The sequence below is a fragment of the Enterococcus sp. AZ170 genome (assembly GCF_050545135.1).
Classification (GTDB): domain Bacteria; phylum Bacillota; class Bacilli; order Lactobacillales; family Enterococcaceae; genus Enterococcus_L; species Enterococcus_L ureilyticus.
The window spans coordinates 230686-346028 of the sequence record NZ_CP172947.1; the positions used below are offsets into that span (position 1 = coordinate 230686).

At 36.8% G+C, this 115343-nt stretch carries 99 protein-coding genes and 2 other annotated features (2 of these 101 only partly in view); of the genes, 81 read left to right on the forward strand and 18 right to left on the reverse strand.

Going from position 1 to position 115343, the window contains the following annotated elements; translation table 11 throughout:
• Positions 1 to 240, reverse strand: partial view of a YitT family protein gene (locus IGJ55_RS01100; RefSeq protein ID WP_430607137.1) — the 5' end (the start) only. Its footprint begins 639 nt before the window's first position; 240 of the gene's 879 nt are visible here — the first part of the coding sequence; its start codon is at positions 238 to 240; its stop codon lies off the left edge, out of view.
• A gap of 198 nt (positions 241 to 438) precedes the next feature.
• Positions 439 to 933, reverse strand: coding sequence for a cysteine hydrolase family protein (locus IGJ55_RS01105; RefSeq protein WP_207120202.1), 495 nt, complete (start codon positions 931 to 933; stop codon positions 439 to 441).
• Positions 934 to 1159: 226 nt separating this feature from the next.
• Between IGJ55_RS01105 and gshAB the strand changes: the two genes are divergently transcribed.
• The 5 genes from gshAB to IGJ55_RS01130 all read left to right on the forward strand — a co-directional run bounded on the left by gshAB (position 1160) and on the right by IGJ55_RS01130 (position 8147).
• A complete protein-coding gene (gene gshAB / locus IGJ55_RS01110) occupies positions 1160 to 3433 on the forward strand; it encodes a bifunctional glutamate--cysteine ligase/glutathione synthetase (protein WP_430607139.1) in 2274 nt (757 codons plus the stop codon).
• Between the two features lie 148 nt (positions 3434 to 3581).
• Positions 3582 to 4259 (forward strand): response regulator transcription factor, encoded by a 678-nt coding sequence (locus tag IGJ55_RS01115; protein ID WP_207120200.1) that lies wholly within the window; start codon positions 3582 to 3584, stop codon positions 4257 to 4259.
• A gap of 5 nt (positions 4260 to 4264) precedes the next feature.
• Positions 4265 to 5257: a sensor histidine kinase gene (locus IGJ55_RS01120; protein ID WP_207120199.1), complete on the forward strand. Its 993-nt coding sequence runs from the start codon at positions 4265 to 4267 to the stop codon at positions 5255 to 5257.
• A gap of 121 nt (positions 5258 to 5378) precedes the next feature.
• The gene (locus IGJ55_RS01125) at positions 5379 to 6137 is read left to right on the forward strand and encodes an ABC transporter ATP-binding protein (protein ID WP_207120198.1); all 759 of its coding nucleotides are present in this window, start codon (positions 5379 to 5381) and stop codon (positions 6135 to 6137) included.
• A gap of 3 nt (positions 6138 to 6140) precedes the next feature.
• Positions 6141 to 8147: an ABC transporter permease gene (locus IGJ55_RS01130; RefSeq protein WP_207120197.1), complete on the forward strand. Its 2007-nt coding sequence runs from the start codon at positions 6141 to 6143 to the stop codon at positions 8145 to 8147.
• A 165-nt stretch (positions 8148 to 8312) separates the two neighbouring features.
• Here the strand turns inward: IGJ55_RS01130 and IGJ55_RS01135 are convergent, their stop codons facing one another.
• Positions 8313 to 8762 carry a YueI family protein gene (locus tag IGJ55_RS01135; protein WP_069639181.1) on the reverse strand — a complete coding sequence of 150 codons (450 nt, stop codon included), beginning with the start codon at positions 8760 to 8762 and terminating at the stop codon, positions 8313 to 8315.
• 262 nt (positions 8763 to 9024) lie between these two features.
• Between IGJ55_RS01135 and IGJ55_RS01140 the strand changes: the two genes are divergently transcribed.
• From IGJ55_RS01140 to IGJ55_RS01210, 15 genes are all read left to right on the forward strand, one after another.
• Positions 9025 to 9972, forward strand: coding sequence for an ABC transporter permease (locus tag IGJ55_RS01140; RefSeq protein WP_207120196.1), 948 nt, complete (start codon positions 9025 to 9027; stop codon positions 9970 to 9972).
• The gene (locus IGJ55_RS01145) at positions 9969 to 10937 is read left to right on the forward strand and encodes an iron chelate uptake ABC transporter family permease subunit (RefSeq protein ID WP_207120195.1); all 969 of its coding nucleotides are present in this window, start codon (positions 9969 to 9971) and stop codon (positions 10935 to 10937) included. Before IGJ55_RS01140 ends, IGJ55_RS01145 begins: the two co-directional genes overlap by 4 nt.
• Positions 10934 to 11692, forward strand: coding sequence for an ABC transporter ATP-binding protein (locus tag IGJ55_RS01150; protein WP_069639184.1), 759 nt, complete (start codon positions 10934 to 10936; stop codon positions 11690 to 11692). Before IGJ55_RS01145 ends, IGJ55_RS01150 begins: the two co-directional genes overlap by 4 nt.
• Before the next feature lie 56 nt (positions 11693 to 11748).
• Entirely contained in the window at positions 11749 to 12708 is a 960-nt protein-coding gene (locus IGJ55_RS01155; protein WP_069639185.1) for a siderophore ABC transporter substrate-binding protein, read from the forward strand.
• A 155-nt stretch (positions 12709 to 12863) separates the two neighbouring features.
• Positions 12864 to 13098, forward strand: a binding site (T-box leader).
• 306 nt (positions 13099 to 13404) lie between these two features.
• Positions 13405 to 15051, forward strand: coding sequence for a peptide ABC transporter substrate-binding protein (locus IGJ55_RS01160; protein ID WP_069639231.1), 1647 nt, complete (start codon positions 13405 to 13407; stop codon positions 15049 to 15051).
• 4 nt (positions 15052 to 15055) lie between these two features.
• Positions 15056 to 16291, forward strand: coding sequence for a peptidase T (pepT, locus tag IGJ55_RS01165; protein ID WP_430607143.1), 1236 nt, complete (start codon positions 15056 to 15058; stop codon positions 16289 to 16291).
• Between the two features lie 70 nt (positions 16292 to 16361).
• Positions 16362 to 16589: a binding site (T-box leader), on the forward strand.
• A 944-nt stretch (positions 16590 to 17533) separates the two neighbouring features.
• A complete protein-coding gene (gene trpE, locus IGJ55_RS01170; protein WP_429951203.1) occupies positions 17534 to 18898 on the forward strand; it encodes an anthranilate synthase component I in 1365 nt (454 codons plus the stop codon).
• Positions 18895 to 19470 (forward strand): anthranilate synthase component II, encoded by a 576-nt coding sequence (locus IGJ55_RS01175; protein ID WP_429951201.1) that lies wholly within the window; start codon positions 18895 to 18897, stop codon positions 19468 to 19470. The genes trpE and IGJ55_RS01175 overlap by 4 nt, the downstream gene beginning before the upstream one ends.
• 1 nt (position 19471) lies before the next feature.
• Positions 19472 to 20485 (forward strand): anthranilate phosphoribosyltransferase, encoded by a 1014-nt coding sequence (gene trpD / locus IGJ55_RS01180; RefSeq protein ID WP_069639189.1) that lies wholly within the window; start codon positions 19472 to 19474, stop codon positions 20483 to 20485.
• 1 nt (position 20486) lies between these two features.
• Positions 20487 to 21245 (forward strand): indole-3-glycerol phosphate synthase TrpC, encoded by a 759-nt coding sequence (trpC, locus tag IGJ55_RS01185; protein ID WP_429951198.1) that lies wholly within the window; start codon positions 20487 to 20489, stop codon positions 21243 to 21245.
• The gene (locus IGJ55_RS01190; RefSeq protein WP_429951196.1) at positions 21242 to 21832 is read left to right on the forward strand and encodes a phosphoribosylanthranilate isomerase; all 591 of its coding nucleotides are present in this window, start codon (positions 21242 to 21244) and stop codon (positions 21830 to 21832) included. The genes trpC and IGJ55_RS01190 overlap by 4 nt, the downstream gene beginning before the upstream one ends.
• 247 nt (positions 21833 to 22079) lie before the next feature.
• A complete protein-coding gene (trpB, locus tag IGJ55_RS01195) occupies positions 22080 to 23273 on the forward strand; it encodes a tryptophan synthase subunit beta (protein WP_242550951.1) in 1194 nt (397 codons plus the stop codon).
• A complete protein-coding gene (gene trpA / locus IGJ55_RS01200; protein WP_207120187.1) occupies positions 23270 to 24043 on the forward strand; it encodes a tryptophan synthase subunit alpha in 774 nt (257 codons plus the stop codon). The genes trpB and trpA overlap by 4 nt, the downstream gene beginning before the upstream one ends.
• Before the next feature lie 69 nt (positions 24044 to 24112).
• On the forward strand, positions 24113 to 24682 hold the full coding sequence (locus tag IGJ55_RS01205; protein WP_069639194.1) for a GNAT family N-acetyltransferase: 570 nt from the start codon (positions 24113 to 24115) through the stop codon (positions 24680 to 24682).
• Between the two features lie 32 nt (positions 24683 to 24714).
• Positions 24715 to 25338, forward strand: coding sequence for a DUF1054 domain-containing protein (locus IGJ55_RS01210; protein WP_430607147.1), 624 nt, complete (start codon positions 24715 to 24717; stop codon positions 25336 to 25338).
• 174 nt (positions 25339 to 25512) lie between these two features.
• Here the strand turns inward: IGJ55_RS01210 and lepB (IGJ55_RS01215) are convergent, their stop codons facing one another.
• Entirely contained in the window at positions 25513 to 26058 is a 546-nt protein-coding gene (gene lepB / locus IGJ55_RS01215; protein ID WP_069639195.1) for a signal peptidase I, read from the reverse strand.
• 182 nt (positions 26059 to 26240) lie between these two features.
• Between lepB (IGJ55_RS01215) and IGJ55_RS01220 the strand changes: the two genes are divergently transcribed.
• A complete protein-coding gene (locus IGJ55_RS01220; RefSeq protein ID WP_069639196.1) occupies positions 26241 to 27326 on the forward strand; it encodes an ABC transporter permease in 1086 nt (361 codons plus the stop codon).
• Between the two features lie 16 nt (positions 27327 to 27342).
• The gene (locus IGJ55_RS01225) at positions 27343 to 28014 is read left to right on the forward strand and encodes an ABC transporter ATP-binding protein (RefSeq protein WP_430607150.1); all 672 of its coding nucleotides are present in this window, start codon (positions 27343 to 27345) and stop codon (positions 28012 to 28014) included.
• 116 nt (positions 28015 to 28130) lie between these two features.
• On the opposite strand, the gene rpsD is transcribed toward IGJ55_RS01225, so the two are convergent.
• Entirely contained in the window at positions 28131 to 28742 is a 612-nt protein-coding gene (gene rpsD, locus IGJ55_RS01230) for a 30S ribosomal protein S4 (RefSeq protein ID WP_010761823.1), read from the reverse strand.
• A 622-nt stretch (positions 28743 to 29364) separates the two neighbouring features.
• On the opposite strand from rpsD, the gene IGJ55_RS01235 reads away from it, so the two are divergent.
• The 3 genes from IGJ55_RS01235 (at position 29365) to IGJ55_RS01245 (ending at position 31709) form a co-directional block, all read left to right on the forward strand.
• Complete coding sequence (locus IGJ55_RS01235; RefSeq protein WP_429951186.1) at positions 29365 to 30162, forward strand: formate/nitrite transporter family protein; 798 nt, start codon at positions 29365 to 29367, stop codon at positions 30160 to 30162.
• Between the two features lie 100 nt (positions 30163 to 30262).
• Positions 30263 to 30910 (forward strand): DNA alkylation repair protein, encoded by a 648-nt coding sequence (locus IGJ55_RS01240; protein ID WP_430607153.1) that lies wholly within the window; start codon positions 30263 to 30265, stop codon positions 30908 to 30910.
• Between the two features lie 22 nt (positions 30911 to 30932).
• Positions 30933 to 31709, forward strand: a complete 777-nt coding sequence (locus tag IGJ55_RS01245) for an HAD family hydrolase (protein WP_429951182.1) — start codon at positions 30933 to 30935, stop codon at positions 31707 to 31709.
• Positions 31710 to 31762: 53 nt separating this feature from the next.
• On the opposite strand, the gene def is transcribed toward IGJ55_RS01245, so the two are convergent.
• Positions 31763 to 32326: a peptide deformylase gene (def, locus tag IGJ55_RS01250; RefSeq protein WP_429951180.1), complete on the reverse strand. Its 564-nt coding sequence runs from the start codon at positions 32324 to 32326 to the stop codon at positions 31763 to 31765.
• A 271-nt stretch (positions 32327 to 32597) separates the two neighbouring features.
• Between def and rpsO the strand changes: the two genes are divergently transcribed.
• From rpsO to IGJ55_RS01280, 6 genes are all read left to right on the forward strand, one after another.
• Positions 32598 to 32867 carry a 30S ribosomal protein S15 gene (rpsO, locus tag IGJ55_RS01255; protein ID WP_010761818.1) on the forward strand — a complete coding sequence of 90 codons (270 nt, stop codon included), beginning with the start codon at positions 32598 to 32600 and terminating at the stop codon, positions 32865 to 32867.
• A gap of 212 nt (positions 32868 to 33079) precedes the next feature.
• Positions 33080 to 35194, forward strand: coding sequence for a polyribonucleotide nucleotidyltransferase (gene pnp / locus IGJ55_RS01260; RefSeq protein ID WP_069639202.1), 2115 nt, complete (start codon positions 33080 to 33082; stop codon positions 35192 to 35194).
• 186 nt (positions 35195 to 35380) lie between these two features.
• A complete protein-coding gene (mreC, locus tag IGJ55_RS01265; protein ID WP_430607156.1) occupies positions 35381 to 36241 on the forward strand; it encodes a rod shape-determining protein MreC in 861 nt (286 codons plus the stop codon).
• A 7-nt stretch (positions 36242 to 36248) separates the two neighbouring features.
• Complete coding sequence (mreD, locus tag IGJ55_RS01270; protein WP_207120184.1) at positions 36249 to 36758, forward strand: rod shape-determining protein MreD; 510 nt, start codon at positions 36249 to 36251, stop codon at positions 36756 to 36758.
• Positions 36759 to 36999: 241 nt separating this feature from the next.
• The gene (locus IGJ55_RS01275; protein ID WP_207120183.1) at positions 37000 to 38328 is read left to right on the forward strand and encodes a PcsB-like coiled-coil domain-containing protein; all 1329 of its coding nucleotides are present in this window, start codon (positions 37000 to 37002) and stop codon (positions 38326 to 38328) included.
• A gap of 300 nt (positions 38329 to 38628) precedes the next feature.
• Positions 38629 to 39933 (forward strand): PcsB-like coiled-coil domain-containing protein, encoded by a 1305-nt coding sequence (locus IGJ55_RS01280; RefSeq protein ID WP_207120182.1) that lies wholly within the window; start codon positions 38629 to 38631, stop codon positions 39931 to 39933.
• A 104-nt stretch (positions 39934 to 40037) separates the two neighbouring features.
• On the opposite strand, the gene IGJ55_RS01285 is transcribed toward IGJ55_RS01280, so the two are convergent.
• Positions 40038 to 41843, reverse strand: a complete 1806-nt coding sequence (locus IGJ55_RS01285; protein WP_207120181.1) for a M3 family oligoendopeptidase — start codon at positions 41841 to 41843, stop codon at positions 40038 to 40040.
• Positions 41844 to 41997: 154 nt separating this feature from the next.
• Between IGJ55_RS01285 and IGJ55_RS01290 the strand changes: the two genes are divergently transcribed.
• The 6 genes from IGJ55_RS01290 to IGJ55_RS01315 all read left to right on the forward strand — a co-directional run bounded on the left by IGJ55_RS01290 (position 41998) and on the right by IGJ55_RS01315 (position 45307).
• Positions 41998 to 42462: a VanZ family protein gene (locus tag IGJ55_RS01290; RefSeq protein ID WP_069639233.1), complete on the forward strand. Its 465-nt coding sequence runs from the start codon at positions 41998 to 42000 to the stop codon at positions 42460 to 42462.
• A gap of 191 nt (positions 42463 to 42653) precedes the next feature.
• On the forward strand, positions 42654 to 43046 hold the full coding sequence (locus IGJ55_RS01295; protein ID WP_069639208.1) for a YxeA family protein: 393 nt from the start codon (positions 42654 to 42656) through the stop codon (positions 43044 to 43046).
• A gap of 79 nt (positions 43047 to 43125) precedes the next feature.
• Positions 43126 to 43335, forward strand: coding sequence for a hypothetical protein (locus IGJ55_RS01300; protein WP_069639209.1), 210 nt, complete (start codon positions 43126 to 43128; stop codon positions 43333 to 43335).
• Between the two features lie 204 nt (positions 43336 to 43539).
• A complete protein-coding gene (locus IGJ55_RS01305; RefSeq protein WP_069639210.1) occupies positions 43540 to 44277 on the forward strand; it encodes a YebC/PmpR family DNA-binding transcriptional regulator in 738 nt (245 codons plus the stop codon).
• A 70-nt stretch (positions 44278 to 44347) separates the two neighbouring features.
• The gene (locus tag IGJ55_RS01310; protein WP_069639211.1) at positions 44348 to 44884 is read left to right on the forward strand and encodes a GyrI-like domain-containing protein; all 537 of its coding nucleotides are present in this window, start codon (positions 44348 to 44350) and stop codon (positions 44882 to 44884) included.
• Positions 44885 to 44908: 24 nt separating this feature from the next.
• The gene (locus IGJ55_RS01315) at positions 44909 to 45307 is read left to right on the forward strand and encodes a DUF1801 domain-containing protein (protein ID WP_069639212.1); all 399 of its coding nucleotides are present in this window, start codon (positions 44909 to 44911) and stop codon (positions 45305 to 45307) included.
• Between the two features lie 37 nt (positions 45308 to 45344).
• Here the strand turns inward: IGJ55_RS01315 and IGJ55_RS01320 are convergent, their stop codons facing one another.
• The 3 genes from IGJ55_RS01320 to IGJ55_RS01330 form a co-directional block, all read right to left on the reverse strand.
• On the reverse strand, positions 45345 to 46292 hold the full coding sequence (locus IGJ55_RS01320) for a LacI family DNA-binding transcriptional regulator (protein ID WP_069639213.1): 948 nt from the start codon (positions 46290 to 46292) through the stop codon (positions 45345 to 45347).
• An 18-nt stretch (positions 46293 to 46310) separates the two neighbouring features.
• Positions 46311 to 46601, reverse strand: coding sequence for a hypothetical protein (locus IGJ55_RS01325; protein WP_069639214.1), 291 nt, complete (start codon positions 46599 to 46601; stop codon positions 46311 to 46313).
• An 81-nt stretch (positions 46602 to 46682) separates the two neighbouring features.
• On the reverse strand, positions 46683 to 47621 hold the full coding sequence (locus IGJ55_RS01330) for a 1-phosphofructokinase family hexose kinase (RefSeq protein WP_207120180.1): 939 nt from the start codon (positions 47619 to 47621) through the stop codon (positions 46683 to 46685).
• A 191-nt stretch (positions 47622 to 47812) separates the two neighbouring features.
• On the opposite strand from IGJ55_RS01330, the gene IGJ55_RS01335 reads away from it, so the two are divergent.
• From IGJ55_RS01335 to IGJ55_RS01455, 25 genes are all read left to right on the forward strand, one after another.
• Positions 47813 to 48580, forward strand: a complete 768-nt coding sequence (locus tag IGJ55_RS01335; RefSeq protein WP_069639234.1) for a DeoR/GlpR family DNA-binding transcription regulator — start codon at positions 47813 to 47815, stop codon at positions 48578 to 48580.
• A 16-nt stretch (positions 48581 to 48596) separates the two neighbouring features.
• Positions 48597 to 49040: a PTS sugar transporter subunit IIA gene (locus tag IGJ55_RS01340; protein ID WP_069639216.1), complete on the forward strand. Its 444-nt coding sequence runs from the start codon at positions 48597 to 48599 to the stop codon at positions 49038 to 49040.
• A gap of 18 nt (positions 49041 to 49058) precedes the next feature.
• Positions 49059 to 49337, forward strand: a complete 279-nt coding sequence (gene gatB, locus IGJ55_RS01345) for a PTS galactitol transporter subunit IIB (protein WP_069639217.1) — start codon at positions 49059 to 49061, stop codon at positions 49335 to 49337.
• Positions 49338 to 49352: 15 nt separating this feature from the next.
• Positions 49353 to 50708 (forward strand): PTS galactitol transporter subunit IIC, encoded by a 1356-nt coding sequence (locus tag IGJ55_RS01350; RefSeq protein ID WP_069639218.1) that lies wholly within the window; start codon positions 49353 to 49355, stop codon positions 50706 to 50708.
• Between the two features lies 1 nt (position 50709).
• Positions 50710 to 51750 carry a galactitol-1-phosphate 5-dehydrogenase gene (locus IGJ55_RS01355; protein ID WP_069639219.1) on the forward strand — a complete coding sequence of 347 codons (1041 nt, stop codon included), beginning with the start codon at positions 50710 to 50712 and terminating at the stop codon, positions 51748 to 51750.
• A gap of 10 nt (positions 51751 to 51760) precedes the next feature.
• A complete protein-coding gene (lacD, locus tag IGJ55_RS01360; RefSeq protein WP_069639220.1) occupies positions 51761 to 52756 on the forward strand; it encodes a tagatose-bisphosphate aldolase in 996 nt (331 codons plus the stop codon).
• Positions 52757 to 53266: 510 nt separating this feature from the next.
• Positions 53267 to 54379 (forward strand): alanine dehydrogenase, encoded by a 1113-nt coding sequence (gene ald, locus IGJ55_RS01365; RefSeq protein WP_069639221.1) that lies wholly within the window; start codon positions 53267 to 53269, stop codon positions 54377 to 54379.
• Between the two features lie 28 nt (positions 54380 to 54407).
• Positions 54408 to 55484, forward strand: a complete 1077-nt coding sequence (locus tag IGJ55_RS01370; protein ID WP_207120353.1) for a M42 family metallopeptidase — start codon at positions 54408 to 54410, stop codon at positions 55482 to 55484.
• A gap of 31 nt (positions 55485 to 55515) precedes the next feature.
• A complete protein-coding gene (locus IGJ55_RS01375; protein ID WP_422851584.1) occupies positions 55516 to 57147 on the forward strand; it encodes a peptide ABC transporter substrate-binding protein in 1632 nt (543 codons plus the stop codon).
• Positions 57148 to 57347: 200 nt separating this feature from the next.
• Positions 57348 to 57842, forward strand: coding sequence for a DUF1456 family protein (locus IGJ55_RS01380; RefSeq protein WP_069639223.1), 495 nt, complete (start codon positions 57348 to 57350; stop codon positions 57840 to 57842).
• Between the two features lie 115 nt (positions 57843 to 57957).
• On the forward strand, positions 57958 to 58875 hold the full coding sequence (locus IGJ55_RS01385; RefSeq protein WP_069639224.1) for a helix-turn-helix transcriptional regulator: 918 nt from the start codon (positions 57958 to 57960) through the stop codon (positions 58873 to 58875).
• Positions 58876 to 59403: 528 nt separating this feature from the next.
• On the forward strand, positions 59404 to 60504 hold the full coding sequence (locus tag IGJ55_RS01390; protein WP_430607160.1) for a tyrosine-type recombinase/integrase: 1101 nt from the start codon (positions 59404 to 59406) through the stop codon (positions 60502 to 60504).
• A 358-nt stretch (positions 60505 to 60862) separates the two neighbouring features.
• Positions 60863 to 61579, forward strand: a complete 717-nt coding sequence (locus tag IGJ55_RS01395; protein ID WP_430607161.1) for a winged helix-turn-helix transcriptional regulator — start codon at positions 60863 to 60865, stop codon at positions 61577 to 61579.
• A 154-nt stretch (positions 61580 to 61733) separates the two neighbouring features.
• Positions 61734 to 65276 (forward strand): pectate lyase-like adhesive domain-containing protein, encoded by a 3543-nt coding sequence (locus tag IGJ55_RS01400; protein ID WP_430607162.1) that lies wholly within the window; start codon positions 61734 to 61736, stop codon positions 65274 to 65276.
• Between the two features lie 15 nt (positions 65277 to 65291).
• A complete protein-coding gene (locus IGJ55_RS01405; RefSeq protein WP_430607164.1) occupies positions 65292 to 65642 on the forward strand; it encodes an LPXTG cell wall anchor domain-containing protein in 351 nt (116 codons plus the stop codon).
• The gene (locus tag IGJ55_RS01410; RefSeq protein ID WP_430607165.1) at positions 65639 to 66439 is read left to right on the forward strand and encodes a WxL domain-containing protein; all 801 of its coding nucleotides are present in this window, start codon (positions 65639 to 65641) and stop codon (positions 66437 to 66439) included. The genes IGJ55_RS01405 and IGJ55_RS01410 overlap by 4 nt, the downstream gene beginning before the upstream one ends.
• A 30-nt stretch (positions 66440 to 66469) precedes the next feature.
• Positions 66470 to 67234, forward strand: a complete 765-nt coding sequence (locus IGJ55_RS01415; RefSeq protein WP_430607166.1) for a WxL domain-containing protein — start codon at positions 66470 to 66472, stop codon at positions 67232 to 67234.
• Between the two features lie 88 nt (positions 67235 to 67322).
• Entirely contained in the window at positions 67323 to 68426 is a 1104-nt protein-coding gene (locus tag IGJ55_RS01420) for a DUF916 and DUF3324 domain-containing protein (protein ID WP_430607168.1), read from the forward strand.
• Between the two features lie 138 nt (positions 68427 to 68564).
• Positions 68565 to 69119 carry a hypothetical protein gene (locus tag IGJ55_RS01425; protein WP_083244416.1) on the forward strand — a complete coding sequence of 185 codons (555 nt, stop codon included), beginning with the start codon at positions 68565 to 68567 and terminating at the stop codon, positions 69117 to 69119.
• 24 nt (positions 69120 to 69143) lie between these two features.
• Positions 69144 to 69875, forward strand: coding sequence for a signal peptidase I (gene lepB, locus IGJ55_RS01430; RefSeq protein WP_429951145.1), 732 nt, complete (start codon positions 69144 to 69146; stop codon positions 69873 to 69875).
• A gap of 20 nt (positions 69876 to 69895) precedes the next feature.
• Positions 69896 to 70603, forward strand: coding sequence for a signal peptidase I (lepB, locus tag IGJ55_RS01435; RefSeq protein WP_207120360.1), 708 nt, complete (start codon positions 69896 to 69898; stop codon positions 70601 to 70603).
• Between the two features lie 27 nt (positions 70604 to 70630).
• Positions 70631 to 73222 (forward strand): YfhO family protein, encoded by a 2592-nt coding sequence (locus IGJ55_RS01440; protein ID WP_429951141.1) that lies wholly within the window; start codon positions 70631 to 70633, stop codon positions 73220 to 73222.
• Complete coding sequence (locus IGJ55_RS01445) at positions 73219 to 74163, forward strand: DUF5067 domain-containing protein (protein ID WP_207120362.1); 945 nt, start codon at positions 73219 to 73221, stop codon at positions 74161 to 74163. Before IGJ55_RS01440 ends, IGJ55_RS01445 begins: the two co-directional genes overlap by 4 nt.
• Before the next feature lie 10 nt (positions 74164 to 74173).
• Positions 74174 to 74914, forward strand: coding sequence for a hypothetical protein (locus IGJ55_RS01450; RefSeq protein ID WP_069641087.1), 741 nt, complete (start codon positions 74174 to 74176; stop codon positions 74912 to 74914).
• 261 nt (positions 74915 to 75175) lie between these two features.
• Positions 75176 to 76486 carry a carbohydrate-binding domain-containing protein gene (locus tag IGJ55_RS01455; protein ID WP_207120363.1) on the forward strand — a complete coding sequence of 437 codons (1311 nt, stop codon included), beginning with the start codon at positions 75176 to 75178 and terminating at the stop codon, positions 76484 to 76486.
• Between the two features lie 125 nt (positions 76487 to 76611).
• On the opposite strand, the gene IGJ55_RS01460 is transcribed toward IGJ55_RS01455, so the two are convergent.
• Positions 76612 to 80073 (reverse strand): M60 family metallopeptidase, encoded by a 3462-nt coding sequence (locus IGJ55_RS01460; RefSeq protein WP_430607169.1) that lies wholly within the window; start codon positions 80071 to 80073, stop codon positions 76612 to 76614.
• A 633-nt stretch (positions 80074 to 80706) separates the two neighbouring features.
• Between IGJ55_RS01460 and IGJ55_RS01465 the strand changes: the two genes are divergently transcribed.
• Positions 80707 to 82227, forward strand: a complete 1521-nt coding sequence (locus IGJ55_RS01465) for a helix-turn-helix domain-containing protein (RefSeq protein WP_069641090.1) — start codon at positions 80707 to 80709, stop codon at positions 82225 to 82227.
• A gap of 1 nt (position 82228) precedes the next feature.
• On the opposite strand, the gene IGJ55_RS01470 is transcribed toward IGJ55_RS01465, so the two are convergent.
• Complete coding sequence (locus IGJ55_RS01470) at positions 82229 to 83734, reverse strand: helix-turn-helix domain-containing protein (RefSeq protein ID WP_430607170.1); 1506 nt, start codon at positions 83732 to 83734, stop codon at positions 82229 to 82231.
• 237 nt (positions 83735 to 83971) lie between these two features.
• Between IGJ55_RS01470 and IGJ55_RS01475 the strand changes: the two genes are divergently transcribed.
• From IGJ55_RS01475 to IGJ55_RS01540, 14 genes are all read left to right on the forward strand, one after another.
• Positions 83972 to 84661 carry a DNA-binding response regulator gene (locus tag IGJ55_RS01475; RefSeq protein WP_069641091.1) on the forward strand — a complete coding sequence of 230 codons (690 nt, stop codon included), beginning with the start codon at positions 83972 to 83974 and terminating at the stop codon, positions 84659 to 84661.
• A gap of 618 nt (positions 84662 to 85279) precedes the next feature.
• The gene (locus IGJ55_RS01480; RefSeq protein WP_430607171.1) at positions 85280 to 88522 is read left to right on the forward strand and encodes a hypothetical protein; all 3243 of its coding nucleotides are present in this window, start codon (positions 85280 to 85282) and stop codon (positions 88520 to 88522) included.
• A 21-nt stretch (positions 88523 to 88543) separates the two neighbouring features.
• Positions 88544 to 88873 carry an LPXTG cell wall anchor domain-containing protein gene (locus tag IGJ55_RS01485; RefSeq protein ID WP_430607172.1) on the forward strand — a complete coding sequence of 110 codons (330 nt, stop codon included), beginning with the start codon at positions 88544 to 88546 and terminating at the stop codon, positions 88871 to 88873.
• Between the two features lie 4 nt (positions 88874 to 88877).
• Entirely contained in the window at positions 88878 to 89672 is a 795-nt protein-coding gene (locus IGJ55_RS01490; RefSeq protein WP_430607173.1) for a WxL domain-containing protein, read from the forward strand.
• A gap of 31 nt (positions 89673 to 89703) precedes the next feature.
• Positions 89704 to 90510, forward strand: a complete 807-nt coding sequence (locus tag IGJ55_RS01495; protein ID WP_430607174.1) for a WxL domain-containing protein — start codon at positions 89704 to 89706, stop codon at positions 90508 to 90510.
• A 108-nt stretch (positions 90511 to 90618) separates the two neighbouring features.
• Positions 90619 to 91689 carry a DUF916 and DUF3324 domain-containing protein gene (locus tag IGJ55_RS01500; RefSeq protein WP_430608105.1) on the forward strand — a complete coding sequence of 357 codons (1071 nt, stop codon included), beginning with the start codon at positions 90619 to 90621 and terminating at the stop codon, positions 91687 to 91689.
• Between the two features lie 27 nt (positions 91690 to 91716).
• The gene (locus IGJ55_RS01505; protein WP_430607175.1) at positions 91717 to 92382 is read left to right on the forward strand and encodes a YccF domain-containing protein; all 666 of its coding nucleotides are present in this window, start codon (positions 91717 to 91719) and stop codon (positions 92380 to 92382) included.
• 23 nt (positions 92383 to 92405) lie between these two features.
• Entirely contained in the window at positions 92406 to 93164 is a 759-nt protein-coding gene (gene lepB / locus IGJ55_RS01510; protein ID WP_430607176.1) for a signal peptidase I, read from the forward strand.
• Positions 93165 to 93212: 48 nt separating this feature from the next.
• Positions 93213 to 93830, forward strand: a complete 618-nt coding sequence (lepB, locus tag IGJ55_RS01515; protein ID WP_430607177.1) for a signal peptidase I — start codon at positions 93213 to 93215, stop codon at positions 93828 to 93830.
• 26 nt (positions 93831 to 93856) lie between these two features.
• The gene (locus IGJ55_RS01520) at positions 93857 to 96460 is read left to right on the forward strand and encodes a YfhO family protein (protein WP_430607178.1); all 2604 of its coding nucleotides are present in this window, start codon (positions 93857 to 93859) and stop codon (positions 96458 to 96460) included.
• Positions 96457 to 97431, forward strand: coding sequence for a DUF5067 domain-containing protein (locus IGJ55_RS01525; RefSeq protein ID WP_430607179.1), 975 nt, complete (start codon positions 96457 to 96459; stop codon positions 97429 to 97431). The genes IGJ55_RS01520 and IGJ55_RS01525 overlap by 4 nt, the downstream gene beginning before the upstream one ends.
• Complete coding sequence (locus IGJ55_RS01530) at positions 97428 to 98192, forward strand: hypothetical protein (RefSeq protein ID WP_430607180.1); 765 nt, start codon at positions 97428 to 97430, stop codon at positions 98190 to 98192. Before IGJ55_RS01525 ends, IGJ55_RS01530 begins: the two co-directional genes overlap by 4 nt.
• Before the next feature lie 534 nt (positions 98193 to 98726).
• Entirely contained in the window at positions 98727 to 99308 is a 582-nt protein-coding gene (locus IGJ55_RS01535; RefSeq protein WP_429951119.1) for a histidine phosphatase family protein, read from the forward strand.
• Between the two features lie 19 nt (positions 99309 to 99327).
• Entirely contained in the window at positions 99328 to 99741 is a 414-nt protein-coding gene (locus IGJ55_RS01540; protein WP_430607181.1) for a MerR family transcriptional regulator, read from the forward strand.
• Between the two features lie 223 nt (positions 99742 to 99964).
• On the opposite strand, the gene IGJ55_RS01545 is transcribed toward IGJ55_RS01540, so the two are convergent.
• Positions 99965 to 100963, reverse strand: a complete 999-nt coding sequence (locus tag IGJ55_RS01545; RefSeq protein ID WP_430607182.1) for a linear amide C-N hydrolase — start codon at positions 100961 to 100963, stop codon at positions 99965 to 99967.
• Between the two features lie 468 nt (positions 100964 to 101431).
• Here IGJ55_RS01545 and IGJ55_RS01550 point away from each other — a divergent pair, with 468 nt between their 5' ends.
• On the forward strand, positions 101432 to 103216 hold the full coding sequence (locus IGJ55_RS01550) for a collagen binding domain-containing protein (protein ID WP_430607183.1): 1785 nt from the start codon (positions 101432 to 101434) through the stop codon (positions 103214 to 103216).
• A gap of 308 nt (positions 103217 to 103524) precedes the next feature.
• Positions 103525 to 106701 carry a hypothetical protein gene (locus tag IGJ55_RS01555; protein WP_430607184.1) on the forward strand — a complete coding sequence of 1059 codons (3177 nt, stop codon included), beginning with the start codon at positions 103525 to 103527 and terminating at the stop codon, positions 106699 to 106701.
• 199 nt (positions 106702 to 106900) lie between these two features.
• On the opposite strand, the gene IGJ55_RS01560 is transcribed toward IGJ55_RS01555, so the two are convergent.
• The 5 genes from IGJ55_RS01560 to IGJ55_RS01580 all read right to left on the reverse strand — a co-directional run bounded on the left by IGJ55_RS01560 (position 106901) and on the right by IGJ55_RS01580 (position 112753).
• Positions 106901 to 108325 (reverse strand): glycoside hydrolase family 1 protein, encoded by a 1425-nt coding sequence (locus tag IGJ55_RS01560; RefSeq protein ID WP_207120381.1) that lies wholly within the window; start codon positions 108323 to 108325, stop codon positions 106901 to 106903.
• Between the two features lie 44 nt (positions 108326 to 108369).
• On the reverse strand, positions 108370 to 110268 hold the full coding sequence (locus tag IGJ55_RS01565; protein ID WP_069641109.1) for a beta-glucoside-specific PTS transporter subunit IIABC: 1899 nt from the start codon (positions 110266 to 110268) through the stop codon (positions 108370 to 108372).
• A gap of 141 nt (positions 110269 to 110409) precedes the next feature.
• Complete coding sequence (licT, locus tag IGJ55_RS01570; RefSeq protein WP_430607185.1) at positions 110410 to 111258, reverse strand: BglG family transcription antiterminator LicT; 849 nt, start codon at positions 111256 to 111258, stop codon at positions 110410 to 110412.
• Between the two features lie 469 nt (positions 111259 to 111727).
• Positions 111728 to 112336 carry a hypothetical protein gene (locus IGJ55_RS01575; RefSeq protein ID WP_069641111.1) on the reverse strand — a complete coding sequence of 203 codons (609 nt, stop codon included), beginning with the start codon at positions 112334 to 112336 and terminating at the stop codon, positions 111728 to 111730.
• Between the two features lie 90 nt (positions 112337 to 112426).
• Complete coding sequence (locus IGJ55_RS01580; RefSeq protein ID WP_430607186.1) at positions 112427 to 112753, reverse strand: winged helix-turn-helix transcriptional regulator; 327 nt, start codon at positions 112751 to 112753, stop codon at positions 112427 to 112429.
• A 391-nt stretch (positions 112754 to 113144) separates the two neighbouring features.
• Between IGJ55_RS01580 and IGJ55_RS01585 the strand changes: the two genes are divergently transcribed.
• Both IGJ55_RS01585 and IGJ55_RS01590 read left to right on the forward strand, forming a co-directional pair.
• The gene (locus IGJ55_RS01585; RefSeq protein WP_430607187.1) at positions 113145 to 114419 is read left to right on the forward strand and encodes a RidA family protein; all 1275 of its coding nucleotides are present in this window, start codon (positions 113145 to 113147) and stop codon (positions 114417 to 114419) included.
• Positions 114420 to 114846: 427 nt separating this feature from the next.
• On the forward strand, positions 114847 to 115343 hold the 5' end (the start) of the coding sequence (locus IGJ55_RS01590) for a DUF1846 domain-containing protein (protein WP_429951105.1). The gene runs 1012 nt beyond the window's last position; the window shows 497 of its 1509 coding nt (coding positions 1–497); its start codon is at positions 114847 to 114849; the stop codon falls past the right edge of the window.

Genomic DNA, 115343 nt, shown 5'->3' on the forward strand with positions numbered 1-115343 from the left:
TTTGATCCCAACTTCCTTTCCAAGGAGCAAAAAGCAAAGCAGTAATAAGGGCAAGTTAATTGCATACAAAACTAACGCTGGATTGATCCCAAACAGATAATTGATTACTACACTAATTCCATTGGCACCACCAGCCACGATTTTATTTGGTAGTAAAATTGAATTGATCGATACTGCTAAAATAAAAGAACCAATTGTTACGTATAATGTATCTTGGATTTGTCTTTTCGTAAATTTCATGTAAAACCTTCCTCCATTTCCATAGAATACGGGATATTTCCTCTTTGAATAGAAAATAAGAACGAAATTAATAAAACGCAACAAATATCCCCTAGTTATACTATCACGAATGACTAGAAGATATCATGAGATAATTTTAATTTTTTGTTTCCAGAATATGGTACTATTAGAGAGAGATAGAAAACAAGGGGTATTGAATCAAATAAACGTTAGAAAACGTTGGTCCCATAACTGTTCATGATGCCTAATAATTGTTTTAGCATCTAATAAATCATTATCCAGGGTAGTGCTTAGACCACGCTTCATGAAACATGTATAGCCTAAACCATGTGCCATACGGATTGTTGTGTCCACACAATATTCTGTTTGAGCACCGCAAAATTCAAGTTGGGTGATACTCAGTTGATCCAATAGTTCTTTTAATGGTGTGTGGAAAAAGGAATTTGCATGGGTTTTACCAATATAGAAGTCTTCGGCTCTAGCGTCTAGTTGGTCGAATAACTGCCAACTTTGACTATTGATCACCAAGTCTTCATCCTCGTGTTGGATAAAGATAATTGGTAACTGCTGTTTTCGGTACTCGCTGATTCGTTGGTTCACGCCAACTAAAACCTTATCACGCTGAAATAAGCCAGTGCCAAAACTTTCTAGTCCGATTTGAAGATCGATGATGATTAAGGCTTGATTCGTCATTAGATACCTCTCTGATTAAAATTATTTTTTCTTTTTAGTATACATGGAAGTCACGGATCTTAAAAGAATAGATAGTAGAGGATACAAAATAAATAAGGCTTATCTTTGTCCAAAGTAGTAAATTTATTTCCTTTTTGACAAAATTTAAGCTAAAATATTTTTTTTGCTTCTCTTTTTCTATATAATGATGAGTAATAGCATAATAACAGGGAAGAAAGGCGACAGTATGAAATTTAAAGAGTTGTTACAGCAAAAAAATGCACGCCCCTATATCATGGCAGCGCGCTTTGGATTAGAAAAAGAAAGTCAACGTACGACATTTGATGGTCAATTAGCAATGACAGACCACCCAACGGTTTTAGGGAATCGAACATATCATCCATATATTCAAACCGATTTTAGTGAAACGCAAATGGAATTGATCACACCTGTGGCAAATTCAATCCATGAAATGATGCGTTATCTCGCAGCAATTCATGATGTAGCGTTTCGTTCGATGAATAAACATGAGATGCTTTGGCCCCTAAGTATGCCGCCAAAATTACCACTAAAAGATGAAGAGATAAAAATCGCCAAACTCGAGCAGTATGATGGGATTTTGTATCGTCGTTATTTAGCAAGAGAATATGGGAAACGCAAGCAAATGGTCAGCGGAATTCATTTTAATTTTGAATACGATATCGAATTAGTTCAGCAGCTTTTTTCAGCGCAAACAGAGTATAAAACGATCGAAGAATTCAAAAATATTTTATATATGAAAGTCTCACGTAACTATTTACGTTACCGTTGGCTGATCACGTATCTATTTGGCGCTTCTCCTGTGAGTGAGCCGGGTTACTTTACTGAACGTGAAGAACGACCGAAAGAGCCGGTTAGAAGTTTACGTAACAGTGCATTTGGTTACAAAAATAATGAAAATGTCAAAGTATCTTATGAATCTTTACAACATTACATCAAAGATATTCATCGGATGGTTGAAAATGGCATATTATCAGAAGAAAAAGAATTTTATTCAGCGGTTCGATTACGCGGCGGCAAGCAAATGGCTGATCTACCTAAAACGGGTGTTCGTTACATTGAATTACGAAACTTAGATTTAAATCCGTTTGCCCCACTAGGTGTTGATGAAGAATCTCTAGAATTTATCCATCTGTTTATGTTGTATTTGTTGTGGACTGATGAAAAGGAAGCGCCCAATGATTGGGTAGCGACAGGAGATTTCTTGAATGAGCAAGTCGCTTTAGGTCATCCGTTTGCCCAAGTGAAATTATTGGCAGAAGGGGATCGGATTTTTGCTGAAATGGATGAAATGATCGAGTCTTTAGGATTATTTAGAGCTAAAAAATCATTAGAAGTTCATCGAGCACAGTTGCGAACACCTGATTTAACGATTGCCGGAAAGATGTGGACGATCATTGAAAGTAACTCCAATAATGAATTGGGGATTATTTTCGGGAAAGAATTTCAAGGGATGGCATTTGAACGCCCGTATCAATTGGCTGGCTTTAGAAACATGGAGCTATCTACGCAACTATTTTTATTTGATATCATTCAAAAGGGTGTCGAGGTTGAAATCCTTGATGAACCAGAACAATTTTTGAAACTCAAACATAATGAGCATATCGAATATGTCAAAAATGCTAATATGACCAGTAAAGATAATTATGTTGTCCCATTGATCATGGAGAATAAGACAGTGACGAAAAAAGTTTTAGCAGAAGCTGGCTTTACAGTTCCTGCTGGCGATGAATTTGATACGCTGGAAATGGCTGAACAGGCCTATGTAAAATATTCGGAAAAAGCATTTGTGATCAAACCAAAAACGACAAATTATGGTATAGGAATCACCATTTTCAAAGAGGGTGCTTCATTAGCTGATTATACTGAAGCCTTGCAGTTAGCGTTTAAAGAAGATTCAGCTGTCTTAATTGAAGAGTTCTTGCCAGGGACGGAATATCGATTCTTTGTTTTAGATGATCAAGTGCGGGCGATTATGTTGCGCGTACCAGCCAATGTGGTGGGAGATGGTATCCGCTCTGTGGAAGCATTGGTAGCCGAAAAAAATCTCGACCCATTGAGAGGAACCCATCACCGTTCACCATTAGAATTGATTCAGTTAGGTGACGTTGAGCGTTTGATGTTAAAAGAACAAAATTTATTAACAACATCTGTTCCAGAAAAAGATCAAATTGTGTATCTAAGAGAAAACTCTAATGTCAGCACGGGTGGCGATTCCATCGATGTGACAGATGATTTTGATGAAAGTTACAAGCAAATTGCCATTGAAGCAGTCCAAGCCTTAGGCGCCAAAATCTGTGGCATCGACTTGATCGTGCCGGATAAATCGATCAAGGGAACGAAGCATAGCCGAACATATGGCATCATAGAAGCAAACTTCAACCCAGCAATGCATATGCATGCTTATCCACATTCGGGTAAAGGTCGCCATTTAACGATGGATGTACTGAAAATGCTGTATCCAGAAGTATTTGAGAAATAAGTAAACCAAGCGAGGTCGAGATAAAACGGATGTTCAGTTTTGTCTCGACCTTGCTTATTTTACTTAAAAAAATAAATTGACAAATGCATCGTGAGTTCCCACAATAAAAGTAGGAACTCAAAAAATAGGTGGTAGAATGGAGGATAAAATGAAGAAAATTTATATAGTAGAAGATGATCTACAAATCACAGAGACCGTTTCTACTTTTTTAAGAAGATGGGCATTTGACGTGCAGGCAGCTGATGATTTTCAAAATGTGGTAGAAGATGCGCTGCGGTATCAACCGGATTTAGTATTAATGGATATTTCATTGCCTTTGTATAATGGATTTTACTGGTGTAGTGAGTTACGGAAACAGACAGACGTGCCAATTGTCTTTTTATCATCTGCCAATGACAATATGAATATCTTGATGGCGATGAACATGGGGGCAGATGATTTTATTGCGAAACCATTTGATTTACAAGTATTAGTGGCAAAAATCCAAGCAATTTTACGTCGCAGTGAAATGCAGCCGACCTCTCATTGTTTGAATTATCAAGGATTTAGCTTAGATTTAGATACATTTGAAGTTCGTTTTGACGAGCAGACTGTTGCTTTAACGATTAATGAGTCCAAGATTTTGGGATTGCTTTTTCAACAAACTGAAAGAGTCGTACCAAAGGAAAAAATCATGGAAAAATTATGGGAAAGTGAAGAATTTATCGATGTGAATACCTTGTCTGTGAATATGACGCGTTTGCGAAAAAAAGTGGCAGATATTGGCTTGGATACGCATATATACACAGAAAAAGGCAAAGGCTATCGGTTAGGTGAAGGAGAGTAAGCCGTATGAAATTATTTTTTCAATACGTATTTGATAAGCGATTAGCGCTTCTAACTTATGCTGGAATCATTGGATTATTTGCGTTGACCTTCTTCCTTTATGAATTGCCATTTTCTATTTACTCTGATGCCATTCTATTTTCAGGCGTATTGATTCTGAGCGTAGTGGCTGTTCAATTTAGCTTTTATTACAGAAAACATCAAAAGTTGCAAGAAGGTATTCAGGCACCCAAGCTCTATGTACATCAGAAAAAAAGGACCGATTCGTTAATAGAAAAAGAATATGAACAATTAGTACGTGCAATGGAAAAAGAATACCGGACAGAAGTGAGCGCACTTGAAGCAGCGAATCAGCAATTGATGGATTATTATAGTCTATGGAGCCATCAAATCAAAACGCCCATTGCTGTATTGAATTTAAAAATGCAGGAAAATGAACTTGATCAGGTTATTTTAAAACAAGAATTATTTAAAGTAGACCAGTATTTGGATATGATGTTACAGTATTTACGAATGAACCATACAGAAACTGATTTTGTGTTTGAAGAAATTGATTTAGATCAGCTCATCAAAGACACTGTGAAAAAATATGCTGTTTTTTTTATTCACAAAAACCTTTCATTGTCATTAGAACCAACAGAGCAAAAAATCATCAGCGATAAAAAGTGGCTGCAATTTGTCTTGGAACAAATCATGTTTAATGCTATCAAGTATACAAGTCAAGGCGGAATCAGGGTATATATGACTGCGGAGTCTCAGTTAGAATTGATCATTGAAGATTCTGGTATCGGTATATTAGAGGAGGATATTAGCCGTGTGTTTGAACGGGGCTATACTGGATTTAACGGCAGAACGTATCAAAAAGCATCAGGATTAGGATTATTTATGAGTAATGAAATTTTAAATAAATTGGGGCATCAAATCTACCTCACATCGGAGGTAGGGATCGGAACGAAGGTCCGTTTAAACCTTGTACAGCAACTTTTCGACGTTGAGTGATTGGGTTATTGAGGGTGCTCCTTACCTTAATGTAAGGTTAGCAGGCAAAGTGTAAGTGTTCTTTGGCTGCTTTTTTATTTATAGTGAATATGTAGATAAATTATAGGTGGGAGAGAGTCTAATGGCAATGTTGGAAGTAAATCATATTCAAAAAATCTATCAGACCAGATTTAGCGGCAATCAAGTCACTGCGTTAAAAGATGTTTCTTTTCAAGTCGATGAAGGGGAATATATTGCGATCATGGGTGAATCAGGCTCTGGTAAAAGTACACTACTGAACATTTTAGCAACCCTAGATATACCGACAAATGGCACAGTACTACTGAATGGTACGAATATCACTGAAATTCCAGAAGGGAGACTAGCAGCGTTTCGCCGTGAAAATTTAGGCTTTGTTTTTCAGGATTTTAATTTACTTGATAATTTTTCAGTAAAAGACAATATATTTTTGCCGTTGGTTTTATCGAAAGTTGCTGTAAAGGAAATGGAAGAACGAATCAAACCGTTAGCCAAAAAATTAGGGATCGAACCATTATTAGAAAAATATCCTTATGAGATTTCAGGAGGACAAAAGCAGCGAGTTGCTGCAGCACGAGCATTGATTACGAAACCTCAGCTAGTTTTGGCAGACGAGCCTACAGGCGCTTTGGATTCAAAAAGCTCTGGAAATTTATTGCAATTATTTCAAGAAGTCAATCAGCAAAACCAAACGATTGTGATGGTCACACATAGTGCAATCGCTGCAAGTCATGCTGATCGAGTGTTGTTTATTAAAGATGGTCAAGTTTTTCATCAGCTGCATCGGGGACAAAGAAGCCATGATGAACTGTTGAATGATATTTCAAAAACAATGACGACTTTATTAACGAAAGGGGGCTAAAACATGTTATATCTGCGTTTAGCCTATAGCAATATCAAGAAAAACAGTGCTGTTTACTTACCGTTTTGTCTGGCCACCATTTTTACGGTCGTGTTAAATATGGTGATGCAGGTGATGAGTAATAATCAAGGACTGGATCATCTACAAGGGGCTGCTTCACTCAAAATAATGTTTGATTTGGGAAGTAAGATCATCATGATTTTTACAGTTGTGTTTACTTTTTATACCCATAGCTTCTTGATGAAGCGCCGAAAAAAAGAGCTAGGGTTGTATAATATTTTGGGTATGGATAAAAAGAATTTGACTGTGATGATGTTCATTGAAAATATCATGACCTTATTTGTTACGTTATCTGTTGGGCTGCTGATTGGCACCATATTTTCTAAGCTGGTGTTTTTGATTTTGAAACGATTAACAGGATTTGGTGCTGATTTTGTTTATGCATTTTCATTTACCTCACTTTGGCAAGTGATTGTTTTGTTTTTAGGAATTTTTATAGGAACCTTTTTATACGATGTCTGGGAAGTTAGCAAAACGAAACCAATTGAATTGTTGGGACAAGCAAAGTCGGGAGAGAAAGAACCTAAGTCAAAATGGGTATTTAGTCTCGTGGGAGTTGTTTGTTTGAGCATCGGTTATTGGATTTCTCTATCGATCGTTTCACCTGTCGAGGCGTTGACACAATTTTTTATTGCGGTCATTTTGGTGATCATTGGAACGTACAGTATTTTTATTGCAGGAAGTATTACGTTATTAAAGCTATTAAAGAAAAACAAGCGGTTTTATTATCAACCGAATAACTTTATCTCAATTTCTAGTATGATTTTTCGAATGAAGCAAAATGGTACAGGTTTAGCTACGATTTCAATTTTGTGTACAATGGCGTTGATTACTGTCTCGTCGACTGTCTGTTTATATGTTGGACAAGAGGATATCATTAAAAGTAGAAATCCGTTTGAAAATTCTGTTGAAGCTGCTCTGCCAATGGAAGAAACGAAACAAAGGATTGAAGACGTGGTCAAAGGTCAGAGTTCGAACGTTACAGATCTTAAGTACGTCACGCTTTCAGGGAATTTACTCACATTAAAAAAAGGTTCAGATTCATTTACACAAATAAAAGAAGCTTTTTCAAATTACAGCGATCTTGTGGGAATCCGTTTTTTGGCATTGAGTGAATATAACCGTCTAGAAAACGAAAACTTAAGTTTATCCGAAGGTGAGGCTTATGTTTATCCTGTGACTGGGAAATATGAAGAAAAAAGGATTAAAATAGGTGAGCAGGCTTTCCAAGTAAAAGGGACTCTTGAACAATTTGAATTTGCACCCAAAGAAGAAGATGCTGTTTTAGGCTCATTGATTCTGGTGATCCCTGATGAAGCAGCTACTACAGCTTTTTTTGCCAAGGTTGCCTCGGATTTCGAAGCTTCCGTCTTTAAATTTGTTCCCACGCCAGTCTCGATCGTAAGTTTTGCATTGCCTGGTTCGTTGAATCAACGAATGGAAGTAGCAAGTGCGCTGCAAGCAAACTTTCAAGAACTTGCCGCACTTCGTGGCGATGAAGATTTTCAGCGTTCACTGCAAGTAACATCGATCGATAAGGATCGAGAAGAAATGCGTTCTTTATATGGAGGTTTCTTCTTTATGGGGATTATTTTTGGAATAAGTTTCTTGGTTGCAACAACATTGATTATTTACTATAAACAAGTGTCAGAAGGCAGCGATGATCGTGAGCGCTTTACGATCATGCAAAAAGTTGGCTTGAGTCATAAAGAAGTGAAGAAAACGATCCACCAGCAGATCTTATTAGTCTTCTTTTTGCCGATTATCGTAGCGGTGATCCATTTAAGCTTTGCTTTCCCTATTATTAAAAAATTGATGGTATTGTTTGGCTTGACGAATAATCATTTGTTAACAGGTATAACGGTCGTTTGTGTGTTGATTTTTTCATTAGGTTATTTCGTTATTTATTGGCGCACATCCAAGGTGTATTATCAATTAGTTGAGCGATAGAAAACAAGAGGTGCGATCTGTCTGTTGATCGTACCTCTTGTTTTTCTAGTATTCGAATTCCTTGATTGCAATCGCATGTTTTATTTCCTCAATTTTTAATCCAGTCTTCGCTTCCCACTGATGTTTCACTTCACATTCATACGTTGTTTGAAATACATCCACTATCTAATGAAATAACTTATGCCAAAACCCCTTCTTAGGTTCATCCAGTTGTTCACTCTTAGTAGATTGTTTAGGAAATTTTTGTTCAATGTCGATGGTTTCCACGTTTACTGCTTCTTTTGCGGTCAAAACTAAACCTAAAGCATCTGGCGTATTTTCAACGAAATCATTGACCACTGTGAATTTTAGGTGTCGTTCATTGATCAGTTTAATATAAGCAGACTGCAAAGTAATGTCCATTGCACCATTTAAAAGAACCGTTGCATCAGGATGTTGAGTTAACTCTTTTAAGAAATTTGTTCTATTGGCTGTATCTTTCATCTGTTCGATTGTCATAGTCAAGTAACATCTTTCACGAAAAGTACCCATATACTTGCGTTGTTCCTCTGGTTTTAGTAGCGGGGTGCCATACATCGCATTATCTAAATGTTTCTGTAAGTCATCTTGTGCCATTCATTATCTAACCTGCTTCCATTCAATAGTCTTACCTCAGATTATAGCACAGAATTAAGAGAAACCGCTTATAAGAACGGAATTTAAACAACAATCGAGCATAGAGAAAAGCTAAAAAAGTATTGCTTTTCTTACGATTTTCGCATAGACTAATAAGTAAGAATGAAAATCATTCTCAATTAGAAAAGCTGATCAGACTCGTTCTGTGATAGCTCTAGTCAGGATCATGTCATTCTAGCAAGTAGAAAAACGGAGCAAGTATATGAAAAAAATAGGCCTATTTGTTCTCTTACTCCTTTTGATTGTAGCATCGATTTTTGTCGGAGTGAAAGATATTTCCCTGACACAGTTGTTTCAATGGGATTCACAGCAACAATTAGTATTGTTCACAACGAGGATACCTCGGACAATCAGTTTGGTGATCGCTGGAAGTACAATCAGTATCTCTGGATTGATCATGCAACATTTAACACAGAATAAATTTGTTTCGCCAAGCACAGCAGGTACGATGGATAGTGCAAGATTAGGAATTTTAGTCGTAATGATTTTTTTCCCTACAGCACCATTATTGTTTCGTTCGTTTGTCGCATTTCTGTTTGCTTTTGGTGGAACGTTAGCTTTTATTTATTTAACACGCTTTTTACCTGTAAAAAATCAAGTCATGATTCCATTGATCGGTGTGATGTTTGGTAATATTATCGGTTCAGTGGCGACATTTTTTGCGTATCAATTTCAATTAGTTCAAAATATGTCTTCTTGGCTGCAGGGGAATTTTTCTACAGTGATGAAAGGCAATTACGAACTACTTTATCTAACGATTCCTCTATTGATCATCACCTATCTTTTTGCTTACCGCTTTACCGTAGTTGGGATGGGCGAAGACATGGCGACGAATCTGGGCTTAAATTATCAACAGATTCAATTGTTTGGTTTAGGAATTGTTGCGTTGTCCAGTGCCGTTGTGCTGATCATGGTTGGGAATATTCCGTTTTTAGGCGTAATTGTTCCTAATTTGGTCTCCATGCGCTATGGCGATCATATGAAAAATACACTTGGGATCACAGCTGTTGGTGGGAGTATCTTTTTGCTAGCATGCGATGTTTTAGCCAGAGTGGTGATTGCGCCTTATGAAGTACCTGTCAGCGTAGTTGTCGGTGTATTAGGCAGCTTTATCTTTATTGCATTATTGATGAGGAGGAAAACAGCATGAAAAAATTCTTCCAATCATCAACAGTGAAAATCCTTTTATTACTAGTTGCGGTGATTGCCGTGTGTGCGTTGTACCTATCCTACAAGACATATGGTAATTGGGATTTCGCGTTAGAACTTAGAGGGAAAAAGTTACTGGCTTTTGTCTTTGTTGGAGTTGCTGCAACATTTTCGACAATCAGTTTTCAAACGATGACTCAAAACCATTTTTTGACCCCGAATATCTTAGGACTAGATTCTTTGTATATTTTTATTCAGACCTTATTATTTTTCTTTTTAGGCGGACAACAACTTTTAGGGAATGAAACAATCGCTACGTTCCTATTAAATGTTTTGCTAATGGTAGGTGCAAGTATTTTGTTATCGCGCTTTTTATTAAAAAAGGGCGGGAACGATTTATTCTTATTACTGATGATCGGCATTATTTTAGGTACTTTTTTCAATAGTATCAGTACGTTCTTACAAGTGGTAATGGATCCGAATGAGTATGATTTGCTGCAAGGAAAATTATTTGCCAGTTTTGGGAATGTGAATAGTCAGCATTTGTTGATTGCTGGTATTTTGATCACCTTTTTAGTTGGTTTTTTGTGGGTGAAAAGTCATGCTTTGGACGTTTTACATTTAGGAAATGAGCAAGCAACTAGTTTAGGGATCAATGTTCCTAGATTTCAATTTGTGTTATTGACTGTGATTAGTGGACTGATCGGCTTATCTACAGCTTTAGTAGGACCTGTAACGTTCTTAGGGTTTATCGTTGCAAATATGAGCTATCAGTTGATGGGTACTTTTAGGCATCGTGAGTTATTTTTAGGTGGTAGTTTGCTGTCGATAATTTTGTTGGTTTTTGGACAATTTATGGTCGAACAAGTCTTCCAATTAAACACGACTTTAAGTATTGTGATCGAGTTTGGCGGTGGTGTTTATTTTGTTGGGAAAATTATTAGTGAAAGGAAGCAGCGCAGATGATCGAAATCAAAAATGTATCAAAAAGATATGGTGAAAAGATTGTTGTTTCAGAAGTTCAGTTGCCAATTACAGAGCAAAAATTGACCGCTTTTATTGGGCCAAATGGAGCGGGTAAAAGTACGCTGCTTTCAATGATGAGTCGCTTGATTCCTAAAGATACTGGTGAGATTTATTTAGACCATAACGAAGTAAAGACTTGGAAACAAAGCGAACTATCAAAGAAACTATCGATTTTAAAACAAACAAATGGAATCAATTTAAAAATCACGGTCAGAGAATTAGTTAATTTTGGCCGCTTCCCCTATAGTAAAGGTCGTTTAAAAAAAGAAGATCATGAAAAAGTCGAAGAAGCGATGGAAAATCTTGGATTGCTGGATTTGGCAGATGAATTGATCGATACATTGTCTGGCGGACAATTGCAACGAGTATATATTGCCATGGTTTTGGCGCAGGATACAGATTATATTTTACTAGATGAGCCGTTGAATAATTTGGATATGAACTTTGCGGTCCAAATGATGCAGACCTTGCGCCGTTTGGTGGATGAGTTTGGCAAAACAGTGATCATCGTGTTGCATGATATCAATTTTGCAGCGAGCTATGCAGATGAGATCGTTGCCATGAAAGACGGCCGCTTATTCACACACGGTAGTACCGATGACATTATCCAATCTGAGGTATTGAATAAACTTTACGATATGAATATCCGGATTTGTGAAATTGAAGGAAAAAGATTCTGTATGTATTTTAACTAGAAAAGCTGAATAAGATAGCAAAATTTAAATACACTAATCAAACTGGAGGAAACAAAATGAAAAAGAAATTTTTAGCGTTAGCAACAGTCTCAATGGTTGCACTACTTACTTTGGGTGCATGTGGCAACAATGATAAAAAAACAGATGAATCTGGCTCAAAAGAATCAAGTGCAGAAGCGACAACAATTACAGTCAACGATTCAAATGGTTCTATCGAAGTTCCTAAAAATCCTAAAAAAGTCGTTGTTTTCGATAACGGTTCATTAGATACAATGGATGCTTTGGGTGTAGGGGATACTGTAGTTGGAGCGCCAACGAAAAACTTACCTGATTATCTATCAGATTATAAAAAAGTCGAATCAGCTGGCGGAATCAAAGAGCCAGATTTGGAAAAAATCAATGAACTTAAACCAGATATGATCATCATCTCTGGTCGTCAGCAAGATTTCCAAGATAAATTGAGCAAAATTGCCCCAACGATTTATTTATCAGTAGATGCAAAAGACACATGGAATTCTACAAAGAAAAACATCGAAACGTTAGCTGAAATTTTTGATAAAAAAGACGAAGCGAAGACAAAAATCACTGATTTAGAAAAAGAAATTGCAGATGTTAAAGAAAAAGCAGAAGCAAGCAATGATAAAGCTTTAGTTGTTTTAGTAAATGAAGGTCAGCTTTCAGCTTATGGAACGGGTTCTCGTTTTGGCATTGTTCATGATACTTTTGGCTTTAAACAAGCAGATGATGCCATTGAAGCTTCTACCCATGGACAAAGTGTTTCATATGAATATGTTCTAGAAAAAAATCCGGATATCTTGTTTGTCGTTGACCGTACCAAAGCAATCGGTGGCGATGATACCAATGATAATGTAGAAAATAATGAATTGGTTAAACAAACAAATGCTGGTAAAAATGGCAAAGTGATTACATTACAACCAGATGTTTGGTACCTAAGTGGTGGTGGATTAGAATCTACTCATCTAATGATTGAAGATGTACAAAAAGCACTAAAATAAAATGAATAAAGTATCTGGTTCCCCTGAATCATCTAGCATGTTAGAAATGTTGGTATTGAAGGGATAGCCAGGTATTTTTTTGGAAATTTCTCAACCTATATTGACGCTTCTTCCCTTGGTATGCTACAATCCTTATAATACATTATCTATTAAAATTAAATGTGAAGATGAGGAAAGTATTTTTCAGATAGCTCAAAGAGAGTCTCGTTTGGTGGGAAGAGACAGTGAATATGGGAAAGAAAATGGCCTTTGAACAAATTGATCGAACAAGTTAAGATCAATTCAGGTGCGCCTGTTATAGCGCCTCAGCATGCTTGTGTTGATAGAGTGGACTTTTTATAAAGTCAATCGAAGGTGGTACCGCGAAAGTTTAAAACTCTCGTCCTTTTTATAGGATGAGAGTTTTTTGTTGTGAATCACTACGACTGGCTCAGCCAGAGTAGATGATGAACAATACTTGGCGACCAGAGGGAGAGAAGTAACCTAACTAGTAATCACTACGACTGGCTCAGCCAGAGTAGATGATGAACAATACAAGGCGTGCAAAGGGAGAGAAGCTTCCAAACTAGGAATCACCAAGTGTTATGACTATGATAATTTGTAGAGCATGACTTCAAGAGAGAGGCCATTTGATTTTCAACATTCACAAAAAGGTAGGAGTAGTTGATGTATACAGATTCTGAAGGGGGAAACAAAATGAAGAAAAAATTACTAGTTGTAAGTGCAGTATTAACGGGATTATTACTCACAGCATGCGGGGGCAACGACCAAAAAGAAACAACTAAAAGCGAAGCAGGGACAATTGCTAAAAATCAAAAAATCGAAATCAGTTCACCTACACCACTTTCAACGCTAGATACAACACAAACTATGGATAAAAATACGTTTACGATCGTGCAACATTTGTTTGAAGGACTGTATCGTTTTGATGATGATAGTACTCCAATTCCAGGTTTAGCAGAAAAAGTAGCGGTTAGTGAAGATGGTTTAACGTATAAATTTACGCTGAAAGACGATATCAAATGGAGTAATGGTGAACCAATCACTGCACAAGATTTTCTTTATTCATGGAAAAAATTAGTGACACCAGCAACGATTGGTCCAAATGCTTATTTATTGGATAATGTGAAAAATAGCAAAGCAATCCGAAATGGTGAAAAACCAATAGACGAAATAGGTCTTGCTGCACCAAGTGATCAAGAGTTTGAGGTGACATTAGAACAAGCCCAACCATCCTTTTTAGTAGTTGCTTCAATCGGCTGGTTAGCCCCACAAAATCAAGCATATGTTGAGAAGCAAGGGAAAGAGTATGCTACAGATAGTGATCATTTAATTTATAGCGGGCCGTTTATTTTAACAGATTGGGATGCTTCGTCTGATACCTGGACATTGAAAAAGAACCCAGAGTATTACGATGCAGATACAGTCAAGCTAGAAGAAGTTAAAGTTAATACGATCAAAGAAGAAAATACAGGAATCAATTTATACCAATCAAATGAATTAGACTTGGTTCGTATCAGCGGTCAATATGTGCAGCAATACAGTGATGACGCAGGATATGTCACACATTCAGATGTAGCAAATCACTATTTAGATTTCAATAAAAAAGCAGGCACAGCACCAGCTAATATCCATTTACGAAAAGCAATCGCACAAGCAATCGATAAGGATGCTTTGACAAAAAGTGTTTTAAATGATGGCTCAAAACCATTGAATGGTCTGATCCCAAGTAACTTATACAAAAATCCTGAAACCTCTGAGGATTTCAGAAAATTCAGCGGAGATCATCTAACATATGATGTGAAAAAAGCACAAGCAGAATGGGAAAAAGCGCAAGCGGAGCTAGGCGATAAAGTGAAATTATCACTCTTGGTGTCAGATGATGACAATGGAAAAAAAATCTCTGAATACATTCAAAGTCAACTACAAGAGAACTTAAAAGGGCTAGAAATCACGATCAATGCACAGCCAAAAAATAATGTCTTACAAACGCGTAAAGACAAAGAATATGAACTTTCATTATCTGGCTGGATTGCTGGCAGTAGTGATTTAGATTCTTATTTTAACTTATATGCAGGCAGCTCTGCGTATAATTATGGTTCATACAAAAATGATACCTATGACAAGTTCATTACCGATGCACGAACAATCAATGCGAATACGCCGAATAAACAGTTTGATGATTACAAAGAAGCAGAAGATATTTTACTAGATCAAGATGCGGCTCAAGTACCGCTTTATCAAAGTGCATCTAATTATTTGATCAATCCAGCTATCAAAGGAATCAGTTACCATTTATATGGTGATTATTTCAACCTGAGAACAGCTTACTTGGAGGACTAACGAAATGAGTCAACTACTAGAACGGTTTGTTCGTTATGCGAAAGTAAATACACGGTCTGATGCAACAAGTCAGACCATTCCTACAACACAAGGACAAGTTGATTTTGCGCAAATCATTGAAAAAGATTTAACAGATATCGGACTTTCTGAAATCTCTTATAATGAAAAAAATGGCTTTCTGACGGCGGTTTTACCTGCGACGACAGATAAAGAAATTCCTACGATTGGTTTTATTGCTCATTTAGATACAGCGGACTATAATGCGGAGAACATTTGCCCCACTATTTTTTCTGATTATGATGGGCAAGATGTTGTGCTGAATGAAAAAGCTGGAATCATCATGAAGACAGAAGAGTTTCCTAATCTAAAGGATTATGTCGGTCAAATGTTGATTACAACAGATGGAACGACCTTATTAGGAGCAGATGATAAAGCGGGAATCGTCGAAATTTTAGAGGCAGTTGAGTATCTACTGGCACATCCTGAAATACCACATGGGAAAGTGTTGCTTGCTTTTGGGCCTGATGAAGAAATTGGTCGTGGTACAGATCGTTTTGATGCAGCGAATTTCCCTGCCCAATTTGCCTATACAGTAGATAGTGGCAGAGTAGGCTGCTTTGAATACGAAACGTTCAATGCAGCGCAAGCTGTAATCACGATCGAAGGGACCAGTGTTCACCCAGGAACAGCCTATGGGACAATGGTCAATGCCATCAAATTGGGTGAAAGCATCGATGCACAATTACCACAAGCGGAAGTTCCTGAGAGAACACGTGGTTATGAAGGTTTTTATTTACTAACAAAATTTATTGGAAGTTTAGATCAAGCTGAATTGACGTATATCATTCGCGATCATAACAAGGAACTTTTCCAAAAAAGAAAGCAACAACTTGCTAAGATCGTCCATGAATTAAATGATTCACTCGACAAAAAACGAATTACAATTGATTTTTTGGATCAATATTATAATATGGGAGAAATCATTGAAAAGGATATGACACCCGTAGAACTTGCTACTAAAGCAATGGCAAATCTTGGCATCAAGCCAGATATTCAACCTTTTCGAGGTGGAACAGATGGCTCAAAAATTTCATTTAAGGGCATCCCAACCCCTAATTTATTTACTGGTGGCGAAAATTTTCATGGACAATATGAGTTTATCACGCTAGAAGCAATGGAATTGGCTGCCAAAACAATTGTCGAAATTATTAAAGAAAACGCTAATAAACCAACTTTTTGAATAGATGGTTAAAATTCTATATAAAAAATAGTTGACAAAATTAGAGTTTTCTAATATGATTATCCTCAATAGCAAAGCTTTGAGAAAGAGGAGTAACAACACTGGAACTTTTCAGAGAGCTGATGGGACTGCGAATCAGTAAGGAATGGGTTGTGAATGGACTTTCGAGCGAAATGTTGAATTACAGTAGGCATTTTCGGGAACTCCCGTTATAGAGTAAGGTCGTTGATTGACGACTGACAAGAGGAAAGAATTTCTTTCAAACTTGAGGTGGCACCGTGAATGTTTCGCCCTCAAACTACAGCTATTTGTATGGTTTGGGGGCTTTTGTTGTTCATCTACACTACGTTTTGATTGCATCAATTTCTAAGAGCTAAAGCTCTAAGAATTGAAGGACAGTGATTGGCCTTACCAGAACGGATGATGAACAATACAAGGTGTTGTACAAAGAGAGAAGTAACCTTACTAGGAATCACTAAACGCTCTGATCTCAAATGATCAATAGCGAAACATGATCCTAATGATGACAAGACATTCACGTTGAAACGTGTAACGTTAAGTTATTGAAGGTTATAAAAAGAAATAAACTTTTCAATGAGGTGGTACCGTGGATACTATTATTCGCCCTCACAAAAGCAGATTACTATCTGTTTTTGTGAGGGCTTTTTGCTGTGAATCACTACGACTGGCTTCGCCAGAGTAGATGATGAACAGTACTTGGCGAACGAAGTGAGCGAAGTCTCATTATGAAAGAATCACCCAAAGTGAAGTGATCTCAATAAGTTTAACAGCTAAAACACTAAAAATGGAAGGATTAAAAGTGGCTTCGCCAGAGTAGATGATGAACAGTACAAGGCGAACGAAGTGAGCGAAGTCTCATTATGAAAGAATCACCCAAAGTGAAGTGATCTCAATAAGTTTAACAGCTAAAACACTAAAAATGGAAGGATTAAAAGTGGCTTCGCCAGAGTAGATGATGAACAGTACAAGGCGTGCAAAGTGAGCGAAGTCTCATTACGAGAGAAACACCCAAAGTGAAGTGATCTCAATAAGTTTAACAGCTAAAACACTAAAAATGGAAGGATTAAAAGTGGCTTCGCCAGAGTAGATGATGAACAGTACAAGGCGCGCAAAGTGAGCGAAGTCTCATTAAGAGAGAATCATCAAAATAGTTAAACTATCCAAAATAAACTAAAAGACAAGCAACATTCCCAATCATCAAAAAAGAAAAGAGGAAAGCATATGCAATTGATCAAAGAGATCCAAGCAGACTATCTAACTGCAATATCTGCATTTTTAAGAATCCAAGGAAGTAATAAATGCCTATTAGAAAGCATTCCCCGGGATAAAAGCAAAGGACGTTACTCGATCATTGCTTGGGATGCTGTTTCTACCATTACATGCTACGGCCATCAATTAACGATCGATGGGCAAACGAGGACCGTAGAAGATCCATTAAAAGAAATCGAAACATATATTTTGAAAAAAGAAACCTATCTAAATGAGCTTCCCTTTCAAGGTGGCGCGATCGGGTATGTTGGGTATGATGTGATCGCCTGTTATGAAGACTTAGGAAAAATGCCATTTGACGAGCTGAATGTACCAGATATTCATTTCTACTTATTTGACTCTTACTTAATTTTTGATCATGTTGGCGAAAAAATCATGTTAGTTGAGGCAGATACTTATTCAAATCGAAGCGCACGATTACTAGAAGAAGCACTCAACCAAAAAATAAAAGAACTCCAAACACCAAGTAAAGAAGAACAAAAAGAAATCCACTTAAAAAACATGGATTACCAAAGTAACTTTACTAAAGCGAGCTTTGAAGAAGTCGTTGTCAAAGTAAAAGAGTATATCAAGCAAGGCGATCTATTTCAAATGGTCCCCTCACAACGTTTAACAGCTGATTTTGAAGAAGAGCCATTTGATTATTATCGCCGGTTACGTGTCACTAATCCGTCAACCTATCTGTATTTTCTAGATTTTGGTGAAACCTATGTGATCGGTTCTTCACCAGAAAGCTTAGTAAGTGTGAAAAATCAAATCGTCACAACAAATCCCATTGCAGGAACTCGTAAACGAGGCCAAACAATGGAAGCAGATTTACTTTTAGAAAAAGAATTGCTCACAGATGAAAAGGAGCGTGCAGAGCATTTAATGTTGATCGATCTTGGCCGCAATGATGTGGGGAAAGTCAGCGAAATCGGCTCGATTGAAGTGCCGGTTTATATGATTGTTGAGAAGTATCGGTATGTCATGCATTTAGTTTCAGTCGTAACTGGAAAGCTAAAAACAGGATTGACAGCAATGGATGCGTTAAAAGCCACTCTGCCTGCTGGAACAGTGAGCGGCGCACCAAAAATCCAGGCAATGAAACGTATTTATGAAATCGAACCAGTCAAACGAACTATCTACGCGGGTGCGGTGGGGTATTTATCAAAAGATGATCAAGCAGACTTCGCTATTGCGATTCGGACAATGGTGATTCACAAAAATAAAGCGTATGTCCAAGCAGGTGCAGGCGTCGTTTATGATTCTGACCCTACGAAAGAATACGAAGAAACGTTACAAAAAGCAAAAGCACTTTTGGAGGTGGGAAAATGATCTTATTGATCGATAATTATGATTCATTTACATATAATCTTGCTCAATTACTCGGCGTTGAACGTGAAATAAAAATTGTTCGAAATGATTCAGAGACTATTTTTTCCTTAGCTAAACAAGCATCAGCAATCGTTATATCACCCGGTCCTGGAACACCAAAAGAAACCGGTCAGGTAAAAGAAGTAATCAAACAATTTTATCAAAAGAAACCTATACTAGGCATTTGTTTAGGCCACCAAACGATTGGTGAAGTATTCGGGGCAAAGGTCAGCAGGGCTAAAGAGATCCGGCATGGCAAGCAATCACTGATTAAGATTCATCAAAATAATCAGCTATTTAAAGGAGTTGACTCCGGAAATCTTGTTATGCGTTATCACTCGCTGATCATTGAGCAAGAAACATTACCAGAAGATTTCCGGATTACCGCAACTGCTGCTGATGATCAGGAAATCATGGCAATCGAGCATCGGGAATATCCAATTTTTGGCCTTCAGTTTCATCCAGAATCGATTGGAACACCAAGTGGAGCCGTAATCATCAAAAATTTTATCCAACAAACGGAGGTAAAGTGATATGAATGAATTATTTGAGAAAGTCTATAATAATCAACACTTGAATCGTATAGAAGCAGAGCGAATAGCTGAAAAAATGTTTGAAGGTCAATTAACGGATAGTCAACTTGCAGCTTTTTTAACCGCTCTAAAATGCAAAGGAGAAACGGCTGAAGAAATGGCAGGAATTGCTGATACGATTCGGCGAAAAGCCGTGCTGATCGATTGTCAAAAAGACAATGTAATGGATAACTGTGGGACTGGTGGCGACCGATCGGGTAGTTTCAATATTAGTACAACAGCGGCTTTTGTACTCGCTTCAGGCGGAGTAACAGTCGCTAAACACGGCAACCGAAGTATATCCAGTAAATCAGGCAGTGCGGATATTTTTGAATGCTTAGGTGTAAATATCAATCTTTCACCAGAGAGAACAAGTCTCCTATTGGAGGAAGTAGGATTGGCCTTTCTATTTGCTCCTCATCTGCATCCGAAAATGAAATATGTCATGAAAGTCCGTAAAGAATTAGGCACCCCAACCGTTTTAAATTTGATTGGGCCATTAACAAATCCTGTCTCACTAGACTCACAATTAATGGGGACATATCGCCGAGATTTATTAGCAGAAACGGCAAAAACGTTGAGTGAATTGGGGCGAAGCCGTGCAGTAGTCGTCAACGGAGCAGGTGGCTTAGACGAAGCATCCCTAGCTGGAACGACCCATTTTGCCTTATTACAAGATAAACAAATCACGATGCATACAATCGAACCAGAAGAATTTGGCTTCGCTCGACTTCCTCTAGAGTCGATTCGGGGTGGTAATGCCAAACAAAATACAGAAATATTATTATCTATTTTAAAGAATCAAGCCAGTCCTTATTTGGATACAGTGCTATTGAATGCAGGCTTAGGATTTTTCAGTAATGGCAAGGTGACAACGATTCAAGCTGGCATCAGCTTAGCGAAAGAATGTGTAGCAAGTGGCGCGGCTATGGCTAAATTAGAACAGTTGATCCAAGTACAAAAGGAGGTTGCGTAAAATGGCATTTCTAGAAAAAATTATCAAGGCAAAACGAGAAGAAGTAAAACAGATGTCTTTAGAAACAGTTAAACCACTGCGGAAAACAGATTCATTCTATCAACAAGTCAAAGCAAGACCAGAAAAAATGCATCTTATTGGGGAAGTCAAACGTGCGTCACCGTCTAAAGGCGCAATCAATTTATCAGTCGATGTAAGTGAACAGGCAAAAGCCTATGAACAAGCAGGAGTTACAGCCATTTCAGTATTGACTGATGAACAATTTTTCAAAGGATCGATTGAAGACTTGCGCCAAGTTGCTTCGCAAGTGAAGATTCCAGTGCTATGTAAGGATTTCATCATTGATGAAAAACAACTCATTCGGGCAAGAAATGCTGGAGCGACGATCGTGTTACTGATTGTTGCGGCATTATCCAAACAAAAGCTAGAAGAACTATATACAAAAGCGACAGGGTTAGGTTTAGAAATTCTGGTAGAAGTTCATGATGAATCAGAATTGAAAATTGCTGAAAAATTGTCGGCACAATTGATTGGTGTAAATAATCGCAATTTGAAATCATTTGAGGTATCCATAGATGTTAGTCAACTATTAGGAGGAAAACAAGGAACAGATGCGATTTATATCAGTGAATCAGGCTTTTCAACTGGTGAACAAGTCGAACGTATAAAAGAAAATTATCAAGCAGTTCTAGTAGGTGAAGGCTTGATGAAAGAAGATGATCCAAAAGAAAAAGTCAAAGAATTGCAGGTCTTGCGATGAAAGCGAAAATTTGCGGATTAAAAACCAAAGAACACGTGGATCTAGCAGTCACTTCTGGTGCAGATTATCTAGGCTTTGTTTTTGCCGAAAGTAAGCGGCGAATCACTCCTGAAAAAGCAAAAGAAATCACGGTAAACGTACCAAGAAAAGTCAAAAAAATCGGTGTTTTTGTTTCACCTAGCTATGAAGAAGTGGAAACAATTATACAGCAGGCGAATTTAGACATGGTGCAGATTCATGGGGCATTAATGACAGAAAAAGTGTCAGTCCCAGTGATTCGGGCAATACCAGTTAATCATGCTGTACAAGCAGCATTGAGTCAAGAACCAGAGACAGAGTTTCTACTTTTTGATGCACCACCCCAGAAATTCGTCGGGGGAAACGGTGAAGTCTTCGATTGGCAACAATTAGATACGAGCATCATCAAAAATAAAAAAGTGTTTATCGCAGGGGGGCTAACTGCTGAAAATGTCCTACAAGCGAAAAAAAGATTTAATCCATATGCAGTGGACGTGTCTAGCGGAGTAGAAACAAATGGTGTAAAAGACCCCGCAAAAATTGTGGCTTTTTTAAAGAAAGTTATCTAGCTTTACGGGCTAGCCTTTCGGAAAAAAGATAAAATCTGCCTGTGACAAGGAACGTCACAAACATATTTTCCTATTTTTCAGTCAAGGCTAAACGAGCCCATTCAGCTTTTATATTATCTAGCTTCATGATCCAGTATCTCGGAAAAAAGATAAAACCTGAATGTGGTAAAGAACACCACCTTCATGTTTTCCTATTTTTCGTCGATACTAAGCGGCTCATTCAGCTTTTATTACAAGGAGGAAAATTATGTATAATCAACCAAACCAAGGATTTTATGGGGATTTCGGTGGGCAATTTGTTCCGGAAACTTTGATGTATGCTGTGAAAGAATTAGAAGAAGTTTATGAGGCTTCCAAAATAGATGAGGAATTTCAAACAGAACTAAATTACTATTTAAAACAATATGTAGGACGAGAAAATCCGTTATATTTTGCTGAACGTTTAACAGATTATGCGGGTGGTGCAAAGATTTATCTCAAAAGAGAAGATTTGAATCATACTGGTGCACACAAAATCAATAACACGATCGGACAAATATTATTAGCCAAAAAAATGGGCAAGAAAAAAGTCGTCGCCGAAACTGGAGCAGGGCAACATGGTGTAGCAACGGCTACAGTCGCAGCGTTATTTGGAATGGAATGTACGATTTTCATGGGAGCTGTGGATGTCGCTCGTCAGTCATTAAACGTATTTCGGATGGAATTGTTAGGGGCAAAAGTTGAAAGCGTGACTTCTGGAAGCAAAACATTGAAAGATGCCGTCAACGAAGCACTGCGTTTTTGGGTTGCGAATGTTGAAGATACGCATTATGTAATGGGGTCTGTTTTAGGTCCGCATCCATTTCCTGAAATCGTCCGCGATTATCAGAGCATTATTGGAATCGAGGCCAGACGTCAATTTTTAGAAGTGGAAAATAAATTACCGGATGCAGTTATCGCTTGTGTTGGTGGGGGGAGTAATGCGATGGGCATTTTTTATCCATTTATCGATGATGAGGTCGCGTTGATCGGTGTTGAGGCAGCAGGCTTAGGATTGGATACAGAAGCTCATGCCGCTTCAATTAATAAAGGGAAAACAGGTGTGCTTCATGGAGCAATGATGAAGCTGCTTCAGGATGAGGATGGCCAAATTTTAGAAGCCTTTTCGATTTCAGCAGGTTTAGATTACCCTGGGCTTGGACCAGAGCATTGCCATCTAAACGAAACACAAAGAGCAAGCTACGAATCAGTGACGGATCAAGAAGCATTATCCGCTTTTAAGATTTTATGCCAAACAGAAGGCATTATCCCAGCGTTAGAAAGTGCTCATGCTATTAGTCATGCTATCAAGGTTGCACAAGAGTTGGGACCAGATAAGCAAGTCATCGTCTGTCTTTCAGGTCGTGGGGATAAAGATGTGCAACAAATCAAAGCGTTATTTGAACAGGAGGACTCGCAATGAAATCACTAACGAAACAATTGAAAGCAAGACAGCAAGCGGATGAGACCATTTTCGTTCCTTATATTATGGCAGGTGCGCAAGGACTAGATCGATTAGCAGATGAAATCCAGTTGCTCACAGATGCTGGAGCCAGTGCGATTGAGCTAGGTATTCCTTTTTCGGACCCTGTTGCAGACGGTCCGATCATCCAGGAAGCTGGTCTCAGAGCATTGAAAAACAATGTCACGTTAAGCAAGATCATTCATCAGCTAAAACAAATCAAAACCCCAACGCCTTTAGTAATCATGACGTATTTCAATCCGATCTTTAGCTATGGCTTAGAAAGGTTTATTCCAGATTTGGCGGAAACCAATGTTTTAGGATTGATTATTCCAGATTTACCTTATGAACATCGAGAATTAGTCGAACCATTATTAAAAGAGAGTGATGTTGCTTTGATTCCGCTGATTGCTTTGACCACTCCTAAAGAACGAATTCCAGAATTAGTGGCAGCTGGGGAAGGATTTATTTATGCAGTAGCTGTTAACGGCGTAACAGGCATTGATCGAAACTATCAAGAAACGCTAGATGAACATTTAACTTATATCCAAAATAGTAGCGATAAACCTGTTTTAGCTGGATTTGGAGTGTCTTCTAAGGAACATGTTGACCGTTTTAGAAAAAGCTGTGCCGGTGTGATTGTCGGGAGTAAAATCGTCCAGTTGCTTAGTGAAGGGAAGCGGACCGAAGTTAAAGCCTTTATCCAAGCAGCTGTAAGAAAAGAAGTGTAACGTTTTTCATTTTTCCTCTTGCCTCTGAGTGGTTATTTCTGTAAAGTAGTATGAAAAGCAGGTGTAATTATGGAAATCCTCATCAATCGAAATTTAATTTTTGCACAAAATCAATATTTAGAAACAGAGCGCTTAAAGCTGCGCCCTGTCACACTAAATGATGCTGCTGATATGTACGAATATGCATCAGATGAAGCAACTGTTACTTATGTTTTTCCGATCCATCAGTCATTGAAGGATACGCAAGAAAGTATTTCTAATTATTTTATGTCAGCGCCTCTAGGAAAATATGGTGTCGAATTAAAGGAAACGGGTCAATTGATCGGAACGATCGATTTGCGTGTGGAAGAGCAGCACAATATTGCAGAACTTGGCTATGCATTAAATCGAGACTATTGGGGCAAAGGCTATATGCCAGAAGCCGCGAACGAAATCTTGCGTTTAGGTTTTGAAGAGTTACGATTGATGCGGATTTTTGCTGTCCATGATATCGATAATGCTAAATCAGGTCGTGTGATGGAAAAAATTGGCATGAAAGTAGAAGGTAGGATTCCGAATGCTCGTATCTGGAAAGGGAAAGTTGTGACAGATGCCATGCTTGGAATTACTTTGGCAGACTGGCAGAACTTACAGCGCTAAACTATAGAACAACTCAGAGGAGAAATGAATACATGTTAATGTTTACTGAAAAAGATTTTGATGTTTTTACAATAGAAGGATTAGATCCACGAATGGCGGGTATTCGTTCAACGATCCAACCAAAATTTCAAGAATTAGATGATTATTTTGCGGAAGAATTAGGAGAGAAATTAGAAACAGAATTTTTCGTTCATATCGCGCAACATCGCCGTAGAACTGTCTACCCACCAGAAAATACCTGGTCGGCTTTAAGCCAGAAAAAACGCGGCTACAAAATGGAAGCACATTTTCAACTAGGTATCTGGCCAGAGTATCTGTTTATGTGGCTATCACTAATTGATAATCCAAAAAATGAAAAAGAAATTGCACAAGCTTTTTTAGAGAATCCATCATTATTTGAGCAATTAGACGATGATTTCTATCTGTCGATCGATCATACTCAACCTGAAATTGAGCGCTTGAAGGAAGCGGATTTAGAGAAACAGTTGACTCGGTTTCGTGATGTCAAAAAAGGTGAGTTTCAGATTGGCCGGATCATTAGAAAAACAGATGATCTGCTGAATGATCCAGAAAAAGCACGTGAGTATATGTTGAAGACATATGAAGAATTATTACCGTTATATCAATTGGCGATCAACTTACAGCAAGCTGAATAAAGAGAGCCTTATTACAAAAGACAAGAGAAAAAGTGGAACAGTAATCAGGAAGGTACCTGCTTATTGTTCCATTTTGGTTCACTCAAAAAAGTAAAGCATGACAAAAAGCTGTACAATGTTTTATTTCATTATACAGGCTCTATAAAATGTCACTATGATAGGCCGAGGTGAAGTTTATTGTATACCAAGCTGATTCAACGGATAATACCGAAAATAAACAACTCCGACAATATCTTCTTCATCTACAAAACCAAAATAACGACTATCATCCGCCACTCTTCGATTATCCCCTAACACAAAATACTTTCCTTCAGGAACAACAGTTTCTGGACCGGCTGCACTAGTTGCTAAAGTAAAATCAGCTGTCAAAGGCATTCCATCTGTCAAAGCTTCTTTAAATTCATCTAAATAAGGTTCAGTAAACTTTTGATCATTGATATACAACTGATCATTCTCCATTCGAAGCGTATCCCCTGGTAAGCCCACGACACGCTTAACGATCCGTTTCCCGTTTCGTGGACTAGGGAAAGTTGCTATGTCAAATCGTTTTGGTTGGATTAACGAGGTTTGCCACAAGCGATCTGATTCATGATAGGTCGGTTCCATGGATGTACCAAGGACTTCTACAGGAGTTAGCACAAATTTTCTCAAAAAAAGGCCAAATAAAAAAATTAGTGCAAACTGCAATAGTGTATAAAGTGTAGGATACTTTTTTTTCATAATAAACTCCTTTTTATGTATTGTTTCTTTTAGTATATCAGAACAATTTCGATAAATAAGAAGAAAACGAGACAAAATCATGGCTTTTTTGAGAAATACTTCAAGCAGATATTTTGTTGTCGTTGTAAAAGTTTGCTATAATTTCATTAGAACTTATCGATTGATAAGGTGGAGGTGGAAGTATGTTTTTAGCATGGAATGAAATTGTACGTTCAAAATTACGATATGGTCTGATCATCAGTGTGATGTTTTTGATTGCCTATTTAGTCTTCTTTTTAACAGGATTAGCCTATGGGTTAGCATCAGATAATCGTACTGCTGTGGATAAATGGCAGGCAGATGGCATTGTGTTGTCGGATGAATCAAATACCAATATCAACATGTCAATGATTCCAATCAAATCATTGAAAGATGTCGATGCCAAAGAAAAAGCGACACTCGGACAAACCGCTGCAGTAATTCAATTAGACAAAAAAGGTGCTGAAAAAATCAACGCCAGCTTTTTTGGGATCAATAAAGATGAATTCTTGATGCCGAATATCATTGAAGGAAAAGCCTTTGCCAATGAGAATGAAACAGTTGTGGATAACAGTTTGAAAGAAGAAGAGGGCGTCAAGCTTGGGGATACATTAAAATTAGCAGGGAATGACAAACAGCTCAAAGTAGTTGGGTTTACAGATAATGCTAAATTTAATGTAGCACCAGTATTATATGTTTCTACAGCCGCATTTCAACAAATTCGCTTTGAAAAAACGGATACATCGGAGAACGCTCGAGTAAATGCAATCGTTTTTCGAGCAAAGGATGGCGCCGTAAAAAATGTTCAGCTAAATGAGGATGGTTTGACTCGTTACAGCATCAAAGAGTTCATTAATAAATTACCGGGATATAATGCTCAAGTGCTGACCTTCGGGTTTATGATCGGCTTTTTGATCGTAATCGCAGCAATTGTTATAGGAATTTTTATCTATGTTTTAACTATGCAAAAAGCAAATATATTTGGAATCATGAAAGCGCAAGGAATTTCTGGTTTTTATATTGCCGTATCGGTAATCGTTCAGACCTTTATATTGGCTGTTTTGGGAATAGCATTAGGATTACTGGGCACTGTAGGAACAGCACTAGTCTTACCAACGGCAGTTCCATTTCAGACAAACTGGTCATTCTTCTTGGCAATCGGTGGAATAATGTTGGTCATTGCCGTTTTAGGTGCGCTATTTTCAGTTCGAACGATTGTTAAAATCGATCCATTAAAGGCAATTGGCTAGAAAGGAGCAAATTGAAATGAAAGCAATCGAATTTTTATCTGTGGATAAACAGTTTTTAGATGGAGATACTACAATTGAAGCATTGAAATCCACAGATTTTTCTGTGGAAAAAGGTCAATTTGTTGCAGTGATCGGACCAAGTGGTTCGGGAAAAAGTACCTTTTTAACGCTGGCGGGTGGGTTGCAAACACCGACGAATGGCGAAGTTAAGATAAACAATGAAGCGTTCAGTGAGGAAAATGAAAAAACACGTTCTAAGATTCGTTTTTCAGAGATTGGTTTTATTTTACAGGCATCAAATTTAGTACCATTTTTAACTGTGGAAAAGCAATTACGTTTGGTGGATAAGGTAAAAAAAGAAAAAACCGATGTGGATAAAGTCAACAAGTTATTAACAGAGCTTGGTATTGAGAAGTTGAAGAAAAAATACCCAGACGAAATTTCTGGTGGTGAACGTCAACGAGTGGCAATTGCCCGGGCGTTGTATAATGATCCATCGATTATCTTAGCAGACGAGCCCACAGCAAGTTTAGATTCTGACCGAGCATTTGAGGTTGTAAAAATCTTAGCAAGAGAAACGAAAGAAAAAAATAAAGCGACGATCATGGTGACCCACGATCAACGCTTAATCGATTTTTGTGATGAAGTATTTGTGATGAAAGATGGCGTATTAGAGAAACAAAAATAATAAAACGATAGAACAAAGCTGAAAGTTGGGCTTTGTTCTATTTTTTATGCAAAAAACCTTGTACAGCTTTTGCTGTACAAGGTTTTTCCAAAAGATCGACGATAAATAATCGAATCTTAAAGTTTTTGGTTGTAGTATTCAACGACAAGAGCTTCGTCGATATCAGGGTATAATTCATCACGCTCTGGTAAACGAGTGAAGCTACCTTCTAATTTTTCAGCGTCAAAGCTTACGAATGCTGGACGACCAACAGTAGCTTCAACCGCTTCTTTGATTGTTACTACGTTTTGAGATTTTTCACGAACAGAAATCACTTGACCCACTTCAACGTGGTAAGAAGGGATATCTACGCGTTTGCCATCTACAGTAACGTGACCGTGGTTTACTAATTGACGTGCTTGACGACGAGTAGTAGCAAGGCCTAAACGGTAAACGACGTTATCTAAACGTTGTTCTAGTAAGATCATGAAGTTAACACCGTGTTTACCTTCTTTGATCTTGCTTGCTTTAATAAACAAGTTAACGAATTGACGTTCGTTCATACCGTACATATGACGTAATTTTTGTTTTTCAGTTAATTGCATACCATATTCAGAAACTTTACCACGGCTGTTTGGTCCGTGTTGTCCTGGTTTGTATGGGCGACGTGCTAGTTCTTTACCAGTTCCTGATAGAGAGATACCTAGACGACGAGAGATTTTCCATGATGGTCCTGTATAACGTGACATTAAAAATTCCTCCAATAAAATAAGTTTTTTGGAGTAAAATAATCTTCTGAAAAATTCATATTCGTTCAGTTCATTCTTCAACCTTCGCCCTTTGCAGCCGTGGGTTACGCAGTTGAACCTGAAAGCCTAAGCAATCAAGGCAATGGACTGTTGACGAGCCTATTATTTTTCTGCTGCATTATTTTACACAAAGATTAGTATAACGCAAAAAAAGGGATAACTCAAGCTTTTTATTGCGTTATACTAATAAACTACCAGCCGCCAGAAAAGCCGCCACCACCGGAAGAACCGCCGCCAAAAATTCCCCAGAAAAATCTAGATAAAGTTGCCATATCACATGTACCTCCTTTTATAAAGTTGTTATCATTTTATTATATCATAATGCTAATTAAAAAATGCTTTTCGTTTTGTATAATCTTTAGATAGAGATTGTTGATAGTGAACTAAAATAGTAGAGTTTTAAAAAGATAGGCCAAAAAATTATTGAGAACAAGTTAAAAGTCCTGTTATTTTTAGAAAGGATTGTTGAAAAGTACTAGACAAAGCACGTAGATGTCTTTAAAATGATAAAGAATGTTTTTGAAAATATAAATATGAAAACAAATTGAAAAGGAGAAACAAAATGAAACCTGTATCGCCATTATTTGAGCAGATCGACAAATCAATCAATAAAAAGATGAACTTATTCCAAAGTAGTTTTATGCGTTACGCTTTTCGTGCTATATTAGCTTGTATGTTTTTAACTTTAGGGACAGCAGTTGCGTTCGGGATTGCCATCAAAGGGGAAGGAATGGTACACGGCTTAGGTAAGATCCTTTATGCTTTTATGTTCAGTTGGTCACTTGTGATGATTCTTTATATGAATGCAGAACTTGGCACATCGAATATGCTGTATATGACCGTTGGGGTTTATCGTAAAAAAATCAACTTCTCTTTTGCAACAAAGATTTTATTTACCTGTATTTTCTTTAATTTAGTCGGTGGCGTTCTGTTTGGCTACTTGATTTCGTTGACGGTTCCCTTCCAAGATTTACCAGCGGATAGCTTTTTCTTCACATCGATTGCTGGTAAATTAGATAAAACAACAGTACAGATTTTAGTTGAAGCTATTTTTGCTAATATTGTGGTAAATACAGCAGTGTTAGTAAGTATGCGTATGAAAGATGATGCTGGTAAAGTTGCTGCAATTATTTTTATCATCTTTATCTTTGCATTTTTAGGCTACGAGCACGTTATCGCTAATTTCCCTGCGTTTAGTTTAGCTTACTTTGCGTCTCACGGGACATTGGCAGCAATGACAGTCGGCAGTGTAGCACACAACCTATTCTTTGCATTGATCGGTAACTTTATCGGTGGCGGCTTAGTGATGGGCTTAGGCTATGCCTGGTTGAATAATGCAGATACGAATTATTTAGATTAATGAAATCAGAAGTTGAAGCGGAGTTATTCTTGCTTCAGCTTTTTTGCTGTCTAAAGTGATTTGAAGTAAGATAGGAGAAAGAAGAAAAAAGGAGTAGCGTATGAATGAAGTAGTTTTTCCAAAAAAAGCGGACAAAGCGGTGCAAATGGCAGCGTACATGAAAAATTTATTTCCATTTGCAGGTATTGCTGCGCCTGAGCGAGCGTTGTTAGAAAAAGAGCTTTTAAAAGCGAGTAAAAAAATGACATACACGGAGTTAGTTGACCTAGTTCGATTTTATTATGATAAACCTGAACGGGAATACCAATATGTTGCAATCGATTTAGCAATCGCCAATGTCAAACGTTTTTCTTTTGAAGAAGTTTTAGGGTTCAAACCTTTCGTGATCGAAAAAGCCTGGTGGGATAGTGTGGATTCGTGGCGTAAGTTTTTCGGTCTTTGGGGGTTCCAGCATCTAGAAGAAATACCGCAGTTATTTGAAGCCTTTTTTGGTGAAGAAGATTTTTGGCACAGACGAATTGCCATTAATCTGCAACTGTTATATAAAGAAAAAACAAACACTGTGTTATTGAAAAAAGCCATTATTTATGATAAAACTACAGATGAGTTCTTTGTTCAAAAAGCAATCGGCTGGTCTTTGCGTCAATATAGTAAAACTGATCCTGAGTGGGTCAAGACATTGATCGAGACGATCGAATTAAGCCCATTAGCTGTCAGAGAAGGCAGTAAATATTTGCCAAAACCATAGAAAGTGAGCGAGTTATTACGCCATGAGAAGAAAACTTTTTGCATTTGATATTGATGGAACATTATTGGGAACAGATAGGCAACCGCTAGAAAGTACCAGAGAAGCATTGAAGATGTTACGACAACAAGGACATCTCGTAACGATTGCTACAGGACGCAGTCGATTTATGGCACAAGATATTATTTTAGACTTAGATTTCTCCAATTATGTTCTTTGTAATGGAGCGGCCGCATTTTTAGATCATGAACAATACTACCAAAATTTATTGGATGAAAAAGAATTGCACCGTTTTGCCTCAGAAGTAGAAAAAAGAGAAATCGGTTTGGCATATGTTGGCTTGGATGATGTGAAAAAAAATAACCATCATCGCCGGAAACAAATGGCTGAAGCGATGGGGTCAATCGATTTTGAAGCACCAGAATATGATTTGAATTTCTATAAAGAAAATGATGTGTATCAAGCATTAGCTTTTTATGATGCGTCATCAGATGGGCTGTTTGACCATGAATTTTCTAAATTCCGTTTTATTCGTTGGCATTCTGAAAGTGTGGATATCGTCCCTAATAATGGATCTAAAGCAGCGACCCTGCTGAATTTGGCAGATCGTGTGGGCATCGCTCGTGAAGATATCGTCACATTTGGAGATGGTGAAAACGATCGTGAAATGCTGCGGGAAGCGGGGATCGGTGTTGCAATGGGCAATGCCTTGCCCCATATCCAAAAAGAAGCCAAAATCGTGACAGATACCAATGACAATGACGGTATTTGGAAAGCGTTGAAAGAATTAAAGGCAATTTAAGTTAGCAAAAACCGCTCAAGACAAACTAGTACAGTTTGTCTTGAGCGGTTTTCTTATTCGATCACCAAGACGCCATCTTTCAACGCATAAGGATTTTCTTGATTGATATGATCATAAAACATCACACCATTTAAATGATCGATTTCATGCTGAACGACGATCGCTTCATAATTTTTCAACCGAATCTTTTGTTTAACGCCAGATGCATCTACATAAGATAACGTGATTTTGTTGTGGCGCACTACATAACCTGGTACTTCACGGTCAACAGATAAACACCCTTCACCTTCCCCAAGACAAGCATCCTGTACGGAATGACTCAAAATCTTCGGATTATACATCACTGCACTTAAGGTCGGTTCTGGATTTTCCGAATCGCCATTTGGCACGTGGACCGCAATGATTCGTTTTGAAATGTCTAATTGTGGTGCCGCTAAACCAACCCCACCGCGTAATCCTAATTCTTCTGCTTTGACAGGATCTTGACTATTATGCAAGAATTCCATCATTTCTTCACCTAATTTGATATCTTCATCAGATAGCGGCAAAGCTACTTCTTTAGCCACTGCTCTAAGTGTTGGGTTTCCTTCACGGATAATATCCTTCATGGTGATCATAGGATAATTCCTCCTTTATATTTAAAAGACTCGGTCAGAAACTAAATCTTTCCATTAATGTATTTATTCGCCTATACAGTTTATCACAAAACCATTCGTAATGGGGATAAATTGTTCAAAAAACAATGGATAAATTGAGCTTGGTCTTGCATTTTAGACAACTTTCCTGTAAAGTATAACTGTATGGAATCATACCGTCTTTTACTTGGTTGTGCGAATCACCAACGCATTACTCAGTAAGAAGATGACTATTAAAGAAGAGGTGAAAAACATGGCAATGTCAAAAGAAAAGAAAAACGAAATCATTAGCGAATACGCTCGTCATGAAGGAGATACTGGTTCACCAGAAGTACAGATCGCTGTATTAACGGCTGATATCAATCACTTGAATGAACACGCTCGCGTTCACAAAAAAGATCACCATTCTTACCGTGGACTAATGAAAAAAATTGGACACCGTCGTAACTTGTTAGCTTACCTACGTAAAACTGACATCCAACGTTACCGCGAATTGATCCAACGTTTAGGATTACGTCGTTAATCAAAAAAGGAAAAGCGAGATTCTTTAAGAACCTCGCTTTTTAGCTTATTTAAAAGCAAAGGTTCAGTATCCTTAAAATACTAAAAAATAATCATCTTTGGAAAGTTTGAATAAATCTACTAACCAAATAAAAGGACTCAATTCGTTTGAATCTTTTCATTTGTTTAGTAGCAAGTCTAACTTCTCCAAAGAATCAAAGGAGAAACAAGTAAATGACAGAGAAAAAAGTATTTAAAACAACTTGGGGCGGACGCCCTTTACAAGTTGAAGTCGGCCAATTGGCTAAACAGGCAAATGGTGCAGTATTAGTACGCTACGGAGAGACTGTTGTACTAAGCGCGGCGGTTGCGTCAAAAGATGCAAGAGATTTTGATTTCTTCCCATTAACAGTGAATTATGAAGAAAAAATGTACTCTGTAGGGAAGATTCCAGGCGGATTTATCAAACGTGAAGGTCGTCCAAGTGAACGTGCAACGTTAACTGCTCGCTTAATCGACCGTCCAATTCGTCCGATGTTTGCTGAAGGCTTCCGTAATGAAGTGCAAATCACAAATACCGTGATGAGTGTGGAACAAGACTGCACACCAGAAATGGCAGCAATGTTTGGTTCATCTCTAGCTTTAGCCATTTCAGATATTCCATTTGACGGACCGATCGCAGGTGTGGATGTTGGTCGTGTTGATGGTGAATACGTATTAAACCCAACTGTCGAACAATCTGAAAATACAGATATCGAATTAACGGTTGCTGGAACGAAAAAAGCAATCAACATGGTGGAAAGTGGTGCCAAAGAAGTATCCGAAGAAGATATGCTTGGTGCGTTACTTTTCGGTTTTGATGCCATCAAAGAATTAGTTGCTTTCCAAGAAGAAATCGTTGCCGCTGTTGGTAAAGAAAAAATGGAAATCAAGTTATTACAAGTGGATGCTGATTTGAAAAAAGAAATCTTCGCGGCTTACTACGCTTCAATGAAAGAAGCAGTTATGACCGAAGAAAAACTCGCTCGTGAAGTCAACATCGATGCAATCAAAGACCAACTAAAAGAAGCCTATGCAGAAAAATTTGCTGGTCACGAAGAAGAAGCGCAAGTGGCGAAAGAAGTTAAACAAATCGCAGAAGATCTAGAAAAAGACGTGGTTCGTGAATTGATCACGATTGATAAAATCCGTCCTGATGGTCGTAAATTAGACGAAATCCGTCCATTGGCGTCAGAAGTTGGTATTTTACCACGCGTTCATGGTTCTGGATTATTCACGCGTGGACAAACTCAAGCCTTGTCTGTCGTGACGTTAGCACCGCTTGGGGAACACCAAATCATTGATGGTTTAGGTGTAGAAGACAGCAAACGTTTCATTCATCATTATAATTTCCCGCAATTCTCTGTTGGTTCAACAGGTCGTGCTGGCTCTCCTGGTCGTCGTGAAATCGGTCACGGTGCCTTAGGTGAACGTGCAATGGCGCAAATTATTCCAAGTGAAGCGGACTTCCCTTACATGATCCGTGTAGTATCAGAAGTCTTAGAATCAAATGGTTCTTCTTCACAAGCAAGTATCTGTGCTGGAATTTTAGCATTGATGGATGCTGGTGTACCAATTAAAGCACCAGTTGCCGGAATTGCGATGGGACTTGTCAGTGATGGTGAAAACTATACGATTTTAACAGATATCCAAGGACTAGAAGATCACCTAGGCGACATGGACTTTAAAGTTGCTGGGACTAAAGATGGAATTACTGCTTTACAAATGGATATCAAAATCCAAGGAATCACGGAACAAATCTTGACAGAAGCATTGACTCAAGCGAAAAAAGCCCGTATGGAAATTCTTGCAGAATTGACATCAACATTGGCTGAACCTCGTCCAGAGTTAAGCAAATATGCACCTAAGATCGAAATGATCCAAATCGCCCCAGCTAAAATCAAAGATGTGATTGGTAAAGGTGGAGAAACCATCAACGGAATCATTGATGAAACTGGCGTGAAGATCGATATTGACCAAGAAGGTAATGTAAGTATTGCCTCTGCTGATGCAGATATGATCAAAAAAGCGATCAAGATCATTGAAGAGTTGACAAAAGAAGTTGAAGTTGGACAAGTTTACCTTGGTAAAGTCGTTCGTATCGAAAAATTCGGCGCATTTGTTAACTTGATCAAAGGAAAAGATGGACTCGTTCATATTTCTCAATTGGCCAATGAACGTGTAAATAACGTTGAAGATGTTGTGAAACTTGGCGACGAAGTCCTTGTAAAAGTTATGGAAATCGACAAACAAGGCCGTGTCAACGTATCTCGTAAAGCATTATTGACTGAAGAAAACAAAGAAAAATAAGCAACAGAAGTTTGCTTTTGATTTAGAGCCGATTAAAGCAGAGCATGGCGTTTAGCCTGCTCTGTTTTTTTGTGAAAACAATAATATTTAATAAAAAAATGTAAAGACGTACCACAGCTCTTTTGTTTGCTTCCAATTAGTGGTAAAATTATTGCTATCAGTCTAAAGATTAGTCGGGGTGTCGATGTGAAAAAATTCAATCCAAATAAAAATATAATTATCACGCTGATCGTAGTGATTATTGTGGTAACCATCATTAGTTTGACTGCGGCTAACAGAGCCAATAGTGGAAAAACCAATCTTGGGCAATCTGCAGTCAATGACAGCGTAGGGTTTATTGACAAAGTGATTTCGTTTCCAGGTAGGGTGATCGGCAATAGCGTATCATCGATTAGTACATTATTTAACACCTATGATGAAAACGAACGCTTAAAAGAAAGAATCGATGGATATGGCGAGCTATCGATTCAAAACGACAACTTGAAAAAAGAAAATGAAACATTGAAAAAAGAACTAGCACTAAATGAGACCTTAGGGAACTATGAGAAAGTAACAGCGACGGTTGTCTCACGTTCGCCAGATATGTGGCAAGACTTATTGATTGTTGATCGTGGTTCGAATGATGGCATTGAACCCGATATGGCCGTTTTAGCGCAAAAAGGGTTGATTGGACGTGTCATCGAAGTGAATACAACCTCTTCTAAAGTAGAACTATTAACGTCTAAAAACCAAAATTCAAATCATTTCCCAATTCAGATCAATTCTGAAAAAGGCGATTCTTACGGGTTATTAAAGGATTATAATGATAAAGAAAATACCCTGATCGTCAGCCAATTGGTAGGAGATATGGAGATCAAAGAAGGCGATATTGTACAAACATCCGGCTTAGGACAAAATTCTCCAGCAAATCTGCCTGTTGGTGTCGTTCAAAAAGTCAAACCAGATAGCTATGGCTTGGATAGAGAAGTTTACGTCAAACCATATGCGGATATGTATGGTATACCCGTTGTTACAATCATCAAACGATTAGCTGGAGCGGGGGAATGATGGACTAATGATACGTAAAGAAAATGTTAAATACTACGCTCCCGTTGTTTTCTTTTTATTGATGCTGGTGGATGGTCAAATGACCCAAGCGGCAGCAAATATAACGGATAACGTCTATTTTGCAAATGCGCATTTTATGTTATTGGCCTTTTTGATGGCGGTACCTAACTTGTCTAAACGTTATTTGCTGATCACATCGGTGGTTTTGGGATTGATTTGTGATAGCTATTATATCGGCATCATTGGAATCTACACGGTTGCGCTGACAGCAACAGTCATGATGATGTATCGATTTCAGCGAGTAGTGCATACGAATCTACCAACGGCATTCTTTGGGATGATCATTTTTGTGACGACATATGAACTAATTGCGGTAGGATTACAAGTTATTTTTAAATTATCAAATGTCGCGCCATTGTTATTTATCACTAAAGTTTTAGGTCCAACATTACTATTCAATATGTTGATATTCGTTATTTTTTCTTATCCATTGAAGAGGCTATTCGCTAATGAATAGTCTCTTTTTCAATGTACGGAATCCAAATATACCAACATGCTAATGTTTTACTTTAGTTGTAAAAGTGAGGATATATAATTATTCTTGTTATTTAATTTGGCGGCATGAAACAATTTTGTAATATCCTTTTTATCTGTATGTCATACTGCTATGGTACAATTAGCACGTTGCAAAATTATAAGACCGAAAAAATACTCAGAAATCATAAAATATATAAAGTAAATGTCGGAGGAATTCAAGAGTGAAAAAAAGTATATTATCAGCTTTGATGGTTTGTTCAATCACGCTTACTTCTGCTGCTGTGCCTATGGCAGCAATTGCAGATGAGTATGATACAAAGATCGACCAACAAGATGTAATCATTAATGGACTAAAAACAAAAGAATCAGAAGCCGCAGCTAAATTAGCAACAATCGAATCAGATATGCTGACTACTGCTACAAAAATCGATGAATTAACGGCGAAAGAAAAAACGCTGAAAGATGAAATCACAACCTTATATGGTGAAATTTCAGATTTGAATGTTCGGATTCAAAAAAGAGAAGTTCAAATGCGTAATCAAGCTCGTGACGTACAAGTCAGTGGCTCAAGTACTAGCTATTTAGATGTTATCCTTAATTCTGAATCGATTTCAGATGCGATCAGCCGTGTACAAGGGATCACAACACTGGTCAATGCTAATAATGATCTATTAGAGCAACAAAATTCTGATAAAAAAGACGTAGAAGATAAGACAAAAACAGTTGAATCACAAATCTCTGTTTTAGAAACTTCTACAAAAGAATTGACGGATCAACAAGCTTCGCTGAATACATTGAAACTAGAACAAGAAATTGCTAAAAATGAACTAGAAGCACAACGCTCGACAGAAGAAAGCAAGAAATCAGAGTATGTGGATCAAAAAGCCGCAGCTCAAAAGAAATTAGCAGAAGAACAAGCAAAGCAAGCTAAACAGCAAGAAGCACAAAGAAAAGCGGAAGCCGAAGCTGCGGTTAAGTTAGCGGAAGCGCAAGCAGCTAATCCAGGTCTTGCTCAAACGAATGTTGTAGAAGAAAATGGCACGACCAACACAGCCCAAGCAGCACCCACACCAGAAAAACCTAGCAATAATGGGAACACTGGCGGCGGCAGCAGTATTGGTACAGGCGGCGTCTCAGAAGCGAAGAAAAGAGCCGCTCAAATTGCCTTAAATTCAGTTGGCCAAACTAATCCTACTGGCTGGGGACAAAGTGGCGAATGTATTGTAGCTGTCCAAAATTGGCTAAATGCAGCAGGTATCAGATTCTCACCAGGCGGCCCTCACAGTGGCTATACGCAATCCGGTGCAGTTCAAGTCTCTTGGTCTGATGTCCAAGTCGGTGATGTTGTGCAATATGAAAACTCACTTAGTCCGGATGCATGGTTAGATGGCGTTCATACAGTCCTTGTCGTGGGTGTCAATGGCAGTTCAGTTCAGATCGTTGAATCAAATAATCCAGCAGGTTCGGGTTATGTTTCAACTACTACAGGTTGGACACCAAGTCCATATGCAGCAAACTTTAGAGCGGTTGTATGGCGTTTTCCAGGATAATTAAAAGATAAAATAATTCTTTATCAGAAAAAACGTACATGGTTTTTCTGATAGGGATTATTTGTAATATACCATCGAGTGGGGTATGGTAAGAGGGCTGAACTTGATAAGTCCTATCTAGATAGCTAAATACGGCTATGTTCAACTGTCATTCTTACCTTTCAAAAATGAAATACTCCTGTAACATTATTTTTATATGTATGACATGTGATTATGATACAATGAGTTCGTTGTTAATAAAAGAATGAAAATTACTCAAAAGATGAATTTATTATAAGTAAAAAGTCGGAGGAATGAATAGTGAAGAAAAGTGTATTGCCATTACTAATGATTTGTTCATTAGCCCTTACAGCTGTAGCACCAATGGTTTCATTAGCAGATGAAGTGGACTCAAAAATTCAACAAAAAGATCAAGCAATTTCAGGATTGAAATCTCAAGAAGCCGATGCGCAAAGCCAAGTGGCTGCTGTACAAAGTCAAGTTGCTTCTATTAACGAAAAAGCAGAAGAATTATTAGCTGAACAAGGTACATTAAGAGAAACATCTGCAAACTTAGAAAAAGAAATCACTCAATTAACAAAACGTATCGAAAAACGTGAAGTTGCGATTCAAAATCAAGCACGTGACGTACAAGTTAATGGAAATAGCACAAGCTATATGGATGCATTATTGAATGCAAAATCAGTTTCTGATGCGATCACTCGTGTGACTGCAATGTCTACGATTGTTAATGCAAACAATGATTTAGTGAAACAACAACAAGAAGACAAAAAATCAGTAGAAACTAAAAAAGCTGAAAACGAAGAAAAATTACAAGAATTACAAGATAATCAAGTTGAACTTGAAGCGCAAAAAGGTGAACTTGTTAAAGCTGAAGCAGATTTGAATGTATTACAAACAACATTAGCTGCTGAAAGAGCAACTGCTGAAGATCAAAAAGCTGGCTTAGTGAAAGAAAAAGAAGCAGCTGTAGCAGAACAAGCTCGTATTGCTGCACAAGAAAAAGCAGCTACTGAAAATGCTAAAAAAGCAGCTGAAGAAACTGCAGCGGCTAAAACAACAGCGACTACAGAACAATCATCAAGCACAACTGCTTCATCAGAAGAAACTAGCTCTACTGATACTGGAAGCGTAACACCTCCATCAGGAGGCGGTAGCCAACAAGTGACTCCTCCATCAGGTGGCGGCGGCGGTCAAGATGTAACACCTCCAGCTCCAGGAGGCGGCGACGGTGGTCAAGTAACACCACCACCATCAACTGGCGGTTCTGCAATTTCTATTGCAGCAGCACAAGTTGGTAAACCTTATGTTTGGGGTGCGCAAGGACCAGATAGTTTTGACTGCTCTGGATTAGTTTATTACGCATTCGCAGCTACTGGACGTCAATTAGGACGCGTTACTACTGCACAAGAAAGTGCTGGTACACGTATCTCTGTAGCAGAAGCTCAAGCTGGAGATTTATATTTCTGGGGTAGCCCAGGTGCTTCTTATCACGTAGCGATCGCTACTGGTGGCGGCGGTTATATCCATGCAGGTGATCCAAGTACAGGTGTTCAATATAGCAATGTTGGTTCATTTACACCAAGCTTTGCTGTACGTATGTAATCAAATTTAATCCAATATTTTAAGAATCAGACAGCTGTCTGATTCTTTTTTTACATGTAAATTAAAAGAAGTTTCAACGGAAAATACGTTGAAACTTCTTATTACTATTTAATATATTCTTCTGTTAAGTCCATAAACTCATTCACATCTTTAATTACTTGGTCGATCCCTGCTTGCCAAAAATCTGGTTTGGTTAAATCAACTCCTAGATGTTTTTTAGCTAAATCTTCTGAAGTCATTGACGCAGTATCACGAAGCAAGGCAATATATTGATCTTCAAAATCACTACCTTGTTCATTTGCGTATGCATAAATCCCCATACTGAATAAATAACCAAATGTATAAGGGAAGTTATAAAACGGTACATCGTCAATAAAGAAATGCAATTTACTTGCCCAAAAATGTGGGTGGTAAGTTCCTAAGCTGTTTTGGTAGCTTTCTTGTTGCGCTTCAAGCATCAACTCAGTTATTTCATCCTCACTAAGCAATCCTTTTTGACGAGCTTCATAAAAGTTATTTTCGAATATAAAACGAGAATGGATATTCATAAACATTGCGATCGCATTTTGCATTTTAGTATCCAATAAATTAATTTTTTCTTCTGCTGTCTCAGCTTCTTTTAAGGTAGCATCAGCCACAATCAATTCTGCGAAGGTACTAGCTGTTTCAGCAACGTTCATCGCATATTCCCGATCAAGTGACGGCAAATCCCACATCACGCTGCTATGGAACGCATGACCCAATTCATGAGCTAAGGTTGCGACTTCATTGATTGAATTACCAAAAGTCATAAAGATCCTGGATTCTTTTGTTTCAGGAAGTTCGGTACAATATCCTCCTGGACGTTTGTCTGGACGATCTTCAGCTTCGATCCAGCTTTTTTCAAAAGCCTCTTTAGCGAATGTAGCCATCTTAGGACTGAACTTTTCAAAGTTTTCTAAAATAAAAGCAGCAGCTTCATCAAAGCTATAAGATTTTTCCTTTAAATCGCCTAAAATAATCGGTGCATCTTGATCCTGCCAATCCATTTTTTCTTTTCCAAATAGTTGTGCTTTGCGAGTTAAAAAGTCGATAAAAGGTTGTTTATTTTTTTGAATCGTTGCCCACATAACGTCAAGTGTTTCTTTTTGCATCCGATTATAATTTAGTGGCTTTTCTAAGAAATCAGTAACGCCATGTAATTTATAATCGCTTAAACGAAAACCATCTAAGTGATTTAAGGTATCCGCTAATAGAGGAGCTTTTTCACTCCAAGCCTTTTCCCATTCGTGGAATAGTGTTGCACGAACCTCTGGATTTGGGTCACTCATCATTCGATTGAACGCTTGACCAGCTGAAAGCTCAGTGATTTGTCCAGCTTCTTCAAAAGGGATGGTAATACTAGCAACAATAGTATCATAATGGCTGCTCCAAGCATTTAATCCATCTAAAGACAAGGTATTGATAATGTTCTCTTCTTGCTCTGACAATAATCGCAAACCATCACGACGAATTTCATTTAAACGAAAAGCGATTGATTTGAAGACAGGTAAAGTAGTAAGGGATTGCCAATTATCCTCAGAAATTTCGGTCAACTTTTTAGTGAAAATAGTTTCTGCAAGCTGAATGGCTGGTAATAAAGAAAAGAGATCACCAGATAAAATTTTAGCCTTTTTATCTTTTGTATCAGCAGATGATAGCGCGTTGATAAAGCTGCTGCATTGAGAGAAACCATCTGAGATTTCTCCTTGCAAGGCTAAAATTTGTTGTAATTCCTGATAATCAGCATCATTTTCTGGTGCCCATTTCTCGATACTTTGATGATAGTGTTTACTTTGTTCTTTTAGCTTAGTTAGTCGTTGTTCCAATTGTACTGAGTGGCTGCCGCCAGGAAAAATGCTATCTAAATCCCAAACAAGCGAATACGTCATAAATGATTCCTTCTTTCTTTAATCTATACCTTCTAGTATATCATAAGAAAAAAGATTGAGTGATTGTTTACTTTAACCAAAAAGGCTACTATAATAAAACAGACGAGGTGACAAATTGAAAAAACAGTTGAAAAATAGTAATTTTTATATATTTATGGCATTTTTGATCATGGCGGTTCTATTTTATAGCTCTTCTCAAACCTATGAACAACAATCCCAAGTTGGATTACTAGATAAGTTATTGGGCAACCAACCATTTAAAGAGCAGTTAAAAGGCATTTCATTCGGCTATGCTGGAAGCGAAGTGAGTATTCAGGCGAGGGGCTATGCAAAATTTGTGGAATTCTTTATCCGTAAAGGGGCTCATTTTGGTACCTATTTTTTATTAGGTGGTAGTTGGTTTATCGGACTGAATATGAAAATCAAACAGCCACTCTTAATAGCTGTGGTAGCATGGCTTACAGCAACAGGATATGCTGGTTTAGATGAATACCACCAAATGTTGACAGGTGGTCGTACCCCTTTATTTCAAGATGTGATGCTAGATTCTATAGGAGCACTTACAGCAGTTGTTCTTTGTTTGCTAGTGATTGGAATCAAAAAAATGCGGAAAAAATAAAGATTAATGCTTGAATTTTACTATTATTGAGAAAAAAAGTGTTTGCGCTATAGCTTACAATGGTATAGCACAAACACTTTTTTTAATTTAATTCAAAAATCAGCCTTAAGCTGGATGAAAATCACCTAAAAAAATTCTATTATGATAAATAGAATGAATAAAAATGACGATGAAAGGAGTGTCGAGAGATAATGAAACGTTTCTGTAAATCAATCATTGCGACAATCCTTGTCTTGGCAGTCATAATCATTGGTCTTAGAATTTATACATACAATAATACATCATCGGCTGCGGCAATCGTAGATCGTTTTAATCCTCTTGTCAAAACGGAAGTTCTTTATACTAAAACAACGAATAAGTATGACTATAAATTCCCAGATGCCGTTAGTAAAATAGAGAACTTTGCTTATATACAATCCTGTTACACTAAAAATGGTGACATACGAAAACTAGAATATATTTCATTCGGCAAACAACTTACTCCTGAAAAATTTTTGAAAATAACGGCTAAAGGCCAAAGTGTACTAGATTGGGAAGAAGTAAATGAACAGCAACTACCAGAAAAAGTTTTACCATTATTGTAGTAAAATGAAAAAACTCTTATAAATAAGCTAACCAAATTTAAAAGATATTGCTCTATACTGAAAATGGGGAGTGATAGTCATGGAAAAGATGGAGATCAAGAAATCTATAGCAAGAGATACAGGGACGATAGCTAGCTTGGGAATGTTTGCCTATCGGATTTTTCCTGATACAAAAAGCGTGAATATTCAGCTACTAAACGGTGAGCAAGAAGAGCGGACTGTTCCATTGAAAACAGGCGAAACATTTTTTTTGCGGGGCTTGGAGCTTTGTCTAGAGCTAATTGACTGAACGAGATAATGGAGGGGAAATAAAAGCGAACGGGCTTTGTTTCCCCTCCATTTTGTATAAATGTAATATTGAAAAAACAGAGCAAGCTGTTGATCGATTCGCCGAAAATCTGAGTAAGGGTTGCAACTATTAAGAAGCATAGTAAAATAGAAGGTAAATAAGCATAGCTCACATGCTAGGCTTTACTATGAGGAGGAACAATGAATGGCAGGTCACAGTAAATGGAAAAATATTCAAGGTAGGAAAAATGCCCAAGATGCTAAACGAGGCAAAATTTTTCAAAAATTATCAAGAGAAATCTATATGGCGGCTAAAGCAGGCGGTGTTGACCCAGCAACGAATGCAGCACTGAGATTGGTAATGGATAAAGCGAAGGCGGCCAATATGCCAAATGATAATATTGATCGTGCACTCAAAAAGGCAAGCAATGTCGGAGAAAATGAGCATTATGATGAAATCACTTATGAAGGTTATGGACCTGCCGGTGTGGCGATTCTTGTTTATGCATTGACAGACAATCGCAATCGAACTGCAACCAATGTCCGGGTTGCCTTTACTAGAAATGGCGGCTCTCTAGGTGAAACGGGTTCTGTTAGTTATATGTTTGATCGGAAAGGGTATATCGCAATTGAACGTGCAAATTTATCTGTAGATGAAGATACGATGTTTGAAAATGTACTGGAAGCAGGAGCAGAGGATCTAGAAACTTCTGAAGAGGTATTTGAGATTTATACAGCGCCGGAGGATTTTACGATGGTCCGGGACACGCTTGAAGAAGAAGGCTATACCTTAGCACAAGCAGAATTAACAATGGTTCCACAGACTTTAGTTGAGTTAGATGCTGATCAACAAGCACAATTGCAAGTCTTGATCGACAAATTAGAAGAAGATGATGATGTATCGGAAGTATATACCTCAGCGGATATGTCATTATTTAATTGAAAAATAATGACAGACAGTTGTCATCCTTTTCGTGGTAATCTATAGCCATCAAGTGAATGGAGATGTGAGGATGGATTATCGAATTGAAGCGAAAGAAGCATGGACTGTCGCAGGTTATGCAAAAGAAATATCCAAAGTGGAAGGGAAAGAGGATTTTTTTGGAATTTCTCGTTTTTGGTCAGGTTTGACAGAAGAAGAAATCAATCAGTTGATGTCTGTGACAGATGGAACTATCCAAGGATTACTTGGTGTTTCAGACAGTAATCAAGAAAAACAAGAGCGCTTTAATTACCTGATAGCAACGAGGAAAAGTGATAAAAGAACAGCTGCGAGTAGCCTAGAACTTATCCAAATTCCTAAATCTGACTGGGCAATAGTTGAATGTGTTGGTGCAATTTCAGCGGGTGTTACTGCTCTGGATGACAAACAATCTGTTAAGCCTAATGCGTTGATGCAATTAAAAGTCAAAACAAGTGTGCCTTGGGAAATGGGTGGGAGCATTGAGAACACTCAGATGCCAAGAATAGAGTTTTATCCATTGGGGGATATGACGGCTGAGGAATACAAGTGTGAATTATGGATTCCTATCAAGACAGAGAAAAGATAAGTTATTCAAAAAAAGAGGGATGAAATGAAAACAATAATAGATAGCAATGTGGCAAATGTTTTTGAAGGATATCCTGAACGCTACCGTCAACCGTTATTACAAATCAGAGAATTGATTTTCAGCACAGCAGCAAGTCTGAACGCTGTCGGTGAGGTTGAAGAAAGCTTAAAATGGAATCAACCTTCATATGCAACAACAATAACGAAATCTGGGAGCCCAATTCGTATCGATCGTTTTGGTGCTGAAAAAATTGCTTTATTCTTTCATTGTCAAACAACCTTGGTGGAAGAATTCCGTGCTTTGTTTGGAGAAGGATTAGAATTCTCCAAAAATCGAGCGATTGTTCTTGATCCTGATAAAGAACTTCCAATCAATGAATTGGCTTTTTGTATTGAACAGGCGCTAATGTATCATAAAAGGTAAATGAAACGAAAAAAATAACCCGAAAGAAAACTGATTTTTAGTTTTGTCTCGGGCTTTTTTTATGTCGTTTAATAAATGTATAAGGAATAGAGACCGTTCTGATTTTTCCTTCTAGTAATAGCTGAAAAGCTGCTTCTCCGCATTTATCAATATGGTGGTCAATCGTAGAAAAATTTAATAATTGGCTAGAGAGTAAGTTTTCTTCACCGATTACTATTACTTTTTCTTGAGAAAGCTGTTGTAAAATCCCAGCGGCTACATCATCCCCATTTGTAACGATCACTTCAAGATCTTTTAACTTTGCAAAATGAATCCCAGCTTGGATCCCATCTTCAAAGGAACGACAGTTTCTAACAAGCATAGTTTCTTTTAAGCTGCCGATAACCTCTTTATAAGAGCGTAAAATTAAACCTGTGCTGGCACTTTCCTTTTCTGTTCGTCCAACCGTTAAGCCAATAGTGCGGTAACCTTGTTTTTTCAAGTTGGTGAACAGATCAATATAAGACTCTTCACGTTTGATTGACACACAGGCAATTGGAAAATCAGCTGTATCTTCACAACAAACGATCGGTGCATGTTTAAGATAGCTTGCAATTTGTTCAAAGGAGCTTTTTTTTGATGTGATGATCATCCCATCCCACGCTTTTGCGGCTAAATCATCTAAATAACGCTTCTCCACCTCAAGATCATAATTTGTAGGTAAAAGTGTTACTTTATAGCCATCACGAAAAGCGGCGTTCAAAATGCCACTGACGATTTTCTCAGAATAAGGATGATTGGCATACGGAATCATGACAGCAATGTGTTTTGACTTTCCACTACTTAAATCCCGCGCTTTGCTATTCGGGATATAGTCAAGTTCATGCATAATCTTTAAAATTTTTGCTCGTTTTTCTTCAGAGACATACGGATGCTCATTTAAAACACGTGAAACTGTCGCAACAGAATAGCCAGATAGCTTGGCAATATCACGAATATTTGCCATAAACGACTCCTTTCCAAACTAGTAATTAGCACTTAAAGGTCGTAGGATGTACTTTAAAAAAGGCATCAGATGATTGCCATAATCAAGAAAGTGATAATGTTCTTTTTTATAATCAAAACAGACAAAATCAAGCTCGCCTTCTTTACCAAAGGTCAGTCCTTCTATTTCAGCCAATTTTACTGCTTTATCGATTGGTTTGCAATAGTTATTCAGACTTCGAATAACCAGTACGTCATCCCAACTTGTTAAAGAAACAAAGTAGTAATCAAGTCCTAAATGATCTGTCAACTCAAGCATACCATTCATCATAATGTGACTCCTCCTGTCTTTGTTTCAACTATAAAGTATGAAACGCGTATCAGGTCAAGAGGTATTGTCTAATTTAGTTTGTTACAAATTATTTATAACAATTTCTTGTTCAAACCGATCAATATCAATTTGCTTCATTTCTGGAAACCAATTTAACACATTTGCTGTTGAATAGCTAATGGCTTTTTTTAAGACATCAAGGTCATCTAGTTGCTCTAATGTGAGATATTTCACCAATCCACCTAGAAAAAAATCTCCGCAGGCAATTGGATTTTTAGCTTTTACAGGCGGTAGTGAAAGATGATAGATTTTTTGATTTAGCTTTGCAATAACACCTTTGGCGCCAAGTGTGATAATAAAATATGGAATAGCAGCTGCTGTTTTTGACTTCAGAAAATCAGCATAATCTTCTAATTCAGTAAAAGTATGATCCGGGACTAAATCAACTAATTCTTCATCATTGATTTTGATAACATCAGGATTTTTGTGAAATGCTTCAACTAAAGCGGATCCACTAGTATCAATAAAAAAACGAACGTCTTGACCCTTTAACTGTTCTTGAATTTGGGCAATATAATCATCAGGCATTCCTTTCATCAGAGAACCAGAAAAAACAACAGTATCTTTAGGCTGGATAGCCTTCAGTAGTTGTTGGGTAAATTTATTCAATAAAAGCGCATCTAACACGAAGCTATTTTCGTAAATAGGATAAATTTTATTGGCTGTTGTATCTACAATAATAGAGCAACATCGTGTATTGCGATCTACCTCGATTGTCTCTAACTGGATGTCTCTTGTTGAGGCGAGTTCTTTTAAATAGTTCCCATTTCGCCCACCTAAAATTGTATGGATACAATAAGGAACCATTCCTTCTTCAAAGTCCAAAGCATAAGCAACGTTAAAACTCTTACCACCTGCAAATTCTTTGACTTTGTAGGGTCGGTTGGGCGTATCAGCAGTGAAATTCTCTATCAATAATGTACGATCGATCGCTGGATTTGGGCAAATCAAATGAATCATTATCATCATCTCCTTTAATTTACTGAAATAATAGCATCAAAAGCAAAAATAATCAACAAAACTTTTGCTTTATGTTAGATAAAGCAAAGTTTGTGAAGTTAAAGCAAAATAAAAGCAAAAAAAGTGTTGCATTTTTATTTGCAGATGCTATTATTATGTTAACGATTACAAAGAGTTTAGGAGGCCAAAAGATGAATGCACAAGAAAGAAAAGACTACATCTTAGACATTTTAAAAAAGAATCATTCTGTTAAAATTTTGAAGTTAAGTAAAGAATTACGTGTGACAAGAGAAACCATTCGCAAAGATCTATATGAATTAGAAAAAGAAGGCTTAATCAAGAAAATCCATGGTGGGGCCGTTCTGGATAGCTCTAACCAAGAAACAGATTATGAACGCCGTAAAGGAGAGTATCAAGAAGAAAAAACAGCGATTGCAAAGCAAGCAGCGAAACATATCGAAGAGGGCGACACAATTTATTTAGACTATGGAACGACTACTTTAGCATTAGCCAAAGAAATCATGAATTTTAAAAATATTACAGTCATCACAAATACAATTCCGATTATCAACCTACTGTTACATAGTGAAGATATCAACCTTTTGATACCAGGAGGAATGTTACGTAAAAATGAGGACTCACTATATGGACCATTTGCTTCAAATAACTTGCAAAATATTTTTGTAGATATTGGGTTTTTTGGTTGTGGCGGTATTGATGATGAGGTGGGTATTACGAATCATCATATGGGAGAAACAATGATTTCTAAAGAAATGATCCACCACAGTCAAACTTCGATTATTTTAGCGGATCACAGCAAATTTGGCAGTATTGCGTTTAATCGCACTGCTATGTTTGATGAGATAGATATTATTATTACAGATGAAGACTTATCTTCAGAAACGTATGAAAAAATCAGTCAGAAAGGAGTCGAAATTTATTGTGCAGACGATGAATAGAAAGGAGGGAAGCAAAGTGCAGGAGCCATTGTTATATCATCAGTTGTCTGTTAGGACCCAGCAAGAGTTATTTGAAAAACTAAGTACAGAATTAGAAACACAAGGAATCGTTCAACACTCTTTTTTAGGAGCATTGATTGAAAGAGAGGCTGAATTTCCAACAGGATTGCCATTAAAAATCGGGGTGGCGATTCCACATACAGATGGTACTTACGTCAATGAAGATCGTTTAGTGTTTGCTACGTTGGAACGTCCGATTCCATTTAACGAAATGGGTGGAGATGAAGAAGATGTAATTGACGTATCAGTTGTTATCATGCTAGCGATCAAAGAAGGGAAAAAACACTTATCGATCCTGCAAAAACTGATTGAATCAATCCAAAAAGAAGGATTTGTTGAAAAATTAGCACAAGCAGAAGATACGAATAAAATGAAAACAATTATTTCTGCGTATTTATAAATGAAAGGTGGATTTATTATGAAAAAAGTCATTGTTGCTTGTGGTGGTGCAATCGCAACATCAACCGTTGCGGCAAACAAAATCAGAGAATTAGCTAAAAAAGAGAACATCCCAGTAGAAGTTGTTCAATGTCGTGTGAGTGAGTTGGATAGTAAAAAAGAAGGCGTGGATCTAATCGTAACGACAGCCAAGGTTAGAAAAGATTATGGTGTCCCAGTTGTACATGGTGTAGCGTTTGTTTCTGGTATAAATATTGAAGGCACAGAAAATAAAATACTAGACATATTAAAACAATAAGAAAGGAGTACTAATATGGCGATTATTCAATATATTGTCGATCTTGGCGCAAGTGTGATGCTTCCGATCGTGATTATGATATTGGGGTTGTTATTGGGTCAAGGAATCGGTAAATCGCTGCGCTCAGGCATTACGATTGGCATTGGCTTTGTCGGAATCGGTTTAGTGATTTCATTGCTAACAGATAATTTGGGTGCCGCGGCTGAAGCGATGGCCAAAAATTTTAATTTGGGATTAAATGTTGTCGATTTAGGTTGGCCAGGCACATCACCCATGGCTTGGGGCTCTGATTTAGGTTTGATTGCGATCCCTATAGCAATTGTAGTCAACATAATTATGTTGGTTTTCAACATGACAAAAGTTGTAAACGTTGACATTTGGAATATTTGGCATATGGCTTTTACAGGAGCAATCGTTCAAGTTGCGACAGGTAATTTTTATCTAGGCATTTTAGGTGTGGTCGTTCATGCGGTGATCGCTTACAAATTAGGAGATATGTTTGGTCAAGTAACGGATGATTATTTTGGATTAGAAGGAATCTCGATTCCTCATGGTTCATCCGCTTACATGGGCGTTTTTGCAGCACCGATCGATGATTTAATTGAAAAAATTCCTGGGGTCAACAAAATCAATATTACTTCTGAGAAAATCGAAGAAAAACTCGGTGTGCTTGGACAACCAACGATCGTCGGAGCCGTTCTTGGTTTTATCATTGGACTATTAGCAAAATATTCAGTGGCTGATTCATTACAATTAGCAATACAAATGGCAGCGGTCATGGTGTTGATGCCGATGGTCGTAAAACTGATTATGGAAGGTCTTATTCCTATTTCAGAAGCGGCTCGCAAATTATTAGATAAACATTTTAAAGGTAGTGAGTTAAAAATCGGTTTAGATCCAGCTTTATTGTTAGGTGATTCTCAAGTTATTGCCGCAAGCCTGCTTTTTGTACCATTAACGATCTTGATAGCTGTGATCGTACCAGGTAATCAAGTATTACCATTTGGAGACTTAGCAACAATGGGCTTTTTCATTGCAATAGCTGTTGGTGTGCATAAAGGAAATCTCTTTAGAACATTGATTTCTGGTTCGGTGATCATGTATGTCACAATTTGGATTTCAAATCAAATGATCAATCTGCAAACACAGCTTGGACAAAACGTTGGTTTGGTTGCTCAAGGAGAACGTGTTTCTTCTTTAGATCAGGCAGGTAGCCCGATTACTTATCTGTTAGCAAAAGGAATCACCTTAGAAACTGGGTTTGGATTCTTTGTCATTTTCTTTGTTTATATCACTTGTTTTGTTTATACATTCATCAAATACAAAAGACAAACGCTCTATATTGAAATAGATGGAGAAGGAGTGGAGTAATTTGAGAGCATTAGCAGTTGTTGGACAGGCTCAGATGATTCTACGTGAATTAGAAAAGCCTCAACTTAAAACAGATAAAGTCTTGATAAAGGTTGCTTATTGCGGTATTTGTGGTTCGGATTTACCGAGGTATTTTGAAGGTGGTGTACATGCATTTCCACAAGTTTTAGGACATGAATTTTCAGGTGTTATTGAAGCAGTAGGGTCAGAGGTGACTGATTTTGTTAAAGGGGACCGAGTGGCTGTTGCACCGCTTATTCCTTGTGGTACATGTGAAGCCTGTCAAAAAGGTGAGCCGGCAATGTGTACGCACTATAGCTTTATAGGGTCTAGAGAACAAGGAGCGATAGCTGATTATATTTCAGTGCCAGCAAGAAACTGTATAAAAGTACCCGCTAGTTTGTCTTTAAAAGAAGCCGCATTATTAGAACCATTAACAGTAGCAATTCATGGAATTGAGCGAGTAACACTTCATGCTGGAGTAAGTGTGATGGTTTTAGGAGCTGGAACGATAGGCTTATTAACACTGTTGGCCTTACGCGCAAAAGGTGTAGGCAATATAATAGTTGTTGATCTGAATGAAAAAAAATTAACAATAGCTAAAACAATCGGCGCAGATCATTTAGTTAATCCTAATGATTGTTCACTAGAAGAATATTTTGAAACCCATGAATTACCGGAAGTGGTGATTGAAACAGCAGGTAGTGCAATTACTCAAGTTCAAGCAGTTCGCTTTGTTCAAAAAAAGGGGAAAGTTAGCTATGTTGGAACTAGTACAAAGGAAGTGGTCTTTACCCCAAATGATTTTGAGAAGATCTTACGTGGTGAATTAGAAATAACAGGTTCTTGGATGTCGTATTCAGCACCATTTCCAGGTTATGAGTGGACAGCAGGTCTACGTTACATGGAGAAAAAAGAAATCGACGTGAATCCTTTAATTACAGGTGTCTATTCTTTAGAGGATCAAGCAATACCATTTGAAGAAATGAGAAAAAAGGAATCGGAACAAGTAAAAGTATTATACGAAATCCATCCAGAATGAGAGGATATATATGAAGAAAATCAGTCAGAAAAAATATGAAGCATTACAACGAGTATCAAACGAATTTGGTATTATTAGTGCTTTGGCAATTGATCAACGAGGTGCATTAAAGAAAATGATCGAGAAATATCAGCAAGAGACTGCAAACGCAGAACAAATCAGTCAGTTCAAAACACTTGTTTCAAAAGAATTGACCCCATATGCTTCTTCTATTCTTTTAGATCCAGAATATGGCTTACCTGCTGCAAAAGAACGAGCGGAAACAGCAGGTCTATTATTAGCTTATGAAAAAACAGGTTACGATACTGCTAAGCCTGGTCGGTTACCAGATATTTTAAAGGAATGGTCAGTAAAACGCTTGAAAGAAGCGGGAGCAGATGCGTGTAAGTTTTTACTCTATTATGATGTTGATGAGGAGAAGGCAATCAACGAAGAAAAACACATTTTTATCGAAAGAATTGGTTCAGAATGTTTAGCAGAAGAGTTACCATTTTTCTTAGAAGTGATTTCTTATGACGCAGGTGGGCTTGATCCAAATTCAATAGAGTATGCAAAAATCAAACCGCATAAGGTCAATAAAATGATGAAGGAATTTTCAAAAGATCGTTATAATGTAGATGTTTTAAAAGTAGAAGTGCCAGTGAATATGAATTATGTTGAAGGCTATGGGCTAAAAACTTGTTATACACAAGAAGCAGCAATGGCTCACTTTAAAGAGCAAAGTCAAGCAACTGCATTACCCTTTATTTTTCTCAGCGCTGGAGTAAGCGCGAACTTATTCCAAGAAACGCTACAATTTGCGGCTAACGCAAAATCCACTTTTAACGGTGTTTTATGCGGAAGAGCAACTTGGGCAAATGGTGTAGAACCATTTATCAATAATGGTGAAGCTGTAGCAAAAGACTGGCTGAATGCTGATGGACGTCAGAATATCAGTCAACTAAATAAAGTGTTACAATCCACAGCCACTTCTTGGCATAACAAAATCGAAAAAAACGAGGTATAAGATAGACAGTAGTCCAAACTCTCACACCTGAACGATGTTTATCTCAACCTCAGCTTTGTCTTTACTATACAATAAAAAAAGATAATTATAAAGAAAATAAAAAGCAAGGTGGATTTTTTACCTCGCTTTTTATTTATCAGTCAATAAGTCCTAGCGAGTATATTCAAAAAACAAGAGAGACCTTCTTTCAAAAAAAAGAATAAGCGAAATAACCGATTTATCATTGCTTTCCTTAGTACTTAAGGCCCAATAAGTAGTTTAAAAAAACTATAGAGCTTATAACACAAGGAGCAAAGAAGAGGGCAAAGTTGAGGTTGGCTAATAAAAAATGTCTAAAATAAACCGAATCATGGTTTATTTTAGACATTTTTTATAAAGAAAAGATTAAAAAAGTAAGAGGAAATAAAATTTTTTTCTATGTATTGCAGATAAACTTTCATTAAACTATAATCTAGATAAGTAGCTTATAGAATAAAAAGATAAGCAATGAGTTAGAAAGGGTCCTGAACAATGAAAATTGGCATTCCAAAAGAAATAAAAAATGGCGAAAATCGTGTAGCATTACCAGCTTCAGGGGTTTTAGATTTGATTAGAAACGGACATGAAGTATTTGTTGAAACCAATGCTGGTTTAGGTGCATCTATCCGTGATGAAGAATATCAAGCAGTTGGTGCTAGAATTGTAAGCTCGGCCAAAGAGGCTTGGGCACAAGAATTAGTTTTAAAAGTAAAAGAACCATTAAAAGAAGAGTATGAATACTTAAGAGAAGATTTGACTTTATTCACTTACCTTCATTTAGCTGCGAATAAGCCACTAGCGGAAGAGCTGATGAAGCGTAAAACGAAAACGCTTGCTTATGAAAGTGTTCAATTATCTAACGGTGAATTACCATTATTGGCGCCAATGAGTGAAATAGCTGGCCGTTTAGCAGCGCAGATTGGTGCCCAATTTTTAGAAAAAGTTCCTACAGGAAAAGGGATCTTGCTCGGTGGTGTGCCAGGTGTAAAAAAAGGCAAAGTAACAATCATCGGTGGTGGGATTTCTGGTTGTAATGCAGCGAAAATCGCTTTAGGTCTTGGTGCTGACGTTACGATTTTAGATGTAAATATCAAGAAATTACAAGAAATCGATAATCAATTCAATGGCGCAATCAAGACACTAGTTTCGAATCATTTCAATATCCAAGAAGCAGTGAAAGAAGCGGACCTTGTAATCGGAGCAGTCCTGATTCCTGGTCGTAAGGCACCGGTTTTGGTCACAGAAGAAATGGTTGTCTCAATGCCGGAACATTCAGTGATTATTGATATTGCAATCGATCAAGGTGGTATTTTTGAAACGATCGACGAAGTAACAACGCATCAATATCCGACCTATGTTAAACATGATGTAATCCATTATGCTGTGGCGAACATGCCGGGCGCGGTTCCTCAAACAGCAACGTTTGCTTTAGCGAATGCGACCTTACAATATATAGTAGAGCTAGCCAATCACGGATTTGAACAAGCTGCGGAACAAAACCCCGCTTTACGTTCAGGTATAAATACACTAAACGGAGCACTGACAAATCAGGCAGTTGCGATAGATTTAGACTTACCATATTCATCTATTCAAACTGTTTTATAATGAACTATTCAAGGAGGATGTCCTACAAATGATAAAGAAAGAGTCACTACATTTAATTGAACGCTTATCAAATGCTTCTGGTGTTTCGGGATTTGAAGATGATGTTGTCGCTATAGCCAAAGAATTTTCAGACTCGTTTGCACAAGTGACAGAGGACCATATTCGCAATGTTTATATGAAAGTTGGTGAGCAAAAAGCAGATAAGCCAACGATTGTTTTCGATGCTCATAGTGATGAAGTTGGCTTCATCGTTCAAGCAATCAAACCAAATGGAACCTTGCGCTTTTTACCTTTAGGTGGTTGGGTACCTAATACTGTGCCTGCTCATCGCGTACGAATCAAGACCGCACAGGGCAAAGAAATTCCTGGAATTATTGCCAGCAAACCACCGCATTTTATGACAGATGCTGAACGAAAAGAAGTTCAAACAATTGATGACATGGTGATCGATGTGGGTTGTACAAGTGCTCAAGAAGTTGTCGATAAGTTGAATATTGCAATCGGAGATCCAGTCATTCCGGATGTAACGTTTGAATATCTGGAAGCGACAGATGTGATGTTAGGAAAAGCGTTTGACTGCCGAATTGGTTGTGCTTGTTTACTAGAAACCCTAAGCGAGCTCTCTAAAAAAGAATCCGCATTCAATTTGATTGGAACCATGACCGCTCAAGAAGAGGTCGGTGAGCGAGGCGCAACTGTTGCAATGAATAATGTGAAACCAGATCTGGCCATCGTTTTTGAAGGCTGTCCAGCAGATGACACATTTTCAGAAGAATACATGATTCAATCTGGGTTAAAACGTGGTCCAATGCTCAGAAATTTTGATGTCTCGATGATTACAAATCCACGCTTTCAGCGTTTTGCCAAAGAGGTAGCTGACAAGTACGATTTGCCAATGCAAAGCTCCGTTAGAAAAGGCGGCGGAACAAATGGTGCAATCATTAATTTAACCAATAAAGGAGTACCAGCTATCGTAATTGGTGTTCCTGTCCGTTATGCACATACCCATTATGGCTATGTGGCTTATGAAGATTATCAAACAGCACAGCAATTAGCAGTCGCTATCGTGAATGAATTAACAGCAGACATGATCGACAGCTTTTAATAATAGAAAAGAAATTAGGGGGAATCGTAAAATGAACATGAAAAAATGGGCATTCACAACGGTTGCTGCAGGTGCATTAGTTTTCGCACTTGCTGCATGTAATTCAGGGAGTAAGAAAGAAGAGTCGACTGGAGAGACAAAACAAGTATTAAAAGTAATTGAAAGTGCTGAATTGCCTACGATGGATATTTCACAAGCGACAGACGTTGTTAGTTTTTCTGCAATCAGTCAAGTGATGGAAGGGTTGTATGAATTTGCAGATGACAGTACTTCGGCACCCGCAATCGCTACAGAAGTTGTGTCTCCAACCAATGATGGAAAAACTTATACATTCAAATTACGTGAGGACGCAAAATGGAGTAATGGCGATCCAGTAACAGCGAATGACTTTGTTTATTCATGGAAACGGACGGTCGATCCAAAAACTGGTTCAGAATATGCCTATTTATTTGATGGCTTTGAAAACTATCAAGCAATCTCTAAAGGCGAAAAACCAGCTGCTGATCTAGGCGTTAAAGCAGTTGATGATTATACATTAGAAATCAATTTAGAATACCCGATTCCATATTTATCTTCTCTTTTAGCAAAACCAACATTTTATCCATTGAATGAAAAATTTGTCGAAGAAAAAGGCAAAGATTATGGGACAAATAGCGACAACATGATCTATAATGGTGCATTTACACTTGCTGATTGGGATGGCACAAGCATTACTTGGAATTATGTAAAAAATGACAAGTATAGAGATGCCGACAACGTTAAATTAGACGAAGTCAATGTTCAAGTAAGTAAAGAAATTGGTACGAATGTTAACTTGTTTAAAGCAGGTGAAACAGATGTTGCGCCAATCAAAGGGGAATATGTCGACCAAGAAAAAGAAAACCCAGAATTGGTTACGCGTATTTATCCATCAACATCCTACTTACAATACAATACTGAAAACAAAGTATTCGCGAATAAAAATGCGCGAAATGCCATCACTAAATTAATCAACTCAGATCAAATCGCTAAAAATATTCTAAAAGATGGTTCAATGGCTATTGAAGCATTTGTGCCTAAAGGAATTAACAACCAAGAAACCGGGAAAGATTTTGCTGAAGAAGCAGGCGCTTTAATGAAGACAGATATCGAAGGCGGCAAAAAACTTTGGGAAGAGGCTAAGAAAGAATTAGGCGTTGACTCAGCTGCGATTACACTATTGACATCAGATACAGATTCAGCGAAAAAATTATCTGAATACGTTCAAGGCTTATTGACAGAAAACCTAAGTGGTCTAAAAGTAACGATTTCAAGTGTACCATTTAAAAACCGTTTAGATCAAATGAGCAAAGGGGATTTCGATGTTGTTTTAGCCGGTTGGGCAGCAACATATGCTGATCCATATGACTTCTTACAATTGTTTAGAACAGGCGGAGAACAAAACTATGGTAAATTCAGCAACGAAGAGTTTGATAAATTATTAAAAGAATCAGCAACAACCTATGCCACTGAAAATGAAAAACGTTGGGATACATTATTAGATGCACAAAAAGTATTGATGGATAATTCACCAGTTACACCATTATACCAAGCATCAGAGGCATTCTTAGTGAATGATCGTGTAGAAGGATTAGTGTATCGTGCCATTGGCGCACCTTACTATAAAAATGTGTCAGTTAAGTAATTAGAGACAAAAGGAACAGCTTGAAAAGTCAATTTTCAAGCTGTTTTTTGTCTCTAATTAAATGAGGTGATCGATTATGGATCAATCTAAACTATCTATAATAAGTGAAAATGACCACTCAAATAAAAAATAAATAGATGCATTCTTTCAAAGAAAGCTTTATACTAAAGAAATGATGATATAGGTTCTGGAGGAGAAAAATGAATAATAACGATATACTCATTCGCTTGCGCTATGCATTGGATATTAAAGACACGGATATGATCAAGATTTTCAAACTAGGTGATCTTGACATCACTAGGGATGAACTGAGAACATTATTAACGAAACAAAATGAAGAAGAGGAACTTCCCCGAGATGCTGTGTGTAGTAATCGAACATTAGAGTCATTTCTAAATGGCTTGATTACCTTCAAAAGAGGCAAACCGCCTGTTAAAAATGGGGTAGCACCTAAACCAACTTTCCTAATCAATAGTCAAAGCAATGTTAACAATGTATTGTTGAAGAAAGTCAAAATTGCCCTAACTTTAACAAGTGACGACATGCTGGATGTATTAAGACTTGCGGGCGTCTATGCTTCTGATAGTGAATTAAGTGCCATTCTTAGAAAAGAAGGTCATCGGAATTATAAAGAATGTGGTGACCGTTACGCAAGAAACTTTCTAAAAGGGTTAGCGATCAGATATCGAGAATAAGCGATCCAACTAAAGCAAAATAATAATTATTGGGATAAATCTAGGGGAATTAACGCTAGCTTTGTCCCTTTTTTAATAGCTAAGCAGTAGATAAAAATTTACAGGAGAAAATCATATGAAAAAAATTGAACGAATACTCGCAATAATCGTCTTACTTTTAGATCACGACCTCATTTCGACTGCTCAATTAGCAGACCGCTTTAAGGTAACTAAAAGAACGATTTTTAGAGATATTGAAACCATTGAATTAGCAGGATTTCCGATTATTTCCCATCCAGGTCGTAATGGTGGTTTTGCTTTAATGAACTCATTTAAACTACGAACATATACTTATAGTACAACAGAAAAGCAGGATATTCTTAATGCGTTAGAAGTCAAAGAAGGCTTGTTTGGCACTTTTGATCAACAGAATATGATCAAAGAAAAAATTACGCTGTTACAAGCTGATTCGAATCAGGGCAATCACTGGAGGTCGCATTTTTCATTTGATTCACCAACGATGCATCGTCCGGAAATTGAGGTCCAAACGAAAGAAAAAATCAATACCATCAATCGTGCCTTGCAGCAAAATAAAAAGCTAGTGATTGATTATATAGATAATAAAGGTGAGTGGACAGAAAGGGTGATTCATCCTTATGAACTGATGTTGTTGAATGGAAGCTGGTATATCTACTCGTATTGTGAGGAGCGCGAAGCGTTTAGATATTTTAAAGTGACTAGAATCCGGTGCTTAAGGATACAAGAAGCCACGTTTACAAGCATCACGCCTCCGAATAAAAGACGCCTTGAAGTGAACGAAGAGCTGATTCATTTACGTTTTAGAAAAAAAGATTTAGGAAAGCTTTATGATTACTATACTGAAAATGAAATAGAAGTGACAGATAGTCACGTTGATGTGAGGATCTATGCTAACCAGCAAAAAACAATTCTGCCATTTTTACTGATGTTTGGTAATGGTGTTAAAGTGATTGCACCTGCTGAATTACAGGAAATACACCAGCAAGAAATAGTTAAATTGAGCAAAACGTATTAAAGATCGCTTAGATGAGTGAATTAAATAATAATCAAACCTTAGTATTGTTCGTTTTTATCTCAAATAATGCAAGGTTTTTTTTAGTTGTTAAAATTAAGGAAAAAATTGCGTTTAACATAGTCAGTCAGTTAAAATATTTTTTTGAAACGGAAAAAGATAATTATTATTTTTTTTTGAATCATTTCGTATAAAAAAGTTGATAAAAAAAGGAAAATGAAAAAGGTATAAATGTAGTATTATCACAAAAAAACACTTCTTGTTTTTCGATAAAACAAGAAGTGTTTGTTATAAATTCCAATTTTTTTCTCTATCTAAATCTATTCTATTGGTTTGTAAATGATAAATCAATAGTCAAATGGATAAAAAAACGATATAAACTTTCAATTTTTTGTAGAAAAAATGAAAAAAATGAGAATTCTAAAGAAATAGTTTACTTTTATGGGGCAGAATAAAGAATTGAGCGAATAATCGGTTATTTTTTACCGCCGTCAGATTCGCCGTCAATAATATAGGAAGGATTTGATTTTTTTGGCCAAAGGAGAGAATATTTATAAACGAAAAGATGGACGATGGGAGGGGAGATACCCTAAAGCAAGAAAAATAGATGGAACGATTCACTATGGCTATATTTATGCTCGTTCTTATCGTTCAGTAAAAGAACAATTATTTGATAAAAAAGTACAGAAAACAAGCAGTTACACTGGGGCAAATAAAGAATTTTATGGAACATTTGGGGAGTGGGCCAATCTTTGGTTAACGGAGATTATGGCACCAACAATAAAAGAAAGTACGTATGCTAGTTACACTAACAAGCTTCAATTATATGTCTTACCTAGCTTAGAACACTACACCTTAAAAAAAATCACAGCAGCTGATATGGATAAGCTAGTTAAAAAGTTAACCGAATCATTAGCTGCAAGTTCGATTCATATTGTATTTCGTATTGTAAAAAGCTGTCTAGAAGCGGCGAAAGAGCGAGGATACATTTACTTAAATCCCTGTGAACGGATCATCTTGCCTAAAATTGATAAACCCAAAGTTCGTGCATTAAATCGTGTGCAACAAAAGGCGGTAGAAGTTGAGTCTATGAAGTCGATCAAAGGATTACCCATCCTATTAGCCTTAGAAACAGGAATGCGTGTTGGCGAAAGTTGTGCTTTGAAGTGGGAAGATATTGATTTTGAATCCTCAGTACTAAAAGTTCAGCGAACAAAACAACGAATTGCTCTCCCAACTATTTCAGGTCAAAAGACGAAAATTATTGAAACAAAACCTAAAACGACCAATGCAAATCGAATTATACCACTTTCTGAAAAGGTGAAAAATGCCTTGAAACAATTGAAAAATCAAACAGTTTCGGATTATGTTGTGACGAATCAAGGTCAGCCGATTGAACCTAGGACGGTAAGTTATCGTTTTGAAAAGATCAAGAAAATAATTGGGTTAGATGATGTGTCTTTTCATGCGCTCCGCCATACTTTTGCTACTCGTTGTGTAGAATTAGGCGTCAATATCGCTGCAATTAGTTCATTATTAGGACATTCATCAATAAAGCTAACGCTAGATACCTATACAAACTCATTCTTAGAAGAACAAAGAGCAGCAATCGCTAAGTTAGGGTCTCTATGACCTTTTTCATTTTTTAAAAATCTACCTAGATATAAGATGCCCTTTTTTTATTTCATAACAGATGTTACATAATATTGTTTTTTTAAAATGTTTTTCTCATATGCTGAATTTCATTTTTTTGAGATCGTTTCTTTTTTTTATTTTTATCCGCCGTCAAATTAGCCGTCAGAATAAAGATTTAAATAGTGATATTAAAGCATAAAAATCACTTTTTCTTGTTTTATCGAAAAACAAGAAATATTTACGAGCATAAAATATCCATTTTAAATAGTATAAAAACTATTTTATAATACTGCAAATATATTGGTTGTGATCAGGAAAAATGAATAAAACATAGAATATGAAGGAGAGAAAGGACATGTACAATATTGGCGTTGTTTCGTCTAATCCCGAAATAGAGAACACTACATACATAAAGGCGTTGAAAGAGTCAGAATACAATGTTCACTACTTGAAAGAAAAACACAAATGGGAAAGGCAAACTTGCGAGTTAGATGCACTTATCATTGAAGAAGAGGAATCAGACAATCAAATGAGTCTAATTTGTGAATCTATAATAAAGATTCGTGAACAAACTTCTGCTTTAGTATGGGTTTTATCTCAAAATACAGATAAATCTACAAGAATCGTCTACCTGAAATTGGGAGCAGATGCAATTATCGATACTTCGATTGATTCAGAAGAGCTTGTTTTATTAATTAAAGGTCATTTGAAGCGTTACTCTGAAAAAAAACAAAGAGGACTTAAAGTTTATGAAGAGACTCCGCTTCAAGAATCCGATGTACCTAAGAAGATCGAACTTGTTCACTCTAATTTTAGCGTGTTATTAAACGGCAGCCAAGAAGTAAATTTGACGAAACTTGAATTTCGAACGATTGAACTATTAAGTAATCATGTTGGGCAGGCTCTGACCTATGAGGAGATTTATAAAAATGTTTGGGATGGTGGAGATGAAGACAAACAATACCGAGTGGCGAACATCATTTATCATCTACGTAGGAAAATCGAAAATGAAGATCATGCGAATGGATACATTAAAACAATTCGCTCAAAAGGGTATATGTTGATGAATTGATCGCAGCATAAACCGTAAAAATATTATGAACTTGTTTTCTCTTCTTTCAAAGCTTGTTCATTTATCAATTAGACAAATGAGATAAGCGTGGAAAGAATTGAAATAAACGTGTCGGAATTTAGGACACACTCATTTTTGAGGAAAGGAGGAGAAAATGTTGAAAGTGAATAAAAAAATTCTATTAATCAGCCTCATGAGTATCTTGGTTGGGCTTGTTCTATTTGGTTCTATTCGGAGTACTTCTGTAATAAAAGCAAATGACACAGACTCTAGTAGTCAAACAAATGAAACGAGCGCTGCAAGTAATCAATTAGCAAATGCAGAAGAGCCTGTTGATTTAAACGCGCAAAATGCAAGTGTCAAAAATCATGTTGTTCCCTTTTCGGCATTACCAACACCTACAAAAGAGGCAGATGTGCCAACATGGGCAGCCTTAATTACAGCTTTAAGTGATACAACGATCGATCGCATAAATATTACTGCAGATTTTACCTCTGGAGCAGCATTGCCTGCAGTCAACAGAGAACTAGTCATTAATGGCAATAATCATGTGATTGGTTTTGGTGCCCGCTATTTTAATATCGGAGCGACTGGAAAAATAACAATTTCAGATCTTGAATATACTGGGACAAACTATTTAGCTTCTGGAAGTGGGACGCTTGTTTTAACAAATAAAATCAGCTCATCAGCAGGAAATGCCTCTGTGCTTGCCAATATGAATGGAGCAACCGTGATTTTTGATAATGTTGATCTATACTTTGATTCAACTTCTAGCACTGGTGCTGTAGCAGCCAAGAATTTTTCCATTACAAACCAATCGAAAGTTGACAGTAATTCTGAACGTTTCTATCAAATCACCGCGGCGTCTAATGCAGGAGCGACTTTTATTGTAGATAAACAATCCAAAGTATTACTTTCTAGTATGAAAGGGACTGGTACTGGAAACCATGGTCAACCGATCCAATCAACTAGACAATTAGATATGACGGTTGAAGGTGCAGGGACTGAATTGAAAATCAGAGGAAATGGAAAACAAAATGTTGATTACACTGGTTTGATCAATATTGATGCAAATGCTTCAAACGTTAATGTAATCAATGAGGCACTTCTAGATATTTATACAGAAAATACCTCTGGCATAAATATGCAAAGCTTAGGTGGAACCTTTAATGTTAAGAACAAATCATTACTAAATATACATCAAACTGGAGACAACAATTATGCTCGAGCTGCAATGGTTCGTTTTAGAGCTGTAGGCAACACACAATTTAACATTGAAGGACAGTCAGAAATCAAAATGACGAAAGACAGCGGTTCTGCTCCAGGGATTCGTATGTATGGAGGCGGAAATTCTATCAATGTATCAGGAGGATCTGATTTTACTCTAGTAAATAAAGGCTCTGGTACGCCAATTGATCCTGGTGGAAACGCTGGAAATCAAGGTATTTTGTATACGAATAGTGGTGCAAACCCAGATTCATTTGTAGTAAAAGATGAAGATTCATCTGTTGATATTCAAGCAGCAAATGGTGCTGCAATCGATGCTAAAGGGCTCGATATGACCATGACAGCAAGTTCAGGAACGTATTTTGTTGCTCGTGGACAAACAAGCACTGCTACTTCTGGTATTTTTAATGCCGGTGTTTTAACTGCGAATTTTGAGTCATTGAAATATTTTGACTTTGTGAATACAAGACCAGGTGGAGGTTTAGTTTTTGACACAAGCGCAGGCTCGACTTTTAAAAGCTTGAATTCTGATCTTTCTGTTTGGGTAGCTGGTGTAAATGATGCGACTGGAAATCCAATGCGTTCATTTGTACTTGCTAATGTTGCATTAGCTGGAGCTAACTTTGGAACAATTGGTACTGGAACAGATTCAGAAGTGATTGCAGGATTTAATCAAGACGGCGGGATGCCGAAATATACTCGTTTGAATGGGAATAATCAAAATGCAATTGTGGATGAATTGCGCGTGCCGACAGATGCAGATAAATATATTTGGGGACATGTGGGTATTCCAGAAGGAAAACATGATAATAACCGTAATGCATTTACTGGAGAGGTCTCCGTAATTGTCGGTGTGTATGATGTGAATGATACATTGTTGTACAAAACTACAGGAACAATCGTGGAAGATGTTGTTGGATCAAGTAAAGCTTCTGTTTATGGCGATGATGCTCGCGGCGGTTTAGTTAAATTAGACACACAGCCTAAAGGCAATTTACTAGAAAAAGGACAAAAGTTAAAAGTTCTTGAAGCATGGCGAGGAGATAAAACATCGGGAAAGGCACATATCAGTGAAGCAAATGATTTGATTGCACCTGATCGAACTGTTCTAGATGTAACGCCACCGCTACCGACAAAATTAACAGATAACAAACTGGATAATGCAACAAAAGTTCTTTCAGGAACAGGAGCAGAAGTTGGCGCTTCCGTTCGAGTTTACTATGATTCTGGTGATAAGGAAACAGGCACATTACTTGGAAGTACAACCGTCGGTGCCGATGGGGCTTGGTCATTCAATTTGCCAAAATATGTAGAAAAAACAAAAGAATTAAGTGTTTATTTGGAAGATCATGCAGGACAACATACAGCTGCACAATTGATTCCAAGCGATTCAACAGATCCAAATAGCGAAAAAGTTTATGATCAAATAGGACTGATCAAGCCGCCAGTGACAAATGTTGCTGCTGGAAATATCAATCCCTATAATGATTTAGCATATCACGATGCAATCTTTAAGGGTGTTGCAAAATATGTTGTTGCAGATGTGATCCCCACAGCAACATTGAAAAAAGAAGCCGCTACATACCGAAATGGTGTGAAAGTGGATAATACTCAAGTTGGTGATACTGTCTTATATACACTGACAGCAATGAACTCAAAAGAAGCAACGTATACAACGAATTGGAAAAATATTATCATTTCAGATGTTTTACCTGCTGAATTAGTTTTTGATGCAACGAAAGCGGAAGTGACGATTGCTGGTGTTTTAGCTCAACCTTCTCAATATTCTTATGAAAATGGCGTGCTATCCTTCAATGCTGGTGATTTGAAAACACAAGAATCAGTAAAGGTTACCTTTAAAGTAACGGTAGGCGACTCAGCTGTCGATAAAGAAATATTCAATGAAGGAACGGTAACAGGTGATTCACCAAGAGAAGCACCTTTTGTTGCAGGGCCGAATGAGCCAAATGCAACGTTCGAACAAATAACAGCTAAATCCGAAAAAGTTGGATTAGCAGGCGGCAAAGTATTTGGTGTCTTATCACTATCTTCTGCGCCAACCACTATTGATTTTGGATTGAAAAAAACTGGTAGTTATGGTCAATTTTCAGCTGAGAAACCAGTCTATGATCAGGCCCTTGTCGTTAGTGATAGTCGAGCAAGCATAACGGACTGGGAACTGACTGCCAAAGTGACCAAAGTGATGGAATCGGCAGATGATCCTTCTTATAAACTACCCGAAGCAATTGTCTATAAAAAAGGTTCGACAGAATCTGTTTTACGATTAGATGAGCCAAATGTTATAGCAGATTCAGCAGATTTATCAGCTGGACGAGGTAGTTATGACGTAAGCGAAGAAGAATGGCAGAAAAAAGGGAATGGCTTTAAGATGGAACTTGCCCCAACCCAATACAGAAAACTTGGTGAATACACGGCAACAATTGAATTTACTTTAAGTGCTGTACGATAACAATGGAGGGATAGAATGAAAACAAAAAGAGTAACTTATTTGCTTGTATCTTCCATTGTTTGGTTTGGACTATTGCTAACCCCATTTCAAGCAGTTATAGCCCAAGAAGGAGCAGCAGGCGGTGGAGCCGTTCAGACGAATGGTGAAATTGGATTTTATGAAGGTGAGTCCACTACGGAGCCGCCAACATCAAGTTCAACGACAAACGTTAGTGAGTCAACTATTGCAACAACTAAGCCGAAAGGTCGTTTTCCTTCAACGGGAGAACTTGTAAAAAAAAGTCTGTCTATCAGCGGTGTCGCACTTGTAGTGATCGTTTGTTTACTACTGTTGTTTAAACGCAAAAAGAAGGAGGTGGAAGAATGAAACGTACGATCACAGCCTCTTTGCTACTAGTTCTACTAGGTACAATGGCCATTCTTCCTAGTCCTAAACAAACTTACGCTCAAAGCAAAAGCAACGGTCATATTACTTTTACAGGTGATTACGATGAGGTAGGGATTCGTGATCCTGAAAAACCAGATCAACTTGTTGATCCTGGAGATAGCCCCAGCACTTCTGGCAACCTTAGGATTGACTTTGTCCCGCAATTAAACTTTACAAGTGCCAACAAAATATCAGACAAAGACACTGTTTATCCAGTGAATGCACAACTGTTTCATGATGATACAGCTGCTCGTGGAAACTTTGTACAAATTTCTGATTATCGTGGAGCTGCTTTAGGATGGACCTTACAGTTGAGACAGGAAAACCAATTTCAAAATACTCAGACAGCGAATAGCCAATTAGATGGTGCCTATTTATCGCTAGACAAATCTTGGGTCAATTCTACAATGGAACAAACAATGGCACCAAACGTATCTAAAGAAGTTATACGTTTGGATAACATTGGTGCAACATATAATCTAGCAGAAGCCAAATCTGGGACGGGGGCTGGAACTTGGTCAATTTCTTTCGGAGCATCAAGTGACAATCCAGCAGGAATGTCAACTACATTATCCAAAAAGAAGGATAAAACTGATAAACCCATGCTAGATGCAGCATATGAGAACAAACAAATGCATGAAAATAGTGCACTCACATTATCTGTACCGGGAGCAACAAAAAAAGATCCGGTCACTTACTCAACGGTGTTAACTTGGATATTAGCCGAGTTGCCATAAATATTACACAAAACTTAGGAGGAAATACAAATGAAATTAACACACAAATTATGCGGCGCTGCTTTAGTAGCAGCAGCAGGAGTAGCTTTAGCTTTACCGAATACAACAAAAGCGGTAGACAACACAAAAACAGGTACTGGTCATATCGAATTTACATTTGATACTGGTACATCAGGCGTTATCCCAACAGATCCAGGGGTTACGGATGGAACAACAATCACTAACTTACCAAGCGTAACAAACCCAGGTGTATTTGGGATCATCGCTGTAACACCACTTGAGTTTGAATCTCACGATGTTTTAACTGCAACAAACAAACGTGACTATAATGCCTCAATGTTCCACGCTAACACTGTAGATCCAGCGGAAGGAACAGAAACATTCGACGTACAAAACTTTGTTAAATATCAAGATTTACGTACACAAGAAGCACATCCTTATAAATTATCAGCAACATTATCACAAAACTTCAAAACAGCTGGTGAAAAGGGTGTAGAACTTAAAGGTGCTAACATTACGTATAAAAACGTAGCAATTACTCAAACAGGTGCACCTGAATTAAATCCAAATGGCGTGAACACTGCTGGTGGAAATATTGATTCTGCTTCATCTAACACAGTTGATTTCATTGAAAACACTGGTGTTGATGGTGTTGGTTATGGCCAATTTGAATTGAACTTTGGTGACAAAACGACTGGAGCGGAATCAGTAACATTAAACATTCCAAAAACTTCTGCAGTCGGTGCTGGTGACTACAATGCTGTTGTTACTTGGACTTTATCAGAAACAATCTAAAACATAAATAAGAATCAATCAGGAGGGTTCGCCGGTTCACCGAGCCGGGAACCTTCTTTTATAATTAGAAAGAAGGGACAACAATAGGATGAAAAAAAGAATCGCACTCATTTTCACTATTATTTTATACATAGCAGGCATTAGTTATTTTACAGCAACACCAACATATGCAGAGGAAACCTCTGAAAAGCAAGGAGCAGGAGGAAGTCCGTTAGGCTTTACCTATAAAGTTGTTCAACCGGAAAATCAGATCAATAAAGAAGTCGGTTATTTTGATTTGAAGATGAACCCAGGACAAAAGCAAACAGTCCAAATCCAGCTTTCAAATGAATCAGAAGAACCTGTAGAGGTAGTTATTACATTAAATGGAGCAAAAACCAACGGAAATGGCGTCATCGAATATGGTCCAAGTAAAATCGATAATGATAAATCGCTAAAATATGACTTTATTGACATTGTTAAAGCGCCTGAAACTGTAACCATACCAGGGAAAAGTACTATACCTGTAGAATTTGCGATAACGATGCCAGAAGCAAGTTTTGACGGTGTTATTTCTGGCGGTATCCAGTTGAAAAAAAAGGTGGACGAGAAAGCTAGAAAAGAACAAAAAGGTGTAATCAATGAATATGCATTTATGGTCGGAATGGTATTGGCTGAAACAGATAAAGTAGTAGAGCCTAATTTAGAACTAAATGATGTGTATGCTGGAATGAATAATTATCGTAACAGTATTTTCATTAATTTTTCAAATGTAGAAGCAGCTTACCTCGAAGAGTTGACTCTAGAAGCACAAATCATGAAAAAAGATGCAGATACTGTATTGTATGATACGAAAAAAGCGAATATGCGTGTCGCGCCTAATAGCCTAGTTGATTTTCCAATTTCAATGAATGGGGAAAAAATGGTTGCGGGTGACTATCGAGCGAAAATAGTAGCTACGGCAGGTGAGCGTAAATGGAACTGGGAACAAGCATTTACGATCACAGATGAAGAGGCAGATAAATACAATAAGCAGGATGTAGAACTAGTCCAAGAAGAAGGAATCAATTGGATGCTGGTAGCAATCGCTGTGGGAAGTGCATTTGTTCTTATTTTAGTGATCTTTTTCATGGTGCGTATGGTACGTAAAAAGCAAGAAGCAAAGAAAAGAGCGGAACGTAAAAAGAAAAAAAATAAGGCTCAAAGAAATTAACAGAGCAGAAAGGAAAAAAGAAGTATGAGTATATTAGACTGGTCATTTGTTGTTCTGCTTTCCAGCGCGCTTCTTTTGTTCCTGTTCGCATTTATTTTTGTGTTCAATTTCTTTCGAACGAGCCGGAAGTACAAAAAAATGAAAATGAAGCGTCCTCCAAAGAACAAAAAAAAGCGGCGAGTATTTTTACGACAACGGAAACAATTAGCAAAAAAACAGAAAAATCAGCGTACATGGAGCGTAATTCTGTTTCTTTTAGCAGGAGTGAGCTTAGGTGGCGGATTTTATTCGCGGAATTATCAACAAAATCATTTGCAAGGAGAAGATTCCGAAGCATTGGTGCAAAGCTATTATTTACTAGAGGATGCGAAAATTCAAATAAGCAATATACAAGCAGGTGAAAATCCGCAAAAATCTATCAAAAATATTCAAGAAATCACGTCTCGTCTGGCAAGCTATGGCGCACGTAAATCTTCCCCTAATTTGAAAGAAGATGGGCAAACGCTATTGAATAGGCACTACACGCTTTTAAGAGAAGTAGGCGTCAATTTAAATAGTCAAACCGTAGAAAGTTTGCAAAAAGAAGAAACGGCTGCTTCTTATTTAAAAGATCTTGAGAAGGCGCATGACAGTCAAAATAAAGTTTTTAAACGTTTTGGTGTCAATGAAGGAGCGCTAAAAAAGAAAAAATAAGGATGACGATCAGAGGTGCTGAACGTGGGTGCAAAGAAACAAGGATTGTCTAATGAGAACAAGCGAAAAGTTGCTCTAAATAAGAAAAAAAAACCTCGAAAAGCCAACACAGAACAGACCCGAAATCAGAAAAAACAACAAATCGCGAGAAAAAATGATCGATCGAAGAAAAAGCCGAGGGGTCAAAAAAGTAAACGAAGAAAACAGCAACGAAGAAAACCTAAGCAAATGTTTTTTTTGAAAGAATTTTCTATAACGCTACTGATTTCTGTGTTGTTGATTAGTCTCGTACTTTGGTTCACCGTTCAATTACCAAAGGTTGAGGGCTATTCAATGACCCCGACGATCAATGATCAAGATCGATTGTTTGTTTCAAAGAAAAGTGACATTCGTCGATTTAGTCTAGTTTCATTTAAAAGCCCTAAAGAAGAGGACGGAATGATTCGGCGAGTAATCGGTCTCCCTGGTGAGAAACTATATTATCAACAAGGTAGCTTGTTTATTAATGGCGAAGAAATTCCAGAACGATTTTTGTCTACGACATTATCAGAATTTTCAGAAGAGCCCCAAACAGCTGATTTCACCTTAAAAGAAGTTTTAAAAGTGGATCGGGTACCAGAAGATAGTTACTTTGTGTTAGGTGATAATCGTTTATACGCAACAGATAGTCGCTATTTCGGGTTTGTTAAGAAAAAAAATATCACTGGAGTAGTCAAAGCAAGGATTTTCCCGATCCATGCGATGCGTCAGTTTTGATAAGAGTTGAGGAAACAGAAATGAATGAACAAAAACAACCCAAGAGGAAAAAACAAAGAGTTAAAAAGAAGCAGAACATGCAACCAACGTATGCTGAAAATAGACCTAGAAAGAAACGGCCTGTATCTTCCAGCCGCAAAAAGAAATCATTAAAGAAGACTTTGGAAAAAATAGGCGGAAAAGTTTTACGGTCTCTCAAACAAAAAGAAACAATTTGGCTACTGGTATTATTGACAGTTATTGTCCTTTTTTTCTTGAGATTTTCAACACATCGAGTAGATGGACAATCAATGGAACCAACCTTTCAAACGAATGATCGGATCTTGATTTCTCCTAATAGTACGCTTAGTCGCTATGCTGTTGTTACGTTTGAACCTAAAAATATCAAAAATGAGTCTTATGTAAAAAGAATTATCGGGATGCCTGGAGATCGGATTCAGCTGATGGGCAATGCATTATTTTTATTACCAAAAGAAAATGAAAAGAAAGAGAAGGTTGATTTAACTACTGAGGTACCAGATGGAACAATCAAGATCATGGTATCTGAAGCGGTGATGAACCAACTTCATCAATATGAACGGATTCCTAAAGATCGTTATTTTGTTCAAGGGGATAATCGTCTTCATTCAGATGATAGTCGTGTTTTTGGTTTGATCGACAAAGCGCAAATTGAAGGTGTTGTTCTTTATCGCTATTATCCATTTTCAAAAATGGGCATTGTGCACTAAGAAGATTGAAAGAAAGAGAGAAACCAAATGAAAACTATTCGAGCTTTTATGAGACAACACTATCCAGCGATGATTTTGAGTTTTAGCATACCTGTCGTACTGATGATCGTTGCTTATTATTCTATCGGCATCTATCCAGGGAGTGAACGAAGTATCCTAGCCACAGATTCATTTGCACAATATGCCAATTTTCATGCTAGTTTTAAAAATGTCCTTCAAGGCAAACAAAGCATTTTTTATACTTGGTCAGGCTCACTAGGACTAAATTATTGGGCCTTAGCAGCTTATTATCTGAATGGATTATTTACTCCTCTTGTGGGGTTGTTTGATAATGCAACGATGCCTGATACGATTTATTATCTAACATTATTGAAGTTTGGCGCTAGCGGACTTTCATTTTGGTTTTTTGCCCAACATACCTTCAAACTTGATCGCTGGTTAACTGTAGGATTAAGTATTTCTTATGCCTTGATGTCGTATGCAGTTGGTTATTCTGTCGTTATTATGTGGCTAGATACATTTGTTTACTTGCCTTTGATTGTTTGGGGGATTCATCGCCTGTTTGAACAGAAAAAACCAGTGCTTTTATTTAGCAGTTACCTTTTATTATTTATTTCAAATTTTTATATGGGATTTATGGTCGGCGTATTCACTTTTCTCTATGCGATAATCCGTACGTTATGCAATTGGTCAGAGTATAAAGGACAATTTTTATCCTATCTAGGTACGTCCTTATTGGCAGGTGGTGCGTCAATGATCACCGTATTGCCAGCCGTGATCGATTTGCGGACGAATGGTGAAAGCTTGAGTCCGATGTATACTTTTTTTACACCAGATACGGGACCGTGGGACTTTATTGCTAAGAATATGGTAGGTGTTTACGATACGTCTAAATATGAAAGTATGCCTTTTATTTATATTGGATTAATTCCGTTGGTTTTTTGTGTTTATTACTTTTTGAGTAAGGAAGTGGCTTGGAAAGAAAAAATAGGCTATGGTAGTTTGTTTTTATTATTGATTGCGAGTGTTTATGTATATCCTCTGAACCTATTTTGGCATGGATTACATGTACCGAATATGTTTTTATTCCGTTTTAGTTTCTTAGTTTCCTTTTTAGTGATTTTACTTGCAGGGTATGGACTTGAACGCTTTAAAAAAGAAGACAGTGATCGCTTGGTGAACGGTGTGCTGGGAATCATTGGGATTTTTCTGCTGTTTGTTTTTTTCTCTAATAAGAAACGCTACGATGTAATCACCATGGAGTCATTGATCTTAACAATAGGACTGTTGCTGATTTATTTAAGCATTTGGTTATTATGGGTGTCAAAATATAAAGTCAAAAAATGGATTCCAGTCGTTTTGCTGATCCTGATGATCGGTGAGGCTGGCTACAATGCTCGTTCGATGGTTGTCGGTATTTTATCCGATTGGGGCTATCCCTCGCGGATATTGTACACAAAAAATTATGAGGAAACAAAGCAATTAATTGAACAAACCAATCAAAAAGAAGAGTCATTTTTCCGATTAGAAAATTTAGATGTTGAGTCATTGAATACTAGCTTTAATTTTGGTTCCCATGGCGTGTCAATGTTTTCGTCGATTCGTAATCGCCACTCTTCGCAATATTTAAATGCACTGGGGTTCCGTTCTTTAGGGACCAATTTGACGATTGAATATGTAAATAATACCTTGTTGGCAGATACACTTGTTGGTATGAAATACAACTTGGCTAAAGATGACTTGATGAAATTTGGGTACAAAAAAGTCAGTAGTGCAGGGGAGTATACGCTGTATGAAAACGAGTATGCATTACCTTTAGGAATTTTAACAGATGACAAAATTTATGAGCCGACGGCCGTTCAAAACCAAACAGAATTATTTAATCATCTTTCCGGCATGGAAGGCGAACTTTTTAGCTTTGGTGAAGCAGCTTTGATTGAAACTGAAAATGCAATTGTAACAGAAGGCAAAACGCTCACGATTGCAGAGGAAGAACCCGCGTTGCCAAAACAAGTTACCTGGTTAGTCACCGTTCCAGCAAAATCACAAGGCTATTTAAGTTTGGTAGCAAAAGATATGGCCGAAGCAGTCAGTGTCAATGTCGATTTAAGAGTGGACGGAGTTAGTCGGAAAACGGGATTGATCAATACGGGTCAGTATTACAATCTGGGTTATTATGATGAACCGACAACAGTGGAAGTGACAGCCGCCTTTTCAGAAGGAAAACAGAAAGTAGAATTGTATCGACCAGATGCTGTTTTTCTTAATACGGAACGCTTTAAAACAGCTGCAGAAAAGATGCAAGAAAAAGGTATAGAGATTCAAACACAAGGGCGAACAGCAAAGGCATCGGTTTCTCTGAATAAAGAGCAGGTATTATTAACCACGATTCCTTATGACCGTGGTTGGAAAGTCTTGATTGATGGAGAACCTGCTGAAATTACTACATTTAAGGATGCTTTTTTATCTGTAAAACTCCCAGCTGGTAAACATGATATTGAATTTATCTTTTTACCTCAAGGATTTGTACTAGGAGCGAGTTTATTTGGTAGCTGTATCTTGATTTTTAGCGGATGTTTATGGTGGCGTAAAAAGCGACAAAGTGAGGCAGTAAAATGAAACAACGAATAATAGCGCTGATCTTTAGTGGCCTACTGTTCCTGACCTTAACAGGATGTCAAAAAGGCCAATTGGAAAAAGCAAATGAGACTTTCACAGCAGATGACAGTGAATACAGTTTTAAGCTTCCGAAAGGCTGGAAAGTCGAAAAAGAGTACAAAGAAACCTTTAATGAAGCTGCGGTATTTGGTGCGGAAGATAGCAACAGTCGTTCAGAGATGTTTGTTCGTGCTCAACCCAGTAAACCTCTTGATGAACAAGAATTAAAACAGGAGACGAAAGAAAGCTTGCTTGCGTTTTATAAATTAGAGGCAGGAGAAGTTGAAAGCTTTGACGTTGATGGTCTGCCTGCGATTCACTATTTAATGCCTAGTGTCTATAAAAAGAAAGCAGTTTGGTTGGATATGTATTTTGTTACTACGAAAACACATCTTGTGAATTTTCAATTTTATCGACCAAGAGATAATAGTGCTGAGAAACAAAAACAAGTGATTTATGAATCGGTGAAAACCTTAAAACAATTGCGCGGCAGTCAAACGCTTACGAGCAGCAGCCAGCAAAAAGGCGCAAAAAATAATCAGAAGTTAGAAAATCAGCGTGTTGCGATTCAACTGACAGGAAATAAGATTGTAGGAAATCAGTTGATTCTACGATATGTAATCACGAATAAGACCTCAGAAGACTTGATTCCAGTCGATGAATGGCAGCAAATGTTCTCTGTAACCGAGGCGGGAGAACATTTAGCTATTACAGAGCAGCCCAAGGCAGATGATACAGAGCTGGATTATTTATTAAAACAAAATAAACAACGATTACCAGCAAACGAATCAATAGAAAGTGCAGTTGTTTATACGCTTCAACCCGAAGGGACAATCACTATTCGGGTGAATGAGGGGCAAGTGAACAGCGATGAGCCAATGAGTTTAACCATTGAAAGATAGGAGGGCGTCTATGAAGCGATGGACAATTTGGTTGTTCCTAGTGACGATTGGATTTAGCTTAGCAGGATGTACACAAAAAACACAATCAACAGCAAACGAACAACTACCTAAAAATGAAGCTGCCTTTACATGGTGGTCAGATCGATCAAAACCATTTGGAGAGTATAACTACACGGTAATGGATGAGAAACAAGCACAAGACGATTTGGAAAATAAATTTCATGTAGTGCTGTTGCCCTCTTTTGATAAAGCCCGTGAATTGATTAAAACAGATTTTTTACTAGACGATGTTGTGGAAGAACCAGAAGAATTTACTATTAATGCAACGAAAAGAGAATTACGCTTCAGCAGTCAAATAAAATTCAAGAACCTGCAAGGTCAATATTCCTCTTATGGAACAGTGACAGCGAAATATGATTATTTAGAAGACCAAAAAAAGGTAAGACTGTCTAATCAACGAATCGAGTTGTATAACGCAACAGCTAATGAAAAATATAATGGTAAAAATTTAGATGATACGCTGAAAAAGCTAGGAACTCTTTTGGAACTAGACGATTTAGAGCAATTGTTGAAGAATTTTAAAAAGGAGACGGCAGATCAAGAGAAACGTAAAGGCAAAGATATTGTCATTTATGAAGATTTTCATGAAGGCCAAAAAAAGCATTTGTTTGGGAAAAGTTTTGGAGTAGAGTATAACGAGTTTGGCGTATTAGAGAAAATCTACGGGTTAACCATGGATTATCGAGTGTAACGATTCTTACAGAAAATTTGTAAAGGAGTACCAATAATCAAATAGCGAATTAACTTATTTTTAGTTATTTTATTTAATTTTATAAATAAAATAAAATAATGGCAGAAATGAGTTTATTTGCTATTTATAAGCGTTTTTAATCCATTGTTTTTTCAAAAAATTATCATTTTAACGAAAAACAAGATAAATAAATCGTTATTTTATGTGATAGAATAAAAGAACTGGAGACAGTAAATAAAAAAAGAAAGAGGTATGAAAAACATGGTTAAACTTAAAAATGTTGCTGGACTTTTATTCGTTGGTTTATCAGTAGGTTTACTAGCAGTAGCAGGAGGGCAAAAAGCATCTGCTGCGGAACTGTTAACAGCCAACACTGATTTGAAAGGTTACGATGCAACCGTAACTACAAAAGCGGATGGAACAAATGTATTGACAACAAAAAAAGGGGAATTTTTGCTAAACGAGAATTCTTCATTGTATAGTTCAAAAATCATTACGATTACGTTGAATAATACAAAACCTGTTAATATGGGCGCAATTCAAGCTAAAAGAACCTTGGAATTCCGTGGAAACGGTGAATTGAACGTCAATACAACAGAAGAGATTGGGATTAACGTTGGAGATCATTTGAAAGCCTTCAAATTTACAAAATATGGGAAAGGTCACGTAACCGCAACTGCTGCCGGAACGGGTGTCTTTGTTCATAATGAAATTCAAATGGATGGCGGAACAGTTGAAGGTTTCGGTACTAATTATGGTGTTTATAGTGAAAATGATATTAAACCTTACAATGATGCTGTATTAAAAGGAACAAGTAGTGAAGGTACAGGAATTTACGCTTACCGTGATATCTATGCATGGAAAGGTGCAACGGTTGTAGGGGAAGGAAAAGTTTCTGGTGCCCGTTCAATCATTGCACATATCCAAGCTGAAGATGCTGGCAGTTCAATAACTGGTATTTCTACTGATATCAACAGCTCCTTATCTGCCTTACATGCAGATAAACAAATGCTGCGTGCATACTCAGGTGCAGTTGTGCGTGAAGAATACAGAAAACCAACATTTGAAATTACAGATGATGTACCGATAGTTGTTACAGACTTTACGAGTGTTGCCCGCAATATGAGCAATATGAAGAACTATACATGGGTTTCAGAACCTGACAATGTATTTTTAAACGAACAAGGCGGATTACTAGGTGATGTAGCGAAAGGAACACCTAAAAATCTTAAAATTATTGGCTCACGTCAAGAAAGCAAACTAAATAAAAATGAAGTCAGTCAAATTAAAACAAACGGAAAACATGAAGTGATTTTTTCAGAAACGCCGACTAAATTTACCCTACCAGTAACAACAAAACATTGGGTATTAGATCAGGCTACAAATGAATATAAATTATATGAAGAAGTAGTTTACGATATCGAAGTTGGCGACACATTTAAAGTAAAAGACCATCTATATGATTTTAGCTTCACAGAATGGGATCTGATGAAAATAGATCGCGAAGATTTTGAAGTATTAAAAAATGGGAATGAATATGAAGTAAACTACTACTATGATGTAGATATGTAGAAAAAATCAGAATGATTAGATTCGCAAAAGCGTAAAAAAAATCTGATGTTTAAAAGAATAAGCAAAAAAAGCCGACACGTTTTTACGAATTGTAAAAGCGTGTCGGCTTTTTTGCTAAAAACAACTTATGGGACAGTTGATAAGGTCCAAAGCAACTGACTAGAATAAGAATCAATAGTTTTTGTTGTTGCTTCAGGAATCAACAGGTCTATACTAGGAACATTTGTTGTCGGCTCGTTAAAGTGAAACCGCCATCTTCCGCCGCCTTCACCAGCCTTGGCTGTAAGAACATTTTGAACAGAGCCGATGCCTTTTTCATCAAACGTCAAAGTGAAATTTGAATTTATAATAGAGGGAATTTTTGTTTGATCCGTTTTCTCTTCCGCATGAATAGCCGAAATAGACAATAGAGCACCGTCTAAAAGGATATTATTAGCTGTTTTGAACTGCTGGCTTTGCTGGACCTGTAAAACCCAATCACCAGGGATTGTTCTAGTATCCGTGATTTGAACATAGTGGGTAGCATCAAGCGGTTTTTCAGCAGTAACAAGCATGTTATCCTTTGAAATAGGGTGCGTGCCGAAGTGGATCGGCGAGACAAAATCTAGCGATAATTTGCCTTCTTTGGTGTATATATAAGTAACGGATTGTTCCTCAACAGTAAATCGTCCAGTGTTATTTTCAGGTGTCTCTTTTAATGTGTAGTCTTCAATTTGTTTCGGGGATGTTGTATAAGCAGTGCCGATTGTTCCGCTTAAAACATCTGGTGTATGGATAGGGTCATTTTGCTCATCGACGTAGTTGACGGTGACTGTACCAACTAATGCTTCAGGTGTTTCGTATAAGTTTAATCCTGTATCTGTTACTAAAAAGTATTGTGTGGGTCCGCTGAAAGCCTCATATTTTTTGCCTTCAACAAATGCAGTCAACGCCTTTGTAACATATTGTTGGCTATCTAGATCTAAAGAAATCGCTTCTTTATTGATTCTGGCATGCGTTATTTCTATCATATCCCCTGTTTCCAAAGCGATATTTTGATCATTAATCATCTTGGTAAAGGCATTGGCTCGAGTATTATTCTTTACTTCGATCATTGTAGGTGGTTTTTCTTGGTTCGCATAAGTTACTTTAATCGTGATCAAAGGCGTTGTTGAAGGATCTGATCCGTTCATGGTATAAGGATCAGCCCCTTGCGCAATGAGTTTTTTCTTGTCTTTATCAAAGGTCAACATTGTACCGTAGCCTCCGTGTCTAGGAAGAACGATGGTATCCTCAAAGTGATAGTTGAATGGAGCTAGATAGTTACCAACAGAACCAAATAAACTGTTTTGAGCAGTGAGTGATACGGTCTGATTAAGGTAACTGGATAACGATTGACCTTGTTTAACACTTTCTGTAGGAAGTGTTGTTCCAAAAGAAAAGGTCAGATCACCAGTGACTGGGTTGTCATAACTAGCAATAAAATCTTGTGGAATCAATGTTTTGGCGATGGGAAAGTCAGTCGGTTTCCACTGGATGACAGGCGCGAAATCAAGCTCTTTCCAGCCATTAGGCGTAATAATGTAATAATACGTATCTTTATTTGTAGTAACTTTTTTGCCGTTGATGTAGCGAGACACACGTTTAGAGGATTCTCGATGATAGATTTCTACAATATCATTTTCAGCTACTTTAAAGGTATTGATTTTACTTGCAAAATGGACACCTGTATCACGACCATATCCTTCAGCGTAGAGCTTTTTTTCTTTCATTTTTGCGCTATAAACTGTTACTTTGGGGTAGATATTATTGGGTATATTTTGCAAAATTTGTTTTTGGTTTCCGATAGCCACAAGTTCTTTTGTACTAGGGTCATAATCTAAGGCAGCATAAGAGCCATTTTGACCAGCCATGACGTAAGTATTGTTTGGCATGATTTGTGTTGGAACACTAAATCTATTTTTGATCATCCGTTCATTTTCAAAATAGGCATATCCGTCTTGGATACCAAAATTTGTTGGATCAGCAATATCACTTTTTAGATAGCGAACAGGAGATGTGATTGGTTCTGAACGAAGATTAGAAAAGTATGATTCTAAAGAAAAACGATTCATCTCTTCAAAAGGGATCCTGATCGAAGCTGTTGTATCAGTTAAATCTGCATAAGGTAACGTATAAGTACTCTCCGAAATACGATAAGTGCCATCTTGTTCTTCTTGTTCTGTTGCCAAGATATCTTTCCAAATTTCTTTTTCTAGAGGTGGTAACTGAAGAGCTGACAATGTTTGTTTCGTCTCTTCAGTTACCGCAAAATGCCAAAAATCAAAATAGGGAGTCAAATCTCGATTAGCTATTTTTGAAGCCATAATAATGAAAAATTGCTTTTTCTCTTCGTTAGTACTTGGTAAATCAACTGCAGGCGTTGCGCGATAAAGCTTATTCAATTCAGGGTAAAAATCGTAGCCGAATGTTCTAGGTAAAGTAACGTACATCCCTAACGCAGCAAAATAAAAATCCGTTGGGCATTTGGCAATCTCTGCTTCCATAGTCCAGGAAGAATCATTTTGGATATTGGTAAAATAACGAGCGACTTTTGCTCTGTAATTATTATGTTTATTATTTGGACTCATGATTGCATCGTAAGGACTATTATTACCAGTAAGGTGAGATTGGACATAGTCCGAATAAATGTTAACCGTCACTTCACTCATATTATCCCAAGTATAAAATGGATTTTGATAAGAGTGCCCAATTTCATGAAACAACCCCCAGTTTGTCATATTTTCTCCAGAATTAAAGACCTCTCTATCTCCTGTTGTAGCACTATGCATCCCCAAATGGAAATCTGTACAATAAAATTTTCCGATACCATCTGAAGGATTAGCGATATGAATCCGCTGTGGTGCTTTTTTCGTAATGCCAAGACCATTGAAATCAAGACCTGCTGCATCATTTTCAAGACGAATCGCTTGGGACACATAATTCATGAAGCGATCGACTTGCTCATCTTTTAGAAAAATATCTTTAGCCCGATCCATCCTGATGGTAGCAATCGTATCTTCGTTCACGAATTCCATAAAAGGGACATCACTAAACTGCTCTAATGAAGCTTTAAAATCTTCAACAGAAGTTTTGCCTTGGATAAAATAAGGAACATTGATGTTTTTAGATAAGCTGATCTGGACTGTTTGCGTGGTGGAGGAATTAACGAGATAAACCATTCCACCGGTTAAAGAATTGGTAAAGCGATTCTCTCCTTGTTGTAGCTTGACTTTTCCGGAATTGAACTGAAGCTTCCCGTCAGTAAGTCCGGTAACGTTGGTATAATTTCCCCATTGCCCAACATGTAATTCTAAATTTTCGGGTATTTCTTCCACATAAATGATGATTTCTTCATCTTTTGGTAAAAAAATACCTGTGGATTCAAAAGAGGTGTGGGCATTTCGACGTTGCTCTTTGCCTTGCTCCGTTTTTGCATCTCCTCTAGGAATGATCGTCATTTTCAATAAATCTGCTGACTCAGCGTAAATGCTCCGCGGGGAAAACGCTATGTTGAGAAGGATGGTTAAAACGAATAGACAAAATAAGTGTGATATTTTAACTTTCAATTAAATAAGTCTCCTTATCGTTCGATGGAAGTTTATTTTTACAGCGAACGCTAATATGTATTTATTTGCAACAATACATTATATAGTTTTTGAAAAAAAAGTTCTTTCAATTAAATTTCTACAGGAAGAAGAAAAAGAAAAAGAGAATAAAAGAGATATTTGGAGGACAAAATGATAGAGAGAAAGTTGATTTTTTCATGTAATATACTTTTAGAAATTATTTATTTAGTAAATTTAGAACAAGATTGACAAGCTAGAAAGTATAATTAAGTCTCTTGTTTATAAAGGGAATATAACTTTTTTTAAAAAAATAAGAATAAAATTTTTCTTAAAAATAGTGATCTTCTAAAGATGTGATAGCATTGAAGAAAACCGTTAATATTGAATTTCAATGAGTTTATAACAGAAAAATATTAATTTTCAGAATGTGTGATTCTTTTTTTTTGTCGAAAAAAGAGACTTAACTACGTAAGCAAAAAAAGAAAAATATTATATTATTAGTAAATGTTATTTCAAAAACTTCTTAACGAGAGGAAGAAAAGGAAAAAAAGAAAAATGAGAAACAGTTATGATAATAACGATGTCGAAAAGTTGGAAAAAGAAATCAAATCGATAAAAAGAAGGTGAATAAATGTGCGTATTTTTTTGGATGATGTTTATGATAGACGCATAAATGTTTTAAGCTATGTAGATAATCAAAGAAAAGAAGTGAGTTTAGCAGAAATAGGGAAGGCGACAAAGCTTTCAAAAAAGACTGTTTCAATGATTATTAAACAGTTTGAACAGGAACTAGATGTTTCAAAAGAACAATTTGAAGTTTATTATACCAATCAGACGATACAAGGTGTGCATGCAAATAATTTAGATATAGTAAGTATTAGTAATAAACATTTAAAACAATCTATATTGTATAAAATGATCAAACATCTTTTTTTGATGGACAGAATCGATGCGATTACTTTTTGCGATATAGAATTTATAAGTCCTGCGACATTCTCTCGTCATCGAAGAAGACTGCAGAAAATATTGAGTCGATGTGAGCTGAGCTTAACTCGAACCAATGAGATAGAAGGCGATGAGTTAAGAATTAGGAATTTCTTTTTTCTCTTTTTTTCGAATGCTTTAAATAGTTGGACGTTTGATACAGATAGTTATGAGGAGATTGATGATTATTTAAGTAGCAATATCAAAGAGTGGGATAAAATAGACAGTGTTAAAAAGAATAAATTTTGTTTATTAATTTACATTTGTAATGTCCGCTTTAGTCATAAAAAAAGTATAGAGAAAAGTATCCTATCCAAGCTGTCAGCACAATTTCAAGAGGGGCTTTATACAAACTTGTTTTTTGACTATTTTCATTTACATAAGAATAGAACAGAGCAACAATCTTGGGATGAAACGAGTGCTGTATTATTTTTGCTGTATAAAGAACGCTTATCACATGAAGAGTCATTTGAAATTGAGGAATACCCCAAATTTTTTAATGAAACGAATTTTAGCTTTATAAAATACAGTAATCTATTAACTGATAAAATAATCACTACTTTTTTTCGAGAGACAACGAGTTCATCGATTTATTGGGAAATAAGAAAAGAAATAGATATGATGCACTTACTATTTGAGACCAGCTTTATTGATCCTAGAATTTTTTATTATATTTACGATGAAAAAAGTTATTATCATGCGGATACAGCGGAACAAAAAATTCAACTGGGCGTTCAAAATCTTATGTGTGAGTTGATCGATCAGACGGAATATGGTCTGTTTTTTAAAGAAATCAAAAAATCTATCAATCGAGAAACATTGACAGATTACGTCTATTTAGTAGTCTATACCATTTTAACGAAATTCCTGCAAATGGACTTTCCGAAAGTTAAGATTTTGATACAAAATTCTAAGGTATTCGTAGAACCCATTTTACGCCAAAAAATTAATCTCATTTTTAGTGACAGAGTTGAATTTGTAGAAAATCAAAGTGCTTCTCCCGACGTTATTGTGACCGATGTTCAGCTACAGCAAATAGAGCCAAAAGCGAAAGTGATTTTTATCTCTTCTTTTTCAAACAGTTTCGATTTTTCTCTACTGTTAGAAGAAATAGAAGAAAAAATTTTGATGTTTTACTATGAAAGAACACTAGTGGTGAACAGCAAGTAAGCTACGATTGCTTCAATTGAGGATTATGAAGAGCATAAATTTTGCCGCTGACAAATAGAATCAAAGCCTTCCAAGTTTCGGGATCATGAGAATGTTCAAAATGAAAGCTACGTACATTTGTTTGCTCCAATTCATAAGAATCAGAAATAATGATATCCGCCTTATCAGCATCAAAAGTAAAACCTAATGTCGAATCGCCAAAAATAATCAACAAGTTATTCTTGATAAAATCATAAATAAAGTTATTAGGCGAATGTTGAATAAAAATCAATAGCTTAGCCTCTTTTTCAGCACTTTTCAAAATGGAATGAAAAAATTTTGCCATTAAAGAGATAAAACCAGGCTTCATATATTTTTTCAATAAAGGTTCGCTAACCATCGCTTCTTTTACGAATGATCGATAAGAATCTTCATTTGGAGCAAACCATTTTGCTTTAGATTCAACAGAGTCATTTACCAAAAATCGTCTAAAATCTATGCCGATATAGCGAATATATAATAAGTTTATGATCAATAAATAATAATTTTTAAGATAATTATCGCTTGTGAGCTTTACATTATAAGCCAATAATAGCTTATTTAAAATTTTTGTAGTTAACAAAGCAATGGGTAGTTCAGAGTTGATAAAATGTTGCGCAATTCTCTTTTTTTCTTCGTCAGAATCAATATTAGCGACAAGGAATCTCAATAAAAAACCAAAGAAATAAGCTTCGCTTTTCACATCGATGGAATCTAAATCGACATGATCTAACTCAGAAAATAAAAGAGTAGGCGATTCTTGCTCAAAAAAGCGAAGATAGTCCATAAATTCACCAGAAAGGGTCAGGCTCTCTTTTCTATAGAGCATACGCCAAAATGTTGCGTTTTGAAAATATCGGATTCTATTTTTTTGTGAAAAAGATAGTCGTTCATCATCAACGACTATGGGCATTGTCTGATAAGCACTCGGTGTTTTTTCAAAGGGCCATTCCAATCCTTTAAATATAATCCAAAACAAAATAAAACCTAAGACACGAATATTTTTCTCTTCCCCAATTATGTTGGTTTGATAAAGTGTGGGTGCAAAAGAAATCTTCAAATGAAATGGAGATAAAAGGTTTTTTAGTTGTTTTAAATTTGAATAAACGTGAGACGGGCTTAAAGATAAATCTTGAGCTAAAGACTCAACGGAAACATAGTGTCTTTTTAACAGAGCAGCCAGAATCGAGAACCGTTGCGAATGCTTGATATAGTAGAGTCTCATGGAATCAATCACATAGCTAAACGTTAAAGAATCAGCTAAATTAATCATATAAAGAAGTTTTATTTTTCTTATTTTTACTTGTTGATATGGAAACACATGGTTTAGATCGTCATTGAGCTTTTGTTTATAACGATAAAAGGTCTTGCTAGAAATAGTAAACTTTTTCATCATATCCTTAGTGGACACACCATTCGGGGCATAGAGAAGTTCTTTTAATAATTCGAAGCGAAGTGTTTCATTTTTTTTCATAAAAAGAGATTCCATTCTAAACACTCCTTACTTGTATGTAGCATTGCTTAAATACATAGATATAATAGCATAAAGTCTTTAAGGAAGCTTGTAGAGATGATTAGAAAATTAAATAAATTTCAATTATTTCTTAACCCTCTGCCTGTATTGAAAACAATATAAAACGAAATGATTTATCATAACAAATAGATAAATAAAAAATAAAAAAAATAGAGAATAGTTAACTAAATTGAAAAGGAGCGAATATTTTAAATGCATAACATAGGGATACTTTATCTAAACGAATCAACAGATAATGTGATTAACCATGAATTTTTAAGCCAAAAATATAACATAATCGAACTAACAGAAGATAGTAAGCCAGTCGATGAATTACACGCAGTCATTATTCGAGAGGAAGAAACGTCAGATTTAAGTACTATTTGTGACCTAATATTGAAGATTAGAAAACAATCGCAGTGTTATATATGGGTTTCTACTGTAACAGAAAGTTCGGTAGGGAAATTAGTTTATTTACAATTAGGTGCCGATCAAGTATTTGAAGCGAACAGAGAAATAAAAGAGATCGGTTTGATTATCGACAATGCCTTATGCAGAATCGGACAGGAAAATCGACCGAATCAATCAATTGAAGAGATTTCAGAAAACAAAAGCATGTTCCAACTGAACTCTAGTAATATCAGTGTTGTGATAGACGGCGGAAACGAAGTTGTCTTGACTAAGCTTGAATATAAAATCGCGGAGCTACTATTAAAGACCCCAAATACAGCGGTCGACTACGAAACGATTTATCAACAAATCTGGAATGATGACTCATTAGAAAACAAACGCTACCGTGTGGCTAATGTTGTTTATCACTTAAGAAGAAAAGTTGAAACAAACATTAAAAAGCCTAAATTTATTAAGACTGTTCGCTCAAGAGGCTATATGTTGAATATTTAACGAATAGCTCTTGCAGCACAATAGAAATAAAATAATAAGTATTTTTATTTGTTTCATACTATAACCGAGAAAATACCTGAACGGACACTTTATTAGGGTCAGTTCATACATAGAAGAATTTTTACAATCAAAAAGAATGAATTTCAAATAATTCCACTTCTTGTGATGATGTTGAAAGAACAGGTTAGTGGAATAAGATATCATTATATTTATAGTTTTAACTATTTATTTATAAAAAACATCATTTTAATTAAATTAATTTCTTTTATTATCTATTAATATGAAATGTATTTTTCGGGAATTTGAGTTAAGAGCCGATTTACTATGATTTGAAATGAGCCTAATTTAAGCAGTGAAAGGTGGAATAATCGCGTTTTCTGATAGTGAATGCAAGAACTATCTTTCGCTTATTTCCCTAAGTGCTGAAAAAGATGAAAGAAACATAAAAAGAAATAATATATAATTACGCTTGTTGGTTTTAAAAAATGATGTAAATAAATATGGGGATAGTATTATATTGTTTTCTTCTTTATTAATTTATAAAGTTGAAATAAAAAATGTAATTCATTTTTTATGAAATAGAAAAAGATGAATTATGGAAAGAAAGGAGGAGAAACAATGAAAAAAAGAAATGTTGGAATAGCGGGTTCAATATTTTCCCTGTTATTGGTATCTGGGATTGTTTATTGGAGTGGTAGTAAGATAAAAGCCGAAAACATTGATGCAAATGAATCAGAGCAAGTATCGAAAACAACAACTCTGAGAAGTACAACAAGAGATCATCAATCAGAAGAATTCCTTGCGAATCCAGAACAGGAAGGCTGGGAACGAATTCAGATCATTGAACATGCATCCATACCATTGGATGGTGGAAAAACATTTAATTTTGGTATAGGTGGTTATGATCCAAATTCAGTGGTTGCTAACATCCCTTCTCAAGCTGTTGTCGGGAAAGATGTCAACCTACGTGGAGATAAGGTGTTTCCAGTGACACCAAATATCTATTTAAAAACCGGATCGACCTACGTACCTGCTATAGCGAATTCAGATTCATATCCAAGAAGTCGACTCCTAAACTGGAGTTATGATACGGGTAATGGTAAACAGACGCTGACAACTGCCGGTATGTATGTAGACGAGATTACAACTTCTTGGAATAGTCCACCTGTTGGTGTAGATGGACGTTATTATAAAAAAATAATGAAAAATGGTATGCCTGCTTATATGTATCGTTATTATACAATAACTAAAAACGTACCTAAAAGTAATGGTTCCAGCACGAACAATCCTAATCCTTATGATGTGGAAAATGATATTCAGTTAGCGACGACAATGATCATGACAGGACAAAGAAATGGCTCGGTCAAAGTTGATTACTTTATCCAAAATTTACCATATTTGAGAACTCAAAATCCGAATTATGATCGTAAACTAGAAACGGCTCCTAACAGAATTGATGGATTCTTACCAAGTGACACACCTAACACAAAAGTTTTAAATGATTTTACACTTAATGGACAGTTTCTTCCTGCAATAGGCACTAAGAACAATGCTCCTTTGAGATTGATAGGAGATCAGATTGGATCATATACTGAGTGGCCCACTCTAGCTATGGGTACAACGAGAATCAATTATTATCTGGGTTTACCGAATGGACCAGATAATTGGACTGGCGGGAATACTACGACTTTTTATGGCGCCACCAAGGTGAACCCGTATGCCTTTTCTGATAGGTATGGGACTGGCTTTGAAGCAATACCTGGAGGTGAGGGAGAAGCAGGAGGACCAGGGGCGTACCTATATCGACAGACTACTGCAAATTCTATTAGTATTTATCCAGCAGTATTCTTTAAAAATCAGCCAAAAACATTTAAACCTGGAGACATTGAAGGGTATAGTTTTCAATACGGGATGAGTATTGTTTCTGAGGCTCCAACTCTCTATTTGGATGAAGATGAATACAATATAACCGATCAAAAACCGACCGCTAAAGTATCTGGTGTTTGGTATGATGGCTCTAATTTGAATACAACGCTTTACTACTCAGTCGATGGTGGACCGGAACAAATATATGAGCCGGCTGGCTACACATCCAGTGCTCAATTAGGAAATGAAATGCCGTTTGAATTAGAGATTCCTAACCTATCTAAAGAAGAGCATACGATTACTATGTATGCCCAAAACAGCGAGGAATCGCCAAAAAAATCAACGACTCAAACTGCTAAAATTGTCTATGTAGCAGGAGAACCAAAGTTAACATTAGATAAAAAAAATGGCGGTGTAGGTCAGGACTTTACTGTATCAGGAAGCGTCATCAATAAGATTGCTGCAGAGCCTGATCGCGAACTTCATTATAATCCTACTGATATCTACATTAAGAAAACAGATGCACCAGATAGTAGCTACAAGCTTGCGACAACGATTGATGCTAATTCAGCGGACAGTAGATTTTCTTATACGATTCCAGCTTCTGAAATACCATTAGTTGCAAATGCCGATTATCGCTTTTCAATTCGGGCAATCAATAAATACGATATGATTTCAAACGTTGAAGATATCCGTTTGGCAGTCAATCATGCAAAACCGACATTTGAGTTAGCAAGCGATATTATTCAGATTTTGGATAATACAAAACCATCTTATACATTAGAGTTGGCGAAATTAAAACACACAGGAGACTCTTACCCACTATTTATTCAATATAAAGTGGATGGTGAGGCGAACTGGACTAAATTAGATAAAGTGATCGGTGCAACTGATCCAAGTAAACCGATGATTGAAACCGCTAATGCGACTTTTGAAATCCCAGCAGAAAAACTTCCTTTTGAAACTGCACACACTTTAACGGTTACAATTGTTGATAATTTTGGTGTGGAAGCGGATGTTCAAAATGTCGAGTTTATTAAGCCAGGAAAACCAGCGTTAGTCTTAGATAACAAGAATGGTCCTTCACTAGGTGAGACTCAAACAGTAAAAGGAACGATCACAACAGAATACTTCCCAGCAAAACTTCAATATAAGATCGTAAAAAATGGAGAAGCTGGTGCAGTTTACAAGGAACTTTCAGAAAACGATGTGGTCATTGATCAAACGAGTGGAAAATTTAGCTTTACATTAGATAAAGGGTTGTTTCCAGTTGGTGCCAGTTACGAAATTTTCGTAAAAGGAATGGATAAATATAACCAAGAAACAGAAGAAGTAAGTTATCGTCTAACCGAAGTCGTTCATTTTAAAGTCAAGTTTGTTAATGCTGTAGGAGCTACGATTCATCCAGATATTACAATTGACCGAGAACTAAATGACAAGATCGATTTATCGTTAGAACAAGCAGTGCAAGATACATTGATGAAGCTTAAAGAAGAATACACATTTGATGAGTCTTCGTTACCAAAGGGCGAGGTAGCTGTAGATAGTTCTACCGCTTCTTGGGAATATAAGTTTACAGGACGTTTAGTCTACCTATCGTCTCCAACAGCATTTGATTTTGGACTGGAGTTTGCTTCTATTAAAAAGATGCGTGTAGAAGAACCTACTGTAATCGGACTTCCTCTAGTTGTTTCAGATACTAGAGAAAGCAAGCCTGGTTGGTCACTAAACTTGAAATTAACGAAAGAGCTATTAAATGAAGATGGTAAAACAATCCTCAAAAATGCTGTTCGTTATAAAAATGACGAAACAGAAACTATTTTAAGTAGCGATGCAGTACCAGTTGTTCAAAAGCCAACTTCTGGAAAATACGATATCAGTAAGGATTGGGCTTCATCTCAAGATGGTCTTAAATTAGAAGTTCCAGCAGGTAGTATCACTGCCTTAGGAAAATATAAAGGCGAAATTCTGTTTGAGCTTGGTGAAACACCATGATAATAAAGGAGGATGAAAGAGTTGAAAACAAAATTTTACAATAAAGTTTTATTTTCTTTGATTATCATGGGGCTCTTAATTGTAGGAATGCCGTTTGTAGCTCATGGTGAAGATGTCCAAACCAATGGAGAAATCGTTATTGAAAAAGATGAAACGGTGCAAACAACAGATACAACGACCTCATCTACGATAGATCCACCCAAGGTGAAAAAGCCAGTAGGTCGATTACCTTCAACAGGTGATTTAATCAAAACTAGCTTATCTATTAGTGGCATTGCTTTACTGTTGATTATTTTTGCTAATTATTTGTGGAAACACAAAAAAAAGGCAGATCAAAAAGGAGGCGGGTAAAATAATGCAGAGTAAAAAGATAATTTTAGCCGGATTCTTGTTTTCTTTTTTGATTGGTACGCTTACGCCTTTAAATGTCTTGGCTGAAAATAATGAAAAGTTTGATGGCGATGTTGATCTAAAATTTTCTGGGCGTGAGGATGTAAGGGACGGAATTAAAGATCCAGAAAATCCTGATGTAACCGTTGATACAGGAGTATCCAATGGCACGCAAGGCCTTTTAAGGATTGATTTTGTACCACAACTAAATTTTGGTAAAAGTAAAGTCGAGAATAAGAAGGTTGTTTTTCCAGTAAATGCGCAACAGTTTGAAGATGGCACAAGTGCTAGAGGCCAGTTTATTCAAGTATCTGATTATCGGCCGAACCCAACTGGCTGGACCTTGCAAGTACGTCAAGAAGATCAATTTAAAAGTGCTGAAAATAATAGGCTAAAAGGAGCCGTTTTATCTTTCGACCATTCTTGGACTAATTCTAAAGCTGATGGCTCAAAGGCGCCAAATGTTTCAAAGGAAGTCATTCATTTAAATAACATTGGAGAGACTTACGACTTGGCTAAAGCTAATTTTGGAGCGGGTGGGGGAACTTGGAGCATCGTCTTCGGTGCTTCCGCTGAAAATTCAAGTGGTCAACAAGCCACATTGACTCCTAAATTAGATAAGCAAGGGAAACCAGTGATGGATCAAAATAAAAATATTTACAGTAATACTGCTGTAAAGTTAGCTATTCCAGAGGCTGAAGAAATAAAGGCTGGAACCTATTCAACGGTGTTAACTTGGATTATATCCGAGCTACCATAAATAAATTACAAAATACTAGGAGGAAACACAAATGAAATTAACACACAAATTATGCGGCGCAGTATTACTAGCAGCTGTAGGAGTAGCAATGGCAACACCAGGAATTACAAAGGCAGCAGATGAAAATGGCGACAACAAACAATTTGATGGCGAAATGAACATCGAATTCTCTCATGATACTGATAAAGATACTGATACATCTAGAGAGACTCTAACTGATTCTGATGGTAACTCTGACACTGAGATTATTTCAGGTGAAATTACTAGAGAACCTGTTGCTGCACGTTTTGGTATCCGCGATGTAACACCATTAGACTTTGGTGCACGTAAAGCTGTTGCAGACGGTGGTGTGCGCGAGTACTGGGCTAAAAACTATACAGAACCAAAAGGTGTTATGGCTAATAATGTTCTTGTTAAAGATGGCCGTACTGACGTTGCTGACCATACTTATACAGTAAAAGCACAAATTACAACACCATTGAACACAATGTTTGAGAATGAAAAAAGAGAACTTAAAGGTGCAACAATAACTTACAATAACATTGGAATTAAAACAAATGTTGACGCTGGTATTGCTTTATCAGAAGATTCACTTGTAGCGAAAACTGGTATTGTAGTAGGTGAAGGAACTCAAGCAACTTTTGTTGATAACAAAGGAGAAGCAGGCGCCCCTACATTAAAAGGACAAGGTGAAGCATATATTCACTTTGGTAAATTAACTGCTGAAGGTGAACAATCATCAGAAGAATCAGTTAAGTTAACAATTCCAAAAGACCAAACGTTATTCCAAGGTAAATATTCAGGCGTAGTTACTTGGTATATGGAAAACGCTAAATAAGTCAAAACTATTCTATAGTAGTCTTAGAATAACAAATAGAGGTTTACCAACCCACATTTAGTGGGTTGGTAACTTATTCTTTAAAGTTAGAAATAGAAGGAGAACATGATGAATTATTATTTTAAACGAGGCATTTTTTTTCTATTATTATACATAACCTGTTGTTTACTTATTTTTCCACAAACAGTATCAGCTAATGAGACATCAGGTATCGGGTACACTTATAAGATAATTAAACCAGAAAATCAGGTTGGGCGTGCAGGCTATTTTGACTTGCGAATGAGTCCAGGACAAAAACAAACAGTAGAAGTTGAAATATATAATTTCTCTGGTAAAGAGCTTACTGTTGATGTTTCAGTAAATCCTGCAAAAACCAATAGTAATGGCGTCGTTGAATATGGACCGTCAAAGCTAGAAAATGATCCATCATTAAAACATAATATTAAGGATATTGTTAAAGTACCAGAAAAAGTGACGATTGCTTCCGATGAAACGGTGAAAGTACCATTAGAAATCGAAATGCCAGCGGAGACATACGAAGGATATATTTCTGGTGGGATTTATTTGCAAAAAGCTGAGACAGAAGAAGAAAAAAAGGCAGATGAAAAAGCAGAAGGTGTAGTAAATAAATATGCATTTGTTATTGGAATGTTGTTAAGTGAATCCGATGTTACTCTGAAACCTGAGCTGTCATTTAATAAAATTACGGCTGGATTGACGAACTACCGGAATGCTTTTATAATCAATTTTTCAAATATTGAGGCTGCATATGTAGAAGGTATGACCGTAGATGCCCAAATTTATAAGCAGGGTTCAGATGAAATTTTATATGATACAAAAAAAGAAAATTTCCGCATGGCTCCGAATACGTATATGAACTTTCCTGTGAATTTGAACGGTGAAAGGCTTATACCAGGGAATTATAGAGGACATATATTAGTTAAGTCTGGTGATCAGAGCTGGGAATGGGACGAAGAGTTTAAAATCACACAAGAAGAAGCAGATAAATACAATGCTCAAGATATCTCTCTTATTCAAGAACGAGGAATTAATTGGAAACTGATTGCAATAATTGTTGGAGGAATCCTAATTGTATTGCTTGTTATTTATTTAGTAGTCAGAAGAATCTCTAACAAGAAGAAAGCTTTAAAAAAGAAAAAGAAGAGAAAAAAGCAGTAAAAATAACACTTAAGGAGTAGACAGAATATGACCGTGTTAGATTGGCTATTTGTAGGGGGGATATCGATATCCCTTCTTTGTCTCATTATAGGTGTATTTTTTATCATTTTAGTTTTTAAATTAATGAATGAATATACAACGTTAGGGAAAAAGAAACCTAAAAATAAGGGCAAAAAAAAACGTTGGGTACGTACACGTCGTAAAATAAAGAAGAAAAAAGGTTCTTATTTGAAACGTGGTATTAGTTTATTGATTATGGCGGTTCTATTTTGTAGTGGAGGCATCTATGCGCGCTATTATCAAATGACAAATCTATCATCAAAAGATAGTAACATTATTGTTCAAAGTCATTTTATTAACGAGGAAATAGAGAAGAGCCTAACGGGGATTCAAAATGGAGCAGATGTCGGTAAAACAAGGGAAAAACTGAGAGAACTATCTTCATTGTTAACTACCTATGGGACTACCTCTCCAAGTGGAAGTCTATCCCAAGAAGGCCAACGTCTGATGAAAAGATACTATGTGCAGTTAAGGGATCTAGGAGTGAATATCTATTCACTCAGTGTAGAGCAATTAAGCGAACCTGAGAAAGTTGCAACTTATATTGAGGATCTAAAACGTATTAAGCAAACACAAAAGAAAGTTTTCAAACAATTTAGTGTAAATGAAGCTGCATTGAAGCAAAAAAAATAACCTGTAAAAAAGGAGTTTTTTAAGTGAGTGTACAACAAGTAAATAAGAGGCACTCCGCTCCTAAAAAATTAAAAAATAAGGCTAAAGAAAAAAAGTCGGCCGATCATTCTTCACCTCATAAAAAAATAGATAGCAAAAAGAAACGTTTGACAAAAAAACAAAAAAAACGTGGTAGAAGAGAGCAGCCGACTCAAAAAAAGCCTAAACGAATGACTGAGAAAAAGAGAACGCCACAAAAAAAATCTTGGCGCAATGGCATAAAACGAACCGTAGTCGAGATTAGTGTTAGTTTCGTTTTATTAGGGATTGTTTTGTATATTGCGTCTTTTTTTACCTTTTCTATGGTTAAAGTTGAAGGGTATTCGATGATACCAACCTTGAATAATGGTGAGTGGGTTTTTGTGAATAAACTTGCTGAAATTAAGCGAAGTAAAATGATTCTTTATAAAGATCCACAGAGTAAAGAGGTATCAGTTCGACGAGTAATTGGTTTACCAGGAGAAAAGATTAGATATACGGAGGATAAATTGTATATCAATGATCAGGAGATTTATGAGCGATACTTAGAAGCAGAAATCAAACGAGCAAAAGAGAGCAAGAGCTTATATACAGCAGATTGGTTTCTTAAGACAGGGATAATTCCTGATAACAAATACATAGTTTTAGGTGATAATCGCCCCTATGCAACGGATAGTCGACAATACGGGTACATTGATAAAAAAGAAATTGTCGGTATTGTAGAGATGAGGGTATTTCCCATACATCAAATCAAGCAATATTAATCTTAAGTGACCAAAAGGATGTAAATGATGTCAAAAATGAGAGCATATATGCAAAAATATTTAATTAAGTACCTACCAAATAACCAAATAAATACCAAGAAAAGAAGAAAAAAAGTACGTTCTTTTTTTAAAGAAATACTATTTGTCTTATTTATAATAATTGGGCTCTTTTTTTTGTTTAGAATTAAAACACATATGGTCAGTGGAAATTCAATGCTGCCAACGCTACAAACAAATGACCGTTTATTTATAGCTAAAGGGAAAAAACCTAATCGTTTTTCATTGATTACATTTGAACCTAGAGAAAAAAAAGAAGAGTCTTTTGTAAAAAGAGTAATGGGAATGCCAGGAGATCGTATTTGGTTAGATCGTAATACGCTTTATTTGAATAATCAAATGCAAGACGAAAATCCAACTCCGCAGAATAATTTGAATCTTTCAGGAGCCGATTTACCCGACGGCACATTAAAAGTTCGTATAACTTGGGAAACTGCAGCTAAGCTTGAAGGATTATCTGTAATTCCAAAAGATCAATTCTTTGTGTTAGGAGATAATCAAGCAAATTCAACAGATAGCCGACATTTAGGGTTGATTCATTTGCCGCAAATAGAAGGGGTTGTTCAATTTAGGTATTACCCATTCAATCGATTGGGGTCAGTCGACTAAAATAGATCAGGATGTGAATGTAGAAAATGCAGCAGTGGAAATTATTTATAAAAAGAAATGGTTGGGCAATCGCCTTTAGTTTTTTCATGCCTATGATCATTATGGCAGTGGGCTATTACAAATTAGGAATCTATCCGACGAGTGATCGAACAGTTCTGGCTAGCGATGGCTTTGGACAACTGATTAATTTTTATTCAGGGTTCAATAATGTCCTACATGGTAAACAATCCTTTTTTTATACATGGACAGGTTCTTTAGGATTAAATTTTGTATCGTTAATGAGTTATTACGTAAACAGTCTGTTTAGCTTTTTAGTCTTTTTCTTTGATAATATACATATGCCCGACGCAATGTATATGATTTTATTAACAAAAATTGGGACAATGGGTGTGACGTTTTGGGTATATGCTCATAATACGTATCGGTTGCCGCAATGGACGAAAGTTGCATTAAGTCTATGTTATGCCTTGATGGGATTCACTATTGCCTATTCTGTTATGTTGATGTGGATGGACGCTTTGATCTATTTACCCTTAGTCTTATTAGGGATTCAAAGAGTGATGGAGAAGAAGCGACCAGTTCTCTTATTTATCGTTTACTTCCTATTATTTGTAACAAATTACTATATGGCCTTTATGGTAGGTTTTTTTAGCTTCTTATATTTTCTAGTTAGTGTGTTGACAGACTGGAAACGATATAAATGCTCGATTATCCCCTATTTTACTACTTCTTTGCTCGCTGGTGGCGCATCTATGTTAATTATCCTGCCTTCGATAATCGATTTAAAAATGAATGGTGAGAAGACAGATACTATTAACACGTTATTTACACGGGATCTTGGTATGTGGGATTTCATTGTCAAGAGCATGCCAGGAGTCTACGATACGTCCAAATATGGCAGTGCACCATTTATTTATGTTGGTTTATTTCCATTATTGTTCTTTATTTTTTATTTTGTTAGTAAGAAGATTTCGTTAAAAAATAAACTATTATATGGTAGCTTAGTGCTATTTTTGATTGCAAGTGTCTATATTCAGCCTCTAAACCTGTTTTGGCAAGGTCTACATTCACCCAATATGTTTTTATTCCGCTTTAGCTTTCTTTATTCTGCACTACTCCTTGTTTTAGCTGGGAGAGGTTTAGAAAAATTTGAAAAAAAAGACCTAAATATACTGGGAAATATTGCGCTTGCTCTTATTGGTATTTTTGTATTGGCTATGATTATCTCAAATAAGAAAAGGTACTGGTATATTACTCAAGAATCTATAATTTTAACGTTTGTCCTTTTATTAATTTATCTTTTCTTATTTATAGCAAAAAATAAACATAATAAGTTTGCTAAGGTTTGTTCGGTACTCTTACTTGCTGTTGTATGTGGCGAAGCATTTTTCAATACAAATCAAATGATACGAGGTATTGATCAAGAATGGGGCTATAAATATAGAGAGCAGTACACAAAGTCATACAAGGATATTGAAGCATTGGTGAATAAATCCAAAAATGCTAACGATTCGTTTTATCGATTAGAGAATATGGATGCGATTAGTAGGACTGATAGTTTTAATTATGACTATTCAGGTATTACGATGTTTTCATCTATTCGTAATAGGCATTCATCACAGTATCTAAGTCAGTTAGGCTATCGTTCACCAGGAACAAATCTGACGATTATGTACCAAAACAATACTATTTTAATGGATGATCTTTTGGGTGTTAAATATAATTTAGCTAAGAAGGATCCTAAGAAATATGGCTTTAAAAAAATTGCTACGCAGGGTGAATACTCACTTTATGAAAATAAGGCAGCGTTACCTCTAGGAATGTTAACGGATAAAGGAATTTATGAAGAAAAGAATAATAACAATCAAACATCTTTGATTCAATATCTTTCAGAAATTAAAGAGCCAATATTTCAATATACAGGTTTAAATGAAGTATCTAGAAATAATATGCATATTCGTGAAGTCGGGGAAGCGACATACTTTTCAGAAGAAAGTAATACGGATGAAGCGCAAAGTATAACTTGGGAAGTCAGTGTACCAGAAGCCACTCAAGCCTATCTAAAATTAGATGTTGGAGAATTAGCTAATGATATGGGGAATGTAAAAGTTAGTGTACCCGGTCATGAAGTTAGTAGTAGCTTGGCTCAAACAGGTGCGTATTATAATATTGGATATTATGAAAAAGCAGCGAAAGTAAAAGTAACAGCAACCTTTACTGGTAAATCAGTAGTTGCAATGATTAGACCGTCAGTCTTAATTTTAAAAACGAAGAGTTTAGATCAAGCAATTGAAAAAATTAAGAAGAAAGAGGTTTCTTTTAAGGTAAAAGGGAACCATGTTCAAACAGCTATTTCTACAAAAAAAGAACAGGTCATTTTTACTACGATTCCATATGACCAAGGTTGGCAAGCAAAAATTGATGGTAGAACAGTAAAAATTGAGGCAGTTCAGGATGCGTTAATTGCAATTAAGGTACCAAAAGGAGAACATACGATTCAGTTGACGTATTATCCAAAAGGAATGAAACTTGGGGCGATATTATTTGCTATTTGCTTGTTATTTTTTAGTCTATATGCTTACTATTGTCAGAAAAAGTATCATGTACAAGAAAAGGAGAAAAGTAAATGAAGCAAATGAAAAAAATAGCCATTTTTTTACCAGCAATTCTGTTTCTGTTAATGGGATGTACAGGAACCTTGGATAAAAAAAAGCAGAGTTTTGAAGACCAAGGAGCTTCGTATGAAATGCAGTTGCCTGCTGGCTGGGAAAAAGATAAGGTAGTGAATAGTGAATATGGACTTCAAACAGCGTTTAGTGCTGAGGATAAAAAAAGCAATTCTTACTTATTTATTACCAGTACCCCGGTAGCTGAAGTAAGTCAAAAAGGTTTTGGCGAAGAAACAAGAAAAAAATTAAAAGAACGGTATAAGTACAAAAAAGTAGAAAATGTATATATGAAAGAATACAAAGTGGGCGATTATCCAGTCTGTAAATTTACAATACTTACAGAATTTAAAGAAAAACCAGTTTGGGCTCATTTTTATTATATATGGACGGACCATGGGTTTGTTCAAATGACTTTTTATTCTGCTAAGGATAATTCATATAAAAAACGTGTTGAAAAAATAGATGCGGCTGTTGAAACATTTAAAGAAGTCGGCTTTGATGAGAAGAAAGCGAAGGAATCACAAGAAGCATTGGAAAAAGAAGAAGGCGACATAGTCGATATCGAAAATGAAGAATTGAAAATGAAGATTACAGCAGTTCGTAAAATAATAGGCGAGGGGAAAAATGATTTATTGGCTATTCGCTATACCTTTACAAATCTAAGTGAAAATCCTATGGAACCCTCTATTTGGAAAGAGTTGGTGACAGCCAAACAAAAGGAAAATGTTCTTTCAGTTGGTCAACTTGCAAAGGATAATGCTTTTTTAGATGTAAAAGAGTTAACTGAAACGCAATCAGTGCCTGTAAAACAAGGAGATAGTGTAGAGACTGCTGTGCTCTATGAATTAGTTGATAAAAATACAGTTGAACTAACATATTCCCAAGAGGCCTTTCCCAAGCTAGAACCAACTAGGGTGGTGGTACCAGAATGAGTAAAAATAGAAAAATATCTGGAGTGATACTATTTAGTTTGGGACTTATTATTGCTCTTACGGGCTGTACGGAATCACAACGTTATGAGCGATTTTCTAAAGTTGATCAATCTTTGAGTTGGGTAGATAAAAGAGAAAGATCTTTTGGAGATTCTGATTTTTCAAAAATAAAAACAGAAAAGGAAGCTGTCGATCTTTTAAAGGAAAAGTATCAAGTAAGTATTCCTGCGTACTACAAAGAAACCGAAAAGCTTATTAACCAAATCATTCCTTCAGAAACTGTTAAGCCGGGGGAGAATATTTACTCCATCTTTGCTAGAAATAAAGAACTAAGATTCATTACGAGCTATCCATTTTACCAAGAAAAGGAGTTACAAATCATAGCGGAAGTCACTTTTTACTACGCCTACTCCGTTGAAAAAAAACAGGTATATTTGAAGTCACAGAGTGTCTATGTAAAGATTGCTCAGCCTGGTGGAAAGCTGCCTAATGATAATCTAAGTGACTTGATACTGCAATTAGGAAAAAATATGAAAATTCCGGAAAAAACAATAGAGAATGGCTTAGCTGGATATGAGAAAAGGGTAAAAGAAACAGTTGAACCCATAACTATAGACTATTTACCAGTGGTTTCGAATGCATCCGGATTGAAAAAGAATGAAGAATTTTTAAAAGAAATTGCGATAGTTTATGATATGTCAGGAACAGTTAGAGAAGTGAATACAGAAATCACTGATAAAATGATTCAAGAAGTTGAATAGCTATTTCTAGAAAGTATATAAATGCTTATAACAACTCGAAAAGAAGTACGGCATTTGCTTGAGAGAAACAGCAAAACGGTTATCTCCTAGAGCTAAAAAAAGCCAATGGACGGAAGGAATTGCACAAAGCATGTGCCCGACGGAATGAAAACTTAGGCTTGATGACTGACTAAGAAAGAAGCGTTCTACCTAATATGACAGAGTCGGTGTTCAAAATAGACGAAATCATAGCAAAAAACTTAAAGAAGATCAGGAAGTTTACGACATTTTCTTGACCTTTCCCGAGTTGTGTCGGCGTATTTGCATTGATACGATTCAAAATTACAAACATCAGCCGGATTTATTTGAATAACGTTTGACTAAATTGATTGAAAATTCAAAGGCGAAAAAAATGTATGGTGCTTGGCATGATGAAGGGCGATTACTCAAAACGAGAAAAAAAGCTAAACTTTAGTTGTTTGGCTTTTTTTCTTGCCTTAGAGTTCACTCCATGGTTTATGATAAATACAACAAATAGAAATGGAGAGGAAGCATATGACCAAAACATTATATTTGATGAGACATGGGGAAACAGTATTCAATCAACAGAAAAAAATCCAAGGTTGGTGTGATTCGCCACTTACAGAAAAAGGCATCAAACAAGCGCAAATAGCTGGAAACTATTTCAAGGAGCATGAGATCACGTTTGATCACGCATATGCTTCCACATCTGAACGAGCAAGCGATACGTTAGAACAAGTCACTGACATGCCTTATAAAAGAGTAAAAGGGTTAAAAGAATGGCATTTTGGGCGATTTGAGTCGGAAAGTGAATCGCTGAATCCGCCATTACCATATGGAGATTTCTTTGCTGGATATGGTGGAGAAGAGGAGTTTCAATTTAGAGAACGTGTATCAGAAGCTTTAATGACCATTATGAAAGAAGCAGGTGAAACTGTCCTAGCAGTCTCTCATGGTGCAGCGTGTCGGCAATTTATGCGAAACTGGGCGCATACTAGTGAAGTCGATCAAAAGGACAAATTAGGGAATTGTTGTATTTTGAAATTTGAGTTTGAGGACGATACCTTAAAATTAATAGAAATCATCAATCATGATTTTTCGAGTTTGACAGAATAAATCAAAGGAGAAAACCAAAATGAACAGTAAAGAAGCAGCTGAAATGTTTGGTTTAACGACAGATACTCTGCGCTATTATGAACGTGTCGGCGTTATTCCACCAGTGGAACGGGATAAAAATGGTTATCGAATCTATACGAACAGAGACCTTAATTGGATTTTCTTAGCAAAAAGTTTACGTCAAGCAGGAGTATCAATCGAATCTTTGATTGAATTTGCAACACTTTCTCAACTTGGAGGGGATGTTCAACAAGCTCAAAAACAAATCTTAAAAGATCAACTACAAGAAATTAATGTGAAATTAAAACAAATGACAGAGACGCGTGATCTACTTCGATATAAAATCGATACGTATGATGACCATATCGCTCAATTTAAATCAGGCGAAGTCACAGCTGATAATGTTGAGAAGCTTTGGAAGAGGAATCAATAAAATGAAGCATCAATCTTTAGCTATAAAAAATTTTTTCTAATCTATAGCACTATTAGAGAAGGTAAACGAAATAGAGGCAATCCAAATGCAAACAGTAATTGGCACAAACTATCAAAAATCAGTAGCCCAAGTTATTATACATTGGTTGCTTGAAAATGATAATCAACACGAAAAAGTAGCACTCTTAATAAAGAAGGGGGCTACTTTTTTTGTTTCTATCAAGCTATTTTTTTACATTTCGATACAAAATATCTTCTGTATCACCATTAGACCAAATTTTTCCTGTTGTGGCATCAAAATCTTCATTTCCTAATTGAATACAACGAATGCGTTGATTATTGTAAGTTCTATAGTAATAATTTAACGAGTTATTCACCATGACTGCAGTGTATTGCGTATAGTCATAGGCTTGGGTTGTTTTGACAACTCCTTTTGGAATATCAACATTCGCAAGCACATGAAACATTGAAGTAACGCCGTCTAATTCTGTTTGTACATCTTGTAGGCAAGCTTTCAAAAAGACCGCTCTGACAAATCGTGATGGCGGTGTAAAATCACCTGGTAAGCCAAATGCGCCAGCTCCTTGTCCAAAAGGTTTCATTACCATGTCTTTTAAGTGGACTTCGGTTTTTTGTTCAGGTTGTAGCCCAATGTAGTTTCTTAGATTTGTCGTATGCCACTTGTAATCTGGGCTATTTGTCATAACACCAATTGTATTTTCATGAATATGTAACGTTTGTTCCGTATATTCAATGACGATACTTTCGCCAGTTTTATCAGTGATGACCCAGTGAAGAGGTAAAACGATTCCTAAGAAATCTAACGCTGTGTTTTCCACTTGGGCATTTTCCATCGTCCGTACTACTTCTTCAATAGTAGAACACGTAGAGAGTAAGAAGGGAACAACGTCATGGGGCGCTAAAGTATACTTTTTAGCAGTGTCTTGACTATTATAATCAGCGTAACCTGAAAAGTAAAGTGCTGCGCAGGAAAGGCCTTTTTCGTTTAAGCCATCGGCGAAAACAAAGTGTTCTTTATCGACTTGTCGTGCCATTCCTACGAACGCATACTCGTTTTTATGATCATTGCTTTCATCATTAACAAATACAAATTTATTTCGCGGAATAAAAGTTGGCTCGCCCTCTAGAACAACTGCAAAATCCATTGTTCTTGCGAGTAAAACATGTTGATCTTTGGTAGACATCGTGATACTTGTGCACATAAACCATCGCTCCTTATTATTTATGAAATACAAACTTTATCTAAAAATGAATACTATAGAATCATTTATGCTAGAGTGAACTTTCTAAAAGTTTAACGTAGTTTAAAATTATAATCAAATAAATAGTATAGAGTTTTACATAAGTAAATTTAGAAAAATGTGTATCAGTAGGGATTGTTTATCTAAATATAGCGAAAAAAAGAAGTTTTTATGTAGTATAAAAGAAACGATGAATGGAGGTGACTAGTAGCTATTTAACAGGTGACACAAAATCTCCTTTACGAGCTTGTTCAATTGAGTAACTGTCTACAAAATCTAATTCTATAAATAACAATCATTATAATTTAATCTAAAATGTATATGTTTTGACACTGTTTCATTTATTGTTTAATATCAAAAAGCAACTTTTTATAAGGTGATAAAAAAATTGGTCTATATCGATAGCGAGGAAGGAACGATGTATAAAAGATGTTAAAGAAATTGTCATGGTGTGTCTTACTGTTTGTAGGTTTTTTAGGAATAGTTGGTTTTAGCCAACAGTCACTGGCGGCAGAATTAAGTAGTGGAGGATTTGTTGATTCGATCCACTTTGATAAAACAGAATTGTCAGATGGTGAACTTACCTCTATTCGGGTAACCTTTAGTGAAAAATCTGATACAAAGTTAAAAGCTGGAGATACATTGACTTTAACATTACCAAAAGAGCTGGAAGGTCTTGCAGATTCCGACAGCGTACCACGTGAAATTGATTTAAATGGATTAGGGACAGTCCGTGTTTATAAAGCGAAAGTGATTGCCACATTTAATGAGAAAGTAAATCAGCTCGATCATGTTCGTGGTGAGTTTACGTTCGGTGTACGTGTAAAAAATGTTCCAGAAAATACAGTAACAGAGATCCCAGCAAACCTGGGCACGACAATCACTGTACCAAATATTGTAATCAAAGGACATACCGGTGGTGGCGTGGAAGGGGAAAATCCATTCTTTTACAAAACAGGAGATTTACTAGGTAAATCCGGCCAAATCCGTTGGTTCTTAAATGCAAATTTGAATAAAAGTGAATTAGGCAATGATATTGTGTTGACCGATACATCAGGTGGCGGTCAAGTGTTAAATAAAGATAGTTTTATCTTTACTATTGATAATTACTTAGGTCGGTCAACGTTAAGCTTGGAAGAATTTGAAAATCAACGATACGGTACAGTGGAATTTGGAGCAGATAATGCTTTTGTGATCCGTCTTTATCGTGAAAAAGCCCGTTTGGCTTCATTTTCAATCATGTATACAGCAACGATAACTGAGGCTGGGAAAAAGCAGCCTAACTTTACCAACGATTGCCAGATCAATTACCAACTGTATTATGAAAAAGCGACAAATGAAACAGCAACTCATAAAGTGAAAAATATCTTTTTAGATGGTAATGCCACTGGTGAAGAAGAGCAACGAGTAAAAGAGCCAATTGAACAGGAAGAAATTATCGAAGATGAATCAGGTCAGTTAGAAGAAATTACGCCTCTTGACCCAAAACAATCGAAGGAAACAAAAGAAGAAGAATTAAACAAAGGGCAAGAAGACCAACCCGAAATTCATGTAGGTGAACAAACAGAGATCATCGAGGACGAATCGAGTGAACTAAGCGAGCTTCAACCAATCGAGGAAGAAAAGGCGAAAGAAAACCAAGAAGAATTAAATAAAGCAAAAGAAGAACAACCCGAAATTCATGTAGGTGAACAGACTGAAATCGTCGAGGACGAGTCAAATAAAGTAGGCGAGCTTCAACCTATTGAAGAAGAAAAGGCGAACGAAAGCCAAGAAGAAGAATTAAATAAAGCAAAAGAAGACCAACCCGAAATTCATGTAGGTGAACAAACTGAAATCATTGAGAACGAATCAAGTAAGGTAGAAGAAATCAAGCCAATTGAACCAGAAATTGTCGAAGTAACAGAAGTACCGCCTCTAGAACCTGCTCTCCCTAAAAAAGAGATAGAGGTTCGTCAGGATAAGCCTGTAACAGAAGAAATCAAACCAAGCGGTCATGCAAAAGGGGAGCCAATACCAGTGAAGGAAGAAAAGAAACAACCAAATAATAATCATGTTCTTTTGACTCTTTCAAAACGGAATGCTACAAAAGCAAATGAACAGTTGCCTCAGGCCGGTAGTAATGACAGTAGGTTAGCTGTACTTGCTGGTTTAGCAATGATGGTGTTTACGCTAGGAGCTTACGCATTAAATCGCAAAAAAATAACTAAATAAAAAATAGAAATAAAGATAGAGGATAGGGCAAATTTCATATGTGCCCTATCCTCTATTTATGTTCACTCACCAAAAGACTGATTACGAAGCGATAGGTATGTTTTGTCTAAATGAGAACGCTAACATTTTTCAATGTCTTCTTCCGCCATTCCGTTAATTGGAAACATAAAAGATAAAAATAATGTACCATAGTATATGAGTAATTCTATTTATTAAACATTATTTTATGATAATATTTGTCCTTTTATTTAAGAAATAGAGAGAATAATATTTGAAATATTGTGAGTGATTACAAAAGGAGTGCACAAATGAAGACAAAAAAAACACTATTAATTGTTGGTTTCCTAGCAGTAACTATGTTAATTTATGCAAAGTTTGAATCAACAATAAAAGCTAAAACAGAAGAGCAAAAGACCGAAATGGTCGCAAAAAGTAAAACAACAAAAGAATTAAATCCTGGACCCCCAAATCCTAATGAAGAGCCTGGATGGGAGCTATATACGAAAAATGATCCAGCAGGCATATTTATAGATGGGGAGAAAAAGCTAGAATTAAGGTATAAGTTTGGTACGTCAGAGGAAAATGAAGCAGAGCGTCCATTTTTAGATGGTGTTGGGGCTAGTATGCAGGGTGATCATCCCACCGTGTCCTCTTTAGTTCCAAATGTCTATTTACATGATTATTCGACATACTTGGATACGGGTGGAATAGGGACTGTACCGGAACTGAAAGAAGTAGGAGATGTAAATGCTTTAGAGAATGGAGACCAATATTTCGGGCCGATCTCTTCGGCACCAATTCTTTTATCATGGATAACGGATACAGGGGAACATAAAACAATCTATAAGAATGATCCCAACTTAACCCTGGGCAACTTTAAGTTATACCGGAAAACAGAAGCAGATCAAACAATTAGCACCATGCTGAAATACAACTGGGAAATGGGAGAGGGATTTTTTAAAGGGTATCGATTTGAGGCGACGAATGTGTTAAAACCTTATAAAGGAACAATCAGGGTGGAGACTTACATGACAAATGTTACGCCAGCCGCTGCTAACAAGCCTGCGTTAAAGAATATTACCCTAGATAGTCACTATCCTATTGGGCTTGGTTATACGACGACTGCTGGAGAAACAAATCCTATTTTTTATATTGGAAGTAATCGTGGATTGTATATGCAATATGAGAATCATCTAAGAAATCTCTATCGATTGAACTACTTTTTCAATGTACCAAATCCTGTAAACAATTGGATTGGCGCAACGAACCTTGCATCAACTTGGACTGCTAACTCCAATATTTCTAAAGAACAACAAGCTGAGGCTGAAAGAAACGGCTTTTTAGATGAGCGATATATTTTTAATGGAATTACAGGATCAGGAAATGAAAAGGACAATGGAAAAGCCGGAACGAATGTTCCAGAGCCACCTGTTTGGGCTCAGTTACCTAGTAAAGCCCCCGCCTTCTCAATGAAGTCTCCTGTTAACGAGAGCTTTGAAGCTGGAGATACGATTAGTTATGCGTTTAACGTTGGGCTACAAAAAATCGATGACACACCATCGATCGTGTTAGATGAAACGGAAGATTTTAGATTAAAAGGACAAAACACCTATTCACTTAAAGGACAATGGTTTGATAATGATAGCACTGAAATCGATTTATTCTATTCTGTAGATGGTGGTGCTGTGAAAGGACCGTATCGTCAAAGGACAACAGCAGACATGTTAGGACAAGGGATTGAATTCTCTATTGATTTAACGGATCCTGGGGACCTAAAACCACAAGACCACGAAATAGAAGTATACGCAAAAGATATTGCAGAAGAAGGTACTGGTCTTGAGCCTGCGGAATCAAACCATGAATTCTTAAAATTGGTTTATGTAGATGACGATCCAAAAATCGAATTAGAGGAAACAATGGGAAGTATTCTACCAGGAGGTTACAAAGTTAAGGGGCGTTATACAGGCAAGGATGAAAAATACAAGCCTGCTACAATTTCGTATAAAAAGGCAACAGATCCTGATTCAAATTATAAAGAAATGACAGTAATCAATTCTCCAAATCAAACTTTTGAATTTACGATACCAGAAAAGGACATGCCAGATTTAAATGGAACCTATGTATTTTCAATTCGTGGAGAAAATAAATATGGGGTTCTATCAAATGTAGAAGATGTGATGCTGGCTAATGAACAAACAAAGCCAAAATTTACGCTATCAAAGGACTCAAAAGAAAACCTGTTAGATCAAACAGCAACAGATTATGAAATTGACTTTACTAGTTTCGCGCATACAGGACTATTTTATCCATTGACAATTCAGTATAAAGTCGATGATGAAACAGAGTGGCAACAAATGACAGACCAGCCAGTAGGGACGATGACTACGGTCTTGACTGAGGTTACCGAAGGACCTAAAAAGATCAAACTTCCTGCTTCAAAATTACCATTTGGGGAGAATCATGTTGTTCATTTTGTTGTAGTTGATAGATTCGGTATCATATCAGATGAGCAATCCGTAGTATTTATGATGCCGGAAAAACCAGTGTTAACATTAGAGAATAAGGATGCTTCATCACTAGGCGAAACACAAGTCGTAAAAGGAACAATTAAGACAAAACTCTTCCCAGCAAAATTACACTATAAGATTGTGAAAAATGGGGAAGCCGGTGCTTCGTATCAAGAAGTTGCGGATAAGGATATAGTAATGGATCAAACAACCGGGAAGTTTAGTTTTCCAATAGATAAATCTTTGTTACCAGTAGGGGCTAGCTATGAGATTTTTGTAAAAGGAATGGATTCTTTCAACCAAGAATCAGAAGAGGTCAGCTATCGTTTAACAGAAGTTGTTCATTTTAAAGTTAAATTTGTCAATGCTACAGGAGGTACGATTGATCCAGAGATTATAATTGATCGAGAACTCGGAGACGTGATTGATTTAACTGAAGAAAAAACAGTGCAAGATACACTGACGAAGCTAAAACAGCGCTACACATTGGATGAATCTTCTGTACCAACAGATTCAGTAAAAGTGGATAGTTCTACGGCTTTTTGGGAATATAAGTTTACAGGACGTTTAATCTATCTATCGTCTCCAACGGCATTTGACTTCGGATTAGAGGTTGCTTCTATTAAAAAGATGCGTGTAGAAAAACCTACTGTAATTGGACTTCCTCTGGTCGTTTCAGATACTAGAGAAAACAAACCAGGTTGGTCACTGAACGTGAAATTAACGAAAGAACTGTTAAATGACGACGGGAAAACAATTCTCAAAAATGCGGTTCGATATAAGCATGGAGAAACAGAAACTATATTAAGTAGTGATGCAGTATCAGTTGTTCAAAAATCAACTGCTGGAGACTATGATATCAGTAAGGATTGGGGTTCATCTGAGGATGGACTTAAATTAGAAGTTCCAGCTGGTCACGTAACTGCGTTAGGAAAGTATAAAGGTGAAATTCTATTTGAGCTTGGAGAGAAACCGTGATAACTATAAAATAAATTTTGTGGTTGTAGAACTTGGATGATAATAAATGTAGTCTCTGTGTTAGATTCTAAAAGTTTTTGATTTTAGAGCTTGGTACAAGATTGTATAAAAAGAACTGTGCAAGTATTTTTCTGAGCTGGATCCTCAGAAAAATATACTTACACAGTTCTTTTATAGATTAAGCTACTCATCTATTTTATCAAGCCAAATTTTCACCATTCGACTCGATTACTTGCTTGTACCAATGGAATGACTTCTTACGACTTCTTTCTAGAGAACCATTCCCTTCATCATCACGATCTACATAAATAAACCCATAACGCTTACTCATTTCCCCCGTCCCAGCACTAATCAAGTCAATACAGCCCCAAGGTGTATAGCCAATCAAGTCAACGCCATCATCAATCGCTTTGTCCATTTCAATAATGTGACGCTTGAAGTAGTCGATCCGGTAATCGTCATTGATCGATCCATCTGTTTCTACTTCATCAAAGGCACCAAGACCATTTTCTACAACCATCAATGGTATTTCATAGCGAGAATAGATTTGGTTTAACGTATAACGTAGACCAATAGGATCAATTTGCCAGCCCCAATCACTAGTTTCAAGATATTCATTTGATACACCGCCGAAAAGATTTCCGCCAGTTTTATCGTCACGCTTCTCTAAATCATCTGTAATACAAGTGGTCATGTAATAACTAAAGGTATAATAATCTACAGTTCCTGCTTGTAATACTTTTTTATCTTCTTCGGTGATATCCAGCTGAATATTATTTTTTTCAAAGTACCGTTTCATAAAGTAAGGATAGTTCCCTTTGACCTGAACATCTCCACAGAAAAAGTTAAATTTTTCATTGATTTGTTGTGTTTTTAACACATCTTCAGGTCGACAGGTTTTTGGATACATAGTGATGTAAGCCAACATACATCCGATTTTAAATTCTGGATTGATTTTGTGACCAGCAGCAACTGCTTTAGCAGATGCTAAAAAGACATTGTGTAAGGCTTGATACTGTTCTGTTTCAGTATAGTCACGATTGAATAACCCGTTGATTCGTTTACCATGATCCATTGTGCCAAAATTGATTTCATTGAATGTTAGCCAGTACTTCACTTTGTCTTTATAGCGTTCAAATAGTGTTGTTGCATAATTTTCGTAAAAACCAATTGTCCGTTTATCTAAAAAGCCATCATAATTCTTTCCTAAGTGAAAAGGCAATTCAAAGTGTGAAATCGTCACGAGTGGTTCAATACCATATTTCGCTAATTCATCAAACACATCATCATAGAACTGTAAACCAGCTTCATTTGGGGTTTCTTCATCGCCTTTAGGAAAAATGCGTGACCAAGCAATCGACATCCGATAAACCTTAAAGCCCATTTCCGCAAATAAAGCGATATCTTCTTTATAACGATGGTAAGAATCGATTGCTGTATGACTTGGATAGTAATATTGATCTGTATCGATCTCTAAATCGAATGTACGATGTGTATTAGACGTACGGCTACCTGCTCGATTGTGATCGCAAATAGAGTCCCCTTTGCCATCTTGATCCCAGGCACCTTCACATTGATTAGCAGCCGTTGCGCCGCCCCATAAAAAATTCTTTGGAAAACTCATTCACTTATACTCCTTTATAAATTAAATTGATATAGCTGTAAAAACTAATTTGAAATAATCGCAGTGATTAGGACATCCCCTTGTTTAACGGAAGAATCAGAGGTTGAAATGACATCGGCGTAATCAGGTGTATTTGTAATGATGATCGGTATCTGTGTACTATAACCTGCCGCTTCGATTGCTTCGATATCAAACGTAACTAGCTTATCGCCTTTTTTGACTTTGGTATTTTGCTCAACAAAGGCTTCAAATCCTTCACCTTCTAATTGGACGGTGTCGATGCCAATATGGATCAGTAGCTCTGTTCCGTTATCAGAGATCAAGCCAATGGCATGCTTGGTAGGAAAAAGCGTCATGACAGTCCCGTCAAATGGGGCTACGATTTCACCGATAGTCGGTTCAATTACAACACCTTTACCCATGATTCCTTCTGAAAATGCAGCATCTTTAGCTTCACTTAAAGGAAGAACTTTTCCGGTTACAGGAGCAAGAACGGTATCTTTTGTTAATTTCTTTTTTTGCCCAGTTGCGGCAAGTTTGGCTTCTTCTTTTGATAATTGAATCGTTGGTTCATCATCTTTAAATCCTAAAGCCCAAGCTACTGCAAAACCAGCTGCAAGAGCACACACATCCAAAATTATTGCGTAAATCGCAAACGTAACATCGCCATCTGGTGAGATAGAACTTGGATAGCGGAATATTCCTAAGCCACCCATTTGATAGCCTTGCATCCCTAATGCCATAGCGATAGCACCAGTAACTCCCCCAACAATACAAGATGCCCAGAAAGGTTTTTTTCTAGGTAAAGTGATACCGTAAATAGCCGGTTCAGTTACACCGAAGATACCTGAAATAAAAGCAGGAATTGATAATTCTTTTAATTTCGCATTTTTAGTTTTCAACATGACCGCTAATACCGCACCAGTTTGAGCAAAACTTACACTACCTGATGGTGTTAATAATGATGTTGGGTCACCTTGAGATAACGCAATAATAGCAAATGGAATAAGCGCCCAATGTAGACCGAACATAACAAGAATTTGCCAAGAGAAACCAAGAATAGCACCGAATAAAATGGGGCTGAAACTTTGAATAGAAAGCAAGCCATTTCCTAAAGCATCAGAAACAGTATTCATGATTGGTCCGATAACTAAGAATGTCAATGGAATCGTTACAAGCGCTGTTAAAAATGGCACAATAAACAACTTAATAACGTCAGGAATCACTTTTCTTAATTGCTTTTCTAAAAAGGCAGCAAAAGCCACCGCCGCAATAATCGGCATAACCGTAGAACCATAACCAGCAGGCGGAATAGAGAATGGAATACCAAAGAAATTAAGCCCTCCTGCTTCAGCAAACTGAGCAGTAGCTGCACCTTCTAAAAATCCAGGATAGACTAAACTTGATGCGATCAGCATCCCAAGGAAGGGGGAGCCGCCAAATTTTTTCATTGCTGTGTATCCAATAAAGATTGGCAAGAATTTGAATAATCCATCACCCATCGCATTAAAAACAGCTGATGTTGATGACTCCGCAAAGCCAGATCCTAAAGCGAAAATTAAAATGGCATTAACCCCTTTTAACATACCGGCTGCAGACAGTGGCGCTAAAATCGGTTGGAAAATAGAGGAAATCATATCAACAAATTGATCAAATAGATTTCCTTTTGGCCCAGACTCAGTTGGAGCTTCTAACACGCCTAAAACAGCATCAACGTCTTTTCTGACATCAGGAACGTGATTACCAATAACAACTTGATATTGTCCTCCAGCTTGCATGACGGTCACAACACCATCCATATTTTTTAAGACTTCGGTGTTTGCTTTGCTTTCATCTTTCAATTTAAAACGAAGGCGTGTGATACAGTTTGTTAAAGAATTGACGTTTTCCTTGCCGCCGACTTCTTTTACAATATTTTTTGCTAGTTCTTCATATTTACCCATTTTTGTTCCTCCAAATGTTTAGTTATTTTTTATTCAGAGGTCTCGCCAACTTAATGTCACGATCCAGGTCCTTTCCACAGGCGATAAGTTTCCTACGCTCCTTTTCGAGATAGTATTTAGATGAAGAGAATTACTCTCTAGCTAACACGTTTTGTCGATGATTCGGGCTAAATGTATGGTGATATAGACCTGTTCATCTTTTGACATCGTATAATTACGTCGACTTATTAATAGTTCCGCAACTTTTTTTGTTGCTTCAAAAGCTTCGGGATATTGTTTGGTAACGAGTATAAATAGCTCATTTTCCACCTGTTCTTCAGAACGTGCAGCAGTATTTTCTTGCAACACTCGTTCAGTGAAAAATTTTAAATGTGTGATAAAACGTTGAAAGTAAAGATCATTTTCAACGAAATTGATTCGAAGGGTATATTTTATGACGGTCAACATTTCTTCAATCAACTGTGTCAGACTGATCGCATCTTCGTGATTGCTGTCGAGTTGGGCATTCGTGATATGCAAGGCTAGAAAACCAGCTTCGTCATCAGTCAAATCCACATCTAATTGCTGGTTGACCATTTGGATGGCAGCACGTGCTATTTCTAATTCAACTGGGAAAAAGCGTTTGATATCCCATAATAAAAAATTTTTGACTTGAATATTTTTCTTAGTCCGTTGGATAGAGGAATGCAAGTGATCGGCAATCGCTATAAAAGAGGATTCATTCAATTCTTTATTTAGAGCATCTTTAGCATGAGATATAATTCTATAAGAAATTTCAATGATTTCTTCAGGGATTTCTGCAAAAAGTTGTTCGATTTGCTCAGGCTCCGCTTGGTTTTCAAGTTTAAAAACTTTTTCTATTTTAGCCTCATCAACGTCTGATCCGGCCTTCATCTGAAACCCCAAGCCATTGCCCATAAGGATGACTTCTTCATGATCTTCATTATGAACGATGACCACATTGTTATTTAAAATTTTTAGAATTTCCAAAGGAACCGACCTCCCGTTTTCCTGAATAAAGAGATTGAAAATAGAAAAAAACCCAAACAAAAGCCTAAAAAGGCGTTGTTTAGGTTTAGCTTAACTTAATAATCACTATCCACTTAACAAGGCAAATATACACTATAAGGAAAGCGCTGTCAATGGGTTTTTAAGGAGTTGACTATAGAAGAATAGAAAAAGTAATGGAGATTGCTGTGTAATGAGTAGACTGGACGTACTACAATCAATCTTGTAAAGTAGGTATTTTATACGGAAAAAGCCAGTGTCGATAACACTGACTCGTTAGTTGAGTTTTGACCGATAGTTATGATAGTACGGCTAACTCACTTTATTCGAGAGGATAGTAATCTTTTTTATTTAAACCGTAAATCCTTTGTTAGGCCGAATGGATTTACGGTTTCTTTCTTTTTTATTCGCAAATTACGAAGGAACTTATGAGCATCTGAAACATGTTGATCTAATCGATTGCTGTAATTTTCCAGTCTTTGAAGAAGGCTTCGGTACCGATATCAACGAAGAAACCAACTGCGCCTTTAGCATCAGCACCATGTTTCATATTTTCTACTACTAATGCAGGTTCTTTACTATCGTTCAAATAAAATTCTCCTTTAGCTCCATTGATCACTGCTTTTAAGCTGATCCATTCATCTAGTCCAATATCAGCTGGCCCCTCAAAATCAGTGATGGCAAGATTTCGGAAATAGTCAAAGGTATATTTGGGGTAGGAAAAATATTGCACCCCACGATTTTTTCGGACAGGATCATCGACGCGACCGTTGGTTGGTCTTACATAAAAGGATTCAAATTTTGTATCCTCTTGATTGATTCGAAAGGCAATACCGATAAATCCTCGCGCGAAATCTGGTGCATCTGGCAATAAGCGACTTAACATTTTGACTTCGATTGTTCCATTATGAAAAGTTGAGCCGCTTAGTTTTGCATACGTATTTTCATCAAATTCCATAATTTTATCTTTCTTCACGACTCTTAAAACGGATTCACCATTTAGTGTAGTCTGTTCAACAGCGGTATGAACTGCTTCGATCGGTGTAGATTCAGTATTCATTTAAAACGCCTCCATAATCATTGTTGTGATCTTTCATAAAGTATAGACAATTTTTTTGATAATGTTAAGTAGGCACTAATTTGTAACTATCTATCTAAGCTGCTGCTTATAAAATTGTCCCCACTGTCTCATGGATTCAATAACAGGTAATAAGCTTTCTCCCAAGGAGGTTAATTGATATTCAACATGAGGGGGTACTTTTTTGAAATCGATTCGCTCCACAATACCATCTAGAATCATTGAATTGAGACTTTCTGTCAGGACTTTTTGGGAAATGCCTGTTAACGATCGTTTTAATTCGGCATTTCTTTTTGGACCTGTTATTAGATCGCGGATGATTAATGTTTTCCATTTACTTCCAATCAACTGAACGGTCGTTGCCACGTCGCAAAGCGGCATTTCTTCTTTTTTTATCATTTCAAAATTTCTCCTAACATTTGAAAATGAGTCAGCTTATAGCAGTGACTCTTATATAGAAGAATTGTTGCATGTTTAAGACCGAAAATCAACTTTTCATTGTAAAAGTCAAAATTGGGACGCTACAAATTTCAAAATAGGTTATTGAAATGTTAGCGCTATTATTGTAGACTGAAATGAGTGATATAATTTTTGTCAATTTGTTATGATTTTTATAATGAAAAGCAGAAGAGTAAAAAATGATGAACCTATCGATGAGAAACTATCATGCTTTCTGGGGCACTATTTGGGAAAAATGATTATTTTATGGCCACCAAATACGGAAGCGCTATCATTTTTAGGGGGAATATTTTTTATTGGAATGTATCTAAAAGAAAAGAGGAATAGGAATATGAGCAATGATAACGCAGTACTAGCAAGAAATACGAAAAATGCACCGCAGAATCCACTAGCATCACAAACAGTCGCTTTTTCTCACTACAATAACTTTTCAGCACAATTACCGATCGATCCAGTATCTGGCAAATTGGTAGCAGGAGGCATTAAGGAGCAAGCTGAACAGTGTTTTGAAAATATCAAGGCAATTGCAGAAAGTATTGATCATGCAATGAGTGATATTGTTCGAATGACTATTTTTGTGAAACAGAGTAAAGATATCGAGGCAGTTGATGAAGTGTACGCTTCGATTTTCACAAGTTATCAGCCTTCAAGAACAGTAGTAGTGGTAGATGACTTACCAATGGACGCTCTAGTACAAATCGAAGCCTTAGTTTCAAATGGTGAAGGGACGATCCCAAATGCACCTCAAGCAGGTGATTTGATCAAACTGACCAACAATACATCAAATGCGCCAACCAGTTCAGTGTCGACGCAAACAGTTTCGTTTTCACATTATAATAATGTATCTGCACAACTACCAATCGACCCTAAAACAGGTAGAGTGGTAGCAGGTTGTATTAAAAAACAGACTGGTCAATGTCTGAAAAATATCAAGGCAATTTTAGAAAGTATCGATGTTCCATTTGATGATATCGTTAAAATTACGATCTTCCTGAAAGATTTGTCGAAGATGGACGCTGTAAACAAAGTCTATACAACCTTTTTTCCAGATTCAGCGATTGCGCGAACAGTGGCCTATGTTCCAGCGCGGACAGTGGTTGCAGTAAAAGATCTGCCGATGGGGGCTGCAGTTCAAATTGAAGCAGTCGTTTCGCACGGAGATGGGACACCGCCCCAAGCGATTGAAGACAGACATGGTCTGATCATCGAAGCAAATAATACCGAACAAGCGCCAAAATGTCCATTCTCAACACAAACAGTTGCGTTTTCACATTATAATAATATTTCCGCACAATTACCGATTGATCCAAAAACAAATGAGAGGATTATCGGTGGGATAAAAGAGCAGACTGGTCAGTGCTTAGAGAATATCAAGGCCATCATCGAAAGTGTTGATCATGTGCTGGAGGATGTGGTCAAAGTGAACATCTATGTTAAGAATATCGGAGACATGGACGCAGTAGATGTGGTTTATGCAAGATTCTTCCCAGATGGTGTACCTGCACGAAGAGTGGTTGGTGTATCGGAGTTGCCTAAAGATGCGTTGATCCAAATCGATGCCATTGTTGGGAATGCTGAAGGAACACCTCCAATAGTTACTCAATAACTAAAAAATGCTTGAAGAGATCCTCTTAGAAGGGACTCTTCAAGCATTTTTTTTATGCAGTAGCCATCGATTATTGACGGATTTTTTTTGTTCAAAACTGGTTTATCCTAATGCATTGCTGTGTATAGAATCAAGTTATTCAAAAAAATTGAGTACCTGATGACCTCGCTGATAGCATCTAACCTACCGTTATAACGTGGTTTAATCATAAATACGTCATCTGGCAGATCAAATGGTACTGTTAGGTTATTTATATTCATCAATACTTCACGTATTAACGCATCGTTTTTTTGCTAGTCACTGTGGAAATTTTGGTAATCAATTATATAAAATATGTTTAAAGATAAAATAGTAAGATTCTCTGTCGTAATCAGTAGCAAATAAGTTTATAATAGATGGCAGTATACAAATATCGGAGGGTTCTCACGTGAAAAAACTGGGTTTTGATCCACAAAAGTACATCGAAGAGCAATCAAAATATATTCTTGAAAGAGTCGACCACTATGATAAATTATATTTAGAATTTGGCGGTAAATTAATCGGTGATATGCATGCAAAACGTGTCTTACCGGGCTTTGACGCAGATGCCAAAATTAAACTTTTGCAAAAATTAAAAGAGCAAGCAGAGATCTTGATTTGTGTTTATGCTGGTGATATCGAACGTAACAAAATTCGTGGCGATTATGGAATCACCTATGATATGGATATTTTACGCCAAATCGATGAGTTGCGAGAATACGGCTTAGCGGTCAATAGTGTGGTCATTACACGCTACAGTGGACAGCCTTCTACAAAAATGTTTATCAACAAGTTGGAAAGAAGAAATATCAAAGTCTATAAACATGCAGCAATCGAAGATTATCCATCAAATCTTGAAAAAATCGTCAGTGAAGAAGGGTTTGGTAAAAATGACTACATCCCGAC

Bases quoted from the DNA above. Each gene is read 5' to 3' on its own strand.
- IGJ55_RS01440 (WP_429951141.1), top strand. From the start codon at position 70,631: ATGAAAACTATTCGAGCTTTTATGAGACAACACTATCCAGCGATGATT.
- IGJ55_RS01385 (WP_069639224.1), top strand. From the start codon at position 57,958: ATGAAAAAAATTGAACGAATACTCGCAATAATCGTCTTACTTTTAGAT.
- gshAB (WP_430607139.1), top strand. From the start codon at position 1,160: ATGAAATTTAAAGAGTTGTTACAGCAAAAAAATGCACGCCCCTATATC.
- IGJ55_RS01370 (WP_207120353.1), top strand. From the start codon at position 54,408: ATGATAAAGAAAGAGTCACTACATTTAATTGAACGCTTATCAAATGCT.
- def (WP_429951180.1), bottom strand. From the start codon at position 32,326: ATGATCACCATGAAGGATATTATCCGTGAAGGAAACCCAACACTTAGA.
- IGJ55_RS01295 (WP_069639208.1), top strand. From the start codon at position 42,654: ATGAAACGTTTCTGTAAATCAATCATTGCGACAATCCTTGTCTTGGCA.
- IGJ55_RS01480 (WP_430607171.1), top strand. From the start codon at position 85,280: ATGAAAAAAAGAAATGTTGGAATAGCGGGTTCAATATTTTCCCTGTTA.
- IGJ55_RS01445 (WP_207120362.1), top strand. From the start codon at position 73,219: ATGAAACAACGAATAATAGCGCTGATCTTTAGTGGCCTACTGTTCCTG.
- IGJ55_RS01310 (WP_069639211.1), top strand. From the start codon at position 44,348: ATGGATTATCGAATTGAAGCGAAAGAAGCATGGACTGTCGCAGGTTAT.
- trpA (WP_207120187.1), top strand. From the start codon at position 23,270: ATGAAATCACTAACGAAACAATTGAAAGCAAGACAGCAAGCGGATGAG.
- IGJ55_RS01315 (WP_069639212.1), top strand. From the start codon at position 44,909: ATGAAAACAATAATAGATAGCAATGTGGCAAATGTTTTTGAAGGATAT.
- IGJ55_RS01475 (WP_069641091.1), top strand. From the start codon at position 83,972: ATGCATAACATAGGGATACTTTATCTAAACGAATCAACAGATAATGTG.
- IGJ55_RS01130 (WP_207120197.1), top strand. From the start codon at position 6,141: ATGTTATATCTGCGTTTAGCCTATAGCAATATCAAGAAAAACAGTGCT.
- IGJ55_RS01530 (WP_430607180.1), top strand. From the start codon at position 97,428: ATGAGTAAAAATAGAAAAATATCTGGAGTGATACTATTTAGTTTGGGA.
- IGJ55_RS01220 (WP_069639196.1), top strand. From the start codon at position 26,241: ATGTTTTTAGCATGGAATGAAATTGTACGTTCAAAATTACGATATGGT.
- ald (WP_069639221.1), top strand. From the start codon at position 53,267: ATGAAAATTGGCATTCCAAAAGAAATAAAAAATGGCGAAAATCGTGTA.
- IGJ55_RS01495 (WP_430607174.1), top strand. From the start codon at position 89,704: ATGAAATTAACACACAAATTATGCGGCGCAGTATTACTAGCAGCTGTA.
- IGJ55_RS01300 (WP_069639209.1), top strand. From the start codon at position 43,126: ATGGAAAAGATGGAGATCAAGAAATCTATAGCAAGAGATACAGGGACG.
- IGJ55_RS01335 (WP_069639234.1), top strand. From the start codon at position 47,813: ATGAATGCACAAGAAAGAAAAGACTACATCTTAGACATTTTAAAAAAG.
- IGJ55_RS01235 (WP_429951186.1), top strand. From the start codon at position 29,365: ATGAAACCTGTATCGCCATTATTTGAGCAGATCGACAAATCAATCAAT.
- IGJ55_RS01175 (WP_429951201.1), top strand. From the start codon at position 18,895: ATGATCTTATTGATCGATAATTATGATTCATTTACATATAATCTTGCT.
- IGJ55_RS01350 (WP_069639218.1), top strand. From the start codon at position 49,353: ATGGCGATTATTCAATATATTGTCGATCTTGGCGCAAGTGTGATGCTT.
- gatB (WP_069639217.1), top strand. From the start codon at position 49,059: ATGAAAAAAGTCATTGTTGCTTGTGGTGGTGCAATCGCAACATCAACC.
- lepB (WP_069639195.1), bottom strand. From the start codon at position 26,058: ATGAAAAAAAAGTATCCTACACTTTATACACTATTGCAGTTTGCACTA.
- IGJ55_RS01380 (WP_069639223.1), top strand. From the start codon at position 57,348: ATGAATAATAACGATATACTCATTCGCTTGCGCTATGCATTGGATATT.
- IGJ55_RS01105 (WP_207120202.1), bottom strand. From the start codon at position 933: ATGACGAATCAAGCCTTAATCATCATCGATCTTCAAATCGGACTAGAA.
- IGJ55_RS01505 (WP_430607175.1), top strand. From the start codon at position 91,717: ATGACCGTGTTAGATTGGCTATTTGTAGGGGGGATATCGATATCCCTT.
- IGJ55_RS01560 (WP_207120381.1), bottom strand. From the start codon at position 108,325: ATGAGTTTTCCAAAGAATTTTTTATGGGGCGGCGCAACGGCTGCTAAT.
- IGJ55_RS01410 (WP_430607165.1), top strand. From the start codon at position 65,639: ATGAAACGTACGATCACAGCCTCTTTGCTACTAGTTCTACTAGGTACA.
- IGJ55_RS01580 (WP_430607186.1), bottom strand. From the start codon at position 112,753: ATGATAAAAAAAGAAGAAATGCCGCTTTGCGACGTGGCAACGACCGTT.
- IGJ55_RS01415 (WP_430607166.1), top strand. From the start codon at position 66,470: ATGAAATTAACACACAAATTATGCGGCGCTGCTTTAGTAGCAGCAGCA.
- lepB (WP_207120360.1), top strand. From the start codon at position 69,896: ATGAATGAACAAAAACAACCCAAGAGGAAAAAACAAAGAGTTAAAAAG.
- IGJ55_RS01395 (WP_430607161.1), top strand. From the start codon at position 60,863: ATGTACAATATTGGCGTTGTTTCGTCTAATCCCGAAATAGAGAACACT.
- pnp (WP_069639202.1), top strand. From the start codon at position 33,080: ATGACAGAGAAAAAAGTATTTAAAACAACTTGGGGCGGACGCCCTTTA.
- IGJ55_RS01525 (WP_430607179.1), top strand. From the start codon at position 96,457: ATGAAGCAAATGAAAAAAATAGCCATTTTTTTACCAGCAATTCTGTTT.
- IGJ55_RS01115 (WP_207120200.1), top strand. From the start codon at position 3,582: ATGAAGAAAATTTATATAGTAGAAGATGATCTACAAATCACAGAGACC.
- IGJ55_RS01285 (WP_207120181.1), bottom strand. From the start codon at position 41,843: ATGACGTATTCGCTTGTTTGGGATTTAGATAGCATTTTTCCTGGCGGC.
- IGJ55_RS01490 (WP_430607173.1), top strand. From the start codon at position 88,878: ATGCAGAGTAAAAAGATAATTTTAGCCGGATTCTTGTTTTCTTTTTTG.
- trpD (WP_069639189.1), top strand. From the start codon at position 19,472: ATGAATGAATTATTTGAGAAAGTCTATAATAATCAACACTTGAATCGT.
- IGJ55_RS01405 (WP_430607164.1), top strand. From the start codon at position 65,292: ATGAAAACAAAAAGAGTAACTTATTTGCTTGTATCTTCCATTGTTTGG.
- IGJ55_RS01400 (WP_430607162.1), top strand. From the start codon at position 61,734: ATGTTGAAAGTGAATAAAAAAATTCTATTAATCAGCCTCATGAGTATC.
- IGJ55_RS01320 (WP_069639213.1), bottom strand. From the start codon at position 46,292: ATGGCAAATATTCGTGATATTGCCAAGCTATCTGGCTATTCTGTTGCG.
- IGJ55_RS01210 (WP_430607147.1), top strand. From the start codon at position 24,715: ATGTTAATGTTTACTGAAAAAGATTTTGATGTTTTTACAATAGAAGGA.
- IGJ55_RS01555 (WP_430607184.1), top strand. From the start codon at position 103,525: ATGAAGACAAAAAAAACACTATTAATTGTTGGTTTCCTAGCAGTAACT.
- trpC (WP_429951198.1), top strand. From the start codon at position 20,487: ATGGCATTTCTAGAAAAAATTATCAAGGCAAAACGAGAAGAAGTAAAA.
- mreD (WP_207120184.1), top strand. From the start codon at position 36,249: ATGATACGTAAAGAAAATGTTAAATACTACGCTCCCGTTGTTTTCTTT.
- IGJ55_RS01500 (WP_430608105.1), top strand. From the start codon at position 90,619: ATGAATTATTATTTTAAACGAGGCATTTTTTTTCTATTATTATACATA.
- IGJ55_RS01240 (WP_430607153.1), top strand. From the start codon at position 30,263: ATGAATGAAGTAGTTTTTCCAAAAAAAGCGGACAAAGCGGTGCAAATG.
- IGJ55_RS01135 (WP_069639181.1), bottom strand. From the start codon at position 8,762: ATGGCACAAGATGACTTACAGAAACATTTAGATAATGCGATGTATGGC.
- IGJ55_RS01225 (WP_430607150.1), top strand. From the start codon at position 27,343: ATGAAAGCAATCGAATTTTTATCTGTGGATAAACAGTTTTTAGATGGA.
- IGJ55_RS01450 (WP_069641087.1), top strand. From the start codon at position 74,174: ATGAAGCGATGGACAATTTGGTTGTTCCTAGTGACGATTGGATTTAGC.
- IGJ55_RS01575 (WP_069641111.1), bottom strand. From the start codon at position 112,336: ATGAATACTGAATCTACACCGATCGAAGCAGTTCATACCGCTGTTGAA.
- IGJ55_RS01535 (WP_429951119.1), top strand. From the start codon at position 98,727: ATGACCAAAACATTATATTTGATGAGACATGGGGAAACAGTATTCAAT.
- IGJ55_RS01425 (WP_083244416.1), top strand. From the start codon at position 68,565: ATGAAAATGAAGCGTCCTCCAAAGAACAAAAAAAAGCGGCGAGTATTT.
- IGJ55_RS01565 (WP_069641109.1), bottom strand. From the start codon at position 110,268: ATGGGTAAATATGAAGAACTAGCAAAAAATATTGTAAAAGAAGTCGGC.
- IGJ55_RS01520 (WP_430607178.1), top strand. From the start codon at position 93,857: ATGCAGCAGTGGAAATTATTTATAAAAAGAAATGGTTGGGCAATCGCC.
- IGJ55_RS01470 (WP_430607170.1), bottom strand. From the start codon at position 83,734: ATGGAATCTCTTTTTATGAAAAAAAATGAAACACTTCGCTTCGAATTA.
- IGJ55_RS01375 (WP_422851584.1), top strand. From the start codon at position 55,516: ATGAACATGAAAAAATGGGCATTCACAACGGTTGCTGCAGGTGCATTA.
- IGJ55_RS01290 (WP_069639233.1), top strand. From the start codon at position 41,998: ATGGCATTTTTGATCATGGCGGTTCTATTTTATAGCTCTTCTCAAACC.
- IGJ55_RS01420 (WP_430607168.1), top strand. From the start codon at position 67,323: ATGAAAAAAAGAATCGCACTCATTTTCACTATTATTTTATACATAGCA.
- pepT (WP_430607143.1), top strand. From the start codon at position 15,056: ATGAGTCAACTACTAGAACGGTTTGTTCGTTATGCGAAAGTAAATACA.
- rpsD (WP_010761823.1), bottom strand. From the start codon at position 28,742: ATGTCACGTTATACAGGACCATCATGGAAAATCTCTCGTCGTCTAGGT.
- IGJ55_RS01540 (WP_430607181.1), top strand. From the start codon at position 99,328: ATGAACAGTAAAGAAGCAGCTGAAATGTTTGGTTTAACGACAGATACT.
- IGJ55_RS01125 (WP_207120198.1), top strand. From the start codon at position 5,379: ATGGCAATGTTGGAAGTAAATCATATTCAAAAAATCTATCAGACCAGA.
- IGJ55_RS01150 (WP_069639184.1), top strand. From the start codon at position 10,934: ATGATCGAAATCAAAAATGTATCAAAAAGATATGGTGAAAAGATTGTT.
- lacD (WP_069639220.1), top strand. From the start codon at position 51,761: ATGAAGAAAATCAGTCAGAAAAAATATGAAGCATTACAACGAGTATCA.
- IGJ55_RS01140 (WP_207120196.1), top strand. From the start codon at position 9,025: ATGAAAAAAATAGGCCTATTTGTTCTCTTACTCCTTTTGATTGTAGCA.
- IGJ55_RS01585 (WP_430607187.1), top strand. From the start codon at position 113,145: ATGAGCAATGATAACGCAGTACTAGCAAGAAATACGAAAAATGCACCG.
- IGJ55_RS01455 (WP_207120363.1), top strand. From the start codon at position 75,176: ATGGTTAAACTTAAAAATGTTGCTGGACTTTTATTCGTTGGTTTATCA.
- IGJ55_RS01545 (WP_430607182.1), bottom strand. From the start codon at position 100,963: ATGTGCACAAGTATCACGATGTCTACCAAAGATCAACATGTTTTACTC.
- IGJ55_RS01330 (WP_207120180.1), bottom strand. From the start codon at position 47,621: ATGATTCATTTGATTTGCCCAAATCCAGCGATCGATCGTACATTATTG.
- IGJ55_RS01120 (WP_207120199.1), top strand. From the start codon at position 4,265: ATGAAATTATTTTTTCAATACGTATTTGATAAGCGATTAGCGCTTCTA.
- IGJ55_RS01325 (WP_069639214.1), bottom strand. From the start codon at position 46,601: ATGATGAATGGTATGCTTGAGTTGACAGATCATTTAGGACTTGATTAC.
- rpsO (WP_010761818.1), top strand. From the start codon at position 32,598: ATGGCAATGTCAAAAGAAAAGAAAAACGAAATCATTAGCGAATACGCT.
- IGJ55_RS01160 (WP_069639231.1), top strand. From the start codon at position 13,405: ATGAAGAAAAAATTACTAGTTGTAAGTGCAGTATTAACGGGATTATTA.
- IGJ55_RS01305 (WP_069639210.1), top strand. From the start codon at position 43,540: ATGGCAGGTCACAGTAAATGGAAAAATATTCAAGGTAGGAAAAATGCC.
- IGJ55_RS01245 (WP_429951182.1), top strand. From the start codon at position 30,933: ATGAGAAGAAAACTTTTTGCATTTGATATTGATGGAACATTATTGGGA.
- IGJ55_RS01550 (WP_430607183.1), top strand. From the start codon at position 101,432: ATGTTAAAGAAATTGTCATGGTGTGTCTTACTGTTTGTAGGTTTTTTA.
- IGJ55_RS01190 (WP_429951196.1), top strand. From the start codon at position 21,242: ATGAAAGCGAAAATTTGCGGATTAAAAACCAAAGAACACGTGGATCTA.
- IGJ55_RS01145 (WP_207120195.1), top strand. From the start codon at position 9,969: ATGAAAAAATTCTTCCAATCATCAACAGTGAAAATCCTTTTATTACTA.
- IGJ55_RS01155 (WP_069639185.1), top strand. From the start codon at position 11,749: ATGAAAAAGAAATTTTTAGCGTTAGCAACAGTCTCAATGGTTGCACTA.
- lepB (WP_430607177.1), top strand. From the start codon at position 93,213: ATGCAAAAATATTTAATTAAGTACCTACCAAATAACCAAATAAATACC.
- trpB (WP_242550951.1), top strand. From the start codon at position 22,080: ATGTATAATCAACCAAACCAAGGATTTTATGGGGATTTCGGTGGGCAA.
- IGJ55_RS01205 (WP_069639194.1), top strand. From the start codon at position 24,113: ATGGAAATCCTCATCAATCGAAATTTAATTTTTGCACAAAATCAATAT.
- trpE (WP_429951203.1), top strand. From the start codon at position 17,534: ATGCAATTGATCAAAGAGATCCAAGCAGACTATCTAACTGCAATATCT.